We start from the raw sequence: 115,343 nt of genomic DNA, 5'->3' as shown, positions 1-115,343 counted from the left end.
TCTTTGAAGATCCGATTCTCCGTGGAATCATCATGTCCCACGACTGCCCCATGGAATTTTTCTGAATTGCCGCGGGATTGGCGCCATTGAAAATACAAGGTACTATCTGAGCCGTGAGCGATCTGCTGCATGGCACTCAACTGATGAACACCAGGCTTTTTCGCTTTATTAAAGGAATGCCAGTTAACAAAACTCGGCGTGCATTCCATCACTAAAAAGGGCTGTTTCTTCAATGACCAGTATTGATCATGTACATAGGCGGATTTCATCGCTGTCGCTGCCAAGGATTCAAAGTTGTTGTTCCAATCAGGGTAACTATCCCAGCTAACGATGTCCACATGACGAGCGAACTTGCTGTAGTCAATGCCTTCTAAAGGAATAAAATCTTGGGTAGCATGTCCTTCCGCCATAAAATTCGTCGTCACAGGAATGTCCGGTGTCAGCTGACGGATCGGCGCACATTCATGCAAATAAAAATCGATCGTCCTATCTGTGACAAATCGTTTCCAATCAAGATCCATGCCATGCACTTTGTGTTCCCCTAAAGGTGAAGGCGGTAAAACCTGCGACCAATCGGAGTAAGTACCGCCCCAAAAAGAAGTCCACCAGGCATGATTCAACGTGGCTAAATCACCATATTTTTTTTGCAGCCAGCTGCGCCAGTTTTCCTGACAATAGGAGCAAAAGCATTCCCCAGAGTACTCATTGGAGATATGCCACATGGCTAATGCCGGATGCTTGCCGTAACGTTTTGCCAACTGCTGATTGATTTGCGTCACCTTTTCCCGATAGATCGGTGAAGAGTAACAGTGATTGTGGCGAAACCCATGGGTATGTTTTTGCCCTTGGGCGTTGGTCCGATTGACTTCAGGATACTTTTGGCTTAGCCATTGAGGCCGCCCACCGCTAGGAGTGGCCAAAATGACTTTGCCGCCGATGCCATGGATCTGATCAAACACTCGATCCAACCAGTCAAACTGATAAACGCCTTCTTGCGGCTCTAAGGCACTCCAAGCAAACACCCCTAATGTGACGGTGTTGACATGGGCTTGCTGCATGTAGGCAAGATCCTTTTGCAAGATTTCTGGATAAGCCAGCCATTGATCGGGGTTGTAATCCCCGCCATGCATAAACTGCTGATCAAACAATTGATTGCTCATCATTCTACTCCTTTTTTGGCTTGTAACTGGTAGACAAATGATTGAAAATCGCCAGTGACTTGCGCTGTTCCATGGTTGACGGCATTAAACTGATAGGGTTTACGCAACCCTAATTGCCTTAACAGCTGACCAGAGACAGTTTCGCCATTGACCTGATACACCTGTTGGGCATTAAGAAAGGCTGCGGGCAAAAAGTCTTCCGCCGTCGGATTGGCTTGTGCCAGCACGCGAAAGAAAGCAATCAATGCTTCTTCGTTTTGTGGGTCATACGCTGCCCAAGTCGTTTCATTGGCATGGTCCAACTGCTGCAGCTGGTAAAAAGTGCCAAAGGTCAGCAATTGCCGCTGTTTTTTATAAAAGACGATTTGGGATTTGATCGCCTGCTTTTCGGTTTCAGACAAGTGAAAGAGATCGAGTTCATACCCCAAAGGCCCAAACATTGCGACGGTTTGCCGAAAGGCTAAAGACGTTGCCCGGCCGACTTGGTGGTTTGGTGCCGCCGACACGTGATTGCTGAAGGAGGACAAAGGATACCCTAACAACGTTCCGCTTTGGATGGCTAAACGTTCCACTGCATCACTATCATCACTAGGCCAAATCTGCGGACTGTAAAATAAGATCCCTAAATCGTATCTGCCCCCGCCGCCAGCACAGCCTTCGATCAAAAGGGTCGGAAACGCAGCTAAGATTTTTTCATATAAGCGATAAAGACCTAAAATGTAGCGATGATAAAACTCCGTCTGAGAAATTCCCTGTTCCGCTAAATAGGGAGAGTAAGCTTCAGTGATATTGCGGTTCATATCCCATTTGATGTAATCTAGCTTGGTTTCAAGGATCACTTTTTGCATCGCTTCGAAAATCGCCTCGACCACTGCTGGATTGGCAAAATCCAACACGTATTGTCCGCGCCCCACAGAGATCCGCTCATAAGGATGCTTGACTACCCACTCAGGATGCTCTTGGTACAACTGACTATCTGGCGAAACCATTTCTGGTTCAAACCAAATCCCCAGTTGCAGCTGCATGGCATGAATTTTCTCAGCAAAAGACCCGATTCCTTTTGGAAATTTGGCAGGGTCCGCCACCCAATCGCCTAATGAACTGCGGTCGTCGTTGCGTTTTCCAAACCAACCATCGTCAAGCACAAAGCACTCCATCCCTAACGCCTTGCTTTCTTGGGCTAAGGTCAACAGCTTTTCTTCATTAAAATCAAAATAAGTCGCTTCCCAATTATTAAAGACGATCGGCCGCTGCCGCTTTTGCCAATAAGGGGCAATCACATGCTTTTCGATAAATTGGGCGGATTCTTGACTCAAGCCATTCAGACCATCAGCGGTGAAGGTGAAGAGACATTCTGGGGCTTCAAAAATTTCTCCTTGTGAAAGCTGCCAGCTGAAATGCTCAGGATGTATCCCCAACATCAATCGAACGTTGTCCCACTCATCCATTTCCGCTTGCGCTAAAAAGTTGCCCGAATAAATCAGGTTGGCACCATAGACGTGACCAGTGTCATTGGTGGCTTGCTGTTCTTTTAAGGCGACAAAAGGATTGTGCTGATGACCAGACGCTCCTTTTAACGAGCCGACACTGATCGTCCCTTGGGTCAAAGGGACCGTCTTGATGTGCCGTTCTTTCAGCCATGCGCCTGAAAGATGCAGCAGTTCAAAATCGCGATTTTTCAGCTCCAAGACACCACTCAAAAAGCGCTGGATGGTTCTCGGCTTGCTCCCCGTATTGGTCAGTGTTTGCTGCCGCGTGATGGTTCCTGATCCTTTGAAGATCGTATAGGTGATCGCCATTTCCAGCTGCCGCTCTTGATCTACTAATTCAAAGACGATGCTTTGGCTTTCATCAGCAGAAGCAAAGCTGGCTGGTTGCGCCAGCTTTCGTTCTTTGCCCTCAAAACAGTGAAAAGCCACAAGTTTAAAATCAACATAAAGTGGGGTTTCTTCCTCAAAAACCGACACTGCCCCTTCTCGAAAATCAGAAGTCCCATACGTTGGCAATTCTTGAAAACGGTCCGCCAAGGTAAAAAGATTGTCTGCTTCAAAAAATTTGACGGTTCCTGCCGATTTATTCTCTTTTTTCTCAAGGTACGCTTGATCAAACGGCGCCAGTGTGCCTAGAGATGGCCCAAAATAGACATGACCCAGTTGCTGATTTGGTAACACATTTATGATATAACTAATTTTTTCATTGTATAAGTGAAAGAGTTGTTCATTCCTAATTTCTATCATTGCTATCCTCAATTTTCCCCATTTTTTTCATTTGTCCCTGCTCGTTGACAAGCTGCTTCAAGATAACGCAAGCGTTTTTTGACGCCGCGATTGAAAAAGAATTTGTAAAACAGCGCCGCCAGCATAAAACTGTAGGTTGTTTTCTGCTGCGCAAAACGGCTTTGTTCCGAATACGTGACTTGCAGCTTCCCTTTTCGTCCTGGAGCAAAACTGTACCGTTGATCGATCACTCCTTCTTCATGGGTCGTACGAAGCCACAGCTCATCCGCGGCAATTTTTTTGACCGTCATGACGGCAGGTACCAACCGCGGGGCGGTTTTGGTTTGGATCATCGTTTCAATACGGCAGCCTTCCCCGAACGGTTCTTGGACTTGTTTGGCTAGAAAGAATTTCTCTTGTTCCGCCAATAACACACGGGAAAAGTCCGTAGGTGTGGTATTCATTTGATAACTGCAAGACAATGTATCGGTTCTCATCACAAATTCCTTTCTAAAGGGTGCGCTATTGCATTCCTTTCCGTTTCTGGGCTTATCTTTCTTCTACCCTTTGATTGATCGTTTCAGATGTCGCTTGTTCATTTAATGCCGCTTCCGCTTTTTCTTCTTTCAAGTACCCGCGATCCATTACGATCAAGAATGGCACCCAAATCAAGGTCATTACGGCAACCGTCACTAACTGTAAGATTGCGCCGGCAATAGAACCCGTGCCTAACCAACCAGATAAGAAAACAGGGGTCGTCCAAACCACCGTTGCTCCAATTGGTCGTGGCACCAAGCCTGCGGCGATCGCAAAGTAAGAAATCGTCGTACTGGCTAATGGCGCTAAGATCCATGGGACAAAAGCGATCGGGTTCAAGACGATCGGCAAACCAAAGGTCATCGGTTCAGATACGTTGAAAACAGATGGAGCGATCACCGTCTTCATTAATTTTTTCATCCGAATCGAACGAGCGATAAAGAATGCCATCGTAATCGAGATCCCCAGCTGCATTCCTTGATTGACGAACACGCCCATAAACGTAGTGTTAATGATATGGGGCAATTGTTCCGCCCCTGCTTTGTAAGCTTCATAGTTTTCGATCGCTAACGCATTCATGATTGGATCGATCACCGCATTGACCACTAGTGTCCCGTGAATCCCAAACCACCAGAAGAATTGGGTGAACAAGACGGCGATCAGTACTGCTGGCAACGTACCGCCTAAGCCCATCAATGGTTTTTGCAAAATCTCATAAACGAAATCAACGGCATTGCCCCATGAAGTAAAGGTGAACAAGTAGCGGATCAAATTGAAAAGGAACAACGGTGCCGCCCCAGGAATGATGGCGACAAAGGATTCGGCGATCATTGGCGGAACCGAATCTGGCATTTTGATCGTCAGCCCAGCCGCACTGATTTTGCAATAGATCTGCGTAGCGATAATGGCCGTGATGATTCCGACAAACATTCCCTCAGCCCCTAATTTCGACAAGGGGATCACTGTACCTAACTCTTCGGATGAGCCAAAAGGCAGCAGCATCAAAAACGAAGACAGTGAGATGGCACCCGCAAATAATTTGGCTTGTCCATACTTGCCAGCCAACTGATAGCCGATCCCAAAAACAACGAAAATAGCGGTGATACTCATGGTCGCATTTCCGATAGGACCAAAAAAGTCGTTTAGAAACGTGATGAATCCCTCTGGAAGTTTTTCCGAGAGTCCGAAAGTAGCAGGCAGATTTTGAATAATAATCATAATTGACGCAAACATTGTTGCAGGAAAAGCGACCATAAACCCATCACGAAGACTTAACAAGTATTTGTTGTTGGCAATGATCTGAGCAAAAGGCACCATCTTTTCGGCTAATTTATCAATAAACTTCATTTCGTTTTCTCCTTTATTTTTGACTGTAAACGTTTACTATAATCAGTATAGTTGTTTAGTTAATGTTTACACAACCCCTAAAATAAAAAAAGATCAGACGTCACTGATCTTTTTCGGCAATCGATTCTCTAATGATCAATTCACTGCCACAAACGACGCGAACAGGCATCGTCCGCACCCCAAGGATTTTATTTTTCGCTAATTCGACACTCATCTGCCCCATCTCTTCAGCTTTCATCTTAACGGAGGACAGTGCGGGCGTCATAAATTGCGCCATTTCGATATCATCAAAACTAACGACTGACACATCTTTAGGAATCGATAGCCCCGCTTCAGCGAGTGCCTTGTAAACCCCGACAGCCATAGGATCGCTGGCAACGACGATCGCTGTGGGGCGAGGATTCATTTGCGCGATCTGCTGACCAAAATGCAAACCAGTCTCTGGTGACCATTTCCCCTGCAGCACGGTTGTGAACTTTTCCAATTTATTGAGCAGCATCCATTGGCGATAATTTTCTGCTCGAATCTCTTGTTCATCGTAAACGACTTCGCCAGAAATCGTCACTCGGCTGGCAACACCGCCCACAAAGGCAATATTCTCATGGCCCTTCTCTTTTAACAACGTGAGGATCTGGTGAGTCTTTTGGGCAAAATCGGTTTGGATGCAATCGTAGCTGGGTGCTTCACTATAATTATCCACCAGGATAATATTGGCATTTTGCTGACTGATCTCTGCCAAAGCATCGCTGGTCATCTCCCCAATAATAATGACTGCGCCATACTTCGCCAATTGTGCCAAATCTTTTTGAGGCTCCCGCATGGAAAAGGCCCGAATCGTTTTTAAGCGCCACTTCGCCGCTTCCTTTTCGATCCCATTGCGGATCATCATAAAATACGGATCGTTTCTTTCCGACTCTCGATCGTGGCGGGTAATGATGGCAATCGTGTTTTGGTCACCGACTTCACGGGAATGGGGTTGATTTTTTTCTTTTGAATAATTCATTTGGTTGGCGATCTCAATGACTCGTTGACGCGTGTGTTCATTGATACTGAAGGTTTCATCATTGTTAAGGATTCTAGAAACACTTGCTACCGACACCCCGGCTAATTTCGCGATATCTCTCATACTTGCCATAGCTGCACCTCATCTGTTTACTGTTTACTAAATTTACATTCAGCATAGGCATAATTTTTGACCCTGTCAACCTTCTTTTCACAAAAAAACCGAAACTCCTTAGCTTTTCACTAAGGAAGTTTCGGGATACCCGTTTGTTTTCTATTTGAGCGCTTGGTCACAGAGCAAGACATTGACTAAATACAAGGTGCTGATTCCTAAGACCAATAAGTAGACTGGGCCAAACAGAAAAAAGGACAAGACAAGCGTCACTGTTGCTAAAAGATGCGCCAGTACTCGTTTGGGTGAACGAGCAAACTGATAAAAACTATAAAACAATGAGCTGGGCTGCTGCGGATAGGTGTGAAGCAGCCTCGTTTGATAAAGTAAGACCAAGCAAAACAAGCCAAAGGTGAACGCTAACGCGTAACTAGCGATCTGAAACAGCGGGTGCTGCAAACGGCTAAAGATAAAGCTGTCCGCTAAAAGCAGCAGGAAGAATAGACTGAGCAAACGGTCTTGCCCTTTTCTTGTTGCCCACTGTTGATGAAATACCTGCTGAAAACGAGCTTTGCTGCTTGCCTCCAAGCCATCGTTCCGCAGTTCCATCAACGTCTCGATCAATGCTCGACTAGCGGTGGTACTGGTGATCAAAGGCAAGGAATACAACAGCCACATGCCTTGTAAAACCAGTAAATGCGGAAGCCAGTTGATGCCAGTCAACAGCGCGTGGTTCAAGCGTTGCGGGGTAACTTTTGTTCTCATCCTTTGGAACCTCCCGTCAGATCCATTCCCTCAATAAAGTAGCGTTGTGCGAGGAAGAATAGCAAGATCGTCGGCAATAGCACAAGCGTTGCTCCTGCCATCAAGTAGTTCCACTGGGTCGTTGATTGGTTTTGGAAGACTTGCAAGCCAATCTGCAGCGTGTACTTTTCTTGGTTTTGAATATACAGTAATGGTCCTAAGAAATCATTCCATGCCCCATTGAAGGAGTTGATGGCAATCGTGATCAGCGCGGCTTTCGTCAATGGGATCATTAGATGGCTCCAAATATAAAGATGATTAGCGCCATCGATCTTAGCGGCTTCGATCAATTCATTGTTGACGGACAAGTAAAACTGCCGCATCAAGAAAATGTTAAAGGCGTTGCCGAAAAACGCTGGAACGATCAGCGGCAGATAGGTGCCGACCCAGCCGATTTTGGAAAACAAAACATATTGCGGGATCATCGTCACAAAGCCAGGAATCATCATCGTAGACAAGACGAGGGCAAAGATCAGATTTTTTCCTGGAAAGGCCAATTTTGCAAACCCATAAGCAATGAAGGAATTTGATAAGACATTCCCGAAGACCACTAAGACGGTAATGAATAACGTATTTTTTGCATACTGCCAAAATGGAAAGGCGTTGATAGTCTCCAAATAATTGCCAAGATTGATTTCTTCTGGGAAAAAGGTCGGCGGGTAGCGCACGATCTCCTCCATCGGTTTCAATGACGTAAAGACCATCCACAGCAACGGAATCAGCAGCACGATCCCGATGATCGACATCACCACATAGCTGATGATTTTTTTGACTCGCTGTTGGCTTGATTTGCTTCGTGTTTTTGTCGTCATTTCCATTAGCTGCCACCTCCGGTATAGTGAACCCAGCGTGGTGCCAGCTTGAGATTGATAAAGGTCAAGACTAAGACGATCAAGAACAAGATCATCGACATGGCCATCGCATAGCCCATATCAAAGGCGACAAAGGCTTTGTTCCACATATGCAAATTATAGAAGAGCAGCGAATTTGCAGGACCGCCGGTACCATTTTTGGTCATCACGTATGCTTCTTGGAAAATTTGAAAAGAACCGATCGTTGAAGTAATCACATCATAGAAGATGATTGGCGTGATCAAAGGGATCGTAATATTTTTGAATTTCGCCCAAACTCCCGCCCCATCGATCTCAGCCGATTCATACAGCGTCGGTGAAATATTTTGCAAGGTAGCTAGATACAAGAGCATCGCGCCCCCCGAACTCCAAATCTTCATCAAAATCAACGCTGGTTTCGTCCATTCGGGATCAAACAGCCATGCTGGACCTTTGATATTGAACCAGCTCAAGAAGGTATTGATCAATCCTGCGGAAGGAGATAATAATTGCATCCATAAGACGTAGACGGCAACCCCTGAAAGGATCGCTGGCAAGTAAAAGGTGGTTCGGAAAAAACTGATTCCGCGGATTTTTTGATTCAATAAAGTGGCTAGAAAGACACTGAACAACGTGGTCAAGGGAACATTGAAGAGTACAAAATACGCCGTGTTATAGAGAGATTTCCAAAACAGGGTATCTTGCGTAAACATGCGGGTAAAGTTCTTAAAGCCGATAAAATTCATTTTCGACGTCAGATTGTAATCGGTAAAGCTTCCTACGAAGGAAAACAGCATGGGCCCTAACATAAACACCACGAACCCAAGCAAAAATGGTGCTACGAAGAAGTAGCCCCAAAGAGCTTCTTGCCGTTTACTTTTTGAACGCTTCTTTGGCATTCCTTCCACTCCATTCTATTTTTACTCATTGTTTGTTCAAGAAAACATGTCCGCTTCGCAAAGCAGAAAGCAAAGCCCAGTCCGCTAACCGACTGGACTTTCCTTCTTTTTTAAAAACGCTCGTTTTGAAGTTTATTTGTTTTGCTCAACAAGATCTTCCACCGCTTTTTGCGCATCTGCCAACCCTTCAGCCGGTGTTTTGCTGCCGAGCATGATTTGGTCGATCTGTTCATTGACAAGACTGCTGAAGTCAGGCGCTGTCAACGGCACAGGCGTGATCACCGTATTGGCAAAGTTTTCATCCGCCATTTGGTAGATCATTTGGCCGTTTTCATCTAGATTGTCGTTGTTGACCAAGTTTTCGTTGGCTGTCCGATTCGCCATGATATCAAAGCTCTTCTCACCAAATTTCTCTTGAACTTCTGGTGTCGACAAGTATTTGATAAACTCATAGGACGCTTCAGGATCTTTGGCACCGTATGGCACTTCTAGGACGAACCCGCCGCCCCATGACCAGTGACCAGAGCCGCTTTCTTTTTCAGGAATTTGAATGACCCCAAATTCAAAGTCATCTGGTGCATTTTCCGCCAAACTTGAGTAGTAGTTGATGTTTTGCGCACGCATCGCCACTAATCCAGAAATGAATGGATCGGCAACCCCTGAACCAAATTCAGCTTCTAAGCGATTGATGGTATCTTGACCATAATACTCTTGCCAGTCTAAGATCCATTCCAACGCTTCCACTTTGTTGTCTGTATCGATTTTGACGTTCTCATCCTTGTCAAACCAGCTGACGCCATCGTCGGCATTCAACGCCCACACGTCAGCGCCTAAATTCCACAATGGGTAAAAGCCGATTCGCTCAAAATCATCACCGTTTTTGACATCTAATTTACGAGCAACTGTTTCTAACTCCTCCCACGTTTGTGGCAGTTGCTCTTCACTGATACCAGCCTCTTTAAAGAGTGTCTTATTGTAGAAAATCACTTGCGTATCTGTATTGAATGGAACGGCATAGGCATCCCCTTCGTACTCCACCGTATCCCATAATTGCGGATAAAATTCATCAGAAAAGCCCTCTTCGATATACTCGCTTAAATTCGTTGCTTGCTGCGCTTCTGCCCGCTGAGCAACAGAATTGATATCTTGTACAATAACATCAGGCGGATTGCCAGCAGTGATCGACGATAGTGATTTTGTCCAAATATCGCCCCAAGGCTGGTAGCTGTATTTGACCTCGATTTTATCTTGTGACGCATTAAAATCATCAATAATTTCTTCAATTACTTCTTGTCTTGCACCAGACCCCCAGAAGGACCAAAAGTCCAACGTCGTTTTGCCATCTGCTGACTCATTCCCCGAGGAATCAGCGGTTTCACTGTTGCCGCATCCTGACGCCAGTACACCAACTGAAAAAAGCAAAGTCCCCATATAAAATAACTTTCTCATTTAACCTAACCTACTTTCATTTATTTTTAATGTACTATTTAAAAGCTATCACTACTTCTTCTTTTCAGCAAACAAAAAGCATCGTTATTCGAATAAAAAAATAACGTTTTTACCGTTTCTCGACAAGAAGAGCGTTTTCTTTGAAAATATAAAAAAAGTGGGGCATCATAGAAATAGCACCTATTTTTCAACCTCACGTCAGACCATTTGAAAAACGATGTTTATAGAAAGGGAGTAACCACATGCTAGTCATTGTCGATATGCAAAACCAAATTCTCGATGAAGAGAACGAAGCGTATGTACCAGATGGCGCCGCTCTCGTCAAACGAATCGCCAAGCGCCTAGAACAAGCGCGGGCGAATGGGGAGTACATTTTACACACCCGCGACATTCCAATCGAAGTCAAAGGAACGCCTGATGAAGAAGCCGATGCCCTGCAGCTGATCCCAGAACTTAAGCCTCTCGAAAATGAAAAAGTCGTCAAGAAATACTATTACAGTATTCCACCTGAGGTCTTGATCGACATTAAGAAAAATCTATTTGAACCTGGAGAAGAAAAGAAAATCGAAATCACTGGTGTTGAAACCAACATCTGTGTCCTTTCCAATACCATCGAGATCCAAAGCGCCTTTCCTGACGCTGATTTTACTATCAATAAAACATTAGTCGCTGGTAAAAACCACGAGTCACAAGGACTCGACATCTTACGAGACTTCAATGTCGAAATCATTGATGGCACAAAACAAACCAATGACCAATAGGTAACGAAAGCTCCCTGTTCAAGGAACAGAGAGCTTTTTCAATTTGATTATTCATTTAATTCATTGAGCCATCTAATAGCTCGGTCGGAATTTCAATCCGAACCTCATTTTCAGTCTGACAGTTTGGACATATGAAGGTTCCTTCGATGGCTTCCTTCACTTCCCCGTAAGCATAATGAATAGCGATTTCATCTTCTGCCAATTCATTCGTTTCCAACGGTGGTACCATGGTTAATTGCCCCTCGCTGTCTTCTTGTAAATGAACGACCAGCTTCCCATCAAAGTTTTCATTGCAATTGGTGCAGGAAGCCTTTCCTCGAATCGTTAGATCCATGATCATCCCTCCTCATTTCTTGTCACTGGTTGATGCAGGTTCCGTTAGATACTCGTAACGCATGCATGCTTCACTTTAATAGTGTCACGCTTTCACTTTTTTAGCAAATCATCTGTTTTTCTTTTTTTAAACCATTGATGAAGAAAAAACAAATCAACCGTTTTGAGCGTTTTCGTTGTCAAATCGTTAAAATCCTTGCAGAATTAAATTATCTGTTACTAAAAAGTAAAAACGTGTTGTTGAAAAAATTAGTGATTGTCCGAACTTATCTGAACAAACAAGGAGGAAAAATGATGCAAGCAGTAACCTGGCAAGGAAATCAAAAAATGGACGTTCGTCGTGTAGAAGATCCAACGATTTTAGAACCGACGGATGCGATCATCCGAATCACCGCAACCGCAATCTGCGGCTCTGATCTCCACCTTTACCACCATGGCGGCTCGGTCTTGGAAGAAGGCTATGTCGTTGGTCACGAACCAATGGGTATTGTTGAAGAAGTTGGCAGTCAAGTACAGAAACTAAAAAAAGGCGACCGTGTCGTCATCCCTTTCAATATCGGGTGCGGCCATTGCCACTTTTGTCAAAATGAAATGGAAAGTCAATGCGACAATTCTTCAGAAGATACATTGTATGGCGGCTTATTCGGTTTCGGAAAAATGAACGGTAACCACTGGGGCGGTCAAGCCGAATTCTTGCGCGTACCTTTCGCAGATTTCACCTCGTTTATCGTACCTGAATCAACGATCCCTGATGAAAAAGTATTGTTTTTATCTGACATCTTACCTACAGCGTATTGGAGCGTCCAAAACGCTGGCGTCAAAAAGGATGATACCGTGATCGTCTTAGGCTCAGGCCCAGTTGGGTTGTTTGCCCAAAAATTTGCCGTGATGGCAGGCGCTAAGCGGGTGATTGCCGTGGATCCTGTTGCTCATCGCTTAGAAAAAGCCAGCAGCTACAATCAAGTCGAAACATTCCAATTGGATGATTTGGCTACTAGTGCTGATGAACTGTATGAGCTGACCAAAGGTGGCGCTGATGTGATCATCGACTGTGTTGGGATGGATGGTTTAGAACCCGTCAAAGAAAAAGCCAAAAACCTAGTCAGCTTGCAAAGTGGAACGATCTCACCGATCCAGATGGCCGCCAAAGCAGTCAAAAAATTTGGTACCGTCCAAATCACTGGCGTTTACATGACACCAGCTTCTTCTTATCCATTGCAAGAATTCTTTATGCGCAACATCGATGTCAAACACGGGCAAGCACCTGTGATCCATTTGATGCCAAAAATTTATGATATGATTGCGGACGGCTTGTTTGACCCGTCACAGATCATCACCCACACGATGCCTTTAGCTGATGCTGCCAAAGCGTATGAGATTTTTGACAAAAAAGAAGACAAGAACATCAAAGTTGTCTTGAAACCTTAGCACAAATAAAGGAGCAGTGATGGCACCTATGCCAAAAATCAAACGGAGTGAACATCAATTCGATCCGGGAAAAGAAGAAGATGTGATCATCAAGGCAAGTCGCTTTCGCATCTATTTTCAAAATCGCTACATGTTGATCTCACTTACGAATGATATTTTGACGGGCTTGTTTTATATTTTCGGAAGTATCGTTTCATTAACTAGCTTGCCTGCGATTTACGGAACGATCGCCTATTTGATCGGCGGTGTCTTTTTGACCATTCGCCCGCTGATTAAAATCGTTCGCCATGTCTATATCTATAATGAGCGCAATCAAGAAGGCGAGAAAGAAAAAGATGTCACCATCACCGACGATGAACGTTGATGGGGCGACAACTAGAGAGGAGTTTCCTATGTTAAAAACATTTGATGGGATCGCACTGACCTTATTGATCATCGGCGGTATCAATTGGCTGTTGGTCGGCGCCTTCGAGTTTGACCTTGTCGCAGCGATCACCGGCGGCAGCACGTCGATCATTGCCCGCGTCATTTATATTCTAGTTGGGATCAGTGCATTGTATAGCCTGAAATTCTTTCCAGCTATCGCCCGCCAACAAACCCTCGACTAATTGAAAATAAAACCTGCATCTGCGGTGTCCTGACCCCAAAAAAGTTAGATTTTTGGTCTAACGTTTTGAGGTCGCATCTGTGGATGCAGTTTTTTTGTCTACAATCATTGAAAAAAAACACCAGTTGTACTACTCTTGTATTTAACCTACTATTTTCGAAAAAATAAAAAGGACGTGACTCATGACCCCACCTACTAGACCCTCACTGATACGTCGGATACTCGGCTGGATACTTTTGCTATTGATTTTCTTATTTATTTTAAGTATTATTGGCGGAATCATTGTTTTAAATAACCTCACCATCGCGGAAAATTGGTTTGGTCTGAATGAATACCAAGTCGTTGAAACCAGGCATCAGATCATTCGTTTGTTCCCCTATTTTTGGGTAGCAGGGATCCTGCTGGTCTTTTTGGTCGGTCTGATCATCGGCATCAAGAAACGCAAAAAATCGCCATTCTATTGGTTATTCTCATTGCTCTTGCTGCCAGTGATTCTCTTTTGTATTGGCGTAGTTTCCACCTTTTTACCTGTAGACCGCCAACTCTTTCGAGAAGAAGCCAGTGCCAAAGAAATTATGGCTGCGCTGCCGAATCAATCCTCACTCAAGGACAAAGAGCTGCAACTGGTCAGCTATAGTTTTCACATCCGCAATGTCCCGCTAAAAAGCGGCATTTATGCAGTTGCGCGAGTGATCAATCCAAACACAGGCCTGCAAGACGAGTATTGGTATTACCCAGAAAATCTGTTGACCAAATGGAAAAAAGACGACGATACGATCGAGCTTTCTATGGAAGATACCATTGCCTTTGATGCCATCGATTGGGGCGTCATTCCCACGATCATCAAGGATTCTGAGGCACGAGCAGCTCAGCTGGATCACTATGTTCCTGGCGTCAGCATCGTCATTTTAAACGGCTTCCAAGGTGAATGGACTTGGACCGTTGGTTTAAATGGGATTCGTAATCGCACCGAGATCAATTATGTTTATGATCTCAAAGGAAATTATCAATCCGAATGGCAATAAAACAAGCGGCACCTATCCACGTGAATAGGTGCCGCTTTTGCATTTAACGATTTACTGATCCAAGTCTTTGACACACCGAAACCCTAGATTATTGGCTGCCGACATCCCAGAATTACCATTTCTAGCGGCAATTCGGTATCGTTTGCAATAGGATTCGTGGCACAAAAACGAACCGCCGCGAGTCGCATACAGTTGATCATCTTGTGTTTGATTCCTTGCCCAGAAGGTTTGTCCCGTCTGTTGTTGAAACTGCGTCAGCGGGATGCGGGCAGGATTGACGCACCATTCCCAGACGTTGCCGATCATTTGATACAGACCAAAGCCGTTGGGCTCATACCATTTCGCTGGCGCTGTATTGGCAAAACCATCTGCTCGCGTGTTGCTTTTTGGAAACTCTCCTTGCCAAATATTGCAATGATAGGTATTTTCTGCCAAAAATTCCCTTCCCCAAGGATATTTTTCAAAACTTGTCCCGCCTTTTGCAGCGATCTCCCACTCTGCTTCTGTTGGGAGGCGTTTTTTTGCCCATTGGCAATAGGCGATCGCATCGTTGCGAGACACCTGAACCACTGGGTGATCCATCCGCTGGGCAATCGTTGAATCAGGTCCTTCAGGATGACGCCAATCTGCGCCGCTAACCGCGTACCACCAAGCCATATTCGGTACCTTTTGACTGCGGTGTTTCGTTTGCTCACTTAAAAAATAGTGAAAAACGAACGACCAGCCAAAGCGCTCGGCTTCTGTGACATATCCTGTTGCTTCCACAAAAACTTGGAAAGCTTGGTTCGTCACCGTCGTGGCATCAATGGCAAATGCTGGGCTGTCGAGGCTGATTTGCGGTCCCTCAAGATCCTCGGCAAAGCCGTCCATCGTATTCGTACCGATTCGATAAGTTCCTGCTGGAATCGTGGGCATCTGCTTGCCTCCTTTTTACAATAATTGATAGCCATTGTACAGATTAATCAGTAACACCAGCACGATCACAGTTTGAAATACCAGTGTCACTCGCTGCGGTGACAGGACGTTGCTGGCCTTGGCGCCTAATAGTCCTCCCACGATCGCGGCTGGAATAACAAACCACAAAATTTGCAGATCATACGCACCAAAACCTGTCGTAAAAGCAATCGTCAAAATTTTCGCCAGCTGTGAGAAAAAAATCGTACAAATTGAATAAATCGTCGCCTCTTTGATCGGCATGGCAAACAGCAGCATCAATAAAGAAACATTGATGGGTCCGCCGCCTATCCCCAGCAAACTGGCTAGAAAGCCGAGAATCAAGCCACAAGCTGCATACCAGCCGACTTTTTCCAACGCAAACCCGCGCCAGTTATATTTTGTATACAAAAAAGCAAACAATAGTGTCAGCACGGTCACAAGGATTTGGATCAGCTGAACCATCTTGTCGTCTCGAAAGACAAGCAATAGCTGTTCAAAGGCAACATTGCCTAAAACACCGCCTAACACAGCGCCGCCAGAAACCCACAAGGCAATCGACCAATTGATTTTCCGTCCACTGGCTAATTGTCTAGCTGTCGAAACGATGGACATCGTGAAGACCGCTGTCGCCGAGTAAAAAGAGATCGCAGCAACAGAATGGGCGCCGATAAAATCGAAAATCGGTTTGATCAGCACGCCGCCCCCCATGCCCGAAACTGCCCCTACGGCATTTGCTAAGACGATCACGAGAAAATAAATCAGTCCGATCATTGTCTCACCCCTTGCAAAAGCCCCAGTATCTCATTGATTCTAGGTGTAAAGTCTTTTAACAGCTCCTGATAACCGCAAAAACCCTCACTATCCACGTACATTGCATCTTTCATTCGTTTACAGCCTCCTCGGCACATTTTTTGGAAAGGACATTGCGTACACTTCGAAGGCATGTCTTTTTTCTGGCACAAAAACTGCTGTGAACAGTCTTGAGAAAACAATTCCCGTAACGTTTGCTCTTGGATATAGCCCATGCGAAACTCATCTAATACATAAAAGTCACAAGGATAGACACTGCCGTCGGCTTCGATCACATACTGCACTTGGCAATTGCCTAGAATCCCGCAGGCAGTTACTTGCTGCCGCACCAATAGATTCAGTAAATCATCGAACAGCTTGATACTTAGGTAGCGCCCTTGCTTCAATTCCTGCAGCCAAAACGCCAACAGCTGCTGATAAAAGCCAGCAAAGCTTCTTGGTGTCAAGGCATAGTCGTTGGTTGATGTGGCATCCAAATCAGCCAAGCAAGGAATGAATTGCACAAATGTAATCTGCTCTTCCTTGAGAAAGTCAAACACACGCTGGGCTTCCTTTGCTAACGGATTTGTCAACACGCACAAGACATTGTACTCGATCTGATAGGCATCCAATAACCGCTTGGTCTGTAAAACCCGCGCAAAGGTTCCCCGCCCTTTGGCGTCTAATCGATGCCGATCGTGCGCAAGCGGATGCCCATCGATCGACAGCCCGACTAAAAAGCGATGCTCTTTCAAAAAACGACACCACTTGTCATTGATCACCATGCCGTTGGTCTGGATCGCATAGTGTACTGTCACTTGCTTTTTTTGCGCCGCAACATAAGCCGTTAGTTTTCTAAAGTAACTCAGCCCCGCCATCGTCGGCTCTCCGCCTTGAAATGCCAACGTCAAATGATCGCCAGCTTCTAAGTCTGCATAAATGTTTGCAATCATCTTTTCCATTACATCCTCTTTCATTTTGCCAAAGGAACGCACTTCGCGCAAGGAACTGACGTTAGCATAAAAGCAATAGGTGCAGCGCAGATTGCAAAGAGAGGATGCTGGCTTGATCAATACGGAGATGTGTTTCATGTGTTGTTCCTCGCTTTTTTAATTCTTTTGTGCAATTGTCTGCCTCTGACTATTGCTTAAACCTAAGCGCTGATACTCGCTTTCAGGGGCTTCAATCTGATCCATTACTTTAATCAATTTCTGAATCATTTCTTGTTCAATCAGTGGGTCATGAAGCGGTGTTAACTGCTTTGGATCATTCTTTAGATCAAACAGCAAGTGGCCTACTGAATAAGAATCGATATAGGTGGAAACTTCAACTTCTGTGTAAGGAAAATGATTTGTAAATCGATTGCCCTCTTTCAAGACCATGCTGTCTAAGACCTCTTTATTCAAAAAACCACGCAATGAAGCATAACTAAGCGTCTGCATGGTGATTGGTCCATTCGAAGGGTGAACCGATGCACGCATATACACATAACGACCATCGTAGATATTGACATGACCGCCGTTTGTACCAAAAATAATTTCTTGATGGAGCGGTTGGGAATGCTGTTTTTTCAACACAGGCAGCAAAGATTTGCCATCCATATCTAAGGTGTTCTCAATTTCAAAATAATCCAATAAAGTTGCTGGAATGTCGATGGTTTGACTCAATACTTGAGTATGGGTTCCCGATTCAGCCTGTGGGTAACTGATGAAAAAGGGCAGATGGATGATTTCTTCATACATCGGCGCGACATTTTTTCCTAACCAGTCATGTTCCCCTAACAAAAAGCCATGGTCGGTATTCACAATGATCAAGGTATCCTCCCACATATTATTTTTTTCTATAAAGTCCAGCACTCGTCCTAAGTGATGGTCACACATACTGATCAACGCTGCGTATTCTTTTTGCAGCTCAATCAAATCCTGCTCGCCAACATCTTCTGTTACACGACCATATTTTGGCCAAAAGTAAGGTGATTCATTTGGTGTCTCCTGGTACAATTTGCGATAGGTTTCTGGCACATAAAATGGTTCATGGGGGTCAAAACATTCGAGTTGCAAAAACCATTGATCTTCATTTTTGTACTGTTCCAAAAAATCCAAGCCGGCTTGGATCGTTTGAACCGTGGACAGGTCTTCTTCTACTGCTTGCCGTGTTCGATTCGCAAAATGCTGTTCCACAGAAATACCACTTTTATTTAACGGATTCAGCGGTGGATGATTCTCTGCCTGTTTTCTTGGAACCCATCGGTCACCTTCTTGTCCTCTAAATCCTTCCCATGTGGAATAACGGTTATGATAAGTGGCACCGCCATCTTCAAAGTAATGGGAATGGTCGGTTACCAAATGACAATAGACACCATTTTGCTGCAGCGTATCAAAAATTGACGAATCAATCGGTTCTAATTGACCCCACGAACGATGCATAAAATTGTAACGACCTGTATGAAGTTCTCTTCTTGCTGGCATACAAGGCATGCTGCCACCATAAAAGTTGTCAAACGTAACCGTTTTTTCTCTTAGCCGTTCAAAGTTTGGCGTGTTGATCCAATCGTTTCCGTAGTTTGATAAAAAATCTCTAGCCAGAGTATCAAACATCAGCATAATTGCTCGCATAGCATTCTTTCCTTCTTTCTTTTCTTTCCTTTTCTTGGTCATTGCGACTACTTGACGATCGTTATCGCCCCTCGATTATCATCAGCGATCACATCTAAGTATGCGGAAGTATTCGTAACGACGATCGGCGTCACTAACGAGTATCCCGCCTCTTCAATTTCTTCTTTATCAAATGTAAGCAATACCTCTCCTTGCTTGACCTGATCCCCTTGCTTGACTTTTGTTTCGAAAAAACGACCATCTAAGTTCACTGTATCCATGCCGATGTGAATCAACACTTCCACGCCATCGTCCGACTTCAAGCCAATCGCATGCTTCGTTGGAAACAGTGTTTCAACTACTCCGTCAAAAGGTGCTCGAACCAGTCCTTCATCTGGTGAAACTGCTAAGCCTTTTCCTAATAGTCCATTTGCAAATGCTTGATCTTCTACTGCCGACAAAGGCAAAACGATGCCTGTTAATGGTAGCGAAAAAGTGATTTCTTTCGCTGCTCTTTCTGATGGGATCAAAGGTGAGGCTTCATTATCACTAGCTGTTGCTTCTTGCCGATCCTCTTGCGGATCATACAAGAAGGTAATCGTTAAAATGAATGATAAGACGAATGCTACAGTGATCGCTAATACATACCCATAAAAGCCGCTTCCGATGCCTTCTGTCGGATCAATGTAGTTGGGTAAACTAAAGATACCCATCCCACCTATAATAAAAGATTTTGTTCCCATGGCACCCATGATCAATCCGCCGATCGAGGCTGAAATCAAGGTCGCAATAAATGGTTTTTTTCTAGGCAACGTGATACCGTACAAGGATGGCTCCGATACCCCAAACAGACTGGAAATAAATGCGGGAATCCCGATTGCCCGAATAGAATTATTTCTAGACTTAATAATAACTGCCAGCACAGCTCCTGCGGTCGCAAATGGAGTCGCTTGTCCTAAGACCATCACTGGGTCGTAACCAAGAACACCAATATTGTTGATTGCGATCGGAATGATTCCCCAATGAAGACCAAACATGACCAACACTTGCCAAACAGCACCAACTGCAATCCCTGCAATAATTGGGCTGAAGTTATAGATCGCCAACACAGCCGCACCCAACAAATTGCCGATCCACGTCGCGATCGGACCAATGACAATGAAAGTCAGCGGAACCATGATCAAGACGGTTAGAAAAGGAACTAAGAAACTCCGTACAATACTAGGAATGATTTTTGTAATGCCTTTTTCTAATTTGGCACCAAAATAGGTAGCAATGACGATTGGAATAACGCTGGAACTATAACTCATTAGAATGACTGGTATTCCTAAAAAAGTGACATAAACAGGCGATTCAAAAACAGTTCCTGCAAACAAGGTATACAACGGTTCGGCATTTGCCGTCAAGCCAGACAAGGCTGGATAAACAAGGGCAGCACCGATCGCCATACCGACAAATTGCTTTAAACCAAATTTTTTCGCTGCGGTATATCCTAAAAAGATTGGAAAGAAGTAGAAGAAACAATCGCCTGCTGCTTGCAAAATCGCATAGGTTCCTGACGTATTCTCAATCCATCCCAAAGAAACAAATAGCGCATTTAATCCTTTGATCATTCCTGTGGCAGCTAGAAGACCCAATACAGGTGTAAAGATACTGGAGATCACATCGATAAAAGCATCCAGCGGTCCTTTCTTCTCTCCCGAAGGTGCCGCATCATTTCCTGCCAATCCTGCATGTTGAACAAATTCTTGGTACACCTCTGGCACATGATTGCCGATCACGACTTGGTATTGACCGCCGCTTTGAACGACTGTCACGATCCCTTTCGTCTTTTTCAGTGTTTCGGTGTCTGCTTGCTCCTCATGTTTTAAATCAAAACGCAGTCTTGTGATGCAGTGGGTCACCCCATTGATATTTTCTTTTCCGCCGACTCCTTTTAAAATTTCATCGACCAATTCTTGATATGCCATCGTTCTCATCCTTTCAATGTAAAAATAAAAAGCAAGACAAATAACTATTCCTTGATGGAATAATTATCAGTCTTGCCTGCATTATCAGTAACAACCTTTATTCGTTCTCTATTAACTTTTGAATGTGTAATGTTAAGTACAGCTTTTCATCATCGTTCAAGGGAACATCTAAATACTTTTCAATCAAAAGCATCGTCTTATAAGCGTCTGCATACTGTCCACTCACGTGTCCCAATAGTGGGTTTGCTTTTACCACATCTGGTCGAGCCTTCAATCGTTGGAAAAAAAAGCGCAAATGGGTGATAAATCGATCGAATGCCAAAGAGTTTTCATCAATTTGTATCTTGTTTGAAAATCGTATAAGTGAAATAATATCGCGAATCTTTTTTGCAATCGATTGGACATCTTTTGGCTGATCAACCTCATCTGTTACTTGTGCATTGATCAAATGCATTGCTATATTTCCTGCTTCTTCTTCCTCAAAGACGACCCCTGTTTCTTGTCCGATCATTTCCAATGCTTTTTTACCAACTTCAAATTCCTGCGGATAAAACTTTTTTATTTCCCATGATAATCGGTTCGTAACTGTGATTCCTTGTTCATGCAGTTTGAACAGGTTATACAGATGATCGGTAAGTGATACATACAGCGTCTCGCTTAACTCCTGTTTTATTTCCGCTTTTGCAAGTGAGATAATATCATCCGCTAAAGACACATAGTTTGTTGGTATGGATGACAATAAACTTAAAAACCGCTCGGAAACTTTGTTCTTATGAAGCACAAACACTTTTTCAATTTTTGATTCATCGGCGGTTTGTCCTGGTTTCATTTTGAAGCCAAGGCCGGTACCGATCCAGATAAAATCTTTGCCATCTTGTCCGACCAAAACTGCATTGTTGTTTAAGATTTTTTTGATCTTCAAGACGCTTCTCACCTCCTTAAAATGAAAAAAGGCTATACCTTAATACATGTGTAGGATCCATACACACGTAAAAAGGTATAGCCTGCATTATCAGTAACTACCCATTTGATTGCCTTTACTATACTATTTTTCTAGAAACGTTGCAAGCGTTTTATTGATTTTTCTTTTTTTGCTTCGTTTCAAATAGACACGGATCAGCCTTTCTCCAAACTGCTCACTGATCCAACAACCGGCTTTGCCCTTCGATTTTTTGGATCTCCGTAATGTCTTGCGTGACTTCTAGACAACCTAAATAGATGCCTGCTTCATTTTTTAATGCAAAGTAGCGAATATAGATTTTACGGCCCCGCATATCGATCCAAAATTCAGCTGTCTCCCTTGTACCCGCTCGAAAATCATCCAAAATCTGTTGCACGAGATGCATGCTTTTCGGTGGATGGCAGTTGACGACTTCACGACCTAAAACCGAATTCGTTCGTGGAAAGACGCGACTCTTGCCTTCTGAATAAAAGCGCACCCGCTCTTCACTATCTACAAAGGTCAAGTCCACTGGCAGCGTTTGAAAAATGGCCACCAATTGCTCAAATTGCAGATTACCAGTAGGCAATGAAACGGTCGGCTGTTCAGCAATTTGCGGCGAATCTTCCGATTCTGTGACTTGAAAGTCATTGAATCCTAAACCGGCTGCGATGCCAGCGGTTGTTTCTTGGGCTTGTTTGATCGCCGCTTGCCGTGCGGGTTCTGCCGCCTGTTCCTTTTCAAGGGCTTCTTGGCTCGGTTTCCAAGGAAGCGGTTCTGGGATAAAGGCAAAGCCGATGTCAAAGCTGTCAGCCGCAATTTGTTCCCAATCTTTAAGACTGAAGACATCCAGCGTCATGGGCACCATGATTTCTTCTTCTTTGAAAATCATCTCTTCAATCTCGTTTTTGACTGCTTCCCATTGGACAGCGATTGGATTATAGGCAGCTTTTTCGGATGCCAAAAGCTCATTGAGCGCTTTGATCATAACCCGAATATCATCATCAACACCCCACATCACTTTTGGCGGCGCAGTGATGCCGTACTTCTCCATGTAAGAAAAAATCAACGTTTCTTTTCGCGCATAGTGTTTGTCGATCTGCATTAAATCATTGCAGGCAGCTTGTAGACGCTTTTTAGGCGTCCAATCACCGGTTTTGATTTTGGCTAAGAGGCTGTCGATCTCATCGGCCAACAGGGATTGCAGGACTTGGTTCTCCAATTTCAGGGTATGCACAGGATGGCCTGGTTGCCCATATTCTTCATTGGAGTGATGGATCTCGTTGATCGAACCTTTGAAAACAGCAGCATGAATATTGCACAAACGCTGAATCTCAGAAGGGTCCAACCCCGTTTGGATCAAAGCTTTTTCAGCAGCAGTGATCTCCGTCACATCCACACCATCAAATTCTTCGTTAAACAAGCGTTTAGCTTCTTCAAAGGAACCGCCTTGGTGAAGCAAACTCAGTATTTCGACGATCCGTTCTTGTCTTTGACTGTTGGTTTTCATTTCGTCGCTCCTTTCACAAGAAAACCTTGTTTTTCGAAAGCGAGACAAACCATTTCCAAGGGGATCTTCTTCATCTGAGCACCTTTGGGTATCGTCATATAACGTCCAGCAGTTTGCAGCATCCCTGGTTGATTGATCGCCGTAAACCCTAGTTGACTCATGATTTCTTGTATTTCAGGATATTGTGCCACAAGTTCATAGAGCGTTTTTGACAGATCGATTTCTTTCATAGTAAGGTCTTCCTTTCAGTGAGAATGATTCTCAATAAGATATCCTTAGTATAAATCATTTTGTTCAAAAATACACGAACTGCCGCAAAAATTCATCAATTGATCATTTTTTTCTAAGATTGTCGGTAACGGCACACCACTTTTTCCAACCAATCGATACTGGCAAAAAGCAGATAGCCCATCAAAGCAATCAGGAGGATACCCGAAAGCATTTGTGGGTAGTCCATTTTTGACCACGCACTTAAGATCAGATAGCCGACACCATACGTCGTGTTATAATTTTCGGCAAAAAAGAGGGAAGCCAACGCGATCCCGATACTGACCCGCACACTGGCAAAAAGCGCGGGCATGAGCGCGGGCAAAATAACGAAGCGCAAGACATGGCGCCATTGGTTGGTATAATTTTTCATGACCTGAAAATACGCTGGTGGGATCTTCGTGACTGCATCACGAATCGAGACGATCACTTGAATGACGATCACCGCAAAAATCAAGAGAATTTTTGAGAGATTGCCTAAGCCAAAGAAAATCATAAAGACGGGTAAAAACGCAACTTTAGGAATCGGATATAAAAAGTAAAGCAGTGGACCAAGCAGCCGATCCACTCTTTGGGATCGCCCAATCAAGATCCCTAACGGCACCCCGACTAGCAACGCCCCACTCAACGCCGCAAATACCCGCAGCAAACTGGCACCTGCGTGGATCAGTAAGACTTCTCGCAATGCCCAAAAACGTTCAGCCGTTTCTAAAGGATTAGGCAGTGAGCGAGTGTTGGTCACCCAGCTTACACCCCACCAAACCACGACAAACGAACAGAAGCCCCAAGCAAAAGATTTGATGGTTTTCATTGCCTCGCCTCCCTCATTTGTTCTTTCAACTGCAAGACGACTTCATAAAATGCCAATGAGTCTCGTTCCTGCTGGCTGCCGTAAAAAGGATTACTGATCGGCGTAACACCCTGATCTTTTAGCAGCAAAATTGTCTGCCCCAAAAACACTGCCTCTTCTGGATCGTGGGTCACCACAATCAAGCTGTTTTGTCTGCGCTGCTGTTGGGCAGCGATCATGGCTTGGGCGTTTGCTTTGGTTTCTTGGTCCAGTGAAGCAGTCGGCTCATCCAATAATAAAACATCGGGCTGTGTGATCAGTCCCCGCCCCATGGCGGCCCGCTGTTTTTGACCGCCGCTAAGCTGATGCGGATAGCGGTCCTGCACCTGCGTCAATCCCAACTCAGCCAAACAGCTGGCGACCCGTTTTTTACGGCGCTCACTAGGGGTTTGGTTGATGAGCAGCGGCATTTCCAGTGCTTGGTAGACTGTTTGCCAAGGAAACAAATGCAGTTCTTGGAAAACGACCTCGATGTTGTCAGGGGAACAGCCTTGGTAAGTGATCGTGCCCGATTGCGGTCGCTGCAACCCTTTGATCAAGGATAAAAGCGTGCTTTTGCCAATCCCCGATTCTCCAAGCAGCACATAAGTCGCGCCTTGTTCAAAACAAAACGAAAGGTTTTTAAAAATGGCGGTATCTCCATAGGTAAAGGAAACGGAATCGAATAGAATACTCATCAGAGAATAAACTTCTTTCTTCAAATTATTTGTGTTGGTTTTCACATTTTGTGCTATACTATTTTTTGCGTGATTGACAAGAAAGGATGGTTTATGATGTTTCAGACCCTCGTATTTCATGAAATACGTCCCGAAGCAGAACTTTATGATCAGGTTCGCCCGATCAAAGTCGCAGACGGGTATCAAGATGCCTTGCCTCTGCCCTTATTCAATAGCACTTCTCATTTTAAACAACAAATTGACTTTTTGAAAGCAGAAAATTACCATACGTTGACCCTTGCAGAAGTCAAAGATTTTTATTTCCAGCAGCAGCCGCTACCAGAAAAATCCGTGTTGCTGACCTTTGACGACTGCTATCAATCGATGAAAGAATATGCCTATCCACTGTTGAAAGAAGCTGGTTTCAAGGCAACAGCCTTTGTCGTGACTGGCTGGCTTTTTGATGCCCCTCAGCCTTACGAGCCAGAAGTTTCGCGGACATTGAGCAGCGCCGAATTAGCCGAAATGAGCGATGTCTTCGAATATGCCAACCATACCGATCATTTTCACGAACGCAAGGACCAGCAAGGGCGTTCAATGTGGGAAACGCCAGCAGCCTTTGCGCAAGACTTACGAAGCTGCAATCAGCACGTGGCCATCAAGGATGTTTTTGCCTATCCCTTTGGCTTTTATGATCCGCAGACGATCGCTACCTTGGAAAAGGAAGGCTTTGTTCTAGCATTTACCACCAAACCAGGTATCAACACGGCACAAACCAAGCCAATGGAACTCCATCGGGCAGTCATCCCGTTCTCACTACCAATGGCTGCTTTTGAACAACGATTTAGAAACGAGGAAATGAACCAATGAAAAAAACGATTTTAGCAAGTATCCTAGCACTATTCGCTGTTGGCGCTGCCGCATGCGGTAACACTGGCGAAACAGCAAGTACCAGCAATTCCAGCACTAGCAGTACAGAAGCTGCGGTCACAGATCAAACATTGACGATCGGGGTGTTACCAGCAGAATCAGCGATTCCGATCATTCTAGCAAAAGAAGAAGGCTTTTTCGAAAAGCAAGGATTGACTGTGGAACTCAAATCCTTCACTTCCCCGAATGACCGCAATGTGGCGGTGCAGGCAGGCGAGCTGGATGGTACGATCAGCGATGTCATGACAGAAGCGACCTTTAAGCAAAACGGCATTGATATGACGATCACTTCTGATATTTTGGAAAACTTCAAGATTCTCGCTTCACCGAATTCAGGGATCACTGAGATGAAAGGGTTAGCGGATAAAAAAATCACCCTTGTACCGAATTTCATTTTAGAATACATCATGGACCAATTTGCACAGGAAAATGATTTTACCTATGACATCGTGGATATCGCTTCTTTTTCTGCCCGTTCCGAAGCATTGCTCAATGACCAAGTCGATGGCGCTGTTTATACGGAACCGCAAGCCAGCATGTTGGCTGCCCAAGGGGCGATTGTTTTAGGCAGCTCTAAAGATGCTGGCATCAAAGGCGGCACACTACAATTTATGGACGAAGTTATCCAAAATCGCCCGCAAGACCTAAAAGCATTCTACAGTGCTTACAACGAAGCCATCGATTACATGAATGCTCATTCAGCAAAAGACTATGCCGACATCTTGGCAGACTATCAATTTCCCGATGCTATGAGTACTTACTTAGACAGCCAGGAAGACTATCCGTATGCCCAGGCAGTGCCGCAAGAGCAATTCGACGCAATCATTGCTTGGACGAAAGACAAGGATCAAATCGACCAAGCGTATTCTTACAACGAGTTGACCAATTTCGATTTTTTACCCGCTGACGAATAAGAAACAACAAAAAAGACGCATTTGCGTCTTTTTTTGTTGTTTCACTTCTTTTTGATACTCTTTTTTGCTCGTGGCAAGAAATTCAGGTATACTTTTGACAAATCAGCTGCCATGAAAGGATTTGATGCAATGCCAACGATCGCGGTTTATGCCGACCAGAAAGAAGATACTTGGGAAGCACACTTGACTCACCAGTTAAAAATAAATGAAGAAAGGACCCAGGCTCATCAAACATTCCATAACGAACCTTTAACGATCGACGAATACTTCTTTACAGAAGATTCTGCCCCTTTTCATACGAATCAAGCCGTCAAGCAGCAATTAGCAAGCAATGGCCGCAGCTGTCTGCCACTCGTGTATGTCGACGATCAGCTATTTTGCCAAGGTCGCTTGCCAACGATCCGTGAATGGGAACAATTGACGAAATCTGGGATCACTGTGCAATTTGATGAGTAGCAGCCACTGTTCTCTTTGCCAGACAAAACAACGCACCACGTGCCAATCATCAGCGTTTAGTTCTCCCCCTTCGCGGCAACTGCGTCGGTAACGCCTTTTTCTTCTTCTGTTAAACTTCGTTCGCTGATTTTAAAGAATGGATAGTAGATCGCCACACTAATCAGTAAGGAAGCGATACTCCAAAGAACAGCAGGGATATTGCCGCCGGTTGCAAGGTAAGTATTGATAAAGGGCGGTGTGGTCCACGGTGGATTGAACATGATTCGCCCAATGACATTGGTGACCGACAAGAAATACGTTCCGACACATAATACAAGGGGTGTCAGGATGAAAGGAATCATCATAATAGGGTTCATCACGATCGGAAACCCAAAAATGATTGGCTCATTGATACAAAAAATAGCAGAGGGCAAAGCCATCTTCCCTAGGGAACGATAGGCTTTTTTCTTTGAAACTAACATGTTGATGATCAGCCCCAGTGTTGAACCAGTGCCTCCATAGCACAAAAACATGATATAAAACCCGCCTGCAAAAATGTTCGGTAACGGTTCGCCTGCAGTGTAGGCTTCGGTATTGGCTGCTAATAAAGCTAGAAAAATCGGATCGCCGATACTCCCCATCACATTGCTGCCATGAATCCCTAAACACCAAAGCAACAAAATCAAAAAGGTATACAACAGCATCCCAGGCAATGTGTTTAGACCAACTGCCAGCGGTGAAAAGATGGCTTGCACGAATTGATTGACATTAAATTCCAACAAGACCCGAATCACCCAAGCACCAGTGATGATGGCAGCTCCAGGAAGCAAGACCGAAAAACTCTTGGCAACTGCGGGCGGCACTTCTGCTGGCATCCGAATCACTAAGCGGTGCTTGAGAAAAAAGCGATGGATCACTACTGTCGCAATCGCTGTGACGATTCCTGTAAACAGACCAGACGCCCCCAAAGAAGCTGGATCGATCGTCCATTCTTCCCCCGCCTGCAGCAGCAAAAACGCGCAGACTGCCAACACGACAGAACCGATCCGATCGATCTCATACGAGGCCGCCAAATAGTAGGCGATCCCGATACAAGCGGCCAGTCCCAAAATTCCAAATGTAAAATTGCTGGCGGCGCCTAGTTTGACGCCAAACTCCCCGACAAACTCGGTCCAGCCAGGAAAAGGCAGATTGGCTAAAATCAAAAAGAGACTGCCGATTATCGTCAGCGGCATCGTGACGGCGACTCCGTTGCGCACGGCAACTAAAAACCGATTTTCACTGATCCTAACCAATTTTGGTGCAAAATTTTCCTGAAACCCTTCAATCAACCGATTCATCCTGTCTCCTCCTACTAAATATCTCGCTTTTTTAATAAGAGTAGCATAAAAAACGCTTTCTGCATTTTTAGAACACTCGACGCCTTCCCAATTCCAAGAATACTACTGGCTAACTGTTTCTTTGCCAAATGGGTAAAGCCGCTGCCAAATCACGTTCCTTCGACCAAGCGATGGCACCTGACAGCAAAAAGAAACTAATGACCGTCCCTTCCCTCACCGCTAGCGGTAAGCCCAAACTGATCGCTAGCAAGAGTGCCCCCGAAATACAGACTGCATCAACGCCATAACGGTACTGCTTAAATGTCCAACGACTGCGTTGCGCCAGCAAATGACACCAGTGCTCGATTGGAAATTTCAAGACCTGCAACCGTAGGACTTGCCCCGTCGCCGTTCCAGAAATCAAGATCCCACCGATCAAAGCAGCTAGTTGGCTCCAATAATTCGTCAAGTGCAGCGATGCCAAGAAGTAGTAAACAAAGCCATTGATCAAATAGCCGAATGCCAGCAAAGCAAAAAACATAGTCAAGTACTCACTGCCTTTTTGTTTGAGGGACGTCTGCCGCCGATCCAATAGCCAACAGGCAGCTAAAAAGCCCAAGTTGATGGCTGTTGTGATGGTGCCGACTTTGATTCCTGACATCGTTGCCAGCGTAACATTCAAGGCATTAAAACTACTGACCCCAACGCTTGCCTTAATGGTCAAGCTGATCCCGAATGCACTCAACCCATAAAAAATCCCTGATCCTATCCATTGCTTTTTATTCATTTTTTCTCCCACACTTTCTTTTTTGCTTTTCTAAGTATGTGCTATACTGACTAAAAACAAATAGGAGATTTCTCCTAGTTCGGAGGAAAAAAGTGAAAAAAACCGCTTATGCCTTGGCAATAAAGCAGGTACCAATCAAAGAAAGCTGCCCCTTGCCGATTCCTGAGGAGATTTTACAACAAAGTGCCCTCTGGACCTTTGATCATCGAGAAGTGATCCAAAAAGAAACGGTGCCGATGTCGGTCTTTTTCGTCCTATTGACTGGCAAAGCCAAGATCATTCAAACGCAAGAAAACGGCAAACGTGCCTTGCTGCAGTTTCTCCATCCTGGTGATTGCATTGGCGATCTCACGTTGATTGGCGCCGAAACAGTACCGAAAACCGTGGTTGCGATCGGTGAAACAACATGTCTTGGCATTCCGATGCAAGCAGCAGCTCACGGGCTCATGCAAGACCTGGCTTTCGTACAAACACTAGGCAAAACTATCGGTGAAAAATTGCTGCTGCGTATGGATCATTTTTCCGTCAATCAAATCTATCCCTTAGCTTGGCGCCTTGCCCATCTACTGTTGGAAGCTTCGATCGATGATCTTTTTCAAGAAAAATTAACGGAGACCGCAGAATACTTAGGCGTGAGCTATCGCCATTTGACGTATACCTTAAAAGATTTCAAAACGCAAAAACTAGTCACAAAAACTGCAGACGGCTATCGGATCGATGCGCCTGCGCTGCAGACCTTTATCCAAAACCAACAAAAGCAGTAACAAGCAAATAACGACAGCAAAATAGTTGGTATGATGCCCCCCTAAAAGCCAGAGAAAAAGCTGACTCTTGGGGGTGCAACAAGAAAAACCAACTGTTTGCTGTCGTTTTCGGATCGTTGCTTTAATTTTTCGCCAATGCCCAAGCATTGACACAAACCGTGCCGGTTCCGCTGAGAGCGATCGCCTCGGTCCGTTTGGGATACACGCGAGAGGTCAAACAATATTGCCCGCCATTTAGGAAGATCTCAATCGAAGACGTATCGACAAAAATCTGCAGCTGCGTCAGTTCATCGACCTTGACACTGCGCTGTTTACGACCGTAGCCAGAAACGCCATGATGGATCGTGAAGACACCAGCTTCATAAGCCAAAGTCGTATCTTGCAAAAGTCCAAGCTGGAACTGCTGCAATGGGGCTTCCGCCGTAACTTGCAACTCATATGCCAATTCACCGAAAGACAAGTGCTGCGGTTTCTCTGAAAGCACAATTTTTTGGCTGACTTGCTTGTCTCGCAATTTTTTAAATTCTGGCAAAGGTTGTTGATACAACTGGTCATTTTTGACCGAAAGCTGTCTTGGCAGCGTTGCGGCATGCTGCCAGCCGCGAGGGATCGTAGGATTGCTGTATTCAGGACTGGTATCCCCTAGCCCCATCCAGCCCCACAAGATCCGACGTTTCTGCTCATCTTCAAAGGTTTGCGGGGCATAGAAGTCAAACCCATAATCAAGTTCACGAAACGCAGAAGTTTCTTTAAACGTCAGGGTTTCCCAATCCACCTCACCGATCAGATACCCTGATTGATGAATATTTTGGTAGGCATGTTCTTTGGCTGCCAAGCCTTGCGGTGAGAAGACCAACACATCTTTGCCATCTAAATGGAAGTAGTCTGGGCATTCCCACATGTAGCCTAGAGCATAGTCCTCACCGAAAAAGATTCCTCGATAGGTCCATTCATTTAAATCCGTCGATTCATAAATCAAAATTTTGCCTTCGTTTTCCAACGTACGCGCGCCTAGCAGCATATAGTAGGTGTCTTCGTGGGCAAAAACCTTTGGGTCACGAATATGATCGGTAAATCCTTCAGGGTAGTCCTCATGAGGAATCACGACTTCTTGCTTTTCGACGGTATAGCCGTCTTTGCTGATTACATGGACCGTGTTTTGTTCTCGTCCACTAAAGGTATAGTCATGATCACCTGAATGTTTGACATTCCCCGTATAGAAGAAATGGATCGCGTCATTCTCGATAAAGGCAGAGCCCGAGTAGACCCCGTCTTTGTCATAGTCGTGTTCGGGAGAAAGAAACAGCGCTTCTTCTTGAAACGTGACATAATCCGTCGACGTTTTGTGTCCCCAGTGGGGTGGTTCCCCGCCATGGGGCGTTTGCGGTACATATTGATGGTAAAAATGAACCACGCCTTTGAATTGGCAAAGACCATTCGGGTCGTTCATCCATCCTGTTTCTGGCATCAAATGATAGTTCAAGCGCCACGCATCAGCACTGATTTTTTCTGCTAATTCGCTTTGGGTTTGGGCAAGCTGTGCCCAGTATTCCTTCGTTAACAATGTGGTACCTCTTTTCTCTTGCCGATGAACAGCAAGGGATTATTTATTGGTTCAACTCTTTGGCTAGCGGTTTGCGCTGCAATTGGACACCAGCAAAACCGACACCAAAGGCAATCAAAATCACGACAACGTATTTCAGCATGGCACCGAAATCTCCAGTATACAACAACAGTCCTGGAATAAAAGTGATGCCCATCCCAGTGGCAGCTAATTGGAAGACATACGTCGCAAACCCGCCGACTGCGCCTCCCAGCATGCCTGCGCCAAAAATGCGCATCGAGCGTAAGTTGACCCCAAATAGTAAAGGTTCAGTGATCCCAAATAAGGTTGGAACCGCCGCACTGATGGCATTTGAGCGTTTGACTTTGTTTTTATAAATAAATGACGCAGCAATCGCAGCCCCAAATTGTCCCGCCATACTTGCTGTACCTAAGACTTGTAGGACGTTTTCGCCTGTCGTATTCAATAACCCTAACTCAATAATACTTAACGAATGGTGCAATCCAGTGATTACGATCACTTGCTGAACCCCTCCGTAAATGATATAACCGATGCCCAATGGTGCTTGCACCAAGTAGACGATACTGTTGATGACTGCTCTTTCAGCTACTTGCAAGATTGGTCCTAACGCAAACAAAATCAAACCTAAAGTAATGACAATCGTTAAGAATGGTGTCACGATCAAGTCCATCATTTGCGGAACAAATTTACGGAACCATTTTTCTAGCTTAGAAACTAAGATCCCGACAATAATTGCTGGAAAAATCGACCCTTGATACCCAGAGATCGATAATCCGAATAAGTGCAATGGCTCTGCATCCCCGCTGGCAACTGCCCAAGCGTTCGGCAATTGCGGTGCCACCATCATCAATCCTACCACGATCCCAATGATCGGATTACCGCCGAATTTTTTCGTCGCACTATAGGCGATCAAAACAGGTAAAAAGGCAAACGCTGTATCCGTTAACATTTCAAACATAGCTAACCAGTCAGCACTATAAGTGACCCCCAACTCGGTCAATAATCCCCGAATCCCCATCAAAAGCCCCGTCGTTACCAAAGCTGGAATCAAAGGCACCAAGACATCTGACAACGTGCGGACGACTTTTTGGACGGGTGACAGATTCGAATACACATCATCTTTGAAGCCAGCTTTATCAGCGGAGGCGTCATTGCCCATTTCTGCTGCGAAGGCTTGATAAACTTCATTGACTTTTCCTGTTCCAAAAATGAACTGATGCTGTCCCGTGTTGAAAAAATATCCCTTGCTACCCTCAACTGCTTCCGCTTTGTCTTTATCTACTAACTGATCGTCTTTCAAAATCAAGCGCAAACGTGTGGCACAGTGTTCAAAGTTTTTGACATTTTCTTTGCCGCCAACAGCTTCTAACACTTGGTCGATCGTTTTTTGTTCCTTCATTTTTCCCACTCCTTTGATCGTCGGTCCATTTGTGGAACCGGTTCTACATTTGTAGATTAACAGAAACCGTTTGCAATTGCAAGCAAAGAAAATAAAAAAACAGAACGCCGCAACTGGACGTCCTGTTTTCTCTAAAAATGTTTGCTTTATTTCTCCTGCTTGTCAAGCTTGGCAGTCGACTGTTTGACCACTAATCGATTCGGTAATTCGATCACCTCAGGAACCTCTTCCCCTTGCGTCAGTTTTTGGATCGTTAAGACGGCATCGATGCCTAATTGGACATAGGGATATTGGGTCGTTGTGATGGTCGGATAGACATAATCCGTCGAATCATAGCCGCCAAATCCGTTCAAGGAAAAGTCTTGCGGCACTTGATACCCTAGTTCATGGGCGGCTTTCAGTACAGCAACAGCAATATTGTCCGTAGCACAGGCGATGTACGTTGCCGATTGATCTTTCAAGAACATAAGGGCTTTTTGGTACGTTTCTCTTCTTGAAAAGGACGTTTCGATAAAGTCGACTTTGACGTTGGGCGTTTGTGCTAAGACATCAAGAAATCCTTTTTTCCGCAAGACACCTACCGCATAATCATTCTCGCTGACACCAACAAATAAATAACGTCGGTGGCCAGCGCTGACTGCATATTCTGCCATGGTTTTGCCAGCTTGATAATCTTCATGGACGATGGAATGAATGCCAGCTAACTGTTGACCTAACAATAAAACAGGCATAGGAACCTCTGCCAGCACCGCTTGCAGCTGCGGCGTGATTTTGCGCGCAAACAGGATCATCCCTGCTACTTTTTGTTTGACCAGCATTTCGATATTTTCTAATTCCCGTTCATCGCTTTGATCAGAGTTGGTGATTAGCATTTGATAGCCGTTTTCCCGTGCCGTCGTATCGATCCCTTTCAACACATCATTTGTCGATGGTGAATTCAGTCGAGGAATGATCACGCCCAGCAATTTCGTGTCTTGGGCTTTCAGCGAACGAGCAAATGTATTGGGGCGATAGCCAGTTTCAGCAATGATCTGATCAATTTTTTTGCGCTTTTCTTCACTGATATAGCCATTGTTCAGATAGCGGGAAACCGTACTTTTCGCTACTCCCGCCTTTTCAGCAATGTCCTTGATCGTTGTCATGATTTCCCACCTTTGCGTTTTCTTTTATTATAACAATAACAGAAAGAAAAGCGCAGGTTTTGCGTGAAAATTGTTGGGTTGGGCGGTTTTGGAATGAAGTTTCACTTTTTCGTTGCTTTAATACCCTGGTCCTTGGTATGCCATAAATGATCCATCTAAAAAACTTCGTAATTCTGCTTAAAATCTAACATCTATTTTTCTGAGATGTTCATCCATCTTCTCAAACAATATTTCATTGCGGTTTCTTATCTATTATATGTAAAGTGAGTTTTTCAACTTTTGATGTGTTCAAAATACATTAAATTCTTCCGTTAACATCGCGTTACTCAATGTTGTATGATATACTATAAATCAAGAGGTGATATTATGCTTATTACTAAATCAAGACTGCAAGGCAGTTCTGTCGTCATTACGCTTCCTTCTGATAACGGTAAGAAACCTTCTGAAAATCAAGAATACGTTGTCGTCTACGCAGAGGATGGGACGATCATTCTTGTTCCTAAAATTGAAGATCCTTTTCATGGTGGAGAAGAATCAGAGTTTTATGAAAAAGATGAGTGGGAAGACCTTTCACCTGAAGGGAGAGAAATTTTTTAATGATGAATGATCAAACTTACATTCCCAAAAAAGGGGATATCGTGTGGATCGACTTTGACCCTTCGGCTGGAAAGGAAATTCAAAAAAGACGTCCAGGATTAGTCGTCTCTCGCTATGAGTTTAATCGTAGAACGATGTTTGCGGTAATTTGTCCTATTACACATACAATTAGGAAATTTCCTGCCCACTATACATTGCCAGATAGCATAGATACAGATGGACAAGTGATTATCTCTCAATTAAAATCACTAGACTTTAAAGAAAGAAAACTGAAAAAAATTGAAAACCTCCCTTTACAAGATATGGCGAAGATCGATCAGATCATTGAGTATATTTTTTAAGCAATACAACACCATGATTCGTCGGCAGATAAACCACGGATAGTAAACCCTTATTCGATTCTGAACACTTTTAGAGTAAGCGACATATAATAAAAAAACCAGCTAAGCCACGCTTAACTGGTTTTTTATTAGTTGAAATCCTATCCTAAGTTTACATTAAAACGTCTCTATCACACATTCAAAATCCACATAAACCCAAGAAAGACAAAGAACAAGCCGTACATGATTGGTGAGACTTCTTTGCCGCGTTTGGCTGCTAACATGGTGATTGGGTAAAAGATGAAGCCCAAGGCGATCCCATCGGAGATGCTGTAGGTCAACGGCATGCCTAGTAGAATCAAGAAGGCTGGGATTGCGATTTCCATTTCGTGCCATTTGATTTCTCGCAGCGATTGTGCCATCAGCACACCTACGACGATCAGAGCTGGTGCCGTCACTTGGGAAGTAACAACGGATAGCAATGGTGAAAAGAACAAGCCGAACAAGAAGAAAACTCCAGTCGTCACGGCAGTCAAGCCAGAACGACCGCCCACAGCGATCCCAGCGGAGGATTCCACATATGCCCCTACTGGTGAAGTCCCTAATAAAGAACCAGCGAGCATGGCGGTGGAGTCAGAAGCAAGTGCTTTGCCGACCCGCGGCATTTTGTTGTCTTTCATAAAGCCCGCTTGATTGGCAAGTCCCACCAAGGTGCCTGCCGTATCAAAGAAAGTGACGAGTAAGAAAGTCAGTACTACGACCCACATTTGCAGGGAGTTGATGTCTCCTACATGGTTTAGCGCCACTAAGAATGTGGAAGAAATACTCGGTGCAGCAGAAACGATACTGGATGGTGCTTGGATCAAGCCAGTCAAAAGACCTAAAACAGTTGTTGCGGCCATCCCGATAAAAATTCCACCAGGAACTCTGCGAACCATCAAGACGGCAGTGATCACTAAACCAAAAATCGTCAGCCACGTCGTACCGACACTCAATGAGCCTAGTGCCACAAGGGTCGAATCATCGGAAACGATAATCCCGCCTTCGCTCAATCCCAAAAAGGCGATGAACAGACCGATCCCCCCAGAGATGGCATATTTTAAATCAGCAGGAATCGCATCAATGATCAGCTCCCGTAATTTAAAGATCGTGATCACGATGAAAATCAGTGATGCCACAAACACACCCGCTAATGCAGTTTGCCATGGAACCCCCATTCCAATACAGACTGAATAAGAAAAGAAAGCGTTGATCCCTAATGCGGGTGCCGTAGCGATCGGGTATTTTGCTAAAACCCCCATCAAGATACAGCCCAATGCGCTGGCTAACGCCGTTGCCGTAAAGACGGCACCTTCGTCCATCCCAGATGCCCCAAGGACCGTTGGATTGACGAATAAAATATAGGCCATCGAGATAAAGGTGGTAAAACCAGCTAAGATTTCTCGTTTGACCGTTGTTTGTAAGGCATCCAGCCCAAAAAAGGAATTGATTTGATTCTTCATTTTTACTCCTCCAGCAATCAAGCAAAGGTGTCGCCATTGCTTGATTTTTTATAATGAAAACGACGAAATCAATCATAAACCAACTTTATCTGCAAGTAAATATTATTCAGTTAAAAAAACCAATAAAACGCTTTTTCCAACATCTTACCCTTAGCTGTTTTTAATCAACGTGTAACGACTTCTCATACACCAATTGCTCCAGCTGTTCCTTGGTGGTGCGCTTGATGGAAAGCTTCGGCAGCTCCTTCAACGAAAAGTAATCGCTGTTGGAGGTTTCACTGTTTTTGATAAAATCTCCTGCCAAAACATCACAGGCAAAGACCAGCTTATAGTATTGGAACACTTGCGGAATGTCTGGTCTTAGATTCGTGTCAAAAATTGCTCGCAGCTCCTTGACCTCAACGAGCAAGCCAGTTTCTTCCAGCACTTCTTTTTTGATGTTTTCCCGTGGCGTCAAGCCAATTTCTGCATAGCCTCCTGGCAGTGACCATTCTTTCGTCAGGCTGTCTTCCACCAGCAAGATTTTTTCGCCTTTTTGGATCAATGCTCGTACATCGACTTTGGGCGTAGGATAGCCCTCATTTTTTTCTGTTAAAAGGGTCAACGCAGCTGCGTCTTGATCCACGACGGTACTCATCAAATGCAATGCCAACTCTTTGATCTCTTGATAACGTTCCTTATCATACACATCTTTGCCATAGTACAAACCTGCTTCAGCGATCGATAACAGGCGTTTGTATTGCGCAAAATAATCTTTCATCCATTCCCCGCCTTTTCCATTTCTCTGTTATGCTTCTTATTCTAGAGGAATTCGGCGGTTTTGCAAAAGATTGGCAACCCAATCATTGAATTCTCGTTGCTGCCATCGCCTGATAAACGCAGATTTTTGTAAAATCAGCCGATTTAAGGGACAATGAAAAGAGCAGAACGATTTTTCTCAGAAAGGATGATGAAGGTGAACTTAACGCCTGATTTAGTTTCCAAAGAACAATTGATTGGAAAAATTCAAAAAGATATGGACCAAACGATGCTCGTCTATGCACTTTTAGTTTGTGCAACGCTGATTGCTTCGATTGGTTTGAACTACAACTCTACGACAACGATTATCGGGGCGATGTTGATTTCGCCATTTTTAATGGGATCAACGGGATCGGCTTTGGTTTAGGTCTTTCCCACTTGCGCTTAGTCAAAAAAGGGCTGCTGGTCTTTAGCATCCAAGTCATCATCGTACTTATCATCTCATTTGCCTTTTTCTTACTCACGCCAGTCAAAGATACAACTCCTGAAATCATGACCCAGACGTCTGCGACGATTTGGGATATTTGCATCGCATTGATCGGTGGTTCAGCACTGGCTTTTGCCAAAGTCAGAGGCCGCGACAACGATGTCATTATCGGTGTCTCCATCGGGACGTCCCTGATTTTGCCGCTTTGTGTGACGGGTTATGGGCTGTCGATCAAAGACTATTCGATTTCATGGGAGTCTGCTCAACTCTTCTTCACCAATTCCTTTTTGATTTGTTTTTCCTTGTTCATTACCATCTGGCTGTTGCAGTATGGGGATTTCCGTCACCAAAAATGGTGGAAGTTTGCCGTGGTTGCCTTACCGATCACGGTCATTGGCAGTTTCTTCGTTTATACGACGATCCAAACGACCATCGTGGAATACCATGCCAAGCGTTTTGTAGAAGCCAAACTGGGGGAACATTATTTGCTGGAGCAAACACTTAATGAGCAGAAACAATCCCTTGAATTAAAACTCGTCGGTGAACCACTCTCGAAACAAGCGGTCGCGCAGCTTGAAGCAAGTCTTGAAAACTATGCTTTGCCCGACTACCAGCTCAAGGTCAATGTCTATTCTGCCAATAAAGAGGGGCAATTTGATGCCAAAGTATTAGCCGAAATCCTCCAAGTCGAAAACCAAGGAACTTCGAAATTTTTGGGCTTAGACTAAAAAAACAGGCGCTGCACTTTTCAGGTGTAGCGCCTGTTTTTCTTCAATTTAAGTCATTGAGTTGTTCAGCGATTCTCTCGATCAACGGGCGATAATCCACTTGCTCGTAATCTTCCACATTGACTTCGATAAGCGCTCCTAACTGAAAGTCATCGTAACGGCGATCAGTGATGATTTGCCGAAACGCTTCTTTGGTTATATGGTTGGTTGCAGCTTGTCTATCTTCCAGTACATCCCCGTAATGGTACCGTTCCATGATGAAACTTAAATGACGGTCATCCGCTCGATCACGTAAGTGACGTCTTTCCCATAAGGTTTCAAAAGAAGCAGTCAAGCGAATGGTCAAGCACTCATAACCATAGCTTTGGGCGAGAAAAGTTAGCAATGGCTTCTGTTTTTCACTAAAAGGGTATTCCGAGACCACCAAGCGTTTTCCTAAAGACATGTACAAGCCCAATGCCTGATAGTAAAAAGGCCAAACATACTGCTTTTCGATCTGGGCTTTTTCTGCCAATGAATCAAAGCCGAGGGATTCGGCATAGCACTCTTTGATTTCATCTGGCGTAAGAGCGAAAAGATCAGGAAAACGTGTCTTCAACAGATTCAGTAAATAACTTTTTCCAGTTCCAGGGCTGCCTGCTAATAAAACAAGCATCTTTTTGCGTACCATCTATTTGCCGATCGCAGTCGGCGCTTTCGTATTCATGAAAAGGCCGATCTTGTGCTTGACGATTTCTTTGATGGCTTCATTGGATGGGATCACGTTGTGGCGCAAAGATTTGTTGACTTCCGTTGCCCCAAAATTTTCTTTCGCAATCTTCGTCCAGTTCACCAACAATTCAGTACCTACATTAAACTTACGAATGCCGTTATTGATCAATTCGGGATAATCTTCTTCTTTGACGCCAGTTCCTCCATGAATGACTAGCGGCACGTCGACGACTGCATGGATCTCCTTCAATAACTCAACATTCACTTCGGTTTTGGAGCGGAATTGACCGTGATTGGTTCCGATAGCGATGGCTAGCGCATCGACGCCAGTAGCAGCGACAAATTCTACCGCATCTTCTGGGCGTGTGAAGACTTTATCGTCTTCTTCCACATGAATGCCCTCTTCTGTGCCGCCGATCGTTCCTAGTTCTCCTTCGACGGACACCCCATGAGCATGAGCGTATTCGACGACTGCGCGCGTTTTCAAAATGTTTTCTTTGAAGGGCAAATGCGAGCCATCATACATCACCGAGCTATAGCCGCTATCAATCGCCGCTTTAATCTCATCGAAATCTCTGGCATGATCCAAATGCAAGACAGCGTCCACTAGCTCGTGATCGGCAATCGTTTTGACGACATTGACCAAGACATCATAGCCGATGTATTTCGCCGTATCGATACTTGTTTGAATGATGATGGGTGCCCCCATCTCTTTGGCTGCCCACAGCATACTTGGCAGCATTTCTAAATTATGGGTATTAAAAGCCCCCACTGTAAAATTCAATGCTTCTGCTGTTTTCGTTACTTCTTTTAATGTTGTATACATCCTTGATTCCACCTCGTCTAGTTTAATTGCCGCTGATCGTAAGTTGTTTGGCGATTTGCCGCATTTCTTCCATTTTGTCCATGTAATAGTCGATCTTTGCATCGTCGCCGTTTCGTGCGGCGGCGGCACGCTGAGCATTGTAAAGGGACATCAGTTTTTTGTAGCCGTCCCCGATCGATTTTTTCGCCTGCAAGCTTTTTTCCAATGCGTCGATCGCTTCTTCTGTGCGGGATAGTTTTGCCTGCGCCAAGCCTAACGCTTCATACAATTTTGCTTGTTCGTCGATGTCAGTTTCTGCTTGCAACTGACTTTCTAGTGTTGCAATAAGCGCTTCTGCCTCTTGGCTTTCTTCAGCGGTCAAAGGAACCGCTGGTGTTTCTGTGGGCTTTTTTTCTTTTTTGAAAAAAGAGAACATGCGTCTTCCTCCTAGCGATTAAAAGTTTTTCAATAAGGGACTGATGATCCAAGCATATAGCAAGGCTGCCGTAACGGTATCCACATCAGTTGCCGTAGCGTTAACAAAGCCCATTTGATTGAAGATCGTTACAAGTAGGGCTGGCAGTAACGTAATGAAGAATCCGTGAAAGATCCCTCCGATGATCGCCCCTCGACGTCCACCGACCGCATTGCCGAAGATCCCAGCAGTACCGCCTGCAAAGAAGTTCGTCAGCATCCCTGGCAAGATCATCGCCAAGCCAAAGACTGGTAAAACGAACATGGCGATGACTGTCCCAATCGTTGTAGTAATGAAGCCTAAAATAACTGCATTTGGGCTATATGGGAAGAATACTGGGCAATCGAGTGCTGGTTTTGCATCAGGCACCAATTTCATGGCAATCCCACGAAACGCAGGGACGATCTCGCCTAAGAGCAACCGAACGCCTGCTAGCAAAACATAGACCCCAACCACGAATTGAATGGCTTGTAAGAAGGCATACATGATGTAATTTTGATCACCAGAGAGCGTAGAAGCAAAGGTTTCTCCAGCAAACAAGACCGTCACGATATACAGTGGAACCATCACGACCATGACAGAAAGATAGGTATCTTGTAAAAATTCAAAAGAACGTGGCAGTTTGATGTCTTCGATCGATTTTTTCTTCTCGCCTCTTTCTCCAAACAGATAGGCAACGCCTGCTTCAAAGAGGTAGCCGATCGTACAGAAATGTCCGAGAGCAATGTCGTCTGACCCAGTGACTTTGCGGATGATGGGCTGAGCCATCGCTGGCATCGCTACGGCAAAGATCGCCCCAATCAACCCACCGACAAGAATCAAGACAACGCCGCGTAAACCAGCGAAATAGCCAAAGACCGTCGTCATGGTCGCCATCCATAAAATGGCTTGACCCGTTAAGAAGATATATTTCCATTTTGTAAAGCGTGCCAATAAAATATTAAAAACAAAGATGGCTAAAAATGTCAGCGCTATGTCCCGACCCAAGCCCAACTCATTCATCGCTTGCCCGTTGATGGCTTCGATGGAAGGAATTATGCCTTGCATGTCGAATCCTTCTGTGAAAATCTCGCCGAAATAGGTCAAACTACCGACGATGATGCTAGAACCAGCGCTTAAAACCTGGAAGCCCAATAGCGTCTTCAAACTTCCTGAAATGACTTGACCTGCTGACTTTTTTTGAAGCAGCAGCCCTAACATCGCGATCAAAGCGATCGTGATCGATGCCTGCGTTAAAATATTATCAATGATAAAATTGATGATGCCCATTTTTTCAAACTCCCTTCGTCATGCCTCTTCCTTACAGTGCGCCTTTTTCCGTTAATACTGGGGTGATTTTTTCTTCGATTTCTGGTTTTGAAACGATGTTGCGTAAATAAATGATTGCGGTTGTCGGGTCCAAGGCAAACTTTTCAAATTGCGTTCGGAAATTCTCTGCCGTAATGATGATGTCTGGTTTCATTGATACCGCTGATGAGATATCGACATGATCCAATTTCGCCTCCACTCCTAATTTCGTTAAGACATCTTCTGTTGACATCTGAGCCGCAAAGCTGCTGCCAAGACCTGCACCGCATACGAATAAGATCGATAATTTGTTCATGATTTTTTCCCCTTTTCTTTTTTTTTATGAAAATAGCAATGATTGAAAAGCTTCAATCGTAGAGCAAGCCAGCAACTGCGTGACTTTTTCTTCATCATTGATCAGTTCGATCAATTCCTTCATGATGGCAAGATGAGAGTAGGAGTCCACCGCAGCCAAGCAAAAAATGATTTTGACGGGGTCCATTTCTGGGTTCCCAAATGCGACTGGCGGCGCCAAGGTGAGGACACTCACACCCAACTGCTGGGCGCCATCTTCTGGTCGTGCATGCGCCAGCGCCAAATGTTTGCCAATGACGATATAAGGACCGTATTCCTCCACCGCCGCAACCATTGCCTCGATATAGCGTTTTTCGATGATCTGTTCTTTTACTAGCGGCTGCGCAGAGCGTTCAATGGCTTCTTCCCAATTTTGAACAGGAACGTTTAATTGAATATGATTAGCGGATAAAACATCTTTTAACATTGGCTGAATCTCCCTTGCATTAATGGCTAATTGATTTTGTTCAAACAAGTGTGTCAATTTGCGATAGGCGGCAGCATCGACTGTCCCGCCGCTTTCTTCAATCACTGTAAGCAACTGATTGAAGAACAGCGTGGCATTTTTTTGGTCAAAGGCGATCCGCTTGAATTGTTCATTGTTGTTTAAGAAACGGCGGATCACTTGGTGATTTTCTTCATTGATGATCGGTGGGATCAGTAATACCGGCTTTTCTCGATAATCGATCTCATAGGTTGAAAAAACCAGATCCACATCGAATTTCGTAATCAAATTGACTTCTTGTGAATTCAAGACTGCCGCAACTTCTACTTCTGGAAACTTCTCCTTGAGGCTGGCTGCCAGCAGATTGCCGGTTGCCATTCCATGGTTACAGACGACGACCGCCTTATAGCTCGTAATGATTTCGTGGTTCAATGAACTTAGGGCTGTAGAAAAATGGATCACGAGAAATGTCAGTTCATCTTCTGATAGTGGTTGACCGACGATCTCTTCGATCGTGGGGGCGAAGCCCTTGACGCCTTGGTAGATTTGTCCATAATTTTTGCGAACAGTCTCTTTGATCGGATTGGGTACTTGAATGCCGCTCTTGGCTCGAACGATCAGCGCTGCCATATGTTTATACAATCCCTCTAACAGCTCTTCTTCCTTTTTACTAAAAGGGATCTTGGTTTGGCATTCCACAAATTGGATCAGCTGCAGCGACAAAAGTTGCGCATGCGCCCATTCGATGGAATTGGACAAATCTTTAAAGTTCAGTGACTCGATGATGAAAGAAAGATAGTTGACTTCGATTTCTGGTGGCTCGATCGAAAAGGTATCAGCGATCGCCTGGATATAGGCTGACCCTTGGAGCTGATTGCTGGAAGCAGACCAGTTCATGCGAGTGATAAATTCCTTCATTCTGATACGCATCAGCCAAATGGCGGTAAACAATAAAATTTGGCTGCTATACAACTCATTTTGATTTGGCGGCAACACTGCTTGCATCACTAGTTGGATCTGCTTGATTTCTTTTTGCGGCAAATAGCGATAAAGCAATTTCGTAAAGACTAAATCTGGGGTCTGTTTATCAAGTGGCAACCTACCGATCCGCTGATTGATGATGTCAAAAATCATCGTCCGAATCGCTCGTTCCGATCCATTCAACCGCAGTCCTTTTTTTCCTAGGCTGATGATCTCAATGCCATATTTATTGATGTCCGCCCGCAAACGGCGCATGTCTTCATCCATGCTGCTTTTTGATATCTGGTACGCTTCTTCTTTTTTATTCAACACCAGGATCTCATTTGAAAAGGTCAGATGCAGCAGCAGATCAAAACGACGCTCTTCACGGGTCATATATTCCGACTGTTGTGCGTGTAATGCCTGCCAAACGATGGCTTGCTGTTTCGAGGTCAGTTTCAAAAGGATGCCCTTTCCTCGAAGAGTTTGGATCGGTCCGATGTGTAAGTCCGCAAGAAACGTGTTGATCTCATTCAAATCATTGCGGATCGTCCGCCCACTGGCTGCGGTCTCTTCTGCCAGTTGCTCGATGGATAGTGGATAATCAGTCACCAACAGGCGATGCAAAACATCTACGATTCGTTTTTTCACAACTTTCTCTCCTTCTCTGATTTGAGTATATGATTTCGCTTACAACAAAAAAAGTAGATGTTTCTGCCACTTTAGTTTGCAAAAATGTAAACGCTTCTATTTAAAAATAGGAACCTTTGCTCGATTATTTCATATTTCCCTTATTTTTCCTATCCGATGGAGATAACGTTTAGATAGAGGATCAAAGGCAAAAAAAGCAAGAGCTACAGCTCTTGCTTATCGATGATGGTGCATTCTATTGTGTTTGATCCGTCGTGTCTTCTGGTTTGTTTCCCAGTGCTTGCTCCATTTGCTTTACTGCCCAATCCATTAGAAAGATCAACAGCATTGCCAGCACGCTGCCGATCAATGCCCCTGAAAAACGCAATGGGATCAATTTCAGTGGCGTAAAACTAGTACCGATGGTCATTAACAGCAGAACTTGCGGGTTGGTAAAAAAATTAGCAACGGTATAATTGACTGGCATAAAAAACTCCGTCAATATGTTTAGAATGATCAATACCACTGCGATCGCTTCAAGGGGCATATGCAAGGACATCAATAAGAAACCCAGCAGCAGCCCCACGATTCCTCCCAGTACCCTACCAATCGTGCGATTTTTGATTTTTTCCATATGTTCTCCTGCCAAGACGGCAGCAGCAGAAATCAAGATCCAATAGCCGTTGCTGTCTCGCAGCAGGTAGGCAATGTAGGTCGCAACAAACAATATCAAAGAAAAGTGCAGCGCCTTGATGACCATTTCTGGTTGCTGAGATAATGCTAGCGAATATTTCTCGTGCAAGCTCAGTTGTTGAAAGGCCGTTTTTTCTTCTTTCAACGGCAGCTGTTCAGCCAACGAAATCACCAGTCCAGCAAGCAGCGAGCCTGCGATGCCATAAAGCAAATAGGAACTGTGGTGCAAGATCTCTCCAAGGTGCGCTGCGTGAAAATTAAAGCCGGTGGCATAAAGCATCAACACAAAGAAATAATCGGGCTTGGGGATCCGCATCACTTTTGACAACAAAAACGCAGAAAACGATAACGCACCGATGATAAAAGGCGCGCTCCAAGGAATCAGTGCTGTCCCAGCGCCTAAAATAAATGCCAGCAGCAGCGCAGCGCCGTGGGTCAAAATGGCGCGCAGATTATAAAAAAGGGACCGATGTTGAAAAGCCAAGTAGGAAAAAGCCCCCATCGCCCCCACAGAACTTATCAAAGGGTCCTGAACGAGGATCCCTATAAACAAAGGAACCGCCATCGCAAACCCTGATCCTAACGGACGCAAGACTTTTCGTTTGTCTTTCATGCAATTCCTCCTATCAAAAAATATGTACGATGATACAGCCGTTTTATAAGCAACGTCCTAAACTAGTATACGAAGCAAAAGATGAATATGCAAATTTTTTTCAGAAACTTTGTGAAATCCTCGCAATGATGTCCTTGATCAACTCAATCGCTCATAGAAAACCGTTTATTCATGAAAAAGCAGCAAAAAGAGAAGCATTCGCTTGGCAACTGATTGCAAGCGAATGCTTCTAGCGATTCCGTCTCTCCCTTTAGACAACCCTTATTTCACAGAAGCGCTGGTGACCGCATCTGCTGCAGGTGCGTCATGAGTACTGGCACTAGTGACCGCATCGGTCGGTTCTTGGTGCACAGAAGCACTGGAAATGGCGTCTTCATTGCCGACAAGTTTTTGACCGGTTTGTTGCAAATACCATTCGATGATTGGCTTGAAATCAAGGATGTATTCGTTGATCCCCGCATATTCGCCGTTTTCATCGTGCATCGCTTGATAATTGTGGACGATGTATTTTTCTGGCACCTGTTTCGGCACATGGACCCGAACCGCGTCGGTTGCCCCACTGCGCAGCTGTTGGATCACCCACTCAACATTTTTGAAGGATTTTTCAGGATGGCATTTTGCTAATGGATTGCCGACTTGTCCTGGCACACGTGCTGCCAGCATATTTTGGGCTTCTTCCCGCAGATTGTAATACAAGAATTGGTTGTTGCTATCGGCAAATGTCAATTCCATCGGCATCGAATCTAAGAAGTAATTGATCTGATCGACTGTCAGCAAGCCGCGATTTAGTTTGACGTAGGTATTGCCAGAAACGGCACCGACTGCTTCAGCGGCTTTTTCCAGCCATTGATCATCATACATATCCACTCCTTCCACGGTGGTTGCGATTTTCCCTGTGGCGTAGAGGTCTTCGGGCGGCAATTGTTTAGGACCCGCTAAGGCAGAAACGACTTTGATAAATTGCAAGAAGCTGTTGATCGTCGCATCTAAAAAAGCAACCGTTCGGGCATCGATCAAATCACCGGCTTCATCGAAAGCTTCTTTGGCTTTGCCCAACAAAAACTCATTTCCTGGCATCACTAAAGCATTGACTCCCGGTGCGTCCAAAATCTGGCGCAGATGCAGCTGGGCCCTTGAAGTTCCTTGATCATAGTAAGAGGCACCCACGATCATTACTGGTTTGTTTTCCAGAGGATGGATCTTGAATGAAAGCCATTCTAGCAAGCTTTTCAGTCCTGCCGTCACGGTATGGTTGTGCTCTGGTGTAGCAATGATCACACCGTCTGCCATCAATAATTGCCGATTCAAACGCTGGATGGCTGGGCTTTGGGTTTGATCTTCCTCTTGATTAAAGAGAGGAAAGTCTTTGATCTCTACAAGTTCTAACGTGAATTCCTTTTTGTATTGCTTTTTGATAAAGTTCAGCAGCTGACGATTGGTGGAGACTTCAGCGGCTGATCCGACGATTCCGATCAATTTCATTGTCTTTACGCTCCTATCTTTTGCGATTAGATGGTTTCCCATGAAAATTCAGCAGCTTCTTTTTGATTGGCGGCATGGGCGTGCTGCAACTGGCTGGTAATTTTTACAAATAAAAGAAAATCGTTGAACAGTCCTTGCAGTTTTTGGGTCTGCTCTTCATCGATCAAGTTGCCTTGCTCGTCAAACGCTTGCAGCGAATGACCTAATAGAAATTCAGAGCTAGGCATGATCCGTGCTTTTAACTCTGGAGAGTCCAGAATCTGTCTTAGATGGGCTTGGGCACGAGAAGAACCTAACGTCCCATAAGAAGCACCAGTGATCATCACTGGCTTGTCAACAAACGGGAAAATTCCATAGGACAACCAGTTCAGGGCATTGATCAACGCTGCGGGTACGGCATGATCATATTCTGGTGTGCTGATGATCACACCGTCTGCTGCCGTGATTTTTTCGGCAAGCTGGGTTACTTGTACGGGCAACTCCTTTGATTCTGGTTTGTTGAACATTGGAAGATCTTTGATCTCGACTAGTTCGATCTCTGCCTCATTGGCAAACATTTTTTTCATAAATTGCAACAACGTGCGATTGGTGGAACGAGTGGCATTGGTTCCTACGAATCCGATAAATTTCATCCTGTCTCTTCCTTTCTGGTTGGGCTATCTTAAAAGTCTTGCCTGAATGCCTTTAGAGGCAATGACTTCATTTTCTTTGGTTACGATGATTCCTTCGATTTCTGGCTGCTGCTGAATCTCTTGTAAAACAACTGGAATGGGCTTGCCAAACAAGCGCGAAGTCCAGATTTCCCCCAGTAACGATGTCGCTGCAACGATCGTGATGCTCAAATACCCACATTCGATGGGAAAGCCACTCTGAGGATCAATCAAATGATGATACGTTCCTTCAGCGGTGGCCAAGACCCGCTCATAGATCCCCGAAGTGACGACGGTTTGGTCCTTGATTGGCAGAATGCCCAAGGTGTCTGCCCGACCACCTTTGGGATCTCGGATCCCGATCCGCCAATGCCCGTCCGAATGATTTGGTGCAGCGCCGAAACAGACAATATTTCCACCTAAGTTGATCAATCCATACGCTGCTCCACGGGCTTGGCAAAGGGTGCGTAACTTATCAGCGATGTAGCCTTTTGCTAATGCTCCGAGGTCGATCCTCATTCCAGCTTTTTTCAAAAAAACCTTGCCTGCTGCCAATTGGATCTGTTGCGGGTCCGTTAGCGCAAGCAATTCTTTGACCTGCGTCTCTGATACGATGCAGGCATCTTCAAACCCGATGCGCCATGCTTGGACCAGTGGACCGATGGCAATATTCAGCTGACTGTGGGGAGCACAGCTATGCTGTTTGCCGATTTCGATCAGCTGGTACAATTCTGGATCAAGCACAAGCCCTTTTTGTCCTGCCAACTGATTCAGCTGATTCAATTCCGATCGCGGATCATTGGCACTAAAGCGATGGTCGTATCCTTTCAGCTGGGTCTCCAGCTCGTCCAGTACACTTTCTGGTTTTGTATGAGCGACTTTTAACTCAATGGACGTGCCCATCCGCTGAATCGTGCGAGTGGCTTCTCTCACTGCTGCCTTCATAAAATCCCTTCTCCTCAAAACGATGCATCTCAAATTATGTTAGTTTTTTCACAATTAAAGAATACTCCCGATATATTTTTTTGTCAACACGATTATATATTTTTTTATATAAAAGGAATTCAAAAAAGCAGTCCCTTCGTCGAAAGGACTGCTAGTTATCAAGCATTTGAGCAACAAAACTTTTTTGTCGAAAATATATTTTTAATTGATCGTTTCTTCGACCGCTTTTAAATGCGCCAGTAATTTTACATTTTTATTGATTTTGGCATACGCTCGTGCATCGTGTAACATTTCCAAAATTGTTTCTTTCGGCTGTTGTTCACGAATGGCATTTTCGGTCAGTTGGGCTGCCGCGCGAGCCAAGTAGTAGGTCAAATGATTGTCGGAACAAATCGCCAACACATAATTCAACAAGGTATCACTAGTTTCCAAATCATCGACTTTCGCATAAAAGACGCCGCAATGAAAGACGATGTTCAACACCCGCCACGTGTCTTCGATCGTTTTGATCGGATAGGTATAAATTTTCTCAAAGACCTTCGTCACATAAAACTCAGCCTTTGCCCATTCTTCTTCTCTGGCATACACCAAACCGATCCCAGTATACGCTAAGAGATCAAACAATTCCTCCGCCGTTTCATTCATCAATAACTGATCGAATTGAAACAAGACATCGGTAATCGCAGCTTCATTAAAAATCATTTCAAAGCCTTTTAAATAATCATATTGCGCTTTTAATGCTGGTTCATCGATCAGCTTCACTTCGATTTGACTTAACAATGCAGCCAACTGTTCATACTCGCTCGTGATCAAGTAGAATTCGGCTTTTGCCAATTCTTCTTTGATTTTGGTCGTTGCGACATTCATGGAAGAAAACAAGTCGACCAATGGCAAGCCGATCCGATTACACAATTTGATCAAAATTTTGAGGGACGGTGCCTGCCCGTTGTTTTCAAATTTACTCAAAGTGGCTTGCGTACAGATTCCTTCCGAAAGTTCTTGCTGCGAGAAGCCCGCCTGTTTCCTCGCTTCAATAAATCGTTCAACATTCATCACCTTGCTCCCTCCCATTGTCGATAAGACACTTCTTTTTTTTCGTAAGCTGTCCTCAACTGCTGGGTCGGCTTGTCACAGATGCTGCGTTTTTCTTAGAAAAATCACCTTTTGCGATGGCTTTGTCCGTACAATAGTGGCCTTTGCCATGGGTCTGACGGACTTCCGCCAGTTTTTCTTGGATCATCTCGAGGATCACCATGAGGTTGTCTTCATTGGCAACAAAGTCCAATTGATCCCCATCAATTTGCATTTTCGGACAAACGTCAAAGTTTTCATACCATTCATCGTATCGCTGATTTAATTCTTTGTAATAGTCGTACAATGTCGGATCGTTGGCAATTTGTTCATAGGAACGACCACGTTTGTTGATCCGTTCAATCATTGTATCCAAGGAAACCTTGATATGAACCATTAGATCTGGATGCTTCAACGGCGCAGATTCTTCCAATTCCCGCAGCATCGTGTTCAACAGGTTATCGTATTGTTCGACTTCCATCGGTGCGATTCGACCTAGATCCGCATTTAGATGAAACATCAAACTATCCTCATAGATGGAGCGGTCAATGACATTGTCATCATTGGACAAAGCTTCCCGCATCCCTAAAAAGCTTTTGTTTAAGAAAAAAATCTGCAATAAAAAGGCGTATCGTTCTGGATTGGAATAAAACAATGGCAGAACATCGTTGTCCTCCACGTTTTCATAGAAAGGCTTCGACGCCATTTCCTTCGATAAAAAATCAGTCAAACTGCTTTTTCCTGCCCCGATCGTTCCTGCGATTAATAACACATTCATCATCCTTTATTAAATATAGTCACCGACAAATGCTCGGTGCGCCATCGCTTCAAAATCATACGCTGTTCGCGCCGCCAAATCAGTCAAATACGCTTGCACCGACTCCGTCAACATCAGATTGACCGCCGCGGCTTTTTCCTGAAAAGCGATCACTGGTTTATTTCGTACGTGTGCTGCGCTGATTTCAAAGGCTGTTCCCGGATCGGTGATCCCTTCATGGTTATCCAAAACGGCAACGACGACGTCGGCTCGTGTCAATTCCAGCATGTCTTTTTCGAAAATTTCTCTTGCCCATTCTGGTGTGTTGGGTTCAGATGAACCTTCTTGATACAAGCGCAGCGAATAGACCGCCAAGGGCTGCGGGTTTTCAGCTAAACTGCGTTCTACCTGTTTGAGTCGGGCGACTTGTTCGTTTGAAAAAAACGGTCCCGCTAAATAGACATGCTTCATCCTGCCAAGCACTCCTTTCCTGACCCCTTCGCAGCCAATCGTTGGATCAACGACTCAACGTCAGATAGGAAAAAGAGCGTTTCAGATCGTTCAGCCCAAGCAAAGCTGGAAGCTTCAAACATTTTTAGCAGCGGCTTCAGTCCATCATTTAAGCCTTCGGTCATCAACACACCGATCGGCTTGCCTGACAATGGCCCAAGAGTCGTAAAAGAGCATACTGATGACAACTCCTCTAGTGTACCAAATCCACCAGGTAATACAAGGTAGGCATCGCTCATTTCCAGCAATTGTTGCGTTTGTTCCTCCCTCGTATCCGTATAGAACTCAGTATAGGTGCTTGATCCAGTGACGATTGGCGGCAATTCTTCTGCAAAGGAACCTGATGGATAGATCCCTGTCACTGCGCCTTCTTTCTCAAAGACACCTTTCACGATCTCCCTCATCAAGCCAGCCAAAGGGCCGCAATACACCAACTCGATGTGATTTTTTGCCAAGGCATTGCCGATGGCACGAGCGGTCTTTGCCAACTTTTTCTCATTTTCTAAACGGGTCCCGCAACATACAGTTACTCTCAAAAACAACAGCTCCTTCTTCACTACACCTGCTATTTTACACAATCTCTCAAAAAAGTAAATACTATATATTGTGCTTCATTTAGATAAAAACCGTTCTATTCACTATATATTGTATATAGCCGTTAGCATCTTTTCACTTTTCCTTAAACGTTGCAAACCTTGAAAATAGCAGAAAAGAAAAAGTAGAATCAGCTTTCATCGATTGTTTCAGCCCTCTTTCATCCCACATAAAAAAACACGACGCAGCTGGGCTCGTGTTTTTTTATCCATCACTTTTTTCTCTTGTCCAAGCAAAATACTGCATAAAAAATTTATTTTTCGTCAGTGGCTGCTTTCAGTTTTTTCAAATCTTCTTGCTCGACAAAAAAGGTCACTTCTCCTGTTTCTAAATCGACGGATGCTTTGACTTCAACCCCTTTTGGGAAAAACTTGCTGGCATCGGTCTCGATTTTCAAACGCATCGTTCCATCTTTCAATCCAGCACCATAGGTCATCGTACGAAAGTTCTTTTTCATTCCTGCTCGCTCCTTTTTTAATAGCTCATCGACACTGCACCCATAAAGGGTACTCAGTTTCAATAAATTCAAACTGTCTGGTACCGTCTTGCCGGTTTCCCAATTTGAGATCGATGTACGGGTCACTAAAATTTTTGTCGCTACTTCTTCTTGGCTCATTTGCTGTGTGACTCGATGGTTCTTTAATGCTTCCCCAATCGTCATCTTGGCCTCCTTCTTCTACCTTAACGCAGACCTGCTGTGGTTTCTGCTCAAATCCATTGATATTACGGCATTGTCAAACAGTTTTGACAGGATTTTCTTTAACGAACTCTCCGTGATAGCGGTTTTCTTTCTATCATAGATGAAAAAAGAATAAATGACTAGAGAACCGCTTATTGAGTGATTTCGGCATAATACGTATCTGAGCTTTCTACAACATTAAACCAGATTCCATTCAATTAACGTCTTAACGCAAAAAATCCCAGCTACATGAAGTCGGAATTATTCCATTAGTATTTTTTTGTTTTATAATTTGTAGACCTAATAAATCATAAGGCATTCTTCAGTCTCAGATTTGAATTTGCAAAACACATCAGCCCTTATTGACAAAAAGTCGTAAAAAAAGGAAGCTGTAGATTCCTTCTGCAGCTTCCGCATAACTTTTTTCATTATTTTTTCTATCATTAACCGGATAGTTGATCATGCTGTTGTACTTAGCTGTAAAACAATCAATCCATTCCCGGAACAAAACTCAGTTCCCAATGGATCGTGGCTGTGTATGCAGTCGCCTGTGGTACTGCTCCAGAAGGTACTTCTAGCACAACGCTATCCGCCATTGTTTCTTGATCTCCATACCGTTGGATCCACGTACCGCCGCCTTGATTTACTTCGGCGTTCGCCAGCGTTTGTCTACCAGTGTTGAGTGCTCGGCTTTCCCAGTAGTGAGGACGCATCGAATCGTTGGATCCCGTCGTTACCATATCAATGTTGTTCAGCGAGAGTTCGACACCACGAAGTTTGTGGCCATCATTGCTGACAAAGCCATCCTCTCCGAGACGAGCACTTAACGTCCATCCACTATTTTCTGCTCGCCGATCAGTGACTTGGATAAAGTTTGGTCGTTTTCCACCGAATGTATCCCCTTCAGCATTGTTTAATTGTTGTGGTTGTGCTGAATAGGAGGTTCGGCTTGAACGAATCGGTACCGACCCAAAATTAAATTGTGAAATAAAATCGATACTGATGATGCCGCGATTCACACCCAAATCTGGCGGATTATCCGGATCGATCGTATTGTCAGGTTGCAGTGGATCTTTTGGATCCATATCTTGTATTGCCTCAACGATCACCGTTTTACTTGCCCACTCACCATATAACATAGCATGGGCTGTAACAAACTCTCCCACTTGAAAGCGTTCAAAAGGCTCATACTGTGATAAATCAAATTCATAGTAACCATTTGCATCTGACATGACATGAAAGGATTCAGTATCCTGATTTATTGTTGTGATTGCTGATATCTCTGGCTCAGGGAGTGCTCCCTCTCTTTGAAATCGAATATAGCTGCTTGGTGTCGCCCTGCCAGATATAACACGAGAATTACGAAGAGACGGATCTTCTGTCAAGGAATCGATGGTCACTTCCACGTTAGGAACATGTTCAAAGAGTAAGCGATTTGATCTCGAATTAAAAGTGGTCCTCAAACTTTCCTCTGTAACTGGTAGAAAAGACGTCACACTCGTAACGTTTGTTACGGCATTTGCTGAATTGGAGATATTTGCAGTCATCGAATAAATCGGTGTCCAATGAAAGTTGGACCCGCCACTGATATTCCCATAGTCCCATTGCTTAATCGACTGCCTTCGTGCAGTAACTCCCCCACCGTGGATTAGATTGCCAGTACTCATGCTGTTTAATTTTTGAAGATTGACACGTTTGGCTTCATCTATCACAAATCTAGTAGCATTGTTTGCTCCAGAAAAACCAATAAGATTTTGACCAGTAGCAGTTGTATCCGAACGAATATCCAACGTCGCATCTTTGCCAACTTGAAGTATTCCAGTAGTCCCACTAAAATTCACGATATTCGACCCTGAGCTTGTCTGATTGATCGCTTCTATATCTAATGTACTCCTCTCACCGAGAGTAAGATTATTTCCTGCCGCTACCCAGATGAGGTTGTGCAAATTGCCATTAGTACTCGTGGTGCGCCCCGATGAACGAATATTCACAGTGCTATCTTCCATTAGCTGGATAGTGCCATTGGTTCCATTCATGACAATGGATGCCCCATTGGCTCGTGGGATTAGATTGACCGTGGCACCTTTTCCTACTGTCATATTCCCTTGCAAATTTCGAAAGGAGATATTCGCACCACCAGCCGCAAAGTCGCTAGTTGTAGTCCCCGCTGACTGCAGTGTCAATGTGGCGTTCTCTCCGATTCTTAAAGCAGCTCTTGGATCAGTTGGCCAAACCCCGCTTCTCAAATCGAGATTTCCCGAATTAAAGGTGGACAAAGATACTTCCGCATTTTCTGCAATGTCGATTTGATTGACGAGAAGATTTGCTAAGTTTCGGGTAGCAGAAATGTTCCATGACGGATTAAATATTGAAGTATAGGTAGTTGTTTGGTGTGAACTAACATGACCGGATAGAATGACACTTCCTTCTGGTTCAAGAACCATACGATTTCCAGTGCTTATCACATTGTGGAAACGAAGTCGTGAATTTCGCACATTTTCAGCTCCAGCACCATAAAAATTAAACGTACCGTAGAAACTTCCATGATAGATTTTCATGTTTTGATAAGTGACATCCCAAGGGCTAGTGGGATCATGTGTCACGAACGACATCCCTAATACCACTGCCTGCATATCGAGGGTCAATCCTTTTCCGTCAACAATCAATGTTCTAGATATACGAGGTTCCATAAACCAAATGCCATTATCTCCCCCATTGACGTTATGGAAACCATGATTGTTGTGCATATTAGTTAAACCCGCAGTAGCTGGTTCGGTAGAGTGAAAGCTTCGCTCAAAATAAATGTAATTGACACTAGGATCACTATAGGCGATTAAAAATTCTCGCCAGTTGCTGACCCCCCGCTCAACGATTTCCTGCCCCTCTAACAAATAAAGATTTCCTGAATCATTGGGGTCAAAAGGCAAATCTGGATCAGGTGTTGTAAAGATATCATCACGAGCATGCTTTGTTCCATCTTCTGAATCCTCTACTTCCTCATCCAATTGCTGCTCCTCTACTTCTCTCGGAGTTTCTGGCTCAGCTGTTTTATTGTCTTGCTCTATTTTCACAGCGAGCATCTCATTTTCTACTTGGATTTCATACTCGCCGGTTTCTTCAAAGATCAATGGGAGCAAAAAAGCGCTTAACGGTTCTTTGGACAGAAGATACCATTGCTCGGCTTCTACCTGCTGGATGACGACACCTTCTAGCAGAGAAGATGTTTCGATTTTTGCTTCTGCTGGCAAGATCAGATTGATTTCGTCTAGAGGCTGATTAGAGGTGAATTCGATTAAGACAGTCTCTCCAGGACTACCTTGCTTCGTTGCTGTTGAAAAACCAATTTCAACGTCTTGCTGTTCAGTCCCCGCAGTCTCCAAGGTAGAATACACTGCATCATCTTCTTTATCTTGTAGTGCATAAATCGTATCAATGAAAAAATTTTGAACTATGGGAAAACCCTGCTGAACAATAAACAGCCCGATAAAGATTAATGCCATTACTTTTAGTGTTTTCATTTTCATACTATTGATCCCACCTTACTTTGTTTTTTTCTTGATGATCGAGACAACAACGTGCAAAACGACTAAGACAAGTCCGATGATTCCAACAAGCAGTCACCAATTGGTCTCCGGCTAATGGAGACATCTTCATTGTTCAAACGGCGTACGTAAGTAGCATCGATCCGAAGCTCCTGTTTGCATTCACACTGTTCCTTTAGAACGAGCAGTCATCGCGGAATAGAATCGATTTAGATTCAAAGCGCCTTGAAATGGCATATGAGTACTTAATGCCATTTGCATACCAGAATGATGGCCTTCATCCAAAACCTCATAACTAACACAGCAATTAAAGAATGTCTCGCTTCACAAAAGCAATTTATTGACTGCCTAAGTTAAAAGTATCCAGTGGGTTGAGGATCGTTATTGAGACAGAAATTCGTTGTTTTTTATCACAAAAGAAATTTACTACAGAAGCAACGTTAGGCGTTACTTTAAAAACCTTTTAATACGTCTTCATTGCTGTTATTCATACACGAAGTTTCTCAAACTTACTCTCTTCCAGTATAGTGGACATCTTCCATGAGAAAAAATCAGAATATTCATCGATCAACGAAAATCGTGTTTCAAAGATGGCATTCTCTTCAAAGGGTATAAAAAAACATCAACTTTTTAAAACAAATAACGATACACCTTTTATTCGAAACATAGCAATAACATCCGAGACACTTGTTTTAAAAAAATCCACTCCTATATGTGTGAAAATATTCGTTTAAACACAAAAAACTCATGAAATGATTGAATTCTTCATCTCACGAGTCTGTTTCATCTATTAAAATATGTTTTATTTTTGCATCGAAAAATTAAGTTTCAATTATTGTCATCAGCGGTGGATCGTCACTTCTTTCTTGACTTCCACGGTGATACGGCCATTTTTGATGACCACTAAACGTTCAGGAATATCGATCAGCACATCGGCTTTTCTCTGGGTATCTAAAAGAATCAGATCTGCGCGGTTGCCAACAGCGATCCCATAGTCTTTGATATTTAATGCTTTGGCGGTATTGGTCGTAATCATTGGCAAGACCGTCGGCAAGTCATCGGCGCCGCCTAAATGCGCCACTGGCACAGCTAACATAGCGATTTGAATCAAATCCCCGTTGCCATATGGCGTAAAGGCGTTACGAATATTGTTGCTGCCTAAGCAAATATTCACACCGGCATCACGTAATTTGCGAATCGGCGTCACGGCACGACGAACGTTGTAGGCATCGTTTCTAGCACCTAAGTGTAAATCGGTCGCAGGCAACGGCATCACATTGATTTGGGCTTTGACCATCAAATCGATAACTTCTGCCAGCTGATCCGGTTCCATGGCGTGCAGCGCAGTCAAATGTCCTACTGATACCCGGCCTTGGTAGCCTTCTGCGATGGTTTTTTCACACAAGTAGACGATCGATGTATCGTCTGCTTCATCGGCAAAATCTTGATGCAAGTCAATGTCTTTGTCAAATCGTTTGGCGATCTCAAAGATCAAGTCGATGTGTTCATTGGCTGGCGCATCATTGTAAGGAATGCCGCCAACGACATCGGCGCCTCTTTCCATCGCTTCGATCATCATTTTATCCGTTCCGGGTGCTTTAAAAATCCCTTCTTGCGGAAAGGCAACGACCTGAATATCGATCAAGTCGCGGTATTCTTCTTTTAAGCGCATGATGGTATCAAACCCAGTGAAGCCTTGCGCCGGATCAAATTCGGCATGGGTGCGCACAGCAGTCGTGCCATGTACGATCAGCATTTCTAATGCGCGTTTCGCTCGATCATAAATGTCTTCTTCGGTAAAGGTCGGTTTCAGCTTTGCCGTAACTTGGATCGCTTCTTGTAATGTACCTGAATTATTAGGTTCACGATCGGCAATCAAGGCTTTGTCTAAGTGGATATGGCTTTCGATCAATCCGGGGATCACCACTTTGCCTTTCGCCTCAATCGTTTTTGCTGCTGATTCTTCAATGTTGGGTGCAACTGCGGTGATTTTTCCTTCTGAAATTGCAATGTCTACTAATTCTGCATCGTCTTCAAGACGTGCTTGCTTGATCAATAAATCCATGTTTTCCTCCTATCCATCAGCCAAACACTAAGCCGATGACTAATAATAATACGGCTGCTAAACTCAACCACTTCACGTTTCCTTTGACTACATCCAGAATCGGAATTTGGAAACCAGAAGATAAAGCTTGCATCGTAATGTTGACGAAACTCATTTGACTGCCGAGGCCAACCCCCATCGTTACAAAGCCAAGAGCTAAGACTGGGAAGCCTAATGAAACGGCAACTGGTAGCACGAGTGTTAAAACGGAGCCGACATAGGCACCTGCGGGAATCCCAATCAAGACACCCGTCAAGATCGCCACGGGAACGACGATCGCTGCGGGGGCATTTTGTGCCGCACCGGCAATTACAGCAAACGTCCCAGTTTCAGCGATCACGTTGATGAAGGCTAAAAAGATCCCCACTTGGAACAAGCGGGTCAAAATATACGTGGATCCGTCCACCATCGCTTCCACCGATTGATTCATCGAAAAGTCAGTACAAACAAAAATTAACGCCAACGTGACCACCATATAAACTAGCGGCGTAAAGAGGACAAAGCCGATCAGGTCATTGATCAACGGACCAAAGATGACCGCAAAAAGCAAGAAGATCGCAGGCAGTGTCGTTTTGAACAACTCGCCATTGCTTTTGTTCTCATACTCTTGATTGGCTGATTCTTTGAAGCCTAGATGACGACGCTTAGTCCCGAAGAATGCCAATAAAATCGCCAAACCAACGAATAACAACCAAAATGGGCGCATTTGATCGACATAAGAAGCGACACTAAAACCGCCTAGTTCAGACACGATACTAGATTCCAAAGAGGCAGGAGAAGTCGTAAAGGAGACCGCTGCCGCTAACGACATCGCTGCGATCAATTCGGGTACCACCCCAACTGCCGCAAATGCTAACGGTGCGATCACCATTGCACTCCCGCCGCCGATCCCAGACATATAAGTCGCTGCTGCCAATAAGATGACAATAAAACCAGCCACATATTCCACTTTTCCTTTGGTCCCTCTTTTGGCTAAGGTTAAGGCCGCCGTATAACTGCCCGCTTTGAAGACCGCCATCGCTACAGCGGAATTGATGATTGGCACCGTAATACTTAACATCGTCGGAATAGCTTCCAACAGTTGCGAATTGGCTTCAGCTAAACTGATCCCGCCAATAATCATCGCCAAGATCCCAGCAATCAAGCCAGCAATGATCATATCTACTTTTTTAAAGAGCAAAACCAGTACTAACACTAACGGAATCAGTACTAAAAATGCTTTGACTCCTGTTGGTGCGACGATCTCATTGATCGCTTCTGCCGCAAACACTGTTCTTTCTGAAAAGATAAAAAGAATGAGAGCCATAAACAGTGAGACGAACGTTCCCTTTTTTTTCATCACATTTCTCCTAACTTATATGAACCTTCATATAATAAATGTTGTGTTGCTATGGGGTGTTGCCGATTGATTTTTCCGCTGATGTTTCTCTGGTGTTTCTCACCTTCTTTCCTCGAAGAAAGGAATCAAGCAAAAGACACCTGCTTTTTCGACCTTTTTCGCCACTTTTTCTTTCTCTATTATAATTCTTGTTGTTAACGCTTTCTTTGGACATTATTCTAAAATAAATCTGCGTTTTTTATCCAATTGGCTAAAAGCGCAGAAAAAAGCGCGGCTTGTGGAGAAAAGAGCCTTCATTTGATCCTTTTCCTCTTTTCTCGGAGCCCCGCTTTTTTTAGTGATCTTCTGTTTATGATCGTTTTTTTCCTCGGTTTGTCCAGCGTTTCAGCCGATAAAAAAGCATCAGTTGTTTGCGCGCTCGCTTGATCCGCTGGTAGCGCTTTGGCTGTTTCTTGTAAAATGCTTGATGGTAGTTTTCCGCTGGCCAAAACTGCGTGGCCTTGCGGATCTCAGTCACGATGGGTTGCTGATAATAACCAGATTGGGCTAGCTCCTTTTTGGCTCCTTGCGCAAACACTTCCTGTTCAGCAGTCGTATAGAAAATGATTGGGCGATAAAAATTGCCGCGATCTTGAAATTGTCCGAAAGCATCTGTCGGGTCTGTCACTTGCCAGTACAACTGCAACAAGTCCTGATAGGTGATGATTTTGGGATCAAAAACGATCTCTACCGCTTCGACATGCCCTGTTGTTCCGCTTAGTACTTGATCATACGTCGGATTCGGGACTGTTCCCCCGGTATACCCCGACAAGACGGAAAAAATGCCCGGCTGATCTTCAAAAGGCTCTACCATACACCAAAAGCAGCCGCCAGCAAAAATAGCCACTTCTTGTGCTTTTCCACCTGTTTCGTTCGGCTCCACCGAAACTTCTGCTGGTTGGACTTTGCTTATTTCTTCATTCATTGCCTTTTTCGGTGCTGACTGGCTGATTGTTTGATAAAACTCTGCGACATTCGGGGTCAGATTGTTTCTCAGTGCCAAAGGACGCAACGACGCTTCTAGTTTTTCCAAAACCCGCTTGGTCTGTTGGTCTTCAAGGCTATTTGACGATTCTTTTTCGTGTTTGCCTGCTTTTTGTTTGGTCGCCAGCTGAGTTTCCAGTGTATTTTTTGCTTGCACCAGTTGTTCTCGTTCCCACTGTCTCGTGCCAGGATGCAAGATCAAATTATAGATTTCTGACAGCCACGCCATCGTTGTTTGCTTCATCACCATTGCCCCTTTGCCTCATAAAGGAGCGACTCTCTCTCCTTGTTTGGTTGCACTGTACCATAGTTTCGCCGATTCGCCCAATTTGATGCCCAAAAAACGTTCGAGAGAAATCCTCGAACGTTTTTGGCTTTTGTATGGATTAGTTCTTATTCATCCTCTGAGGGATCAGCTCAGTATCATTGGTGGGTACGCAATTGGGCATTCATTTTTTTTAGAAACATTGAACGGAATGAGATAGGATTGCCAATTTCAAAGAGTGATCAAGAACCACTCAATGCAAATGAACCTTTGCCTTTGTTGGTAAATACGCAATTTTTCTCCAATCCGTTTAAATAGTCATCGGTTTTCATCACCGTAGAGAAGGTTTCCAACGCCGATAAAAACGCTCGTTGAACAGCTTCCGCAGGAATTTCGTGCGCTTCAAATGTTAATGCTTTCGTTGCCGTAGCATCAGAAATCAGTATGGGCTGATAACCGAGTTCTTTACTAGCTCTTGTGGTTGAATCGATGCACATATGCGTCATCATCCCAGTGATGATAACTTGTTGAACACCTAAAGAGTCTAACGTCTCTTTTAAATTTGTTTCAACGAACGAGTTAGGAAAGTGCTTTTCGATAATAATAGAAGAATGCGTTGTTTTTAACTGTTCATGCAGCAGTACGCCTTTGGTCCCTTGTTCAAAAAAATCAGCTGCTTCTTGATCGTTGATGTGTTGGATATAGATGATCGGGAATTGCTTTTCGATAAAAGACGCTTCTAGTTTATTTATGTTTGCAAGCGCCTGTTCAGGGGAATGAAGGGCCATTCTTCCTTCTTTAAAATAGTCATTTTGGACATCAATAATTACTAAAGCTTTTTTCATAGAATCACCATTTCTTTTCTTATTTGTTATAATCCAGTATAAATACATATGACCTTACAACAAAGCGTCTCTTGAAAAAGATAAAGTCAATTTACTTTCATTATGAAAGGAGGAACCCTTATGGACATCATCGATGAACAAATCCTAGCTATCCTGAAACACAACAGCAAATTATCGAACAAAGAAATCGGCGAAATGGTCCACCTGACGGGACAAGCCGTGGGGAATCGGATCTTGAAATTGCAAGATGAGGGAATCATTCAGCGATTTAGTATTGTAGTAAACTACCCAAGTACGCAATACATCCGGTTTTTTATGGATTTAAATCGCTATACAGCTTTTGAAGCTTTCGTGAATCAATACAAAGAAATTGAGGTTTTTCATAAAGTTTCGGGTCAAGCTTGTTATCTCTTGGTCAGTCATTTTACAGATGTAACCTTCCCTTTATTTATAGAGAGTCTCTCAAACTGGGGCAGGTATAGTGTAGAAACCTTCGTGGCTGATAAACTCAATCATGGGGATGATTGATGTTAGCCACTGTGGATTAGCCCTACATTCATTAGATTCCTTGATATATTCATCGAAGACTCAATCGCCGAAATTTTGGCAATGATGCCCAGCAGCAGCGTGCCGAATTCAAAAATCGCCAAGCATAAAGTATTAAGATTGCTAGTGTAAACACAAAAGCGCCCCCCGTTGCCTTGTTTATAAAAGTATCGTTCAGGATCACGGGAATAGAGCTAGTATCTCAAAGATTGTACGGCGTATAATGTTACGAGACAAAGCGTTTATAGAATAAAAGAAAACAGCATGGTCAACATCGATAAGATGAGCATGCTGTTTTTATTTACTTACTTTTTGAAATACTGTTCTAACTTTCATCAATAACTCATCAACCAAGTGCTCATGCGCTTTTTCCAAAAAAACACATGCTCTGGCTTCATAATCAATTGTCGTTAATTGATCCAACAATACTTTTCCTGTTGTCTTCATTCCATAATCTGGATCAATACTTACATATAACGGATAGTTTCTACTTGTACTAGAAATCGGAGCAACGGTGGCAACATTACTATAATCTGCAATCATGTCATGACTTAAAACAATATAGGGTCTTTTTCCCGTTTGTTCATGCCCAGCACGAGGAGCTGTATCCAATAACAAAATATCCCCTTGTCTAGGTTTTCTTACCATTTTTCATTCCCTACTGCTTCACCTAAATGTTGAATTTCCACATGATTTCTCTCAGCAGTGTAGTTTTCAAATAACTCTTCAATCGTTAACTCGTTTTCTACATTTGCTGCTTCGATGATTAGCCGTTTATGCCCGTTTACTTCTTCTTGTATTATCTTCACTTTGTCATCTGTATGAATGCCAAGATACTCCATAATGTACTTTGGCAATCTAAGACCGTTACTATTGCCCCATTTTTTTATAGGTAGCATTTCCATGTTCGACACCTCTTTCTGTATATACATAGTATAACATATACCGCGACAGAGTATATACATAATTATCCTTTTTGGTCGATTCACCTAAATTCCATTAAAAAGAATCGTTCTTAAAAGTTTACTCTGCTGTGCTAATAAAAATTTGTAGTATGCTGAAATGTCGCATTGTAAAACAATGACTGACATAAACGATTTGATTATAGCAACGTGATACGCTCATTAGGTATTAACAATATTTGGATGCAAATAAGTAGTAAACAACAGGGATTGCTGTCCCTCCCCTACTTATTCCCTCATGTGTTCTATATTGGATAGCATAGCTAGTTCGAAAAAATAGTTAACTTTCCCACTAATCAGGGAGCCAACAATTTCTTCAATAGGAATACCTGCAAAACCGTCACCCATGGCTTTATCAGAAAATACGGGGTCGTTTTCTTTATCTATTCAAGTGGATATCACGGGTAGTTTTTTATTTTTTTCTGTGGTATAATAACCTTGCGAAACGATAGAAAATTTATAGCACTACAGCACAAAGGCGCTCCCTAACCGCGACGAAAGGGAGCGCCTTTTTTTATGCTAGTTGCGACTGCTAGCATGTGAGTTGGATAGCAACTTGCTTAGTTGTCGTCTTTGTCTTTCTCATCCAACCAGTGAGAAAATAGTTCGATGACTATACCAACAATAATTGGTGCGACAACCAACGATAGAAAACTCATATACACTACAAACACCCCCCCAGGGGGCAAGTTGCCTTTTTTATTATATCAAATCTTCAGCATCATTTAGACAGTTTTCAAAAATAAAAGTGTAATCTATTAATTGAATAAATTACCTATTTTTTATCTAGTAGCTGGTCTTAAATTTCTAACGTCAACTCTGTACTCACACTATAAAATAGTCTTCTATAGAAAGAATGAAGGGAAAAAATCTCAAACACTTTTAAGCTTCTAGTCCATTGTATGAATGATTTGAAATTCATTGGTTTAATTAGTTTCGCTCTTTATTTTATCGGGCTGATAAATCAGAATTGACTCTTCAATCCTATTTTCATTTTAGGTAGAAAAAAGATCGTTCTTTAGTTTGATTAAATCACTCCAAAACAACTGAGCATACGATATGCTATATGAATGACTCCATCAAAAATACCGATATGAATAAACAAGCACTTGTTGATTTCTGAGTTCTTTTGTGAGTCTTTATGAAAAAAGCACAGTTCGAAAGGGCGTACCATCAGTTAGGTACGCCCTTTTAAGAGATGTAGAAAGTATACATGTTACGGAAATTACACACAGTTATTTTTCAAAGACATTAAGTGATGTTCACGCTTCTTCCTTTTGCAATGTCATGATGACAGGACCTTCTTTGGTGATGGCGATCGAATGTTCATATTGTGCACAGTAGCTGCCGTCAATGGTGCGTGCTGTCCAGCCGTTCGGGTCCATCTTCATGCGCCAAGTGCCGGTCGTGATCATCGGTTCGATAGTGATCGTCATGCCTTCTTTCAACCGAATTCCTTTGCCAGGTAACCCGAAATGAGGAAAGAATGGTTCTTCATGAATGGTTGGGCCAATGCCGTGAGCAATAAAGTCCCGCACGACACCATACCCTTTTTCTTCAGCGAAGCTTTGGATCGCATAACCAATATCGCCAACTCGGTTGCCAACCTGTGCTTGCTCGATGCCTCTCATCAAGGCTTCTTTCGTGACTTCCATCAGTGCTTGATGTTCTGGTGAAATCTCTCCTACCGCATACGTCCAACAGCTGTCAGAGATTGCCCCTTTGTAATCGACACAAAAATCGACTTTGACGACATCGCCTGATTTTAAAACATATTCTGAAGGGAAACCATGACAAATCTCTTCATTGACACTGATACACGTCGCAAATTCATACCCTTCAAACCCGATTTGCGCGGCTGTTGCCCCTGCAGCTTCTATCTGTTGATGGACAAAGGCGTTGATTTGGTTCGTAGTGATACCGGGAACGATTTTTTCCCGTAGCTGCTCGTGAATACTTGCCAAGATACGACCAGAAGTTTTCATTTGTTCGATCTCTCGTGGGGATTTTAATGTGATCAATAGATGATCTCCTTTCCTTAAATAGCCATTACCCTGTTTCTTTTAATAATACACCTCATCTAGAAATAAGCCATGAGAAGGCACTGTTTCACCAGCTGCTTGTCGTACTTTATCGGCTAACACTTGATCGATCACTTCTGGTGGCAGTGTGCCATCGCCAATGGCAATCAGTGTGCCTGTCAAGATTCGGACCATTTTATGCAAAAAGCCGTTGCCTTTGAAGGCAAACCGCAATAGGTCGCCTTCTGGTGTGATGGTGATTTCATCGATCGTACGCACCGTTGATTTTTTTGATTTTTTCAATGCAGAAAAGCCGATAAAATCATGGGTGCCGATCAACTTCTCAGCCGCTTGCTGCATTTTTTTCAAATCAAGGGGCTGCGGGCAATGAAAACTAGTATTGCGAGCAAAGACCGATGGGATCGAGTTGTTCCAAACATAATAGCTGTATTGCTTGCCTTTGGCGTGATAGCGTGCATGGAAGCGCTCAGGTACCTCTTCAATCTTGTTGACGACGATGTCTTGCGGCAAATAACGGTTGAAGAACTGCTGCATCTCTGGCAAACTCATTTGATGGGTCGTCTTGAAATTCGCCACTTGTCCTCGAGCATGCGTGCCCGCATCGGTTCTACCAGAACCCACAATCTCAATTTCTTCTCCCGTCAATAATTTGATGACCCCTTCAACTTTTTCTTGGATCGTTTTTTCAGAATCTCCTAGTCGTTGCCACCCTAAGTAGCGTTTGCCGTCATATTCAATTGTTAATTTGATATTTCGCATGGTTGTTGCTCCTTTTTACCGATACTATCGGTGGATAGTTTTTTCTATTATATTGCTTGAGGTATTTACTTATGATACGGCGCCCCCGTATTGATTCGATACGCTCGATAGATTTGCTCCAATAAGATCAACTTCATGAGTTGATGCGGATAGGTCATTTTGCCAAAAGAGATTTTGGCATCACTGCGGGTCATGACTTCTTGACTCAAGCCTAGGGAGCCGCCGATGACGAAGGTCAGTTGGCTTTTTCCTTGGATGCCGAGTTGATCGATTTGTTTGGCGAAGGCTTCGCTGGTGGGGTTGGTGCCTTCGATCGCTAATGCAAAGACATATTCGGTGTCTTTGATTTTGGCTAAAATGCGCTGCGCTTCTTTTTCTTTGATTTGCAGCATTTGGGCTTCACTCAAGGTTTCTGGTGCTTTTTCATCTGGTACTTCGACAAACTCAAGCTTTGTGTATGCCCCCAATCGTTTGGCGTACTCGTTGATTCCTTGAACGAGGTACTTTTCTTTTAGTTTTCCTACTGTGACGATTTTGATTTTCATAGATTCCTCCTCGTTATCCCCTTATTTTATGAAAATGTGGACAGTGCTATCCACAACCTTTTACACACTTTGACTTTCTTTAAAATCCTTCTATCTTATCTATAAAACAGCGACACTTCAAGGGTTTCTTCATCCACCCAACCAAAGCTTTCAAGTTTGTCCACACACTGTGGATAAACAGACCTTCGCTTCTCCCCAGTTTTGCCTGCTATTTTTATTCAAAAATGAACGGGTTTTGCGAAGAAAATTTCATCGTTTGAAACAGATTCTTACGCAACTTCTTCATATTTTTTTCAAAATCTCTTAGTAGACTAATCTCAGATAGAAGGAATATACTGATTATAACGAATTATTCATTAAGGGGGAAATAGTAATGGCAAGAAAATATGTCACACCAGGCAAGAAAACTTCTCCTGGTTTATTAAAACGATTAGGTATTGGGATTTTAGGCGGTATGGTCGGCGGTTTATTGACCTTCGGCGGTCTGTATCTGGCAATGGGTTCCTCTTTGACTTCAACACCAGAAACCACGACCAACAGCGGGGTCCAAGATTCTAACGGACAAACCCAAGTATCCAATGTAAAACTTGATGTGACTAGCGATGTCACTGAGGCAGTTGAAAAAGTACAAGATTCTGTCGTTTCCATCATTAATCTACAACAAAGTCAAAGCAACGACTGGAACAGCCTCTTTGGTCAGCAAGGCGGACAGAGTGAAGGCGATAGCCAAAGCGACGACGACAGTGCTTTAGAAGCTTCTTCTGAAGGGAGTGGGGTCATCTACAAAATCGATGGCGACGATGCCTATGTCGTAACCAACAACCACGTCGTTGAAGGTCAAGACGGTTTGGAAGTTGTTTTAGCAGACGGTACGAAAGTCAAAGCTGAATTGGTCGGTACTGACGCTTATACAGACTTAGCTGTATTGAAAATCTCTTCAGAGCATGTAACGACTGCCGCAACATTTGGTGATTCAAGTGCCTTGAAAGTCGGCGAACCAGCCATCGCGATCGGTTCTCCTCTAGGCTCTGACTACGCAAACTCTGTGACACAAGGGATCGTTTCTTCCTTGAATCGTCAAGTAACAAGCCAAAACGAATCTGGTGGTACGATCAGTATCAATGCGATCCAAACGGATGCTGCGATCAACCCGGGGAACTCAGGTGGTCCACTGATCAACGTTGATGGTCAAGTGATTGGGATCAACTCAAGTAAAATCGCCAGCACCTCTGGCTCTGCTTCAGGTGTTAGTGTCGAAGGGATGGGCTTTGCGATCCCAAGTAACGATGTCGTTGAAATCATCAATCAACTAGAAGCAGACGGCAAAGTGGTCCGCCCTGCACTAGGTATCCAAACGATCGATTTAGGTTCCATCACATCACAACAACAAGAACAAATCTTGAAAGTTCCTTCATCCGTAACTTCAGGCGTTGTGATCTACTCAGTCAACAATGCAACACCAGCAGAACAAGCAGGATTGCAACAATATGACGTTATCACGAAGATCGATGACACAGAAGTCAGCACAACAACGGATCTGCAATCTGCGTTGTACAAACACAAAGTCGGTGACACGATCACTGTAACCTTCTATCGTGGCGATGAAGAAAAAACAGCAGAAGTAAAACTTTCCGTTGATACGTCGATCAACGAACAATCAACAGACAGCAGCAACTAATCACCAAAATCAATCGAAACAATCAAAAAATGAACTGCCGCAAAAACAGGAAGCGGCAGTTCATTTTTTTAGGCTTTACCGACTGGAAAAGCTTCACCTACAACGGCATCTTGAGGCAGCTCAAGGATGCCTTTTTTCATTGGGGCACCTTCTAAATGCAGTTCTTTAGCAGAGCAGATCATTCCAAAGCTTTCTACGCCACGAAGCGTCCCCGGCCAAATCATCAAGCCATCTGGCATCATTGCGCCAGGTTTTGCGACAACGACTTTCAAGCCTTTACGGATATTGGCAGCGCCACAGACGATTTGCAAGACTTCTCCATCTCCAACTTCTGTTTCCGTGATAGACAGATGGTCGCTGTCTGGATGTTCCACACAAGATTTCACATAGCCAACGACGATTTTTGGTTCCGTATCTGCAGGCAGTTCTTCGCTGAATCCTGCTTCTTTGATCATGGTGTTCAATTGTTGGATTTGTTCTTTCGTCAATGTCACTTGGCCACGGCCTTCGATCGTCATCACTTCTGAGATCGCAAAAAAGTTCCAGCCGACGATCGTGCCTTCTTCATTTTTGATTTGGGCAACATTGCCTTTGCGTTCGACGGTTTGTTCTAATCCTTTATCATCTGCTGTGATGGCAAGCAGTGTATCACTGACATATTCTTTGTTATAAGCAAAAATCACGTTTTTTCCTCCTTAGGTACTTACACATTCCGCCCATAATCTTAACAAATTTTTCGGCATCCGTCATGGAATTTCTTTGTTTTCCTTGAAATTCTAGTTATTTTCAAAGACAAAAAAGCCTGAAAACCAGCTACTGCTCATTTGCTAAAGACAATGCTTCACTAGCGAGCAAAACCGCTGGTTCTCAGGAACTTCCTTTTGTCACTTGTTACTACCATGCAAACTAAGGAAAAGAACACGGCAACGACAAGCTTATTTTTTCAAAAATGACCTTACGCTTTGGTTTCTTCAGGTGATACGATCAGCACGTCGCACCGGGCTTCACGGATAACGAAGCTGGCGACACTCCCCATCATGAAGCGTTCCACGGCATTCAGCCCAGATTGCCCCACCATGATCAAATCGATGTCGTATTGATCTGGTAATTGAGTGGCAAGGGCGTCTTTGATGGAGCCGTAAGCGACGATGCCTTCAACTAGATCAAAATCCACTGATTTTGCATAAGCTTTGCAGTCGTCGATCAGATTTTTCGCCGTATCTTTTTCTTGTTCCAAGATCGAACTATCCAAAGGTGCATAGCCCATCATGGTCGGCACTTGCTGGTCGATGATCGTTGCGGCATAGACCTTCCCTTGGTTTCGACGAGCGACTTCCACTGCTTTTTTGAAGGCAGACATCGCTTGATCTGAACCGTCGATCCCTACTAAAATGTTTTGATATCTTTGTGCTTCCATCTTTTTCCCCTCCTATGCTGATTGTACGCTGGTTAAAAAGGCTTCGATCTCTTCTTTGGTTTTGCGATCCTTGTTGACTAACCGTCCCAGCTCCTTGCCGTCTTCGATAACGACGAGGCTAGGAATACCAAAAATGTTCCATTCAACCGCTACATCCATGTATTCATCACGGTCGACTTCGACAAATTGAAGATCTGGAAAGTCCGCTTCGATCTCAGGCAATTGCGGTTTGATGTAGCGGCAATCGCCACACCAATCGGCGGTGAAAAAGAAGACATTTTTGCCTTTCTCCACATATGTTGCTAACTCTGCTAAATCTTTTGGAATAATCAAATACTCACCACTTTCTTTTCTTTCAGTATACACCTTTCTTTCAGGGACTACCAACTGACATGCTGATCTTGCAAAGCCCTGCAGAAAAAAAGAGACAACGGGTTGCTGTCTCTTTTCGTTCGTTCTCGCTTATTGTCCTGCCAAGATCGTATCAACGGTTGAACGATCCAAACCTTTCAAGACTTGAATCACCATTTCCCGTGCCGCTTCATAATCAGCGATACTGAATAGGGTTTGGTGGGTGTGGATGTAACGTCCAGGAACACCGATGACTGAACTTGGGATCCCTTCATTTGCCATGTGTGCCGCACCAGCGTCGGTACCACCTTTTGAAACAAAGTATTGGTAAGGAATGTTGTTGCTTTCTGCTGTATCCAACAAGAATTCTTTCATCCGTGGCAACATGATCATGCCTGGATCATAGATTCGCATCAAAGTCCCGGCTCCTAGATGACCAAAGGTACCATTTTTGGTGACTGTGTCATCTGCTGGCGAGCAATCGACCGCAAAGAACAAGTCTGGCTTGAATTTCGTCACAGACGGACGAGAACCTCGTAAGCCGACTTCTTCTTGAACGTTGGCACCAGCAATCAGCGTATGGCCTAACGTTTCCTCTTTCAAGGCTTCAAGCGCTTCTAATACGACCGCACAGCCGTAACGGTTGTCCCAAGCTTTCGAGATGATGTTTTTTCCATTGGCAGTTTTGATGGTTTCCACTTGTGGGACGATCGTATCGCCAGGACGTACACCAAAGCTTTCTGCTTCTTCTTTTGATTCAAACCCAGCATCAAACAAAATATCTGTGACTTCAACATTTTTTTGACCGCTGCTTCCTCGCAACAAATGTGGCGGTACTGAAGAAGAAACACATGGATAATCGCCTTTTGCTGTTTTCAATGTAAAGCGTTGAGCAGAAACCACATAAGGGTTCCATCCGCCCAAAGGAGTGACTTTGAATAAGCCGCGATCGGTGATCGTCGTCAATAAGAAACCAACTTCATCCATGTGAGCAGCTACCATCACTCGTGGTGCATCTGCTTCTTGGTGGTGACGCAAACCGAAGATGCCGCCTAAGCCGTCTTGTTGGATCTCGTCCACCAAGGGGGTCATCGCTTCACGCATATACGCCCGCACGTCGTGTTCAAACCCACTGGTTCCTTGTAATTCCGTTAGTTCTTTGATGCGTTGAAATGTTTTTTCTTCCATGATTATTCGAGAAACACGTATCGGTTGTTTGCTGCCCCAAAGAAACAAAGCTGCTTTTTTTGAAAAAGCAACGCTTGCTGTTGCTGTGTTTTCCAGCAATTTTTGGGTGAAACAACGGATGTGCTCTCTTCCTCCTTATTCCTACTGATATTCTTTATTATAGCGCAAATTTCTATTGTTGGTTATTTTTCTTATAGAATATTTCTAAACTATGGTAAACTATTGTTAAGAGAACCTGTGCTTTCACCGAGATCAAAACATTCGGGAAAACTTACTTTAGGAGGGACATTAGATGGAGAATGATCATCCATTGCATTATTTTAAAAATGGACTGACCATCGGTTTAGGTCTTGGCTTTGCAGGAGGGATTTTTTCAACGATCTGGTTGAAGAAAAGGCAAGCCATGAATGCCGATGATGTCTTAGACAATATAAAAGCGGCGTTTATCAAAGAAGGACCGATCGAAGGTTCTTGGATCAATTTCGAAAAACAACCTTTGCGCAAATTTGCGATCACTTCCCAAGGTTATACTGGCGGCATCACCCGCACCGAAGACGGGCAGCTTGTCACCTATGAATTTTTGGCAGATGCTCATACAGGTACCGTCTTAGATATCCAACGAGCAATCGTGGACTAATCACTGCACTTACGACCAGCTTCTTAAGAGGCTGGTCTTTTTTCTTTTTAAGCAGTGCTTTTACTGGAGCAAGGTCGCAAGGTCCAATACCACGACTTCATCAATGCTGCCGCCTTTTTGCCGATACGCCCATGCCCCACTTTCAAACAAGCAGTACAGCTGCCCTTTTTCTACCACGATCTGTTCAAGGTAATGGGGAAACTTGATGCGCCGCAACGCATGTTTGCGAGTCAGCACCGTTGCATCCTTTGAAAAGACCCATAACTCCGCCGCCCCTGGTCCAAAAGAACGTGCCAGCAACATGTATTCAGTGGTAAAGGCGATACTTTGGACTTTCGTGGTGGTGATCCTTCTCTTATGCGGCTTGATGCGAGGAGACGCTTTGCGACCGCTGTCTGAAAGAACAGGCAGCGGATAATTCGCCACCACGCCCCCTTGTTTCAAGGCAAAGGTCCCTGAGACAAGTTCACCGCTATCGGCTGCCAAATAGGAGCTGTGAGTGATGCCTGCCAATTCGATGACTTGCTGATAAGCGATAGGCTGATTGGTTGCCAAGGAATCATCTTCCAGCAGTGCTTGTAGAGAAACACACGCCACGCGCCCCATTCCTTTCCCTGTGATGGTTAGCCACAGCACTTGCGTTGCTCGATCAAAGACTAATCCGCCGACATGGGGGCGTTTTGGCAGAACCACCGTTTTCAGATGCCGTCCGCTCGTTCTTTCTATTATATAAAGCTGTGAGTGGTGTTCCTGCTGCGAACAGTACGCAGAGAGGAACAAATAGTCCTCCGAAACGGCCAACCCTTGTGGGGTCATTGCCTGACACTGATCCGCATGCTTGTACAGCCTCGTTTCTGCTTTCGCCGTTGCCGTCGTTGCCACTGCGGCAGTAGCTTTTTTTAAACCAGGAACCAAAAGGACTGCTTCCCTTTTTGCCCCGGCTGCCAACCACGCTTTCCGCACGCTGGGATAACGCTTCAGTTGAGCTGCCAGTGCTTGGTTGTGGCGCGCCTGTCGATGCTTTTTCAGCCAGTACACCACAAAAAGGCCAACCGCAAACACGCCCAAAAGCAGCAAGCTCTCTGTTTGTCTCATTGATTGGCCTCCTTGATGAATTCCCTCTTGTCGGCTGATTTACCAACCGCTTATTGTTTGTCTATTCGTAATACTGCTTAGACTACTTGAACTTCGACATCAATGTTGCCGCGAGTGGCCCGAGAATACGGACAAAAATCATGAGCTTCTTCTGCGATTTTCTCTGCCTCGGCTTTTTCAACGCCTGGTAACGATACTTCTAAAATCACGCCGATTTGGTAACTACCGTCCTCATGCTGATACAAAGACACTCTTGCTTTAACTTCGGATTCGGATTCGATGTTATGCTCTTTCAGCATATGCTGTACGGCACCGTTGAAGCATGAAGCATAGCCTGCGGCAAATAATTGCTCTGGATTGGTCCCTTCACTATGAAGACCTGGCTTGTCGATTTTCAGGTGAAAACTACCGTTTGGTGCTTCGACCTCTCCGACACGTCCGCCTCGATTGATCATCGCTGTTTCATATTGCTTTTTCATTGAACCTCTTCCTTTCTTTTTTGACCTACTTCAAGTGTAACGACAATTTTCTAATCTGACAAAAGGATTGCTTATGCATCCTTTTAAAAAACAAAAAAGGCAAACCCAGAAACTCTGGATTTGCCTGTCTATTCGAGGTAATTGCTACCCGAAATAAATGAATGTAAACAATTGCTGAATGGACTAGCCGTTTGAACGTCCTAAGAAGAATGAAACAACAGCAACTACAATAACCGCACCAATAATTGATGGGACGATTGCCATTCCAGCAAGTGATGGACCCCAAGAACCTAAGATCGCTTGTCCAATAGCTGAACCTACTAAACCTGCAACGATGTTGGCGATCCAACCCATTGATCCACCTTTATTTGTGATAGCTCCGGCGATCAAACCGATAATAGCTCCTACGATTAATACCCATAACCAATGCATATTTTTCTCCTTCTTTCTTTTAAGTAGTTATTACACATATTATGTTACGCTTAATCCCCGTTTTAGACAAAAGATTTGCACTCAATTTGCAAAAAAAATTTTCAAACCTTGTTATATTAACGTTTATCAGTACTTCCTAATTATCGTTGTAAGAGCTTTAATTCGTTTTTTTTAGTATTGGTGCATTTTTTGAAATCGTTTTATTTTGTATTTTGCATCTTATCCGCTAAACTGAGGGAGAACCACTCTTATTTTGTCAGATAATTGGCACTTTTCACTCCTCGATCAGTCCTAGGACTGCTATCTTTTCAGTACATCAGCTATTTTTCATTGGGGGACGTTTCGATCGTTTTCGATTGGAAACGTTTTTTTGAACAAAAATCATTCAATAAAGGAGAGGAACAAAATGAACAAAAAAATAGGGTATTCAATTTTGTCTTTGGCGGCAGTGATGTTAGGGGTCGCTGGCTGCGGCAGTGGTGACAGTGCCAGCGAGAACAAGCAGATTCGTATGTTCGTTTCTGGAGATACCAGTGAAGGCGGCGCTTATTCGAAAATGGCGGAAAAATACAAGGAAGAAACTGGTGTGACTGTCGAAGTCACCGATGTGCCTTATGCGGACTTGCTGACAAAGATCACCAAAGCTGTTCAAGCGGATGATGCGCCAGAAGTCGTGCGGGTTTCAACCGTTCAACCTGACTGGAATGACTATCTGATGGATCTATCAGACATCGCCAGTGAGGCAAACACATTGGAATCGATGACGATCAAAGATGAAGCAGATGTCGTCAAAGCACTTCCTTCTGATGTCACTGCCACTGGGTTGTTTATCAATACGGATTTGTTTGACGAAGCTGGTGTGACCTACCCCACTTCGGAAGAGGACATTTGGACTTGGGATGAATTTTTAACCGCGATCAATGAAGTCGTTGAAAAAACCGATGCCAAATACGGTATGGTCATGGACGCGTCGGATCACCGTTTACGGGCTTTCACCTATCAATACGGGGGACAAGATTTCTTTTTAGATGACAGCGGTGATTCTTACACGACCGATGATGCTACGAAAGCGGCTTTGCAAAAATTTGTTGATTTGAACAATGACGAAGTGATGCCAAAATCGGTTTGGACCTCTGGAGAAGATGCTTCTGCTATGTTCAAGAGCGGCCGTGTTCCAGCTTACTTTTCTGGCAGCTGGCAGATCGTTGATTTTTCTACCAACATCAGCAACTTTAACTGGCAATCCACCTATTCTCCTTATGAAGAGACCCGCGCGGTCAATATGGGCGGCAACTTCATCACTGGCTTCAACAATAGTAAAAACAGTGAAGAAGGCGAAAAATTCATCAAATGGTTGTACGAAGAAGAAAATTACAAACAGCTTTGTACCTATGCTGGTTACTTACCTGCGGTGGAAGATTTGACGGTCGACTATGAACAAGGCCAGGATGCTTATGAAATCTACAACCAAGAGATCGCAGCCGCTGCTCAACCAATCAGCAGCAAGCAAACTACCGATCAAGTGACGATGAGTATGAAAGGCTACACTGGATTGACAGGGGCTTACCGTGATGCCATCGTGCAAGTATTAAATGATGAAATTACATTAGATGAGGCAATCGACAAGACGATCAAGGATTACAATGATGGGTTTTTGAAGAAATAAACAGACGTTCAACCACAAAGAACCCATAGTCTGACTTTTTGCAGACTGCGGGTTCTTTGTTGCTGATACGATCGTCGGAGGAGGAATTTTCTGTGAGTACTTTACAAAAAAACAAATGGCCGTTGCTATTCACTGGCGCAAGCATCATTTTGTTCATTATCTTCTTTTTGATTCCAGCACTCTTAGGACTTTATTACTCGTTAACCGACTATAAAGGCTTTGCGACAGCCAATTTTATCGGCTTGGCGAATTATCAAGAACTGTTTCAAGACGCCAGCTTCTATAAAGCACTATTTCGTACATTTCGTTATGTGATCATTCTGGTCCCAAGTATCTATGTCGTTTCTCTCGCCGTCGCTTTGATGTTGAACAGTCAGCTGGCGAAAGGCAAATTTTTCGCAAAGATCATTTTTTTCTTACCATGGACCATCTCTGGGATCATCGCTGGGGTTATCTGGAAATGGCTGTTTGGTGAAAACTTTGGCTTTATCAACTTTATTCTAGAGCAAGCGGGACAACCAACTGTCCCGTGGTTTACCGACTCGAATGCTGCCTTTTCTGTCATTATTTTGGCTGCCATCTGGGGCGGGACTGCCTTTAACATGCTGCAATTTACTGCAGCTTTGAAAAATATCCCTCGCTCATTGTATGAAGCTGCTGAGATCGACGGCGCCAGCTTTGGGCATAAATTACGCTACATCACCTTGCCTATGCTGCGGCCGACTTCCTTTATGGTCATCTTATTGGCTTCGATCGGCGCTATGAAAGAGTTCGCCCTCGTGCAATCGCTGACCAATGGTGGTCCAGGAACCGACAACATGTTGATCGTGCAATATATCTATACGACTGGGTTTGACAAAATGCGGGTCGGCTATGCCAGTGCTGCCTCCATGGTACTTTTCGTGATTCTTTTACTGTTAGGCTTAGCACAAATGAAGATTGGAGGCGGCAAGAATGACATCTAAGACCATCAAAACCAAACGACCTGTCACAAGAAAGTCAGCGATGTTTTTTTTAACGCTGGCACTGATCATCACTTCCCTGCTGTACCTTTTTCCACTACTTTGGTTCTTATTGAGTGCCTTTAAACCAGGGACTGAATTATTTGCTTATCCCTTGAAAATCATTCCTGAAAATCCAACCATTCAAAACTTTATTGATGCTTGGACAACATTGGATTTCTTTCGTTACTTCAATAATACGTTGATTTCAGCGGTGGTCACCACTTTATTGACGATCCTAGTCAGCGCCGCCTGTGGCTATGCCTTTGCAAAATATGATGCGAAATGGCTGCGTTTTTTCTTCATCTGTATCATCGCCACCACCATGCTGCCGACGGAAGTTATCATGAACCCAACATTTTCTGTCATTCGTTCACTAGGCTTATATGATAACTTATTGGGGATCATCATCCCTTCCATCAATACAGCAACAGGTATCTTTATGTTCCGAACCTTTTTCGTCTCCGTTCCTGACGATCTGATTGAATCAGCCCGCATCGATGGCGCTTCGGATGGGATGATCTTTTTGAAAATCATGCTGCCGATTGCCCGACCAATCATTATGACACTGGGGATCTTTTCCTTCCAGTGGCGGTGGAATGATTATATCTGGCCCTTGATCGTCTTGAATGATCCGAAAAAATACACCTTGCAAGTGGCGATCCGCAGCTTGGTGGGCGCGGAAAATATCAATTGGACGATTTTGATCGCTGCCTCGGTAATTTCCATTTTGCCTTTGCTGCTGGTCTTCCTCGCCTTTCAGCGCTGGATTCTCGACAGCAATTTAGACAGCGGACTAAAATAAAAAAAGTGCCGACTGCTTCGTCACACCTTTCTCCTTTTATGGATGAACGGTGCAACAGAGCAGCGGCACTTTTTATTTTGAAAAGTCTTTTCGTGACAAGTAGACGGCAGTTAAAATGCCGACTAAAATAGCCAAGCCAAAGACGACAATCGTACCGATCGCATTGTCTTTTCCTGGCAACCCTCCGGTGTTGATCCCCCATAGCCCCGCGATCAAGGACGGCACAGCCACCACTAATGCCGCAGAATCCAAGTATTTCATCAGATGGTTTAGATTGTTGTCCATCATATCGGAGAACAAGCCACCGATGGTTTCTAACAAGTCGCGATAAATAGTGACCATTTTCATGGCAAATTTTTGCCGCAGCTTGATGTCATAAACAAGGGCTTCATTATCCAAACGATCCAAAAATTCTTTGCGATCCATCAATCGATCGACAGTATGGTTTTGGTCCCGCAAGGTGTGATCAAGATAGACCATGTCTCGCTCGGTATCGGCTAAGTTAAACAATTCCTTGTTTTCCGTCGTTTTACGGGCTGCTTGATCCAAATCATCGATTTGCTTCTTCATCTCCTGCAAACCTTTGATGTAATGGGTGTAGATCATCAACGTCGAATAGGCAACGATATCTTCATACCGCTGGATATCTTGCTCATGCTTTTCGATCAATCGTTTGATCAAATTGGATTGATGGGAGACATACGTAATCAACAGATCCTTGGTGTAGATAAAAGTCACAGGCTCAAGACGGTCTTCGATCCGATCTTGTGTCACTTCCGACAAATCGATCAAAGTATAGAGAATCGGATGATTTAACTTGGTGTTGCGCAAGTATTCCAAACGTGACACTTCTTCCGGTTCATTGGCGCCAATAAAAATATCTTCAGGCAGTTGATACTTATCTAACAAGTGTCGTTGTTCCTCTGGTTCTGTGCCAGAAACCACTAGCCAATTGTAATCCTCCTCCGAAGATTTCCTTATTTTTCGGTCTTCCATTTTGTAATACTGAAACATGGTGACTCGCTCCTTTTCTAATTCTCTCTTAATTTAACTATCTAACGCTTACGGCTTTTTGTCAAAATAAATGGCTTTTCTTTTCGATGCTTTTTTCATTTTGGCAAAGTGCGTTTTATTAGACGAACGTTTCGATTCATGAGAAACTTTTTATGGGCCCAATAAAAAATTTTAGGAGGAATCGTATGTTTCGTCATCAGAAAGAATTGCAGTTTGAAGCTAAACCAGAAAAACCAAATCCGTTAGTTGCGAAATACCTTCAAGAATTAATCGGTGGACAATATGGAGAGATGAGTGTTGCCATGCAATACTTATTCCAAGGATGGAGCTGCCGTGGGGAAGAAAAATACAAAGACATGTTAATGGATATCGCTACTGAAGAGCTTGGACACGTTGAAATGTTAGCAACGATGGTTGCACGTCTACTGGAAGGTGCACCTGTGGAAGATCAAGAAGCGGCTATGAAAAAAGACCCAACGATCGGTGCGATCATTTCTGGAATGAATCCGCAACATGCCATCGTTGCCGGCTTAGGACCACGTCCTGCTGATAGCGTCGGCAATCCATGGTCAGGTGCGTATATCATTGCTAGTGGCAACTTACTTGCTGATTTCCGTGCCAACTTAAATGCGGAATCACAAGGTCGTCTGCAAGTAGCACGCATCTATGAAATGATCGATGACCGTGGGGTCAAAGACTTACTTTCGGTCTTATTAGCGCGTGATAGCTACCACCAAAATCTCTGGGCAGCTGCCGTGAAAGAATTGGAAGAAAACGAAGGCTCGATTTTAGTGCCGACTACCTTTGACCGCAAAAACGAACGCTTAGATATCGCTTATGATTTCTATAACTTCTCAGAAGGCGACCAAAGTAAAGAAGGCTCTTGGGCGAAAGGCAAAGCCCTTGATGGTGAAGGCGAATACCAATGGCTAGACGAACCAAAAGTCGAAGGAAAAGCGCCAAAACTCGATCAAGTCACACCAAAAATGTATGGCACACCGCCTGAAAAATAATTTGATCAAAAAGAGCAATTGTTTCTGAAACAGAAACCGTTGCTCTTTTTTCTTTGTCTGTTTGAGCAAGTTGGTTACGTTCCTGTCAAAAAAGCGTTAGAGTAGAATGTAGAGAAGAAAAGGAGGAATCATTTTATGAAAGCACCTTTACTGACATTAAACGACGGCAATTTACGCCCCGCAGTGGGCATCGGTACCTATCAGATCCGTGGTGGCGAAGGATTGAGCCAGCTGCAAGCAGCGATCGCCGACGGGTATCGCTTGATCGATTCTTCAACCAATTATGACAATGAAGGCATTGTCGGCAAAGCGATCCGTCGCTCTGGTATCCCACGTTCAGAATTTTATATCACCTCAAAATTACCAGGAAAATACCATGGCTATGATGATGCCTTAACCAGCATTCAAGAATCCCTTGCTCGCATGGGGCTCGACTACTTCGATGCCTTTTTGATCCACTGGCCATTACCAAAACGCGGCAAATATGTCGAAGCTTGGCAAGCCTTAGTGACCGCCCAAAAATTAGGCTTGATCCGTTCCATCGGCGTTTCCAATTTTGAACCAGAACATTTGGATGCCATCATTGAAGCAACTGGTGTGACCCCTGCACTAAATCAAATTGAGATCCATCCTTACTGGGTCCAAGAACGAATGGTCGCAGAAAACAAAAAGCGCGGCATCGTAACGGAAGCCTGGAGCCCATTAGGTCGTGGCAGCGATGCCCTGAAAGAACCACTGATCACTGAATTAGCTGAGAAATACCAAAAATCAGCTGGTCAAATCATCTTGCGCTGGCATGTGGATCGTGGCATTTTGCCCCTTCCAAAATCAAGAAACCTCGCCCATCAACGAGAAAATCTTGCGATCTTCGACTTTGAACTGACTGAAGATGAAATCAATCAAATCAATCAGTTAAACAAAGCAGACGGCCGCATCGATGGTCAAGACCCAAATGAGTATGAAGAATTTGAATAAACAATTTCAACTGAAAAAAACACCATAGCTATCTCTTGGCAGACAAAACCTCTCAAAAATCAGCGACCAGCTGCTTTTGAGAGGTTTTTTATGTAACCAAGGCTCCAGTGGTTAGCTTTGCGTGGATCAAAGTCGTACGATCAAAATATTCTTTTTGGCAGAAATTCCCTTGCTAGCAGTTCGATTTTCTTAAAGGTGACAAGCGTCAGCTAGGCGTTCATCACAGCTTTTAATCGAATGTCGGTTTCTCGAAAGAAGGTTGTCCTTCACTGTTTCGACACTTAAAGACAACAACGTTTCCCCGTTTTCCTTCAGCTTGAAAGGAATTTCCACATGCCCATCAGTGAACGTTACCCCCAAAACTCGTGTTTCTTGCGAGGAGGTCTTTTTCGGTAAATGAAGATGGCGAAATTCAGAATGCCACAAAATAGACTGGCGCCTCCTAGTAGTTTCACGATAGTCGGCAGCCCTCTTAAGCCCATATCTGCCATTGAAGAAACTGTGCCATTTTCATTAATCCTTCCCCAAAATTGGTATATTTGTTGTTCTAAGTGATTTAATCGCCTATCAAGAGGTTTTCTTTCGTATTCAGGAATTGTGGCATAACGTGGTGCTTTTATGTCTGCCAATATAGCTAAACGTGCTTCTGCAAAAATGTTGGGGTGCTCTGCCAATAGTTTTTGGGCTTTTTTTATCAATTCTCTAGGTGTCCCATCAGCAACCTTTACGCGGAAAAGAGAATAACTAGAAGGATTTCTTTCCAATCGAATCCCATCTATTGCTGTAATTGTTTCATCAATCTTATTTTCTATCAGTTTTTTACTAAGGTAAGTCTCTGGAAACGTTTCAGCATTCAAAAAAGATGTTTCTTCATGCAATTGAAAGCTCAACACATTGTTTTGATACCTTCTCAAAAACAATCCAGGAACAAAACCAACTCGCACCATTTCAGGTTTTAACTCAAAGGAGCGGTTGACAGGTTCTTCCTCACTAGGCAATAAATCTGATGTGGCTAAAGCTATCTCTTGGATCTTTCCATCAGCGATAAATCCATAGGATTCTGAGATTGACTTCTGTATAATCCTTTCAAGCTCTTCATAAGAAGTTCCCTTCAAACGAATTGTTGCAAAATCATTTTTATCTGGACCGGATAGAAGTTCACCACCAAAATATGAAAGTTCATAAAGTAATTTGTCTAAAACCGTTTCATGGTTTGACCCGAATTCTCGATTAAAGCGCTCCCTATCCAGTTGAAAATGGAGCCGATTGTTAATGAAGGTCACTTCTTCACCGGAATACTCTTCCGTCGTTACATCAGCGATAGTCGGCAACGGCGGCTCGGGATTTTCGGATAACCAAAATGACTGCTCTATGGGATAATAAGTCCTTTTGTTACTACTATCGACGGCGACCAATTCAAATTTACTTTCCTGTTGGTCACTAGAAAGAAAAAGCCTCGCCTCACCAAATGTTCGCTCCGTGAACTTTGGCTCTCCTATCGCTCTTTGATACAAATGCCGATCATATTCACCGTTCACATTGACATAGACTTCTTTCAGCATTTCCCCCTCACTTGGTGTCACTGCATAAATCAATTCAAAAAAGGGAACCATTAGTTCTGAATTGGGAAGTTCCGTGACGATTTCCAACAATGGTTCAGTGAGCGGCTCTGTGGGTTCTGGGGTAATCCTTTCGCTGTTGAGGATGTCGGCTATGACGCCTTGGGACTGGTCGGTTGGTCCTTCGGCTGCTAATACTTGCCAACTGGTCATATGATAGATGGCAAGAGCAAAGAAACACAGACTAAAGATTTTATAGATGGGAAAGATATTTTCAAAAAATTTCTCTTCGGTTGAATTTATTTGCGCAGCGACTTGCATTCACTTTGCTCCTTTCTTCTTTGGAGGTAACAGAATTCTATTAGAATTTAAGAATGGCCAACGAGAATCAGTTTTTACCTGATTGTCTATTCCTTTTCCGTCTTTCTGCCCTTTGACAAGCAAAAAGTTCAAATATAAACACAATAAAGCCGATAGAACCAAATCCTATCACTAACGCCATGCTGACAGTCACGCCGTGCCAACCCATACTCGTTAACGACGAAACTGTGCCATTCGGGTTGATGATTGCCCAGATAGGATAGTTCCGTTCTTCAAAGGTGCTCATAACACGCCATCGTCGTTTGTATTCGGCTGTGGTAGTATAGCCATAAATAATTTGCCTTCCTCTGATTATTACATACCCTTTTGAAAAGACTTCGGGATAATTCGTCAGTAGTTGCTGCCCTTTCTTCACTAAATTCCTTGGTGTATTTCCTCCTACAGCTATTTGCACATAAGGATAAGAAAGTCGATTTTCTTCTAAACGAATGCCATCAATCGCTGCAACAGCTTCGTCGATTTTTTCATTTATCAGTTTCTTACTGAGATAAGTTTCAGGAAACGACTCGGGATTTAAAAAAATGGTTTCTTCATGTAACTTAAAACCTACCACGTTGTCCTGATACCTTCGGAAAAACAAGCCCGGTACCCAGCCGATTTTTAACATATGCCGTTTAAACTCAACCGAGCGATCGACGGGTGCTGCTGTTTTGGGTAACTGGTCCACCTCAGCTAAAGTCATCTCTTCAATTTCTCCATCGGTAACAATACCAGAAGTAAATGTTTCTAAATCACGAAAGAATCTATTAAGCTCTCTATAAGGAGTTTGCTTTAACTGAATCGTTACTCTCTCATTCTTGTCTGGTCCAGCAATCAACGCCATGTCATAGTAAGAAAGTTCATCCAACAGCTGATCTAAACTCGTTTCGCCGTTTTGCTCGTTTATTCCTGTAAGTATCTCGTCATTATATTGGAGATGGAGACGATTATGTACAAAAGCTATCTTTCCTTCATAACGATCAAGTATTGATATGTCGGCAATAGTCGGCAACGGCGGTTCGGGATTTTCCGATAACCAAAATGACTGCTCTATGGGATAATAAGTCCTTTTGTTACTGCTATCGACAGCGACTAATTCAAATCGGCTCTCCTGTTCATCGGCAGAAAGAAAGAGACGAGCTTCACCGAATGTTCGCTCCATGACCTTCGGCTCCCCTATCGCTCTCTGATACAAATGCCGATCATATTCACCGTTCACATTGACATAGACTTCTTTCAGCATTTCCCCTTCACTTGGTGTCACTGCATAAATCAATTCAAAAAAGGGAATCATTAATTCTGAATCGGGTAGCTCTGTGACGATTTCCAGCAATGGTTCAGTGAGCGGCTCTGTGGGCTCTGGGCTATTCCTTTCGCTGTTGAGGATATCGGCTAAGATGCCTTGGGACTGGTCGGTTGATACTTCGTCTGCTGGTGCTTGTATGCTTGTAAAGTGATAAGTGGCAAGAGTAAAGAAGAGCAGGTAGCAGATTTTCAAGTGGCGAAAGAGTTCCCTAAAGACTCTCTCGACGATTGATTCCGCATAATCAATGAATTGCATCTATTTAACTCCCTTCTTTTATTGATTTGAGATACGCACCACATCGTATGCTGTATCAGATTCTAATTTGTTACACATTTGGAACCAAAAGGTTTACACAAAAACATTCTCTACCTTATAGAAATAAATCATTGCCTTTGAAGCACACCTTCGTAATGAAAGGAGATTCATTTGTCCTTCAATGAATTTCAACCCCAAAATTCATGTTTCTTGCGAGGAGGTCTTTTTCGGTAAATGAAGATGGCGAAACTCAGAATGCCACAAAATAGACCGGCGCCTCCTAGTAGTTTCACGATAGTCGGCAGCCCTCTTAAGCCCATTTTGTATATGGATGATACTGTGCCATTCCTATTGATGGTCGCCCAGATAGGATAGTTCCGTTCTTCAAAGGTGCTCATAACACGCCACCGTCGTTTGTATTCGGCTGTGGTAGTGTAGCCATAATTATTTTGCCTTCCTCTGATTATTACATACCCTTTTGAAAAGACTTCGGGATAATTCGTCAGTAGTTGTTGCCCTTTCTTCACTAAATTCCTTGGTGTATTTCCTCCTACAGCTATTTGCACATAAGGATAGGAAGGTCGATTTTCTTCTAAACGAACGCCGCCAATCGTTGCAACAGCTTCATCGATTTTTTCTTTTATCAGTGCCTTGCTAAGATAAGTTTCAGGAAACGACTCTGGATTTAAAAAAGCGGATTCCTCATGAAATTTGAACATTATCACATTGTCCTGATACCTTCGGAAAAACAAACCAGGTACCCAGCCGATTTTTAGCATCTCTGGTTTGAATTCTACAGAACGATTGACAGGTTCCTCTTTTTTTTGGAGACGATCAGCCGCTGCTAAAGTCATTTCTTCAATTTCTCCATCGGTAACAATGTCCTCAGTAAATGTTTTTAAATCACGAATAAATCTATTAAGCTCTCTATAAGGAGTTTGTTTTAACTGAATCGTTACTCGGGCATTCTTGTCTGGACCAGCAATCAATACCATGTCGTAATATGCAAGTTCATCAAGCAAATCATCTAAAAATTTTTTGATGAAGCCGATTGTTAATGAAGGTTACTTCTTCCCCATAATAATCTTCCGTCGTTACATCAGCGATAGTCGGCAACGGCGGCTCGGGATTTTCCGATAACCAAAATGACTGCTCTATGGGATAATAAGTCCTTCTGTTACTGCTATCGACGGCGACTAATTCAAATCGGCTCTCCTGTTCATCGGTAGAAAGAAAGAGACGAGCTTCACCGAATGTTCGCTCTGTGAATTCAGGTTCTCCCGCTTTTTTTTTGATACAAGTGCTGATCGTATTCGCCGTTCACATTGACATAGACTTCTTCTAATGTTTGCCCTTCGCTTGGTGTGACCGCATAAATCAATTCTAAAAAAGGAACCATCAATTCTGAATTCGGAAGTTCCGTGACAATTTCCAGCAATGGTTCAGTGAGCGGCTCTGTGGGTTCTGGGGTATTCCTTTCGCTGTTGAAGATGTCGGCTAAGACGCCTTGAGACTGGCCGGTTGGTACTTCGACTGCTGATACTTGCCAACTGGTCATATGATAGATGGCAAGAGCAAAGAAAAACAGGCTGAATATTTTATGATTTCCAAAGAAGTTTTCATAAATTTTCTCGTCGATAGATGCCGTGCAATCAGCGGATTTCATTCGCTTCACTCCTTTCACTTATGAAGGTCTAAACATTTTAAATGATCTGTTTAATAGCATTCATTGCCATCTGAGAATGACCTATGAGGATCAGTTTCTACCTGATTGCCTATTCCTCTTCCGTTTTTCTGCCCTTTGGCAAGCAAAAAGGTCAAATATAAACACAATAAAGCCGATAGAACCAAATCCTATCACTAACGCCATGCTAACAGTCACACCATCCCAGCCCATACTCGTTAACGACGTAATTTTGCCATTCGGATTGATGATTCCCCAGATAGGGTAGTTCCGTTCTTCAAAATTACTCCTAACACGCCATCGTCGTTTGTATTCGTCTGTGGTACCATAACCATAAATATTTTGCCTTTCTCTGATTATTACATACCCTTTTGAAAAGACTTCGGGATAATCAGTTAGTAGTTGTTGCCCTTTTTTTACTAAATTCCTTGGTGTATTTCCTGCTACCCCTACTTTTACACTAGGGTAGATGGGTTGATTTTCTTCTAAACGAACGCCGCCAATCGCTGCAACAGCTTCATCGATTTTTTCTTTTAGCAGCGCCTTACTGAGATAAGTTTCAGGAAATGACTCTGGATTTAAAAAAGTGGTTTCTTCATGCAGCTTGAAACCTACCACGTTGTCCTGATATCTTCGGAAAAACAAACCTGGTACCCAGCCGATTTTTAGGATCTCTGGTGTGAATTCTACAGAACGATTGACAGGTTCCTCTGTTTTTGGGAGACGTTCAGCCGCTGCTAAACCGATTTCCTCTCTACTCCCATTGGCAATCACATCATACGTAAATAACTTGAGATCAGAAATTAGTCTACCCAGTTCCTTGTAAGAGGTTTGGTTCAACTGGACCACTACTCGATCATTTCTGTCAGGCCCAGCAATCAGCTCCATATCGTAGTAGGAAAATTCATCAAGAACAAGGTCAAGCATCGTTTCGAACCCTCCCTCATTTTCTCGCGTAAAACTCTCACCGTTCAATTGGAGATGGAGCCGATTATTAATAAAGGTCACTTCTTCCCCATAATAATCTTCCGTCGTTACATCAGCGATAGTCGGTAACGGCGGTTTAGGATTTTCGGACAACCAAAATGACTGCTCAATAAAATAGCTACTGACAGCACCACCACTATCGACGGCGACCAATTCAAAGTAACTTTCCTTTTGGTCGCTAGAGAGAAAGAGTCGTGCCTCACCGAATGTTCGCTCCGTCACCTTGGGTTCCCCTATCGCTCTTTGATACAGATGCCGATCGTATTCGCCGTTCACATTGACATAGACTTCTTTCAGCATTTCCCCCGCACTTGGTGTTACCGCATAAATCAATTCTAAAAAAGGAACCATCAATTCTGAATTCGGAAGTTCCGTGACGATTTCCAGCAATGGTTCAGTGAGCGGACCTGTGGGTTCTGTAGTATTCCTTTCGCTGTTAAGGATGGCGGCTAAGGTGCCTTCTATCTGAATTGAATCAGCATCTGAAACCTCGGCTGCTTTTACAGGTAAAACTAAAAAGTGACAGATGGTGAAACAGATAAATAAAATACAAAGAATGGTACATAATGGATCTGCTCTATCAGCCTCTTTCTTACTCATTGCGGTTATGCGTTTATCTGATTGCATTCAATTCACTCCTTACATCTAAGGTTTTGGAAGTTTATGAAAAATGTTCATCAAATGATTATTTTTTCATTAGTTAAACATCAACTAATTGACAACCATTTGATGAACAACAAATTCAGATTCCTTATAAAGATTCTTATGCTGCTAAACGTTCAGACTCCACATTGGTCGTCTGAAGATTGTGAGCACTAGTTTCTGAGAGTTCGATTTGCAGCTTTTGAATATCTTCGTCAAATAGTTCATAACGAATTTTTTCAAAAATTTCTGCTAATTGTTGAAAGTTAGAGATATGGAAGAATTCACCACCTGTTTCCCTTGCAACATTATCGAGAAAGCGCTGATTAAGACCATTCCCCACCCCTATAGAATAAATTGTTACATCGTTTTCTTTAGCCTGTTGGATCAATTCTGCCTCTGGTGGACCTGAAATATTATTGTGGCCATCTGTAAGAACAACCATTACTTTTTTGGCGCTTTTTCGTCCATACTGTTCAAATTCTTGATTACCTTGTGCGATTGCTTGGTTTAAGGCAGTATTACCGCCAACTCGCCTAGGAAGCTGATCTGCAGCAAGTAACGGATTTAAAAATGAGAAATGCTTTGTCACCCTTGAATTAAAAGTGAATAAACCAATGCGATCATCATTAGTGAAAGCATTCTCATCCAAAAATAGTGATCGAGTTTCGTTGATCATACGCGAAAAATCATTTGAACTAATACTACTGGAATCATCGAGTAAAAATACAGTGTCGATTCCAGTATAAAATGATTCCTGTAAAATTATTGTGCCTACATCCGTAGTTACACTACCAGCAGTAGTTGAAATATTATTGACTCTACCTGCTGCATACCAAGGATGGTGGACTGTTATTCGATAATTGTGACCAGGAGCTTGACCAAAAAAATAAAACTTTCCTGATGAATTTGTCCATGTTTGTTCTAAAATCTCATTATCCTGATACAATCGAACACGTGCCCCCGCTACTGTATTACTGCTATAGTTCAAACTAACATTCCCATGAATCACAATACTTCCAATCTGTTTATCCACACCACGAGCTTTATTTAAAGCAGCCTCAGCATCCACTTGGTGATAAATCGATTTAGGTGTTTTTTCCCTAGTATCTTCGACTTTTGTGCCTGACTCTTTTGCAGATTCTGTAATGACTTCCTTAACCTGTGCACTCCTAAGCCCTGGATTTTCCGACCAGACAAGAGCGGCAAGACCAGCAACATGAGGTGCTGCCATGGAAGTACCGTTTTTATTAACATATAAGTCTTTGCTAACCGATGAAGCACTTTTTATCTTATGCCCTGGAGCAACAACATCTATAATCGTTCCATAATTTGAACTGCTCCACATTTCAATTTGATTGTTCAAATTCATTGTTGCTCCGACTGTTATAATACGTTCTCTTAATGGATGGTTTTCTCCTATATGTGAAAAAGATTGATTGTTTCTAGCATCCGCTGCACTATTGCCTGCAGAATGTACAATAACAAACTCATAGTTTTCATCAACTAATCGTTGAGTTTTTCTAATGAAAGGATTAAAATGTCCCAATTGTGGAAAGCGAAGTCCTCTCGCACCAATACTCACATTTACAACTTGGACCCCATTTTCGACATTCCATTTTAAACCACTTAATTGAGCAGAATTACTAGTTAAGAGTTTATACACCTTTACCTTATTACCATATTCGTCTTCCCTTATTTCTGAACCTATCGTATCAAAGGAATTATAACTAAGAAGATTCTGTCGTGAAATATTAATCACTCCACTGACTCCTAGTTGATTATCTTGAATGGCTCCGATCGTTCCCATAACATGCGTACCATGATCGGCTGTAAATAGATCCGTCTTTATTTTAGCGTTTGGATCATTTTGTATATTTTCAGCTGGTATTTGTAGGTCCTCATGCTTCCCCCATACACCATCATCGATAATCCCTACTTTGACATTCTCCCTTTCATGTGTGCCAAATGACGCCCATGCTTCGGGTAAATTAATCGCACGTAGCCCCCATTCACCGTTATTCCACCAAGGATCGTCAGGAAAATATTCCTTATTGCTCAGTGTTTCCACAGGGGTGACTTCGTTGATTGATGCATCATCTAATGTATCAAGATTTCCATCTTCAAAGACTTCTGGGAAATTTTCTATCATATCTTCAATCATTTCAATCAGCTCTTCTGCTGTACTTTCTTTCACTTGAACAGTAAGCTGACCGAGCCAATCAGGTTCGATCAATAAAGTGGCATCAATGGAAGCAAGTGCTTCTTCAATCATCTCTGGCGTTACATTTTTTCTTTTCTCAACGGTAGCTCCTGTAAGCCATAACTGGAAGCGATTATTCACAAAGGTGCGTTCATCTTCCCAAAAGAACTCCGTACTAATTTCTTCTGGTTTTGGTGAATCTGGAACAGGATGTTCCACCACTTTCACAGGTTGATCAACTTTATAACTTCCTGTCACACCACTACTATCAAAAGCCACGACCTCAATATGATTTTCTCCTTGTATCGGTCGGAAAAAGACTCTCCCTGTACCCAACTCACCCTTGGGCGTAATACCATTCCCGCCTTTCAGATACAAATAACTATCAAAATTACCGTTGATCTTCACATAGACTTCTATAATCTCATTGCCTATTGTTGGAGTTGCTGTATACTCAATGTCAATGAATGGGACAGTGACTTCTCCTTCTGGAAACGCTGTATGAACAATGATCATGGGTTCTTCGATCTCCTTTGGAATGTCAGGTTCTTTATAAGAAAATTGAAATACTGGATAGCCCTTATCAATGATCCAAGTATCTTCAAAGTCCCACCCATCGAATGTCCCTGACTGTGAAAATTCTTGCGTATCTTTTCCTTGAGGTCTAGCACCACTCGTTTGCTCGCCGCCGGCATTACTTAAATTTTGTGTGATACCAGCTATTTGCTGATCAAAATAATTCGTCCCTGCATATTGTTGCCGTGTGCCAAGATGTTGACCGGCAAAAGCACCTGCACGCTCTTGATTTCTTTCATCCGTATGGATCGTATTCGCTGCATAGCTGTTTTCAATGATCGCTGAATCATAGAATGTACCAACAAAGCCACCTAGTTCGGTTGTTCCAGTCACTGCTCCTCGTGCGTAAGAATTACTTACAGAGGCCGAGTTATACAACGCTCCGACAAAGCCCCCTGTATAGCGCACAGCCTCGACAGAACCATAAGCCGCAGATTGGTCAACCGTTGAACGATCGTAAATGACTCCAGCAAAGCCGCCATTGTAGGACCCTTTGCCGATTACTTTCGCATGTGTCAGTGTTTGCCGCACTTCACTTCCTTCATAAATTGCCCCAAATGCCCCTCCGGCATAGGAGCCTCTTCCCTGTACACTGCTTTCAGTATCGACAATGTTTTTCGTTACTAATGTGCCATTGCTGTGCGCCTGAGCAGAGTATCCATAAGTAACCCCAGCTATCCCTCCAGCATAGGAATACGCCTCTACCTTGGCACGATTGATTGCATTATCGAATAATGAAGAGTTACGAGCAGCACCGACAAGTCCTCCGGCGTAATTGCTAACGCCATTTGTCAGGACATTGATATGTTCTACCTGATTATTTTCCAGTCGTGTATTATCTCCAGAATAACCAATCAGCCCGCCGGCATACCCAAGCAGCGCCGTGGCTCTAACTGTATGCCCGTTGCCAATCACCTGATTGTTTTCTAAAACGGCACCATTGTTTGTTACATGCGTCGTTCGCCCTGCAATGACACCAACAGCGGAAGATCCTAGGATATCTCCACCAAGTGCAACGGTCACATTTTTGATTGTCGCTCCATTGACTGAACCAAATAAACCTAAAAAACTACTACCTGTTCGATTTATCCGCAACCCACTGATCGTATGGCCATTACCATTGAACACACCCGTAAAGTTTGGGATCGGTAGCCATCCTTGATTCGCAGTATTTGTATTAGAACGATAGTCGGATAGATCAATGTCCTTAACTAGCTTAAAATTCCCGTTTAGTTCCTTACGTATTAAGGTATCTAATTCTTCTGCTGAATGAATCTCTGTATATTCGATACCATCTTCACTATTTTGCTTTTGTTCTGTAGAAGTAACGGCTTCTACCACATTGTCAGCATAACGACCAAATGGAAATAGATTAAGTACAAGGACAACGATCAGTCCGACAAGCAGATACTTATGTAGTTTCCGACTCCTTCGCTTGTCTGTTTCTTCACAATAACTTTTATCACCTAACATTCTCTTTTCTTTTTTCATATTCTTCCTCTCCTTCTTATCGAAAAATTGATACCCACTACCTACTCCATAAGCTGCTCCTTTCTAATCAACGGTTTGTAGATTTTTTATTCATTATTTGTTGTCTTGCTGTAGCTCCCAAGCTAATTATACCGAGCGGGAAGTTAAACAACAATCGTTTTTGTAGTATTTTATTCATATTTTAGCTAATATTTTATATAATTTTATTTTTAAAGACCATTATTAAGTAAAAATACATAATTCCAGTTTAAGCCTTCTTTGCTTGAATCGCTTTTTCATCCCTATGCTCCGGCCCTTTTCTAACAAGTAAGCAAAAAAAGACATTCTCTCGCAAGGAGAAAATGTCTTGAATGGTTTCTTTGACCGTCTTATTTCGCTAAGGAACGACTAACTCTTGACTTACAGCTGATAATGGATCGCTTCTTGGTACTTTTCAAACAGGGACTGGTTCAATTCATCCCCGCCATCTAGGTTCGCTGAATAAAAAATCGGCGGATAGTCGACACCGGCTTCTTTTAGTTTTTGGCAAACTTCAACGATGATCGCATTTAAGATCGTTGCACCGACTACGGTGGATGTGGGGCCGACTTTTTGTTCGACGTCAGGAATCGTACACGCAGCATCGCCAATCTCCCCATGATTGTCGATGACGATATCCGCCGTTTCAAATAAACGCAAGCCTGATGTATGGCGGCTTCTGACTGTTTTCGAATAGGTAAGGTTCGTTAATGCGATGATCTTGACCCCTTTTTCTTTAGCATGAAGCGCCATATCGATGATAACTGGGTTTCGCCCAGACACCGAATGCAAGATCAGCACATCACCTGCTGTAAAGGGTTGGGTCGCCGCCAAGGCACTACCGTAGCCTTCTAAACGCTCCATTTTACTAGTGAAGGTGATTGGGCTGCGATCAAGCATCAGTTCTCTTCCAAAGATCGCATTGATGGTCATCATGCCACCTGCTCGATAATACATCTCTTCAGCTAAGATCCCAGCGTGACTTGCGCCAAAAATGTAGATGGCTTTTTTGGTCAAGTTGGCTTGCGTCAGTAATTCAATGGCTTGCTCAATCGCTGGTGCTTCTTTTTCTTCTACAATAGACAATAATTCTTTTGCTTTTTCAAAGTATTGAAACATTTAAAACCCTCCAAACAGCTTGCCGATCAATTCACCAAGGATGCCCCATAGAGATAAATCGTTCCCACCGAAAATCAAGATCCAGTTTTGAATCGTCGTTGAGAACAACGCTGCAGAGATCCCAACGAGTGCTACCATAACGACAGAAGCTGTGATCGTACCAATAATGGCACCTCGCAAGCCCCCTTGTCCTTCGCCAATCACCGCAGCACCGCCACATTCAAAGAAGCTGGTGATGACTAAAGGAACGATCAAAATACCAAAGACGTTGGTCGTATTGGCAATGACCACTAAAATCGTTGAGGTGATCATCGCCACGATAAAGCCGATGATTACAGCATTTGGACGATAGTTGAACAAGATGGGCACATCAAAAGCTGGTTTCGCTCCAGGAACGACTTTTTCTGCGATCCCTTGAAAGGCGGGAATGATTTGGTTGATCAATAGACGTACCCCATACAACATGATCAATAGTCCTGCACCGAAGTTCAAGCCAGCATCAACCGCAAACATCACCAAGTTGCCCCCTTCAGGAACTAATACGGGCGCAATCAAACCGATAACGATATTCATCAAAAACATCACTAACGCGCCAGTAATCGATATTTCACGGAAAAACGAGAGATTTTCTGGCACTTTCAAATCTTCCGTCGATTTTTCTTTGTTTCCGACCCGTTTTGCAACAAAGCCTGAAACCAATGACAAGATCCCCGTTGGATGACCGATCAAGAATGAATCATCGCCTGTGGCATCCCATACATATTTACGCATGATCCATGGCATGAAGGACCAGTAACAAGCAGATAGAACCGCCCCTAAAATCAACAATGGGATTCCGGTAAGTCCGCCTTCAACGCCCCCAGCGACGATGACGAACGGGAACCACCACAACATGTGACCGGTGAGGAAAATCGTCTTCACAGGTGTAAAGCGAGCAATCAATAAATGAATGACAAGTCCGAAAAACATCGCTAAACCAACTGTTCCGCCGTATTCTGCCGTAAAGGTGATGTCAGAGAGTCCATCTGACACAGCAACGCCTAATTGGGTTTGAACCGCTGCATTGATCGGTGCGATCGTTCCCACCAACATATTTACCCCAGCCGTCAATGCCACCATCCCGAAGGAAGCTGTTAAGGTTCCTTTAACGACTTCTGCAAAAGGTTTTCTTTGTACCAATAACCCAATCATGGCAATGATCCCCAGTAGGACTGGCGGATTTTTTAAAATATAATCCGTGACAAAATTCATGATTATCCCTCTCTTTCAGCTAAAAATTTTTCCATTTGCTGTTTGACTTCTTCTTTATCCATATACTTTTTGATTGGATAAACGGGTGCTTTCACGGATGCTTTTAACTCATTCAATAATTCATTACTCGTAAAATAAACATCTGCTGGTGTCGCTTTTGCCGTCGATAAATCAGTATTCTCGGCAGTTGCCGTCAACCCTAACTCTTTGATCACCTTGTCGATCGTCATTTTCAATACCATTGAGCTTCCTACACCAAATCCACATACTGCTAAAATTTTCATATCTTTTTCCTCCTATTGGAATAATTGACAAATTTGTTCCCGATCGCCATTTAATATCACGTTGTATTTTTCTTCATCCATAAAGATCGCCATGATCTCTTTCAAGCTTTCTAGATGGCTTTGACTATCTGCGGCGGCTAAGACAAGAAATATCCGCACCGGTTTGCCCTCAAGATCGATGGGCTGTTTCGTTACTAAAAGGCTCATACTTTGTTCCAAAACCCCTTCTCCAGGACGGGCATGCATCAGCGCAAAGTAATCCGCCAACACCATATAAGGACCATTTTCTTCCACGCTTTGAATCATCGCTTCGATGTAAGCTGACGTAATCAGCGCTTCATCCAGCAAGGGCTGGCTGGCTATTTTTACGGCTGAGCGCCAATCTGCCACTGTCTCATCCGTTTGTATATGCTTTTCAGGCAAAGAATCCTTCACTTTCATTCTGATTTAACCTCCAACATTTTTGATAGGAACCATTCTTTGTTTTCGATTCCTTGCATGATCAATTTCATCATTGGTTCCACCTTTTGCGTCTCATCCTCTCGGATCATCAATAAAATAATGATGTCGGCTTTTTGGTTGCCCCATTCTACTGGCTGATCCAAAAGCAGGATCGAGATCGCTGTTTTTTCGACATAATTCGGATTGCCATGAGGGATGGCAAAGCCATTATCTAAATAGGTTGATTGTAGCTGCTCTCTTTCAATGACGGATTGCTGAAACTTCGCTTTTCGTTTTTCATCACTAAAAGGGGTTTGTTCGATCAGAAAATTGATGGCTTCTGTTTTGCTGGCAAATCGCTCGAAAAAGACCGTTGGCTGGATCATCGATTGGGCTTGAAGAAGTAAACCATTTTGATCGACCGCCGCCTCATTATCGATGACTAAATCGATGTAGTGATTCATGATCCGCTTCATGTCACGATTGGTCACCATAGGCGAGATCCTCACCACAGGTTTTTGAATCCCGACAAGATCGATGGTTGAAATAATAAAATCGATCGCCGAGATGTCCATCTGCTTTAATTTTTCTACTGAAACGGTTTCGATACTGTCGATCTCTGGCAGAATGCGACGAATTTTCGCAGAGACAAACGAGCTAGTGCCGACGCCATTGGGACAGACAAAAATGATTTTGTTCATGCGGCGCATTCGCTCGATCGCTGCTTGAAAATGTATCGTGACAAATCCGATCTCATCATCAGAGATCCCCACTTGATACGCTTTCAAAAAATCATGGAGCGAGAACCAGACCACGCCATACAAGGCAGGATAGTTTTGTTTGATTTCCTCTAACAAAGGGTTGATGACTGTGGTTTGCGCTTCGATCCGCAACAGCAGTTGATACAGATGGATCGTCACATCTTCTTCCAATCGATTGTCTTGGGTCAAGTCGGTGCCTAAGCCTTCGCTGATTTTTTGAATCAAGTTGCGCACTTTTCCCCGAAAGACGAAAGGAACTTTTTCACTTTTCATAAAAAATTTCAAGCCGCTACCGACAATCAGGTAGGTTAGATATTGCACTTCTTTTGGTGAAAATTGATAAATGTGCTGTTCTTCGATTTCTTTCAGTAGCTCATAAACTAACGGATATTTGTCGAACTCCAAAAACAGTTTCCCCACTTGACGATTTTCTTCAATCACTAAGTTTTCCGCATGACTCGCCCGTTCGATCAGCAGCACGATGGAAAGGACGATACTTTGGATATAGCTGTCGGGCATTTCCACTTGTTTTTCCACTAACGCTCGACGAAACGCCTGATTTACTTCCTGGTATTTCTCAGGTTCCACCAACAAGGAAAACGCCGCTGGTTGATCCAGCATCATTAAGCAAAAGCGTTTCAGCACCCGATGGATCTGGGATTCACTTCCTTCAAAAAATGTACCTGAATTATCAAATCTCAGACGTAAGCTTTCTTTTTGAAACAGTTCTTTTAAATAAGAAATATCTTTTGCAATACTGCTACGGGAAACGAAATAATCCTCTGCTAACTGCTGATAGCTGAGGTGCTCGCCAGCAATCAACCGTTTAAAAATCAAAATCCTTCGTTCCGATGTCCCCGAATAATTCATTTTCATACGCTCACCCTCTACCTCTATTTTATTGCTACTGTACCAAATTAGAAGGCTAATTGTTAGATTAAAGAATGATTAAAAGGAGTGTACACTTTGATTTTCAAGGCTCCTGCAGGCATTTTATAACAATTTCAAGGCGCTTTTTTTCACAATCTGCCGCCTTTCTCTTATAATTAAGCTAGGATTTATATAGGAGGAGATAACATGAAATGGCGTGGGGGTAGACAAAGCAGAAATGTCGATGATCGAACGGGGCGATCATCTGGCTCAGGCGGGATGCTGGCTGCTGGTGGCGGGATCGGTACGGTGATCATCGCTGTTTTATTTTTCCTGTTTAGCGGTGGTGATTTAAATTCGCTGCCGGATGTCTTGGGTGGCAGCGGTCAAGCAGCCAATTACCAGACAGAAAATGTGGGCACCAGTGAGTACACGGAGGAAAAAGAGTTTTCCGCAGTCGTATTCGGCTATTTAGAAGATTATTGGCAAGACGTTTTTCAAGAGCGGCAAGAAACCTATCAAGACCCGACACTCGTATTATTTACGGGAAGCGTGCAGTCGGCATGCGGCTATGCCACGTCACAGGTTGGTCCGTTTTATTGCCCAGCAGATGAGAATGTGTACCTTGATCTTAGCTTTGCCAATGAGCTTTCCGATAAATATGGCGCAAGCGGCGACTTCGCAATGGCCTATGTCATCGCCCATGAAGTCGGTCATCATGTGCAAAATGAGCTGGGGATCACCCAACAATTGGACAAAATCCGCCAGCAAGTTTCAGAAAAGGAATACAATCAGTACAGCGTTCGTTTGGAACTGCAAGCTGACTACTTAGCTGGTACTTTTGCGAAATACTTGCAAGGCGAAACCTATCAAGGACAACCGATCTTAGAAGCTGGCGACATTCAAGAAGCAATCACAGCTGCCAATGCCATCGGGGATGATACGCTGCAAAAAGAATACCAAGGCTATGTTGTTCCAGATAGTTTTACGCACGGCACATCGCAGCAACGCGTGGACTGGTTTAACCGTGGCTATCGTTATGGTGACTTAGCACATGGCGACACCTTTAATGTCGATAGCCTTGACTTGAGCAAGTAGCTTCAACTAAAAAATCACTCCGAAACAGCATGAACCGCCTGCTGCTTCGGAGTGATTTTAGGTTCTTGTTGCCCCTTCAAGCCTTTTGGTGAAGGGACGCTTTACGCTTTCTTAACTTTCGCAATGATTTTTTCGCAAAAACGTGCCTGCTTCGTCATACTTTTTTCACATTTCGAGACTATTATATAAGCATACCAACAAACAACCCTAACACTTTTTCATTTTTACTCCTTTGCCTGTCAGTCCCCGCTGACAGGCTCTTTTTTTGTCTTTTGATTGATATACTCAGACCTGCAAGTCTTTGCGCTCGTAACGGTAAAAGGTGCCAAAGAAACACAATACACCGATCAGCAGTACCCATAGGACTGATGTGGCGCCGTTATCCATGAGTTGGACGGGTAATGCGTAAGCTTATCGCAATCGTTCCCCATTGTTCTTGATCATAGTCAAACTCCTGTCTTCCATTCGATAATAGCGATCAAATTTCACGGTTGAAAGTTCTTGGTGTGTAATTACAATCAAAATCTTTTTCTCACCAAAAATGTCAAATATTGCTTTGTAAATTTCGTTACTTGTTTTCATGTCTAAAGAAGAGGTAGGTTCATCTAGAATAATAACGTCAGGATTTCTAAGTATTATCCTGCTTAAAGCAATTCTTTGTTTTTGCCCTGTAGATAGATTCATATCTTTTTTATAAATACTTTCGTAGCCATCAGGTAACTTAATGATAAACTCGTGTGCTTGTGCTTTCTTCGCTGCTTCAATCACCTGCGCCTCCGTTACGTTAGGATCGGAAGAACCAAATTTGATGTTTTCCAAAAGTGAGGTTTCAAACAGAAAAATGTCTTGTGACATAAATCCTATGCACTCTCTGATGCTATACAGGTTTAGCCTCTCAAAATCGACACCATTCATCTCAATTATTCCTTCTGTTTGCTTGAGAAATCCTAGCATTAAATGAACGAATGTGGTCTTGCCAACTCCACTTTTGCCTGTTATACATATTTTTTCACCCAACGTAATAGAAAAGCTACTATCTTTTATTAAATAATCTTGACTATTATGAACTTTATAGCTAATATTTTTAAGATCAATTTTATATATACTATCTAACGTTACACCATCTTCATTTTTAATCACCTGTTCATGCTTTTCAGGTACATATTTTGAGTAACGCGCACAGGAAACAATCGCAGATTGAAATTCACTCATTACTTGAGTAAGTCGAGTAATCGGCCATTCTATTCTGTCAACATAGTTTAAAAGTATCAATAAAGAACCTATAGTCATTCTCCCATTAACGACTTGTGAGCCACCAATCCATAGTACGAATAACATGTTTACCCAATAAATAACCATTGTCGCACTTGCATATCGGATATACTTTACTTGTTGCACTTTTAGAGGGATAAGAGAATCAAATAGTTCACTTAATGTTTTAATAATCTGGCTTTGTTTATTAAAAATCCTTATTTGATTGAAGCCCCCTGCCTCTTCTTCGATCTTTGCATTGATTTCTACCTGTTTTTTCTGAACGAGCGAAGAAGCTTGTTTGATTTTACTTTTGAAAATTATAGGTAAGAATAAATAGAATGGGATGGACAGGAGTGAGAGAATTGCTATCTTAGGCTCTAAATAAACTAAGATACTAATCGTTGAAATTAGTGTTATGGTGTACTCCACGGTATCTTTGAATGTTTTCGAAATCAATGATGCTATTTCAGGTATGTTTTTATTATAAACATTTAGTAAGTCACCTTGTGTGGAAAAACTCAGGGAATTATTCTCATCATAAAAAAAATGGCTACTGAGCTGCTTTCTAAGATTTGCTACAATTTCTTCGTTGATTTTGCTACTTAAAATAGGCAAGATTAACGCTAATAGGATACTGACTAAAGCAGCTATCACATACAATGGAACTATATATTTTAATAAATCAAATTGCTGATTCGTTAAAATTTCATCTAGTAATATCTTATTTAACCAAGGGATCGAAAATGAAATGAGTAAGCTTATCAGCACAAGAACAATTACTATCACTATCTTCATCAATCTACTTATTAATAGTTCATACAGAAGGTTCATTTACCGAATAAATCACTCCTAACCTAGTTAATCATTCTTTTGATGCGACCTTTGCTTCATGAGTATTCAACCAAATGAGCAACTCTTTCTTCTTCTCAAAACGTTCATTTTCCTTTATCAAATAAAAATCCCTGTACGTACACCTCCCCTCGCTTCTATCCTTTTCGTTTTAAAGCATGAAGTTATTCCAATGGTTCAAAACGGAGATAGAGGGTCTCTTTGAGAAAAAAGGAGGAAAACACAGAAGAGAAAGCGCTTTCTATTAAAATTAACATATACACACTACTTTTTCCATAACATTCTTTGCTTTTAGTCAAATTTCATAAACGATTATTTCTTAAATGAATTATTTAGGTTTTTTCAGTAAGTATTTTACCATTTCGACATTTCGAGCCTGTCAGTCCCCGCTGACAGGCTCTTTTTTTGGGTTTTGATTGGATGTGCTCAGACCTGCAAGTCTTTGCGCTCGTAACGGTAAAAGGTGCCAAAGAAACACAATACACCGATCAGCAGTACCCATAGGACTGATGTGGCGCCGTTATCCATGAGTTGGACGGGTAATGCCATGCGGACGGGTGAAAGTCCTGCCAGCCATTCCAATTTATCGTAGAGTTCCCCCACGATACCGAGCAAATACAGACCGAACACGCAGCCTAAGCCGACACTGGCGGTTTGTTTGCTGGAACGCAAGATCGTGGATAAAAAGAAACCTAGACAGAGGAAAAAGACTAAGACACCATACTCGGCAACGAAGATTTTGCTGATTTCTTCTATAAAAGCGGACAGGTCGTCTTCTGGCAGTTTGAACAAAGCAAATGAGGCCAGACTACTGCCATAAGCAATCAGCCAAAAGCCAGTCAGCAACAACAATCGAGCGAGGAACTTCCACCCAACGATTTCTCTACGGCTAATAGGCTGAGCATACAAGTACTCGATCGTTCCTTCTGATTCTTCAGTGATCAGGCTGTTCAAGCCTAAAAGCATCCCATAAACACACGCAGCGATAAATAAGTATTGAAAGTAGTACCCGAAAAAACCTGTTGGAGAAACCAAACTTGAGGGTCCTGTCAGTTGAATGTTAAAGATGCCTAGTAATTCTGGGCTGAAAGAGCCCAACATCTGGTCTAACGACGTTTTCATTTCTGGCGTGATCATTTGAGGATAGATAGCCGTAAATGCAAAAATGATTGCTGCAAAAAGGATCGCCCAGACTAGCCAGCCTTTGAAGGTATTTTTAAGATCGATTTTCATTAAAGTCATTTTTGAGAACCTCCTTCATACAGGAGCATAAATTGCTGTTCAAGGGTTGGGTGTTCGATCGTGAACTCTTTAATGGCAGGATTGGTTAAAAAATGTGCCAGCTGATTCATGTCCCCTTGATAGAAAAAACGCAAGCTGTGTGATTCCTGAGCAAGAACCTGTACGTTTTCCAAGCCGGCTAATGAGAGGCTACCCTCATTCGTGAGCGTTACAACTTTGCCGAAATTTTCTTCCTCACTCAGTTCTTTCACGGTGATGATCTGTCCTTCACGAATAAAGGCGGTCCGATGGGCATAGATCTGAATTTCATGCAGATCATGACTGGATAGAAAAATCGTCATCCCCTGTTTGTTTCTTCTGAGAAGCTCTTCAAACAGCCGTTTTTGGATCAAGGGATCTAATCCATTGGTCGGCTCATCTAAAATCAACATTCTCGGTTGTGCAATCAAGGCGCTCGCAAGCCCGACTTTTTTCTTGTTCCCTAAAGAAAGTTCTGCGATCGATTTGTTTGGATCAATTTGAAAAAGCTCCATCAACTCCTGAATCTCTTTTTTTGGCTGCTTGACTTGATGAAAATCCGCCGTAAATGCCAGTAGTTCTGCTGTCGTCATTTTTGAATAAAACCGTACATCACTGGAAACATACCCAGTAAACGTTTTGATCTCTTTGGCTGCTTGTTGGCAATCTCGTCCAAAAATCGCCGCCTGTCCTGCATCTGGTTTGATAAAATTCAACAATACTTTGATGGTCGTTGATTTTCCCGCACCATTTGGTCCGATAAAGCCAAAAATCTCTCCTTCTGCCACTTGCAATGATACATTCTCGATGGCGTACTTCTTATTGTATTGTTTGCTTAGTCCGTTGATCGTAATGGCATCCATCCTGTTCCCTCCTTTTACTGCTTTGATGCCATCAGTGTAGCCTTATTTCGTATTTCCGTCAATCAAAGATCTAAAAGGCTTCCGTTGGGATTTTTTACGAAAATCATCAACAGATTGACACACTTCTATTGCTTTCTCTTCCTATTTTTTTCACATTTTCCCGCTATTATCAATACATACCAACAAACAACCCTAACACTTTTTCATTTTTACTCCTATCCCGCCAGTCCCCGCTGGCGGGCTCCTTTTTGTCTTCTGACTGTTTTATCTAGTTTCACTTTTTCTTGGCGATTTCTTCTCAGAATTCTGTTTGATTCGTCAATTTTTTTTCACATTTTCCCGCTATTATAAATGCATACCAACAAACAACCCTAACACTTTTTCATTTTTACTCCTATCCCGCCAGTCCCCGCTGGTGGGCTCCTTTTTGTCTTCTGACTGTTTTAGATGGTTTCACTTTTTCTTGGCGATTTCTTCTCAGAATTCTGTTTGATTCGTCAATTTTTTTTCACATTTTCCCGCTATTATAAATGCATACCAACAAACAACCCTAACACTTTTTCATTTTTACGCCTTCCCGCCAGTCCCCGCTGGCGGGCTCCTTTTTGTGAGATTGGACTTGATTTTCTTCCTAGAAAGGATTATCTTTATCTTATGCGGAAGTGGCGGAATGGCAGACGCGCACGCTTCAGGCGCGTGTGAGTTTATCTCGTGTGGGTTCAACTCCCATCTTCCGCATTTAGCAGTTCAGCTTTCTGAACTGCTTTTTTTGTTGCAAAACGCGCATGTTCATCGAATAAACATGCGCGTTTCATTCAACTATTTTTCCCCTTATTCACTAACATAGGCGGTGCGGAAAAAGAAATGCGCGCCATAAGCTGGGAATTGGATGTCTTTAACATTTGATTTGATCAGATAATTTGAAGCACTTTGATAAAGAGGGACTTGCGCAGCATCTTGTTCCAACAAAATTTCTTCTGCCGCTTTGTAATCTTCAAAATATTGATCGGGGTCATTGGCATGAACGGTGCGCGCATCTTCCGTCAACGCCGTATATTCTTCATTGATATAGCCGCCGTAGTTAAAGGAAGCGCCGTTTTTGTATAAGATAAAGAACATATCCATGTCACTGCTTCCAGCGATCCAGCCAGAAACGGAAAGCTCATAATCACTATTTGCTCTTGATTGATTCAAGCTGGCACGTGGCTGTTTGTTGATGGAGATCGACAAGCCTGGCAAGTTCTCTTGGAGTTGGCTTTGCAAGTACTCCCCGATTTTTTGGCCATTGTCATCATCTGTCACTAACAAACGCAGCGTCGTACTTTCGCCAATTTCCGCTTGGGCTTTTTCCCACTCTTCCTTGGCAGCCTCTAAATCATACAGGTTGTAATCACCGCTATATGCTCGAAAATCTTCGCCAGTATTTGGATTCGCAGCTAAGCCGGTAGGGATCAATCCATTTAAAACTTTCGCTCCATCGTTCAACACATTATCCACGAGACTTTCTTTGTCGATCGCCAACGCGATCGCTTTACGCACATGAACATTTGCTAAGGCATCGTTGGCGGTTTTATTGAAGTCTAAGAAAAAGTTCGCCACATCGTTTTGCGTAACTAGCTCTTCATTGTCCCCGTATTGTTGGACGTAGATCCCGCTGATTTTTTGCAAATCAAGGTCGCCGCTTTCAAACAATTGGATCCCCGTATTTTCTTCTTTGATGGTGGAGCCTTTGATCTCCTCCAATTGAACGACATCAGCATCGTAGTATTGGTCGTTTTTCACTAGCGTCCACTCGTCTCCTGTCTGTTGCCAATCGGTTAAAGTAAAGGGACCAGAATACAACAAATCTTCACTTGTCCGGGCATAGGTCTCGCCTTTTTCTTCAACAAAGGCTTGGTTTTGCGGTGCCAACCAGCCGATGGAAATCAAGGATAAAAAGGATGGCTGTGGCTGCTCCAACTGCACGATAAAGGTCGCGTCATCTGGGGTCTCCAGACCAATCGTTTCTATATCAGCATTGCCTTCACGAATGTCTTTACTATTAACTACATTATCTAACAAATAGGCGTTAGGTCCCATCGTTGCTGGATCGACTAACTTTTTCCACGCATAAGCAAAGTCAGCTGAAGTGATCGCTTCGCCATTGCTCCACTTCGCATCCTCTCGCAAGGTAAAGGTATAGGTTTTGCCATCTTCACTGATTTCGACTCCTTCTGCCAAGCCCGGAACTGGTTCACTGTTTTCATCGAAACGGTAAAGCCCTTCGAATAAATGTTGAACGATGGTAAATGTTGCTTTATCCGTCGTTTGAGTCGTATCGAGAGTCGTCAGCTCAGCCGGTAGACTCACCGCAATCGCTTGATTCGGCGCTCCGTTAGTTTCAGCCTCTGATCCCTCGGTATTTCCTGTTGTCGTGCAGCCGGAAAGGGTCAACCCAATCACTCCTGCTGCAACCAATAAACGCTTCTTCCAGATCATTTCCATTCTTCCTCCTATGTGATTGCGCAACCAACGCAAGTGTTTTTCATGACGGCAAAAAACGCATTCATCGATAAAAAGAAAAAACCTCATCCCTTTGCTTATCAATTTTGACAAACAAAGGGACGAGATTTTCGTGTTACCACCCTTTTTCGCACCATCCTCACAAATGGCACCTCAACAGTACGCTAAGATACTTGGCACGATAACGGCTGCTTTCCGTCTGATTTGCGTGAACAAATCAGATCACTCAGAGCTCATCTTCACTTTTTTTCTGCTGCCCTTTCTCACCATCCGGGTTCTCTTCTAACAGATTCCAAAGCTACTCTTCTCTTCATCGTCTTTCTTTTTATCTAAAAAACAGGTAAATGACGTTTTTTTGTCTATTTCATGATTGTTATAAAGTATACTATTGGTGTTTTTGGAAGTCAACAAGAATTGCGAATATTCAGTTTTTTATGATTTTTCTGGCAGACCTTTTTTTGCATCTTGCTTGCCTTTCATCACGTTCTTCTCTAGGATAAGAACTAGATAAGCTGTTCTCATTTGTAAAAAGGAGTGTGCCAAAATGAAATTAGCAGAAGCGTTACTTTTAAGACGGGATTTGAACAATCGTCTGTTTCAATTACGTAACGAGATCTCTAGCAGTGTGTTAGTCCAAGAAGGCGATACCTTGGATCGTAGTATCACAGAATTGTTCAAGGAATACGATGAGATCAATCAACAATATTCAGAATTAGTCGTTGCCATCAATCGGAAAAATGCGACTGCCTCTTTAGCAGATAGTGCGTTATTGCTGATGGAAGCACTAGAACAGCGAGAACAGCTGCGCCGCAAGCATGCACTGCTAACGCAAGCACTGGATGAAACCAAAGCAGCTCCCCGAATAGGTCGCAACGAAATTCGACTGGTGCGTACGATCGATACAAAAACGCTAACGGAGCAATTGAATGCGACCGCCAAGCAGCTGCGAGAATTAGATGGAAAGATCCAACAAACCAACTGGCTGGTCGATCTTTAATCAATATGGGTGGGTGTCAAAGGCGAGCACAAAGCAGGTACAGGCTGATATGTACACTATGGAACGTCTGGCAGAGACGTAAACGTAACAACCACTGCTTACGAATCACAATCGTAGCAATCACATTGTATTTTTTAGCGACCACGTGCTGATTTGACTGGATGGGAAAACCCTCTTCTTTTTTGAGAAGAGGGTTGTTTTTATCGTATCCAGTCGTACATGGAGGCGGCTCTTTTACTGCGAAGCCTGCTGCTTGTTACTCACAGCGGAAGGACGCGCCAGAAACGCTTGCCCTTTCTCACTGCTCCAAAACTCCTTCATCAATGCCGTCAATCCCTCTTTGTTTTGATTGGCTCCGAAGAAAGGGCTGCCGGGTTCTAACATGATGCCATTAGCTAAAGCACCGATAGGAAAGGGATCAAAACCGAAAGCGGCAACGATTTCGTCTGTCTGATCGAGGGCGGTTTGGTCATCACCAGCAATGGCGATGGCTTTTTTGGTAGTTCCTTGAGCAGCCGTTCTCGTCAGCAAGGATTCCTCTTGGATGTCGTGGTACCCCATATGATTGAATCCTTTGACTACTTTACTTTGGGAAAAATAGCGTTGCACACGTTCCGAAGAAGTCTGCTCGATGGATGAGTATTCTGTTTCTTTGCCATCGACTTCCCACCAATAATTCATGGCATCGATCACTAGCTTGCCAGCCAATGCTTCTGCCGGCAGCTGTTGGTACTTACTCAATGGGATTGCCAAAATGATCGTTTGAGCTTCCGCCATCACTTCAGCGGCATTTTTTGCGATCGCTCCCGGAGCCAACACAGAAACGGACAAGGCGATTTTTTCTGCTGGCTTCGTACTGGCGATCAAGACCCGATAGCCCGCCTGGGCACCAAGATTTGCGAGCGCTAAGCCTAACTTGCCTGCGCCTAAAATACCGATGGTTTTAGGCATTGCCATCACCTGCTGCCAACAATTCTTTCACCCGTGGAATCACTTTGGTTCCATACAATTCAATCGTTTTGAAACGGTCTTTTTGCAGCTGGCCGCCAGTACCGTATACCAGATCAAAGCGTTGTACTCCGACTTGCGGCATCATACGAGCGATTTTTTGCGCCACGGTTTCTGGACTGCCTACATAATAAGACCCATGTTCGACTTCAAAGTCAAAGCGCTCTTTGCTCATGGCTGGCCAGCCGCGATCAAGACCGATTTTGTCCATGCTCTTTTTGATGTAGTTCCAGCCGATTTCATAGGCTTCTTCATCGGTGTCGGCGATCACACCATGGGAGTGCATGCCGATTGGTAAAATCGGTTGCCCTAGTTGCTGCGCTGCCTTTTTATATAGGTCAACATAGGGCGCAAAACGAGCAGGTTCGCCACCGATGATCGCTAACATAACGGGAAACCCATAACGGACGGCACGAATGATCGATTCAGGGGTTCCACCGACACCCACATAGGTATCTAATTGGTGTCCCTCGATTTTTGGAAAAACGTCGGCATTTTTTAAGGATTGCGTGAACTTGCCTTCCCAAGTTAATGGTTTGCCTTTTCTCAATTCACTGAACATCGCTGTTTTTTCTTCAAATAGTTCTTCATAATCTTGCAAGTCATAGCCGAATAGAGGGAATGATTCAGTAAAAGATCCTCGTCCCAGCATGATTTGTGCACGACCGTTCGACAACGCGTCAACGGTCGCAAACCGTTCGTAGACCCGCACGGGATCATCCGAACTCAAGACAGTTACACCGGTACCTAATTTGATGGTTTTGGTAACCATCGCTAAAGCCGCTAGTACCGTATCAGGACTTGAGATCGAATATTCTTCCCGATGGTGCTCCCCTAAGGCAATGACATCGATGCCGACTTCATCGGCTAATTTTCCTTCTGCCACGATATTGCGCAACGATTCGCTATAACTGATCCGTTCTTTCGTTGTATCATCAAAGGCTAGATCGCCAAACGTATCTAACCCAAATTCAAGATTTCTGTGATTGATGGTCATTTTCTTTTCCTCATTTCTCATTACTGATTCTCTGTTCTCACTATAACAAGGAACAAAAAAAGTTGCGAACAATATGCTTACTTTTTGTAAGTTATCGATTTTAAAGCAAAAAAACACTTTCCCGAACAAAAATTCAGGAAAGTGTTTGGTCTTTAAAGATAGATCCCTTTACTATGGAGATTCACTAAGCATTCTTCCAAGTATGCTTCATCATGTTCTGGATAGATCGGCGTAGTCAAAGGAACAGCTTGAACGGAGGGTTCCAGCGGCAGATTTTTGCCACGATACGCTGGATCGTACCATTCAGGTGCTGGCCGATAGCCTCGATAGGTCATTTCATCCAGCACTAACTGATGGTATTGAAACAATTTATAGGGCGGATGGGTAAAAACGTAATCGACGGTTGCGTGCTTCTTGCCCCAGCCTAGCCCCCGCAAGGCTGCTGCTTCACGATGCTGGCCTAACAGCTGCTGCCGAGGCAAAGCAGGTATCAGCGCTTCATGCCATAAGCGCATCGGTTCAGCCTCCTTTATTCTGCGTCTTGGCTGATGAAATTGTCTTGGTTTTCAATAACGATCTTGCCGACTGCATGGTGTGTCTCACTCAATGCGTGGGCATCGTAAATTCCTTGTGCTGTCAATGGGAAGGTTGCACCGATGATACTGTTGACTTTTTCTGCTTCGATCAGCTCTGTCAATTCTGCCAATTGTTTGCCGTTGGTTCGTAACCAAATTGCTTTGGCAAAGATGTCTTTTTCTTTTGCCAAGTCTTCGTCTTCAATACTCAAAATCGAGATCAGACGGCCCTTAGGTTTTAAGACAGTGAAACTTTTCTTCTGGGTGTCGCCCCCCATCGTATCAAAGACCAAATCGATGTCTTGCAAGACTTCTTCAAAATCTGTCGTATGGTAATCGATGATCTCATCGGCACCAAGTTTTTGCAATAACTCATGGTTACGAGGACTAGCCGTCGTGATGACGTAAGCGCCAGCTGCTTTTGCTAGTTGGATCGCATAGGTACCAACTCCGCCAGCTCCGGCATGGATCAAGACTTTTTCCCCTTCTTTTAAACAACCGTGTTCAAACAACGCTTGGTAAGCAGTCAAACCAGCTAATGGCACTGCAGCTGCTTCTGCGTAGTTTTGGTTTTCTGGTTTGATCGCTGCTAACTCAGCATCCACGATGGCGTAATCAGCATACGTCCCAAAACGAGTCGTTTCAGGGCGGGCATAGATTGCATCACCAACTTTGAACTCTGTCACGTCATCACCTATTTCTACGATATCCCCTGCGACATCCCAACCTAAAATAATTGGGAAGTCCCACGGAAACATTTGTTTTAAATAGCCTTCTCTTAATTTCCAATCGATCGGGTTGATGGACGTTGCGGCAACTTTGACTAATAATTGATTTGCTTTTAATTCTGGTAATTGGACCGTTGCTTCTTTTAATTGGTCTTTTCCACCATAGGCTTCAATAACGACAGCACGTGTTTCCATTGATGCTTCACTCCTTACATTCATTCTTCATCAAAGAGAGGTTCCTGTTTTTCCATCCCTTGATTTCTCACTTCCCTAGCTTAGGCAAAAGGCGGGAATTTGACAAATGATATGTTTGGAAACTGCCCCAGCCACCTGGCCGTTCCTCCTTCAAAGCCTTGAAAGAAACGGGTTTATTTTTTCTTCATTTTTTTATTGCCTTTTCTTTAAAAATCAATTACGCTACTCAAGAAATACGAAATTGTAGAGAAAGAAGGAATTGATGAATTGAAAAGGTTGTGGGTATTTTTTGGCGGTGTGATCGGCATCACCGCGTTGCTGTTTTTAGGTGCTTCGGTGTTAACGAAAGAATCGGGGGCAGCAACGTCGTCCGACAAAAATACAGTGATTATTTACAATTGGGGCGAATATATTGACCCCGAACTGATCAAAACATTCGAAACTGAGACTGGTTACTCAGTGATTTATAATACATTTGACTCCAACGAAGCGATGGAAACGAAAATCAAACAAGGCGGCTCGCGCTATGATTTGGTTTTCCCTAGCGAATCGATCATTCCGAAAATGATCGAAGAAGGATTGTTAGTGCCTTTAGACCATCAGAAATTGACGGGAACGGAAGATCTGTCGCCTTTTTTGATGGATCAAGCCTTTGATCCTGACAATACCTACTCGATCCCCTATTTTTGGGGCACGATCGGAATCATGGCAAATACTGAAGAAGTTGATGTTTCTTCGATCCATGGCTGGAGTGACTTATGGGACCCTGCATTTAAAAATGATGTATTGATGGTGGATGGTGCTCGCGAAACCTTAGGAATCGCGTTACAGACGCTCGGTCTTTCCCAAAATGAAAAAGACCCGACCAAGGTCGCCAAAGCCTTGAAGAAGCTGGAAAGTATCCGTCCCAATGTCAAAGCAGTTTTGACCGACGAGATCAAAACCTTGATGATCAACAACGATGCCCCTTTAGGAATCGGATATTCGGGCGATGCCGCTTATGTGATGGCGGAAAATCCTGCCGTCACCTATATCGTTCCCAATGACGGCGGTGCGATTTGGACAGACAATTTTGCGATCCCGAAAACCGTTGGCAATCTTGAGGGAGCCTACGCCTTCATCAATTTTATGCTGCGACCAGAAAATGCCGCACAAAATGCCGAATACGTGGGCTACGCCACGCCGAGTGAATCGGCCAAAGCTATGCTGCCAGTAGAACTGACTGTTGACAAGGCTTTCTACCCTGAGCCAAGTGCGATGGAACAAATGGAACATTATGAATACTTAGGAAAAGAAGCGGTTGAGCTTTACAACGATCTTTTCCTTGAATGGAAGTTGGGATTATAATTGTCACTATTACTAAAATCTGAACACATCTTTGATACCAAAACAAAAACGACTTTTGCGGGCTTTCTCCTGATAGAAGACCAGAAAATCACGGCTGTAGGTCCTCTTTCAGCGCTGCCAACACTTGCTGAAGACACCCAGGTCATTGATCTCAAAGAACAAATGATCATCCCAGGCTTTATTGATGCTCATGTTCATTTTTATCTTTCCGCATTACTCCATCAAGGGGCACTGACCCATCTTACGGGAGTGACAGAAGAAGCCGTTGCCCAGCAAGTACCCGCCTTGCCCATCACCCATGGATGGAAAATCGGCATCGGCTGGTTCAGCAGTGATTTCGGTCAGCAAGTCTACCCGACGAAAGATTCGATCGACAACTATTGTGCCGACACGCCTGTCATGCTGATTTCAGGTGATGCCCACAGTATTTGGTTGAATAGCCAAGGGATCGCTGCTTTAGGGATCACACCTGAGAACTTACCAGCAGGGATCAGCGGGGAGGCACTGCTTGACGAAAACAGCGGACAATTAAGCGGCTGCTTTTTAGAAGCGATCGCCATTCATTATTTAGCAAAGGTCTTACAGTCATTCCAAGCACAAAGCCCTGCTGCCTTTCTGACCTATATGAAGCAGCTCAATCAATACGGCATTACGACGATCGGTGATGTTGCCTTGACAGGAGAAAGCTGGGACGATTTGGTTTACCCCACTCTTTATCGGCAAACAGAAGCAGAAGCGACCTTGCGCGCTGTCTTTTATCCAGCCATGCGAGAAGACATCACGCAACTGAAAGAAACTTACCATACTTATCGCTCCGAAAAAGTACAAATGGGCGGCGTCAAACAATTTTTTGATGGCGTGACGAGTACGCACACGGCTTTTTTAAAAAAGGAATATGAAACACCGTATTTTGCTGGTGATGTCGGGATGCCGTTGATCGATGTTCAACGGATGCGCCGCTTTATTTTACAAGCCAACCAGCAAGACTGGCCGATGCGCATCCATACCATCGGTGATGAAGCGATTCGACAAGCACTCCTCTTTTATCAAGAAAGTGCTGCTGCTCACCCGCTTTCTAAAGGCAAAGCCAATACTTTGGAACACTTGGAAGTGATGGATGCCGCTGATCTGCCACTAGTTCGCCAAGAACAACTGGTACTCTCCGTACAGCCTAGCCATTTATTAGTCGGTTATGAGACCCTCGATGAAGAAGTAGGCCCTCAGCGTGCCAGTCAAATGTTTCCTTTTCAGTCCTTTCTAGAGCAAGGCGCAACCTTGGCTTTTGGGACTGATACGCCAGTCGTGATCGACGTGACTCCTTTAGACTCGCTGTATTATGCGGTTGCTCGGCAGGAAAAAAACGGCCAGCCAGCAGGCGGATTGATGCCACAAGAAAAAATCTCCATCGCCGATGCCCTCTATGCCCACACCGCAGGCGCCGCCAAAGCCTTGAGTCGGCAAGATATCGGGCGATTAGAAGTTGGCTGTTTAGCCGATCTTTGTATTTTGTCCCAAAACATCTTGCCTTTGACTGCCGAAGAATTGCTTCAAACGACCGTTGAAGCGACCGTATTTGATGGGCGATTTGTTTATTGGGGCAATTGACATGAACCACCAGATCTTGTGAAAGTACAAGGTCTGGTGTTTTTCTTTGATCAAAAAATACAGAAACAGGTGCTTAGTTTGGACCACTCTCCCTTTTCGTACTTGCCCCTATCCCTTACGATGGATTCCCTGCTTGGCAGCTATGCTTTATCATAGGTTTTCTTTCGGCCATTTTGATTCGCGTGGATTGGTCTATTCGATTGGCGCAGCAAAAGAATAATTCAAGCAGTTGTCAGTTTCTTTATTTGATGGAAATTCAGAAACATGCCTCTTTTTCCTTGGAGTTTTTTCCTTTTAACAGCAATCATTGGTCTATTCCATCACCCCTTACTTTCTCCTTCAATCGTTTTTTAAACCTTTGAATAAATTCTTAATAAAATAACTAACAAAAAATAAACTTTTACTATATCCCTTGAATGTAAGCGGTAAATTTGTTATTATTACCAAGGATAAGGAGGTGTTTATCTATTGTATGCGATTAAAATCTTTCATGGTTATCTAACCGCCGAAGGAAAAAGAACACGGGACAAAACAATTGCATTGACCTATACTTGCAGAGAAGATGCTGAACGTTTCGCAAATAAAATCGGCGGGAGAGTTAAAAAAATTGGCTAACCAACTAGAATAAAAAAGGCTGTCAACCTCAGTAGGTGACTGCCTTTTTTTGTTATCTGATTTCCAGCAAATCAAGCGATACTCCTGACTTTTTACATATGTTTAAGCTCCTTTTCTTGTTGAATCGAGAAGTGAAGCAAGTTAGTTGGTTTTGACGCCTTGAGTCTTTATACTGAAACAAAGGCACCAGCCAATCCAAAAAAAGGAGTGACCCGTCCATGTGCGGCCGATACTTATTTGACCCAACAACTGGCGAATTGTCAGAATATTATCAAGAAGCCGCGGCGAAAGCCCGCAAGCGCCAACAGACTGTCGCTGTCAATGATGTTTTCCCTTCCAATCATGTCGTAACCATCGGTGCAAATCAACAACAACAAGTTGTAGCTGGTGTGACAAGATGGGGCTTTACCGGCTTTAAAAAAGGGCATTTGATGATCAATGCGCGTTCTGAGACCGTTGAAGAAAAACCGACTTTTCGCAAACCTTTCCAAGAGCATCGCTGTGTCTTTCCGATGTCTGGTTTCTATGAATGGAATCATGAAAAGGAAAAGTTCCTCTTTTCGCAAGATCACGTGATTTATGCCGCTGGTTTTTATCGCATCCTTCAAAAAGAGGATCAAATCGAAACCGAATCAATCATTCTAACGACTGCCGCGAACGATTCTGTTGAACCAGTCCATGATCGAATGCCTCTGTTCTTAGAAAAAGAAGCGATTGCTTCTTGGATCAATGACTTGGCTTTTGCTCGCCAACAACTCAAAGCAGAAATGCCCAAGCTGAAAACCCAATTGCTCTCTTCTTAACTGCTTGCTACTTCTTTTTCAGCAGAACAAAAACCGCCAAGTCAGCTTTGATTTGGCGGTTTTTCCTACTTCTGCTTTTTCTTAATAAACGGTGAAGGTTTTGCCAGTCATGATCCCAAAGACTGCTTTTTGATACGCTGCAAAAACGGGTGCGTCACCAACGGGAATAAAGCCTTTGAAAGAATCGGCGAAGGTTTCCCAAGAGCCCACAAGCGCATTGGGACTGACTGCATTGATTCGTATCCCATGACCGATCTCAAAAGCTGCCGATGCCACGAAGGCTTCCAAACCGCCGTTGACCAGTGCTGAAGGCGTGCCCATTGGGATAAATTCGTCTTTGATAATTCCAGAAGTCAGTGTGATACTGCCGCCTTCAGTGAGAAAATGCTGGCCAATCAACGCAAGGTTGACTTGTCCTTGCAGCTTCGAAGCCACTGATTGTTGAATATCTGCTGGCGTCAATTCCTCAAAGGGTTTAAACACTGTACTTCCCGCAGCGGAAACAATGGCATCCACTTTCCCAGTAGCTTCAAATAGCTGGCTGACACTGGCTGCATCCGCAATTTCGACCTGATGATCGCCGCTGCTACGGCTAGCCGTGATCAGCTCCACCTCTGGCAGTTGCTGAAAGCCTTCAACTAAAAGCTGCCCAAGTGTGCCGGTGTGTCCAATCAAAAGTAATTTCATTTCCTCGCCTCTTTTTTTGTTTTGTGTTTCGATTCTAACCCAACCAAGCGATTTCGACCATTCATCTGCTTTTCCTGCCTTATTGGTCTATTCTTACCCTTACCCATTTGTTCCCCTACTATCTGCGTAGTGATTGGAATCACCTATCACGAAAGCAATTGACAACTTTCTCATCTTGTTCTAAGATACTACTAATTTCATACACATGCAGTGAGAAGAAGAGTACGATCCCCCCTTTCTTTTAAGAGAGCTCGGAACTGGTGGAAACGAGTAAGGAAGACGATCCGAAGATGACCTTTGAGCATTCGTGGACGAACAATCCCCGACGGAGAAAGCCCGATAGCGCAATGCAGTTTATTTGATGAACTGACTGAGGTTTTTTGTTTCAACAAAAAACAAATGAAGGTGGTACCGCGAAATGATCGTCCTTCCCAAAGAATTGTCTTTGGGAAGGTTTTTTTTATAAAAAAGGAGGAAGAGGTATGAAACGAAGGATTCGATTAGGTATGGGCATTTGTCTGTTGTCCTTGGTCTTATTTTCTGGCTGCGGCAACCAAGAAGAAGTGACCGGAAATGCCGAAGAGCAGCAGACAGAAATCAGAGTTGGTACGACACCAGGACCTTACAGCGAACTGTTTCTTCAGGGAATCAAACCAATTTTAGAAGAAGCAGGCTATACCGTGACTGATATTGGCTTTACTGGGGTATTGGAAGCAGACATTGCACTGAACGATGGCGAAATCGACTTAAACGTTGATCAGCATACCGCCTATTTAGAGAACTTTAATGAAAACACGGGTGCGGATTTGGTGGGTATCACACCGATCCCTACCGTTCCAGCTGGCTTGTATCCTGGCAGAAAGGACAATTTAGCAGCGATTGAAGCAAACGATACCATCGGGATTCCCAATGATCCGTCAAATAGCGCCCGTGCCCTGTTGCTGCTACAAAAAGCCGGCTGGATCGAGCTTGACTCCGAAGTGGCGCCCATTGACGCGACTTTGAGAAACATTACTAACAATCCTTATGACCTGGACATCGTCGAGATGGATTCTGCCCAAATCCCCCGCAGCTTAGCAGATTTAGACTATGCGGTGATTCCCGGCAGCATCGTTTATAGTGCTGGAATCGCTGCAGAGGAAAGCCTATTAAGTGAAGACATTTTGCAAGAATATGAACTGGTGGCAACGGTAAAAGAAGCCAATAAAGATAGTGATTGGGCACAGGCAGTGGTGGCAGCTTATCATTCTGAAGCCTTTAAAGAACTGCTGGCAGAAGAGAATCAAACGGGTTATTGGTTTATTCCTGAAGAATTGCAATGACCGCTTCACAAGTAGCAATAGGCAGCAACTGTCGTCGTATTTTTTAAAGAAGCTTCTATTACTATAGAAGGAAAAGACATGACTACTATTGATTAGTGGACCATTCCCCGTCTGAATCTTTGTAAAGGAGGTCAAAAATTGAATATTCAACAAATGCGCATCGTGCAAGCGATCGCTGACCATGGAAGTTTTCGTGAAGCAGCCAAACGGCTGTATCTTTCGCAGCCAAGTCTTTCCCAAGCCGTGAAAGAGTTGGAAACAGAATTGGAGGTCCAGCTTTTCGAGCGTACGAATCAAGGCGCCCGCTTGACTGCCGAAGGCTCGGAATTTCTAGACCATGCCCAGCCAATCTTGAGTCAAGTGGCGCAGCTGCAAACGCGTTTTTCCAGCAAGCAAGCAGCGAGTCAAACCTTCGCTATCGCAAGCCAGCACTATGATTTCACGGCTGGAATTTTCAGTGAGCTGCTGCAGGAATTTCCCGACTGCCGCCAGTTTCGCTTATTAGAAACCACGACCTTAAAGGTGATCACGGACGTGCAACAATATCGAAGTGAATTTGGGATCCTTTATTTGAATGAGCAAAACCAAGCAGGATTGGAACGACTGCTGCAAGGCGCCCAATTGTCCTTCGAGGCGTTGGGACGGTTTCGCCCCCATGTCTTTTTACGAGCGACTCATCCCTTGACAGAAAAAAGGCAGCTTTCCTTAAGAGATCTCGCCCCTTATCCACAAGTACGCTTTTTGCAAGAAGATGAACGCTATTCGTTCTTCTCAGAAG

The 115,343-nt window shown here is 43.6% G+C and carries 109 protein-coding genes, 1 tRNA gene, 1 pseudogene and 1 other annotated feature (2 of these 112 cut by a window edge); of the genes and pseudogenes, 30 read left to right on the top strand and 81 right to left on the bottom strand.

Translation table 11 applies throughout. The features are described from left to right. The 9 genes from IGI82_RS05565 to IGI82_RS05525 form a co-directional block, all read right to left on the bottom strand. Positions 1-1,163: the 5' portion of a beta-galactosidase gene (locus IGI82_RS05565; RefSeq protein ID WP_438841846.1), read on the bottom strand. The gene continues 892 nt to the left of window position 1, outside the view; 1,163 of the gene's 2,055 nt are visible here — the first part of the coding sequence; the start codon lies at positions 1,161-1,163; its stop codon lies off the left edge, out of view. Further along, on the bottom strand, positions 1,160-3,397 hold the full coding sequence (locus tag IGI82_RS05560) for an alpha-galactosidase (protein WP_438841845.1): 2,238 nt from the start codon (positions 3,395-3,397) through the stop codon (positions 1,160-1,162). Before IGI82_RS05560 ends, IGI82_RS05565 begins: the two co-directional genes overlap by 4 nt. An 8-nt stretch (positions 3,398-3,405) precedes the next feature. Further along, positions 3,406-3,873 carry a hypothetical protein gene (locus IGI82_RS05555; protein ID WP_438841844.1) on the bottom strand — a complete coding sequence of 156 codons (468 nt, stop codon included), beginning with the start codon at positions 3,871-3,873 and terminating at the stop codon, positions 3,406-3,408. A gap of 52 nt (positions 3,874-3,925) precedes the next feature. Next, positions 3,926-5,260, bottom strand: coding sequence for a PTS sugar transporter subunit IIC (locus tag IGI82_RS05550; RefSeq protein ID WP_438841843.1), 1,335 nt, complete (start codon positions 5,258-5,260; stop codon positions 3,926-3,928). A gap of 100 nt (positions 5,261-5,360) precedes the next feature. Next, positions 5,361-6,395, bottom strand: a complete 1,035-nt coding sequence (locus IGI82_RS05545) for a LacI family DNA-binding transcriptional regulator (RefSeq protein ID WP_016621049.1) — start codon at positions 6,393-6,395, stop codon at positions 5,361-5,363. Positions 6,396-6,536: 141 nt separating this feature from the next. Then, entirely contained in the window at positions 6,537-7,139 is a 603-nt protein-coding gene (locus IGI82_RS05540; RefSeq protein WP_438841842.1) for a hypothetical protein, read from the bottom strand. Then, positions 7,136-7,996 carry a carbohydrate ABC transporter permease gene (locus IGI82_RS05535; protein ID WP_438841841.1) on the bottom strand — a complete coding sequence of 287 codons (861 nt, stop codon included), beginning with the start codon at positions 7,994-7,996 and terminating at the stop codon, positions 7,136-7,138. The genes IGI82_RS05540 and IGI82_RS05535 overlap by 4 nt, the downstream gene beginning before the upstream one ends. Next, positions 7,996-8,907 (bottom strand): carbohydrate ABC transporter permease, encoded by a 912-nt coding sequence (locus IGI82_RS05530; protein WP_005234717.1) that lies wholly within the window; start codon positions 8,905-8,907, stop codon positions 7,996-7,998. Before IGI82_RS05530 ends, IGI82_RS05535 begins: the two co-directional genes overlap by 1 nt. Before the next feature lie 132 nt (positions 8,908-9,039). After that, a complete protein-coding gene (locus IGI82_RS05525) occupies positions 9,040-10,356 on the bottom strand; it encodes an ABC transporter substrate-binding protein (RefSeq protein WP_087627141.1) in 1,317 nt (438 codons plus the stop codon). Between the two features lie 242 nt (positions 10,357-10,598). Between IGI82_RS05525 and IGI82_RS05520 the strand changes: the two genes are divergently transcribed. Then, complete coding sequence (locus IGI82_RS05520; protein ID WP_005225481.1) at positions 10,599-11,117, top strand: isochorismatase family cysteine hydrolase; 519 nt, start codon at positions 10,599-10,601, stop codon at positions 11,115-11,117. A 55-nt stretch (positions 11,118-11,172) separates the two neighbouring features. Here the strand turns inward: IGI82_RS05520 and IGI82_RS05515 are convergent, their stop codons facing one another. Next, the gene (locus IGI82_RS05515) at positions 11,173-11,457 is read right to left on the bottom strand and encodes a hypothetical protein (protein ID WP_005225480.1); all 285 of its coding nucleotides are present in this window, start codon (positions 11,455-11,457) and stop codon (positions 11,173-11,175) included. 287 nt (positions 11,458-11,744) lie between these two features. On the opposite strand from IGI82_RS05515, the gene IGI82_RS05510 reads away from it, so the two are divergent. The 4 genes from IGI82_RS05510 to IGI82_RS05495 all read left to right on the top strand — a co-directional run bounded on the left by IGI82_RS05510 (position 11,745) and on the right by IGI82_RS05495 (position 14,510). Further along, on the top strand, positions 11,745-12,878 hold the full coding sequence (locus IGI82_RS05510) for an alcohol dehydrogenase catalytic domain-containing protein (RefSeq protein WP_074534994.1): 1,134 nt from the start codon (positions 11,745-11,747) through the stop codon (positions 12,876-12,878). A gap of 19 nt (positions 12,879-12,897) precedes the next feature. After that, a complete protein-coding gene (locus IGI82_RS05505; RefSeq protein ID WP_015509287.1) occupies positions 12,898-13,242 on the top strand; it encodes a YrhK family protein in 345 nt (114 codons plus the stop codon). 28 nt (positions 13,243-13,270) lie between these two features. After that, a complete protein-coding gene (locus tag IGI82_RS05500; RefSeq protein WP_008379021.1) occupies positions 13,271-13,486 on the top strand; it encodes a DUF378 domain-containing protein in 216 nt (71 codons plus the stop codon). A gap of 181 nt (positions 13,487-13,667) precedes the next feature. Next, positions 13,668-14,510 carry a hypothetical protein gene (locus tag IGI82_RS05495; RefSeq protein WP_438841840.1) on the top strand — a complete coding sequence of 281 codons (843 nt, stop codon included), beginning with the start codon at positions 13,668-13,670 and terminating at the stop codon, positions 14,508-14,510. A gap of 51 nt (positions 14,511-14,561) precedes the next feature. Here IGI82_RS05495 and IGI82_RS05490 read toward each other — a convergent pair whose 3' ends face one another. From IGI82_RS05490 to IGI82_RS05445, 10 genes are all read right to left on the bottom strand, one after another. Further along, complete coding sequence (locus IGI82_RS05490) at positions 14,562-15,425, bottom strand: formylglycine-generating enzyme family protein (RefSeq protein ID WP_010747753.1); 864 nt, start codon at positions 15,423-15,425, stop codon at positions 14,562-14,564. Between the two features lie 15 nt (positions 15,426-15,440). Then, a complete protein-coding gene (locus tag IGI82_RS05485) occupies positions 15,441-16,217 on the bottom strand; it encodes a sulfite exporter TauE/SafE family protein (protein ID WP_074534991.1) in 777 nt (258 codons plus the stop codon). Then, positions 16,214-17,326: a radical SAM/SPASM domain-containing protein gene (locus IGI82_RS05480; protein ID WP_087627137.1), complete on the bottom strand. Its 1,113-nt coding sequence runs from the start codon at positions 17,324-17,326 to the stop codon at positions 16,214-16,216. The genes IGI82_RS05485 and IGI82_RS05480 overlap by 4 nt, the downstream gene beginning before the upstream one ends. Before the next feature lie 18 nt (positions 17,327-17,344). Further along, positions 17,345-18,850, bottom strand: a complete 1,506-nt coding sequence (locus tag IGI82_RS05475) for a sulfatase-like hydrolase/transferase (RefSeq protein ID WP_438841839.1) — start codon at positions 18,848-18,850, stop codon at positions 17,345-17,347. A gap of 47 nt (positions 18,851-18,897) precedes the next feature. Then, entirely contained in the window at positions 18,898-20,799 is a 1,902-nt protein-coding gene (locus IGI82_RS05470; RefSeq protein ID WP_015509281.1) for a beta-glucoside-specific PTS transporter subunit IIABC, read from the bottom strand. Positions 20,800-20,896: 97 nt separating this feature from the next. Beyond that, positions 20,897-21,721 (bottom strand): PRD domain-containing protein, encoded by an 825-nt coding sequence (locus tag IGI82_RS05465; protein ID WP_205820711.1) that lies wholly within the window; start codon positions 21,719-21,721, stop codon positions 20,897-20,899. Positions 21,722-21,935: 214 nt separating this feature from the next. Further along, positions 21,936-23,249, bottom strand: a complete 1,314-nt coding sequence (locus IGI82_RS05460; protein ID WP_087627134.1) for a DUF438 domain-containing protein — start codon at positions 23,247-23,249, stop codon at positions 21,936-21,938. Beyond that, on the bottom strand, positions 23,246-23,479 hold the full coding sequence (locus tag IGI82_RS05455) for a DUF1858 domain-containing protein (RefSeq protein ID WP_010747746.1): 234 nt from the start codon (positions 23,477-23,479) through the stop codon (positions 23,246-23,248). Before IGI82_RS05455 ends, IGI82_RS05460 begins: the two co-directional genes overlap by 4 nt. Before the next feature lie 113 nt (positions 23,480-23,592). Next, entirely contained in the window at positions 23,593-24,327 is a 735-nt protein-coding gene (locus IGI82_RS05450; protein WP_438841838.1) for an ABC transporter permease, read from the bottom strand. Continuing rightward, positions 24,324-25,043, bottom strand: a complete 720-nt coding sequence (locus IGI82_RS05445; protein ID WP_375826215.1) for an ABC transporter ATP-binding protein — start codon at positions 25,041-25,043, stop codon at positions 24,324-24,326. The genes IGI82_RS05450 and IGI82_RS05445 overlap by 4 nt, the downstream gene beginning before the upstream one ends. Positions 25,044-25,139: 96 nt before the next feature. On the opposite strand from IGI82_RS05445, the gene IGI82_RS05440 reads away from it, so the two are divergent. Genes IGI82_RS05440 through IGI82_RS05430 form a run of 3 tightly spaced genes read left to right on the top strand, consistent with a single transcriptional unit; the run spans position 25,140 to position 27,322 of the window. Continuing rightward, a complete protein-coding gene (locus tag IGI82_RS05440; RefSeq protein ID WP_179190629.1) occupies positions 25,140-25,892 on the top strand; it encodes a polysaccharide deacetylase family protein in 753 nt (250 codons plus the stop codon). Beyond that, on the top strand, positions 25,889-26,866 hold the full coding sequence (locus IGI82_RS05435) for an ABC transporter substrate-binding protein (RefSeq protein ID WP_086294838.1): 978 nt from the start codon (positions 25,889-25,891) through the stop codon (positions 26,864-26,866). Before IGI82_RS05440 ends, IGI82_RS05435 begins: the two co-directional genes overlap by 4 nt. A 51-nt stretch (positions 26,867-26,917) precedes the next feature. Further along, the gene (locus IGI82_RS05430; RefSeq protein WP_087628161.1) at positions 26,918-27,322 is read left to right on the top strand and encodes an arsenic metallochaperone ArsD family protein; all 405 of its coding nucleotides are present in this window, start codon (positions 26,918-26,920) and stop codon (positions 27,320-27,322) included. A gap of 56 nt (positions 27,323-27,378) precedes the next feature. On the opposite strand, the gene IGI82_RS05425 is transcribed toward IGI82_RS05430, so the two are convergent. Beyond that, a complete protein-coding gene (locus IGI82_RS05425; RefSeq protein ID WP_010747740.1) occupies positions 27,379-28,641 on the bottom strand; it encodes a PTS sugar transporter subunit IIC in 1,263 nt (420 codons plus the stop codon). Positions 28,642-28,750: 109 nt separating this feature from the next. Beyond that, positions 28,751-29,407, bottom strand: coding sequence for a YczE/YyaS/YitT family protein (locus IGI82_RS05420; protein WP_087627132.1), 657 nt, complete (start codon positions 29,405-29,407; stop codon positions 28,751-28,753). 92 nt (positions 29,408-29,499) lie between these two features. Between IGI82_RS05420 and IGI82_RS05415 the strand changes: the two genes are divergently transcribed. Beyond that, positions 29,500-30,171, top strand: a complete 672-nt coding sequence (locus IGI82_RS05415; protein WP_438841837.1) for a cyclic nucleotide-binding domain-containing protein — start codon at positions 29,500-29,502, stop codon at positions 30,169-30,171. 121 nt (positions 30,172-30,292) lie between these two features. Here IGI82_RS05415 and IGI82_RS05410 read toward each other — a convergent pair whose 3' ends face one another. The 3 genes from IGI82_RS05410 to IGI82_RS05400 form a co-directional block, all read right to left on the bottom strand. Beyond that, positions 30,293-31,735, bottom strand: coding sequence for a glycoside hydrolase family 32 protein (locus tag IGI82_RS05410; RefSeq protein WP_087627131.1), 1,443 nt, complete (start codon positions 31,733-31,735; stop codon positions 30,293-30,295). 43 nt (positions 31,736-31,778) lie between these two features. Continuing rightward, the gene (locus IGI82_RS05405) at positions 31,779-33,155 is read right to left on the bottom strand and encodes a PTS transporter subunit EIIC (protein WP_087627130.1); all 1,377 of its coding nucleotides are present in this window, start codon (positions 33,153-33,155) and stop codon (positions 31,779-31,781) included. A 146-nt stretch (positions 33,156-33,301) separates the two neighbouring features. Then, entirely contained in the window at positions 33,302-34,297 is a 996-nt protein-coding gene (locus IGI82_RS05400; protein ID WP_270266351.1) for a LacI family DNA-binding transcriptional regulator, read from the bottom strand. Between the two features lie 366 nt (positions 34,298-34,663). On the opposite strand from IGI82_RS05400, the gene mazE reads away from it, so the two are divergent. After that, positions 34,664-34,894 (top strand): type II toxin-antitoxin system PemI/MazE family antitoxin, encoded by a 231-nt coding sequence (gene mazE / locus IGI82_RS05395; protein WP_087627128.1) that lies wholly within the window; start codon positions 34,664-34,666, stop codon positions 34,892-34,894. Beyond that, positions 34,894-35,235 carry a type II toxin-antitoxin system PemK/MazF family toxin gene (locus tag IGI82_RS05390; RefSeq protein WP_438841836.1) on the top strand — a complete coding sequence of 114 codons (342 nt, stop codon included), beginning with the start codon at positions 34,894-34,896 and terminating at the stop codon, positions 35,233-35,235. The genes mazE and IGI82_RS05390 overlap by 1 nt, the downstream gene beginning before the upstream one ends. Before the next feature lie 170 nt (positions 35,236-35,405). Here IGI82_RS05390 and IGI82_RS05385 read toward each other — a convergent pair whose 3' ends face one another. Further along, positions 35,406-36,716 (bottom strand): NCS2 family permease, encoded by a 1,311-nt coding sequence (locus tag IGI82_RS05385; protein WP_016610053.1) that lies wholly within the window; start codon positions 36,714-36,716, stop codon positions 35,406-35,408. Between the two features lie 160 nt (positions 36,717-36,876). Further along, on the bottom strand, positions 36,877-37,476 hold the full coding sequence (locus tag IGI82_RS05380; protein WP_438841835.1) for an NUDIX hydrolase N-terminal domain-containing protein: 600 nt from the start codon (positions 37,474-37,476) through the stop codon (positions 36,877-36,879). A 195-nt stretch (positions 37,477-37,671) separates the two neighbouring features. Between IGI82_RS05380 and IGI82_RS05375 the strand changes: the two genes are divergently transcribed. Together IGI82_RS05375 and IGI82_RS05370 are read left to right on the top strand one after the other, a co-directional pair. Continuing rightward, on the top strand, positions 37,672-37,881 hold the full coding sequence (locus IGI82_RS05375; RefSeq protein WP_438841834.1) for a hypothetical protein: 210 nt from the start codon (positions 37,672-37,674) through the stop codon (positions 37,879-37,881). An 11-nt stretch (positions 37,882-37,892) separates the two neighbouring features. Then, positions 37,893-38,669 carry a DUF389 domain-containing protein gene (locus IGI82_RS05370; protein WP_438841833.1) on the top strand — a complete coding sequence of 259 codons (777 nt, stop codon included), beginning with the start codon at positions 37,893-37,895 and terminating at the stop codon, positions 38,667-38,669. A 43-nt stretch (positions 38,670-38,712) separates the two neighbouring features. On the opposite strand, the gene IGI82_RS05365 is transcribed toward IGI82_RS05370, so the two are convergent. From IGI82_RS05365 to IGI82_RS05270, 20 genes are all read right to left on the bottom strand, one after another. Then, positions 38,713-39,339 (bottom strand): zeta toxin family protein, encoded by a 627-nt coding sequence (locus tag IGI82_RS05365; RefSeq protein WP_074932238.1) that lies wholly within the window; start codon positions 39,337-39,339, stop codon positions 38,713-38,715. Further along, complete coding sequence (locus tag IGI82_RS05360) at positions 39,340-40,206, bottom strand: class II fructose-bisphosphate aldolase (protein ID WP_087627125.1); 867 nt, start codon at positions 40,204-40,206, stop codon at positions 39,340-39,342. A gap of 22 nt (positions 40,207-40,228) precedes the next feature. Then, positions 40,229-40,621: a hypothetical protein gene (locus IGI82_RS05355; RefSeq protein ID WP_016610048.1), complete on the bottom strand. Its 393-nt coding sequence runs from the start codon at positions 40,619-40,621 to the stop codon at positions 40,229-40,231. A gap of 18 nt (positions 40,622-40,639) precedes the next feature. Next, positions 40,640-41,929 (bottom strand): PTS sugar transporter subunit IIC, encoded by a 1,290-nt coding sequence (locus IGI82_RS05350; protein WP_008379073.1) that lies wholly within the window; start codon positions 41,927-41,929, stop codon positions 40,640-40,642. Positions 41,930-41,960: 31 nt separating this feature from the next. Continuing rightward, positions 41,961-42,263, bottom strand: coding sequence for a PTS sugar transporter subunit IIB (locus tag IGI82_RS05345; protein WP_005225455.1), 303 nt, complete (start codon positions 42,261-42,263; stop codon positions 41,961-41,963). Between the two features lie 24 nt (positions 42,264-42,287). Beyond that, on the bottom strand, positions 42,288-44,357 hold the full coding sequence (locus IGI82_RS05340) for a BglG family transcription antiterminator (protein ID WP_413153584.1): 2,070 nt from the start codon (positions 44,355-44,357) through the stop codon (positions 42,288-42,290). Between the two features lie 235 nt (positions 44,358-44,592). After that, positions 44,593-45,642: an FUSC family protein gene (locus IGI82_RS05335; protein WP_438841832.1), complete on the bottom strand. Its 1,050-nt coding sequence runs from the start codon at positions 45,640-45,642 to the stop codon at positions 44,593-44,595. 261 nt (positions 45,643-45,903) lie between these two features. Further along, entirely contained in the window at positions 45,904-47,124 is a 1,221-nt protein-coding gene (locus tag IGI82_RS05330; protein WP_042890446.1) for an NAD(P)H-dependent oxidoreductase, read from the bottom strand. Between the two features lie 26 nt (positions 47,125-47,150). Continuing rightward, the gene (locus tag IGI82_RS05325; protein ID WP_005234653.1) at positions 47,151-47,756 is read right to left on the bottom strand and encodes an NADPH-dependent FMN reductase; all 606 of its coding nucleotides are present in this window, start codon (positions 47,754-47,756) and stop codon (positions 47,151-47,153) included. A gap of 24 nt (positions 47,757-47,780) precedes the next feature. Then, positions 47,781-48,719: an FAD:protein FMN transferase gene (locus IGI82_RS05320; RefSeq protein ID WP_413153586.1), complete on the bottom strand. Its 939-nt coding sequence runs from the start codon at positions 48,717-48,719 to the stop codon at positions 47,781-47,783. A 201-nt stretch (positions 48,720-48,920) separates the two neighbouring features. After that, a complete protein-coding gene (locus IGI82_RS05315; protein WP_413153587.1) occupies positions 48,921-49,772 on the bottom strand; it encodes a helix-turn-helix domain-containing protein in 852 nt (283 codons plus the stop codon). A 55-nt stretch (positions 49,773-49,827) separates the two neighbouring features. Further along, positions 49,828-50,562, bottom strand: coding sequence for a deoxynucleoside kinase (locus IGI82_RS05310; RefSeq protein WP_087627120.1), 735 nt, complete (start codon positions 50,560-50,562; stop codon positions 49,828-49,830). Positions 50,563-50,577: 15 nt separating this feature from the next. Next, positions 50,578-51,018: a nucleoside 2-deoxyribosyltransferase gene (locus IGI82_RS05305; RefSeq protein WP_438841831.1), complete on the bottom strand. Its 441-nt coding sequence runs from the start codon at positions 51,016-51,018 to the stop codon at positions 50,578-50,580. Next, the gene (locus IGI82_RS05300; protein WP_438841830.1) at positions 51,015-51,593 is read right to left on the bottom strand and encodes an LOG family protein; all 579 of its coding nucleotides are present in this window, start codon (positions 51,591-51,593) and stop codon (positions 51,015-51,017) included. The genes IGI82_RS05305 and IGI82_RS05300 overlap by 4 nt, the downstream gene beginning before the upstream one ends. Positions 51,594-51,904: 311 nt before the next feature. Next, positions 51,905-52,312 carry a helix-turn-helix domain-containing protein gene (locus IGI82_RS05295; RefSeq protein WP_016613633.1) on the bottom strand — a complete coding sequence of 136 codons (408 nt, stop codon included), beginning with the start codon at positions 52,310-52,312 and terminating at the stop codon, positions 51,905-51,907. Positions 52,313-52,818: 506 nt separating this feature from the next. Further along, positions 52,819-55,854 carry a WxL domain-containing protein gene (locus tag IGI82_RS05290; RefSeq protein ID WP_438841829.1) on the bottom strand — a complete coding sequence of 1,012 codons (3,036 nt, stop codon included), beginning with the start codon at positions 55,852-55,854 and terminating at the stop codon, positions 52,819-52,821. An 859-nt stretch (positions 55,855-56,713) separates the two neighbouring features. Further along, positions 56,714-57,937, bottom strand: a complete 1,224-nt coding sequence (locus IGI82_RS05285; RefSeq protein ID WP_413153591.1) for an amidohydrolase family protein — start codon at positions 57,935-57,937, stop codon at positions 56,714-56,716. Between the two features lie 16 nt (positions 57,938-57,953). Continuing rightward, positions 57,954-59,315: a hypothetical protein gene (locus tag IGI82_RS05280; RefSeq protein WP_005225442.1), complete on the bottom strand. Its 1,362-nt coding sequence runs from the start codon at positions 59,313-59,315 to the stop codon at positions 57,954-57,956. A gap of 349 nt (positions 59,316-59,664) precedes the next feature. Continuing rightward, positions 59,665-60,588, bottom strand: a complete 924-nt coding sequence (gene msrA / locus IGI82_RS05275; protein ID WP_438841828.1) for a peptide-methionine (S)-S-oxide reductase MsrA — start codon at positions 60,586-60,588, stop codon at positions 59,665-59,667. A gap of 257 nt (positions 60,589-60,845) precedes the next feature. Then, a complete protein-coding gene (locus tag IGI82_RS05270; RefSeq protein ID WP_438841827.1) occupies positions 60,846-61,448 on the bottom strand; it encodes a cysteine hydrolase family protein in 603 nt (200 codons plus the stop codon). 120 nt (positions 61,449-61,568) lie between these two features. Here IGI82_RS05270 and IGI82_RS05265 point away from each other — a divergent pair, with 120 nt between their 5' ends. Further along, positions 61,569-61,976, top strand: coding sequence for an Lrp/AsnC family transcriptional regulator (locus IGI82_RS05265; RefSeq protein WP_438841826.1), 408 nt, complete (start codon positions 61,569-61,571; stop codon positions 61,974-61,976). 315 nt (positions 61,977-62,291) lie between these two features. Here the strand turns inward: IGI82_RS05265 and IGI82_RS05260 are convergent, their stop codons facing one another. The 7 genes from IGI82_RS05260 to rlmH all read right to left on the bottom strand — a co-directional run bounded on the left by IGI82_RS05260 (position 62,292) and on the right by rlmH (position 66,302). After that, a complete protein-coding gene (locus IGI82_RS05260; RefSeq protein ID WP_016610020.1) occupies positions 62,292-62,642 on the bottom strand; it encodes a type II toxin-antitoxin system PemK/MazF family toxin in 351 nt (116 codons plus the stop codon). Continuing rightward, the gene (locus IGI82_RS05255; RefSeq protein ID WP_080583835.1) at positions 62,636-62,926 is read right to left on the bottom strand and encodes an AbrB/MazE/SpoVT family DNA-binding domain-containing protein; all 291 of its coding nucleotides are present in this window, start codon (positions 62,924-62,926) and stop codon (positions 62,636-62,638) included. The genes IGI82_RS05260 and IGI82_RS05255 overlap by 7 nt, the downstream gene beginning before the upstream one ends. 258 nt (positions 62,927-63,184) lie before the next feature. Continuing rightward, positions 63,185-63,343, bottom strand: coding sequence for a PTS glucose transporter subunit IIA (locus IGI82_RS05250; RefSeq protein WP_332283190.1), 159 nt, complete (start codon positions 63,341-63,343; stop codon positions 63,185-63,187). A gap of 173 nt (positions 63,344-63,516) precedes the next feature. Next, the gene (locus IGI82_RS05245; protein ID WP_115233064.1) at positions 63,517-63,615 is read right to left on the bottom strand and encodes a type I toxin-antitoxin system Fst family toxin; all 99 of its coding nucleotides are present in this window, start codon (positions 63,613-63,615) and stop codon (positions 63,517-63,519) included. Positions 63,616-64,218: 603 nt separating this feature from the next. Beyond that, on the bottom strand, positions 64,219-64,977 hold the full coding sequence (gene map / locus IGI82_RS05240) for a type I methionyl aminopeptidase (protein ID WP_061054428.1): 759 nt from the start codon (positions 64,975-64,977) through the stop codon (positions 64,219-64,221). Between the two features lie 42 nt (positions 64,978-65,019). Then, the gene (gene truA / locus IGI82_RS05235) at positions 65,020-65,757 is read right to left on the bottom strand and encodes a tRNA pseudouridine(38-40) synthase TruA (RefSeq protein WP_438841825.1); all 738 of its coding nucleotides are present in this window, start codon (positions 65,755-65,757) and stop codon (positions 65,020-65,022) included. Between the two features lie 65 nt (positions 65,758-65,822). Next, positions 65,823-66,302: a 23S rRNA (pseudouridine(1915)-N(3))-methyltransferase RlmH gene (gene rlmH, locus IGI82_RS05230; protein ID WP_438841824.1), complete on the bottom strand. Its 480-nt coding sequence runs from the start codon at positions 66,300-66,302 to the stop codon at positions 65,823-65,825. Positions 66,303-66,675: 373 nt separating this feature from the next. On the opposite strand from rlmH, the gene IGI82_RS05225 reads away from it, so the two are divergent. Further along, positions 66,676-67,980, top strand: a complete 1,305-nt coding sequence (locus IGI82_RS05225) for a S1C family serine protease (protein WP_010747716.1) — start codon at positions 66,676-66,678, stop codon at positions 67,978-67,980. Positions 67,981-68,048: 68 nt separating this feature from the next. On the opposite strand, the gene ytpR is transcribed toward IGI82_RS05225, so the two are convergent. The 4 genes from ytpR to pepA form a co-directional block, all read right to left on the bottom strand. Next, entirely contained in the window at positions 68,049-68,663 is a 615-nt protein-coding gene (gene ytpR / locus IGI82_RS05220; protein WP_005225431.1) for a YtpR family tRNA-binding protein, read from the bottom strand. Between the two features lie 272 nt (positions 68,664-68,935). Beyond that, complete coding sequence (locus IGI82_RS05215) at positions 68,936-69,397, bottom strand: universal stress protein (protein ID WP_005225429.1); 462 nt, start codon at positions 69,395-69,397, stop codon at positions 68,936-68,938. Positions 69,398-69,409: 12 nt separating this feature from the next. Then, positions 69,410-69,730, bottom strand: a complete 321-nt coding sequence (locus tag IGI82_RS05210; protein WP_016613643.1) for a thioredoxin family protein — start codon at positions 69,728-69,730, stop codon at positions 69,410-69,412. Positions 69,731-69,859: 129 nt separating this feature from the next. Next, positions 69,860-70,936, bottom strand: a complete 1,077-nt coding sequence (pepA, locus tag IGI82_RS05205; protein WP_005225427.1) for a glutamyl aminopeptidase — start codon at positions 70,934-70,936, stop codon at positions 69,860-69,862. A 292-nt stretch (positions 70,937-71,228) separates the two neighbouring features. Here pepA and IGI82_RS05200 point away from each other — a divergent pair, with 292 nt between their 5' ends. Further along, positions 71,229-71,573: a hypothetical protein gene (locus IGI82_RS05200; RefSeq protein ID WP_438841823.1), complete on the top strand. Its 345-nt coding sequence runs from the start codon at positions 71,229-71,231 to the stop codon at positions 71,571-71,573. Positions 71,574-71,633: 60 nt separating this feature from the next. Here IGI82_RS05200 and IGI82_RS05195 read toward each other — a convergent pair whose 3' ends face one another. The 3 genes from IGI82_RS05195 to IGI82_RS05185 form a co-directional block, all read right to left on the bottom strand. After that, the gene (locus tag IGI82_RS05195; RefSeq protein WP_438841822.1) at positions 71,634-72,668 is read right to left on the bottom strand and encodes a hypothetical protein; all 1,035 of its coding nucleotides are present in this window, start codon (positions 72,666-72,668) and stop codon (positions 71,634-71,636) included. A gap of 77 nt (positions 72,669-72,745) precedes the next feature. After that, complete coding sequence (locus IGI82_RS05190) at positions 72,746-73,147, bottom strand: Ohr family peroxiredoxin (protein WP_005225423.1); 402 nt, start codon at positions 73,145-73,147, stop codon at positions 72,746-72,748. A 183-nt stretch (positions 73,148-73,330) separates the two neighbouring features. Then, entirely contained in the window at positions 73,331-73,579 is a 249-nt protein-coding gene (locus tag IGI82_RS05185; protein ID WP_005225422.1) for a GlsB/YeaQ/YmgE family stress response membrane protein, read from the bottom strand. A gap of 406 nt (positions 73,580-73,985) precedes the next feature. Between IGI82_RS05185 and IGI82_RS05180 the strand changes: the two genes are divergently transcribed. The 3 genes from IGI82_RS05180 (at position 73,986) to IGI82_RS05170 (ending at position 77,051) form a co-directional block, all read left to right on the top strand. Beyond that, positions 73,986-75,245 (top strand): ABC transporter substrate-binding protein, encoded by a 1,260-nt coding sequence (locus IGI82_RS05180; RefSeq protein ID WP_010747713.1) that lies wholly within the window; start codon positions 73,986-73,988, stop codon positions 75,243-75,245. 92 nt (positions 75,246-75,337) lie between these two features. After that, positions 75,338-76,210, top strand: a complete 873-nt coding sequence (locus IGI82_RS05175) for a carbohydrate ABC transporter permease (protein WP_016610005.1) — start codon at positions 75,338-75,340, stop codon at positions 76,208-76,210. Then, positions 76,200-77,051: a carbohydrate ABC transporter permease gene (locus IGI82_RS05170; protein WP_010747711.1), complete on the top strand. Its 852-nt coding sequence runs from the start codon at positions 76,200-76,202 to the stop codon at positions 77,049-77,051. Before IGI82_RS05175 ends, IGI82_RS05170 begins: the two co-directional genes overlap by 11 nt. A gap of 72 nt (positions 77,052-77,123) precedes the next feature. On the opposite strand, the gene IGI82_RS05165 is transcribed toward IGI82_RS05170, so the two are convergent. Further along, positions 77,124-78,065, bottom strand: coding sequence for a magnesium transporter CorA family protein (locus tag IGI82_RS05165; RefSeq protein WP_375818529.1), 942 nt, complete (start codon positions 78,063-78,065; stop codon positions 77,124-77,126). Between the two features lie 185 nt (positions 78,066-78,250). Here IGI82_RS05165 and IGI82_RS05160 point away from each other — a divergent pair, with 185 nt between their 5' ends. Then, positions 78,251-79,078: a manganese catalase family protein gene (locus IGI82_RS05160; RefSeq protein ID WP_005225417.1), complete on the top strand. Its 828-nt coding sequence runs from the start codon at positions 78,251-78,253 to the stop codon at positions 79,076-79,078. Between the two features lie 135 nt (positions 79,079-79,213). Continuing rightward, complete coding sequence (locus IGI82_RS05155) at positions 79,214-80,053, top strand: aldo/keto reductase (protein ID WP_016610001.1); 840 nt, start codon at positions 79,214-79,216, stop codon at positions 80,051-80,053. A 350-nt stretch (positions 80,054-80,403) separates the two neighbouring features. Here IGI82_RS05155 and IGI82_RS05150 read toward each other — a convergent pair whose 3' ends face one another. The 10 genes and pseudogenes from IGI82_RS05150 to IGI82_RS05105 all read right to left on the bottom strand — a co-directional run bounded on the left by IGI82_RS05150 (position 80,404) and on the right by IGI82_RS05105 (position 95,866). Beyond that, positions 80,404-81,933: a hypothetical protein gene (locus tag IGI82_RS05150; protein ID WP_438841821.1), complete on the bottom strand. Its 1,530-nt coding sequence runs from the start codon at positions 81,931-81,933 to the stop codon at positions 80,404-80,406. Positions 81,934-82,000: 67 nt separating this feature from the next. After that, entirely contained in the window at positions 82,001-83,533 is a 1,533-nt protein-coding gene (locus IGI82_RS05145; RefSeq protein ID WP_438841820.1) for a hypothetical protein, read from the bottom strand. 188 nt (positions 83,534-83,721) lie between these two features. Further along, positions 83,722-85,199, bottom strand: a pseudogene (locus tag IGI82_RS05140) (hypothetical protein). Between the two features lie 90 nt (positions 85,200-85,289). Continuing rightward, positions 85,290-86,831, bottom strand: coding sequence for a hypothetical protein (locus IGI82_RS05135; RefSeq protein WP_438841819.1), 1,542 nt, complete (start codon positions 86,829-86,831; stop codon positions 85,290-85,292). A 136-nt stretch (positions 86,832-86,967) separates the two neighbouring features. After that, positions 86,968-91,116: a S8 family serine peptidase gene (locus IGI82_RS05130; RefSeq protein WP_438841818.1), complete on the bottom strand. Its 4,149-nt coding sequence runs from the start codon at positions 91,114-91,116 to the stop codon at positions 86,968-86,970. Between the two features lie 399 nt (positions 91,117-91,515). Further along, on the bottom strand, positions 91,516-92,253 hold the full coding sequence (locus IGI82_RS05125; RefSeq protein ID WP_438841817.1) for an SIS domain-containing protein: 738 nt from the start codon (positions 92,251-92,253) through the stop codon (positions 91,516-91,518). Continuing rightward, positions 92,254-93,504 (bottom strand): PTS ascorbate transporter subunit IIC, encoded by a 1,251-nt coding sequence (locus tag IGI82_RS05120; RefSeq protein WP_015509221.1) that lies wholly within the window; start codon positions 93,502-93,504, stop codon positions 92,254-92,256. 2 nt (positions 93,505-93,506) lie between these two features. Next, the gene (locus IGI82_RS05115) at positions 93,507-93,788 is read right to left on the bottom strand and encodes a PTS sugar transporter subunit IIB (protein WP_005225413.1); all 282 of its coding nucleotides are present in this window, start codon (positions 93,786-93,788) and stop codon (positions 93,507-93,509) included. 12 nt (positions 93,789-93,800) lie between these two features. Next, the gene (locus tag IGI82_RS05110; RefSeq protein WP_375818518.1) at positions 93,801-94,229 is read right to left on the bottom strand and encodes a PTS sugar transporter subunit IIA; all 429 of its coding nucleotides are present in this window, start codon (positions 94,227-94,229) and stop codon (positions 93,801-93,803) included. Beyond that, a complete protein-coding gene (locus tag IGI82_RS05105; protein ID WP_438841816.1) occupies positions 94,226-95,866 on the bottom strand; it encodes a BglG family transcription antiterminator in 1,641 nt (546 codons plus the stop codon). Before IGI82_RS05105 ends, IGI82_RS05110 begins: the two co-directional genes overlap by 4 nt. Positions 95,867-96,067: 201 nt before the next feature. Here IGI82_RS05105 and ypfJ point away from each other — a divergent pair, with 201 nt between their 5' ends. Continuing rightward, positions 96,068-96,958, top strand: coding sequence for a KPN_02809 family neutral zinc metallopeptidase (gene ypfJ / locus IGI82_RS05100; RefSeq protein WP_010747705.1), 891 nt, complete (start codon positions 96,068-96,070; stop codon positions 96,956-96,958). Positions 96,959-97,369: 411 nt separating this feature from the next. On the opposite strand, the gene IGI82_RS05095 is transcribed toward ypfJ, so the two are convergent. The 3 genes from IGI82_RS05095 to IGI82_RS05085 all read right to left on the bottom strand — a co-directional run bounded on the left by IGI82_RS05095 (position 97,370) and on the right by IGI82_RS05085 (position 101,184). Further along, on the bottom strand, positions 97,370-99,007 hold the full coding sequence (locus IGI82_RS05095) for an ABC transporter ATP-binding protein (RefSeq protein ID WP_438841815.1): 1,638 nt from the start codon (positions 99,005-99,007) through the stop codon (positions 97,370-97,372). 480 nt (positions 99,008-99,487) lie between these two features. Continuing rightward, on the bottom strand, positions 99,488-100,303 hold the full coding sequence (locus IGI82_RS05090) for an ABC transporter permease subunit (protein WP_438841814.1): 816 nt from the start codon (positions 100,301-100,303) through the stop codon (positions 99,488-99,490). Continuing rightward, the gene (locus tag IGI82_RS05085) at positions 100,300-101,184 is read right to left on the bottom strand and encodes an ABC transporter ATP-binding protein (protein ID WP_438841813.1); all 885 of its coding nucleotides are present in this window, start codon (positions 101,182-101,184) and stop codon (positions 100,300-100,302) included. Before IGI82_RS05085 ends, IGI82_RS05090 begins: the two co-directional genes overlap by 4 nt. A gap of 656 nt (positions 101,185-101,840) precedes the next feature. On the opposite strand from IGI82_RS05085, the gene IGI82_RS05080 reads away from it, so the two are divergent. After that, positions 101,841-101,922 (top strand) — tRNA-Leu (locus IGI82_RS05080). Positions 101,923-102,015: 93 nt separating this feature from the next. Here the strand turns inward: IGI82_RS05080 and IGI82_RS05075 are convergent. Beyond that, positions 102,016-103,668 carry a peptide ABC transporter substrate-binding protein gene (locus IGI82_RS05075; protein WP_438841812.1) on the bottom strand — a complete coding sequence of 551 codons (1,653 nt, stop codon included), beginning with the start codon at positions 103,666-103,668 and terminating at the stop codon, positions 102,016-102,018. Positions 103,669-104,230: 562 nt separating this feature from the next. On the opposite strand from IGI82_RS05075, the gene IGI82_RS05070 reads away from it, so the two are divergent. Continuing rightward, positions 104,231-104,683 (top strand): DIP1984 family protein, encoded by a 453-nt coding sequence (locus tag IGI82_RS05070; RefSeq protein ID WP_005234539.1) that lies wholly within the window; start codon positions 104,231-104,233, stop codon positions 104,681-104,683. 234 nt (positions 104,684-104,917) lie between these two features. On the opposite strand, the gene IGI82_RS05065 is transcribed toward IGI82_RS05070, so the two are convergent. The 4 genes from IGI82_RS05065 to IGI82_RS05050 all read right to left on the bottom strand — a co-directional run bounded on the left by IGI82_RS05065 (position 104,918) and on the right by IGI82_RS05050 (position 108,186). Beyond that, positions 104,918-105,634: an NADPH-dependent F420 reductase gene (locus tag IGI82_RS05065; protein WP_086373197.1), complete on the bottom strand. Its 717-nt coding sequence runs from the start codon at positions 105,632-105,634 to the stop codon at positions 104,918-104,920. Next, complete coding sequence (locus IGI82_RS05060) at positions 105,627-106,688, bottom strand: LLM class flavin-dependent oxidoreductase (protein WP_034878423.1); 1,062 nt, start codon at positions 106,686-106,688, stop codon at positions 105,627-105,629. The genes IGI82_RS05065 and IGI82_RS05060 overlap by 8 nt, the downstream gene beginning before the upstream one ends. A 152-nt stretch (positions 106,689-106,840) precedes the next feature. Beyond that, on the bottom strand, positions 106,841-107,203 hold the full coding sequence (locus IGI82_RS05055) for a TIGR02328 family protein (protein WP_010747697.1): 363 nt from the start codon (positions 107,201-107,203) through the stop codon (positions 106,841-106,843). 14 nt (positions 107,204-107,217) lie between these two features. Then, positions 107,218-108,186: an NADP-dependent oxidoreductase gene (locus IGI82_RS05050; RefSeq protein WP_438841811.1), complete on the bottom strand. Its 969-nt coding sequence runs from the start codon at positions 108,184-108,186 to the stop codon at positions 107,218-107,220. Positions 108,187-108,453: 267 nt separating this feature from the next. On the opposite strand from IGI82_RS05050, the gene IGI82_RS05045 reads away from it, so the two are divergent. From IGI82_RS05045 to IGI82_RS05030, 4 genes are all read left to right on the top strand, one after another. Continuing rightward, on the top strand, positions 108,454-109,533 hold the full coding sequence (locus IGI82_RS05045; protein ID WP_413153608.1) for an ABC transporter substrate-binding protein: 1,080 nt from the start codon (positions 108,454-108,456) through the stop codon (positions 109,531-109,533). Further along, positions 109,534-111,138 carry an amidohydrolase gene (locus tag IGI82_RS05040; protein WP_413153609.1) on the top strand — a complete coding sequence of 535 codons (1,605 nt, stop codon included), beginning with the start codon at positions 109,534-109,536 and terminating at the stop codon, positions 111,136-111,138. A gap of 468 nt (positions 111,139-111,606) precedes the next feature. Beyond that, positions 111,607-111,753, top strand: a complete 147-nt coding sequence (locus tag IGI82_RS05035; RefSeq protein ID WP_005234527.1) for a hypothetical protein — start codon at positions 111,607-111,609, stop codon at positions 111,751-111,753. Positions 111,754-111,971: 218 nt separating this feature from the next. Further along, positions 111,972-112,556 (top strand): SOS response-associated peptidase, encoded by a 585-nt coding sequence (locus IGI82_RS05030; RefSeq protein WP_005225388.1) that lies wholly within the window; start codon positions 111,972-111,974, stop codon positions 112,554-112,556. Positions 112,557-112,637: 81 nt separating this feature from the next. Here the strand turns inward: IGI82_RS05030 and IGI82_RS05025 are convergent, their stop codons facing one another. Next, entirely contained in the window at positions 112,638-113,243 is a 606-nt protein-coding gene (locus IGI82_RS05025) for a short chain dehydrogenase (RefSeq protein ID WP_375856918.1), read from the bottom strand. Between the two features lie 201 nt (positions 113,244-113,444). Further along, positions 113,445-113,676: a binding site (T-box leader), on the top strand. A 49-nt stretch (positions 113,677-113,725) separates the two neighbouring features. Between IGI82_RS05025 and IGI82_RS05020 the strand changes: the two genes are divergently transcribed. Both IGI82_RS05020 and IGI82_RS05015 read left to right on the top strand, forming a co-directional pair. Further along, positions 113,726-114,565, top strand: coding sequence for a MetQ/NlpA family ABC transporter substrate-binding protein (locus IGI82_RS05020; RefSeq protein ID WP_438841810.1), 840 nt, complete (start codon positions 113,726-113,728; stop codon positions 114,563-114,565). Between the two features lie 138 nt (positions 114,566-114,703). Continuing rightward, a protein-coding gene (locus IGI82_RS05015; protein ID WP_438841809.1) for a LysR family transcriptional regulator crosses the window boundary here: on the top strand, positions 114,704-115,343 show its 5' portion. Its footprint extends 272 nt past the window's final position; the window shows 640 of its 912 coding nt (coding positions 1-640); it begins with the start codon at positions 114,704-114,706; the stop codon falls past the right edge of the window.

Source organism: Enterococcus sp. AZ067 (genome assembly GCF_051715005.1).
Taxonomy (GTDB): Bacteria; Bacillota; Bacilli; order Lactobacillales; family Enterococcaceae; genus Enterococcus_D; species Enterococcus_D casseliflavus.
Note: the sequence above shows the minus strand (reverse complement) of the source record. Positions and strands in the feature narration are given on the sequence as shown.

Bases quoted from the DNA above. Each gene is read 5' to 3' on its own strand.
- IGI82_RS05345 (WP_005225455.1), bottom strand. From the start codon at position 42,263: ATGAACAAATTATCGATCTTATTCGTATGCGGTGCAGGTCTTGGCAGC.
- IGI82_RS05315 (WP_413153587.1), bottom strand. From the start codon at position 49,772: ATGAATGTTGAACGATTTATTGAAGCGAGGAAACAGGCGGGCTTCTCG.
- IGI82_RS05060 (WP_034878423.1), bottom strand. From the start codon at position 106,688: ATGACCATCAATCACAGAAATCTTGAATTTGGGTTAGATACGTTTGGC.
- IGI82_RS05540 (WP_438841842.1), bottom strand. From the start codon at position 7,139: ATGAGAACAAAAGTTACCCCGCAACGCTTGAACCACGCGCTGTTGACT.
- rlmH (WP_438841824.1), bottom strand. From the start codon at position 66,302: ATGAAAATCAAAATCGTCACAGTAGGAAAACTAAAAGAAAAGTACCTC.
- IGI82_RS05200 (WP_438841823.1), top strand. From the start codon at position 71,229: ATGGAGAATGATCATCCATTGCATTATTTTAAAAATGGACTGACCATC.
- IGI82_RS05335 (WP_438841832.1), bottom strand. From the start codon at position 45,642: ATGAAAGACAAACGAAAAGTCTTGCGTCCGTTAGGATCAGGGTTTGCG.
- IGI82_RS05560 (WP_438841845.1), bottom strand. From the start codon at position 3,397: ATGATAGAAATTAGGAATGAACAACTCTTTCACTTATACAATGAAAAA.
- IGI82_RS05280 (WP_005225442.1), bottom strand. From the start codon at position 59,315: ATGAAAAAAAAGGGAACGTTCGTCTCACTGTTTATGGCTCTCATTCTT.
- IGI82_RS05185 (WP_005225422.1), bottom strand. From the start codon at position 73,579: ATGCATTGGTTATGGGTATTAATCGTAGGAGCTATTATCGGTTTGATC.
- IGI82_RS05150 (WP_438841821.1), bottom strand. From the start codon at position 81,933: ATGCAAGTCGCTGCGCAAATAAATTCAACCGAAGAGAAATTTTTTGAA.
- truA (WP_438841825.1), bottom strand. From the start codon at position 65,757: ATGCGAAATATCAAATTAACAATTGAATATGACGGCAAACGCTACTTA.
- IGI82_RS05180 (WP_010747713.1), top strand. From the start codon at position 73,986: ATGAACAAAAAAATAGGGTATTCAATTTTGTCTTTGGCGGCAGTGATG.
- IGI82_RS05515 (WP_005225480.1), bottom strand. From the start codon at position 11,457: ATGATCATGGATCTAACGATTCGAGGAAAGGCTTCCTGCACCAATTGC.
- IGI82_RS05030 (WP_005225388.1), top strand. From the start codon at position 111,972: ATGTGCGGCCGATACTTATTTGACCCAACAACTGGCGAATTGTCAGAA.
- IGI82_RS05215 (WP_005225429.1), bottom strand. From the start codon at position 69,397: ATGGAAGCACAAAGATATCAAAACATTTTAGTAGGGATCGACGGTTCA.
- IGI82_RS05460 (WP_087627134.1), bottom strand. From the start codon at position 23,249: ATGAAAACCAACAGTCAAAGACAAGAACGGATCGTCGAAATACTGAGT.
- IGI82_RS05325 (WP_005234653.1), bottom strand. From the start codon at position 47,756: ATGAAATTTATCGGATTCGTAGGAACCAATGCCACTCGTTCCACCAAT.
- IGI82_RS05115 (WP_005225413.1), bottom strand. From the start codon at position 93,788: ATGAAAATTTTAGCAGTATGTGGATTTGGTGTAGGAAGCTCAATGGTA.
- IGI82_RS05405 (WP_087627130.1), bottom strand. From the start codon at position 33,155: ATGAAGGAACAAAAAACGATCGACCAAGTGTTAGAAGCTGTTGGCGGC.
- IGI82_RS05490 (WP_010747753.1), bottom strand. From the start codon at position 15,425: ATGCCCACGATTCCAGCAGGAACTTATCGAATCGGTACGAATACGATG.
- IGI82_RS05400 (WP_270266351.1), bottom strand. From the start codon at position 34,297: ATGACAACGATCAAGGACATTGCTGAAAAGGCGGGAGTAGCGAAAAGT.
- IGI82_RS05455 (WP_010747746.1), bottom strand. From the start codon at position 23,479: ATGAAAGAAATCGATCTGTCAAAAACGCTCTATGAACTTGTGGCACAA.
- IGI82_RS05360 (WP_087627125.1), bottom strand. From the start codon at position 40,206: ATGTATACAACATTAAAAGAAGTAACGAAAACAGCAGAAGCATTGAAT.
- IGI82_RS05510 (WP_074534994.1), top strand. From the start codon at position 11,745: ATGCAAGCAGTAACCTGGCAAGGAAATCAAAAAATGGACGTTCGTCGT.
- IGI82_RS05470 (WP_015509281.1), bottom strand. From the start codon at position 20,799: ATGGCATATCAAGAATTGGTCGATGAAATTTTAAAAGGAGTCGGCGGA.
- mazE (WP_087627128.1), top strand. From the start codon at position 34,664: ATGCTTATTACTAAATCAAGACTGCAAGGCAGTTCTGTCGTCATTACG.
- IGI82_RS05125 (WP_438841817.1), bottom strand. From the start codon at position 92,253: ATGTTTCAATACTTTGAAAAAGCAAAAGAATTATTGTCTATTGTAGAA.
- IGI82_RS05190 (WP_005225423.1), bottom strand. From the start codon at position 73,147: ATGAAAAAGCAATATGAAACAGCGATGATCAATCGAGGCGGACGTGTC.
- IGI82_RS05425 (WP_010747740.1), bottom strand. From the start codon at position 28,641: ATGAATCGGTTGATTGAAGGGTTTCAGGAAAATTTTGCACCAAAATTG.
- IGI82_RS05090 (WP_438841814.1), bottom strand. From the start codon at position 100,303: ATGACTTTAATGAAAATCGATCTTAAAAATACCTTCAAAGGCTGGCTA.
- IGI82_RS05495 (WP_438841840.1), top strand. From the start codon at position 13,668: ATGACCCCACCTACTAGACCCTCACTGATACGTCGGATACTCGGCTGG.
- IGI82_RS05385 (WP_016610053.1), bottom strand. From the start codon at position 36,716: ATGAAGAATCAAATCAATTCCTTTTTTGGGCTGGATGCCTTACAAACA.
- IGI82_RS05365 (WP_074932238.1), bottom strand. From the start codon at position 39,339: ATGGTACGCAAAAAGATGCTTGTTTTATTAGCAGGCAGCCCTGGAACT.
- IGI82_RS05285 (WP_413153591.1), bottom strand. From the start codon at position 57,937: ATGGATTTATTGATCAAGCAAGCACGTCTTGAAGACGATGCAGAATTA.
- IGI82_RS05270 (WP_438841827.1), bottom strand. From the start codon at position 61,448: ATGAAAAAAGCTTTAGTAATTATTGATGTCCAAAATGACTATTTTAAA.
- IGI82_RS05245 (WP_115233064.1), bottom strand. From the start codon at position 63,615: ATGAGTTTTCTATCGTTGGTTGTCGCACCAATTATTGTTGGTATAGTC.
- IGI82_RS05350 (WP_008379073.1), bottom strand. From the start codon at position 41,929: ATGGGCATCATCAATTTTATCATTGATAATATTTTAACGCAGGCATCG.
- IGI82_RS05155 (WP_016610001.1), top strand. From the start codon at position 79,214: ATGAAAGCACCTTTACTGACATTAAACGACGGCAATTTACGCCCCGCA.
- IGI82_RS05265 (WP_438841826.1), top strand. From the start codon at position 61,569: ATGGACATCATCGATGAACAAATCCTAGCTATCCTGAAACACAACAGC.
- IGI82_RS05255 (WP_080583835.1), bottom strand. From the start codon at position 62,926: ATGTATATACAGAAAGAGGTGTCGAACATGGAAATGCTACCTATAAAA.
- IGI82_RS05520 (WP_005225481.1), top strand. From the start codon at position 10,599: ATGCTAGTCATTGTCGATATGCAAAACCAAATTCTCGATGAAGAGAAC.
- IGI82_RS05475 (WP_438841839.1), bottom strand. From the start codon at position 18,850: ATGCGAGCAATTATGCTGATGTTTGATACTCTGGCTAGAGATTTTTTA.
- IGI82_RS05085 (WP_438841813.1), bottom strand. From the start codon at position 101,184: ATGGATGCCATTACGATCAACGGACTAAGCAAACAATACAATAAGAAG.
- IGI82_RS05195 (WP_438841822.1), bottom strand. From the start codon at position 72,668: ATGAGACAAACAGAGAGCTTGCTGCTTTTGGGCGTGTTTGCGGTTGGC.
- IGI82_RS05305 (WP_438841831.1), bottom strand. From the start codon at position 51,018: ATGAAGCATGTCTATTTAGCGGGACCGTTTTTTTCAAACGAACAAGTC.
- IGI82_RS05160 (WP_005225417.1), top strand. From the start codon at position 78,251: ATGTTTCGTCATCAGAAAGAATTGCAGTTTGAAGCTAAACCAGAAAAA.
- IGI82_RS05260 (WP_016610020.1), bottom strand. From the start codon at position 62,642: ATGGTAAGAAAACCTAGACAAGGGGATATTTTGTTATTGGATACAGCT.
- IGI82_RS05105 (WP_438841816.1), bottom strand. From the start codon at position 95,866: ATGAAAATGAATTATTCGGGGACATCGGAACGAAGGATTTTGATTTTT.
- IGI82_RS05330 (WP_042890446.1), bottom strand. From the start codon at position 47,124: ATGAAATTGATCGGAATCGTCGGATCAGCCGCTGAAGTCTCCACCAAT.
- IGI82_RS05225 (WP_010747716.1), top strand. From the start codon at position 66,676: ATGGCAAGAAAATATGTCACACCAGGCAAGAAAACTTCTCCTGGTTTA.
- IGI82_RS05450 (WP_438841838.1), bottom strand. From the start codon at position 24,327: ATGAAAACCATCAAATCTTTTGCTTGGGGCTTCTGTTCGTTTGTCGTG.
- IGI82_RS05050 (WP_438841811.1), bottom strand. From the start codon at position 108,186: ATGGAAACACGTGCTGTCGTTATTGAAGCCTATGGTGGAAAAGACCAA.
- msrA (WP_438841828.1), bottom strand. From the start codon at position 60,588: ATGGTGATGAAGCAAACAACGATGGCGTGGCTGTCAGAAATCTATAAT.
- IGI82_RS05435 (WP_086294838.1), top strand. From the start codon at position 25,889: ATGAAAAAAACGATTTTAGCAAGTATCCTAGCACTATTCGCTGTTGGC.
- ypfJ (WP_010747705.1), top strand. From the start codon at position 96,068: ATGAAATGGCGTGGGGGTAGACAAAGCAGAAATGTCGATGATCGAACG.
- IGI82_RS05065 (WP_086373197.1), bottom strand. From the start codon at position 105,634: ATGCCTAAAACCATCGGTATTTTAGGCGCAGGCAAGTTAGGCTTAGCG.
- IGI82_RS05535 (WP_438841841.1), bottom strand. From the start codon at position 7,996: ATGGAAATGACGACAAAAACACGAAGCAAATCAAGCCAACAGCGAGTC.
- IGI82_RS05070 (WP_005234539.1), top strand. From the start codon at position 104,231: ATGAAATTAGCAGAAGCGTTACTTTTAAGACGGGATTTGAACAATCGT.
- IGI82_RS05390 (WP_438841836.1), top strand. From the start codon at position 34,894: ATGATGAATGATCAAACTTACATTCCCAAAAAAGGGGATATCGTGTGG.
- IGI82_RS05130 (WP_438841818.1), bottom strand. From the start codon at position 91,116: ATGAAAAAAGAAAAGAGAATGTTAGGTGATAAAAGTTATTGTGAAGAA.
- IGI82_RS05500 (WP_008379021.1), top strand. From the start codon at position 13,271: ATGTTAAAAACATTTGATGGGATCGCACTGACCTTATTGATCATCGGC.
- IGI82_RS05550 (WP_438841843.1), bottom strand. From the start codon at position 5,260: ATGAAGTTTATTGATAAATTAGCCGAAAAGATGGTGCCTTTTGCTCAG.
- IGI82_RS05290 (WP_438841829.1), bottom strand. From the start codon at position 55,854: ATGAAAATGAAAACACTAAAAGTAATGGCATTAATCTTTATCGGGCTG.
- pepA (WP_005225427.1), bottom strand. From the start codon at position 70,936: ATGGAAGAAAAAACATTTCAACGCATCAAAGAACTAACGGAATTACAA.
- IGI82_RS05525 (WP_087627141.1), bottom strand. From the start codon at position 10,356: ATGAGAAAGTTATTTTATATGGGGACTTTGCTTTTTTCAGTTGGTGTA.
- IGI82_RS05165 (WP_375818529.1), bottom strand. From the start codon at position 78,065: ATGTTTCAGTATTACAAAATGGAAGACCGAAAAATAAGGAAATCTTCG.
- IGI82_RS05320 (WP_413153586.1), bottom strand. From the start codon at position 48,719: ATGAAGGCAGCAGTGAGAGAAGCCACTCGCACGATTCAGCGGATGGGC.
- IGI82_RS05485 (WP_074534991.1), bottom strand. From the start codon at position 16,217: ATGATCGGACTGATTTATTTTCTCGTGATCGTCTTAGCAAATGCCGTA.
- IGI82_RS05135 (WP_438841819.1), bottom strand. From the start codon at position 86,831: ATGCAATCAGATAAACGCATAACCGCAATGAGTAAGAAAGAGGCTGAT.
- IGI82_RS05480 (WP_087627137.1), bottom strand. From the start codon at position 17,326: ATGAAACACATCTCCGTATTGATCAAGCCAGCATCCTCTCTTTGCAAT.
- IGI82_RS05095 (WP_438841815.1), bottom strand. From the start codon at position 99,007: ATGAAGATAGTGATAGTAATTGTTCTTGTGCTGATAAGCTTACTCATT.
- IGI82_RS05420 (WP_087627132.1), bottom strand. From the start codon at position 29,407: ATGAATAAAAAGCAATGGATAGGATCAGGGATTTTTTATGGGTTGAGT.
- IGI82_RS05380 (WP_438841835.1), bottom strand. From the start codon at position 37,476: ATGAAAGATTATTTTGCGCAATACAAACGCCTGTTATCGATCGCTGAA.
- IGI82_RS05025 (WP_375856918.1), bottom strand. From the start codon at position 113,243: ATGAAATTACTTTTGATTGGACACACCGGCACACTTGGGCAGCTTTTA.
- IGI82_RS05440 (WP_179190629.1), top strand. From the start codon at position 25,140: ATGTTTCAGACCCTCGTATTTCATGAAATACGTCCCGAAGCAGAACTT.
- IGI82_RS05075 (WP_438841812.1), bottom strand. From the start codon at position 103,668: ATGGAAATGATCTGGAAGAAGCGTTTATTGGTTGCAGCAGGAGTGATT.
- IGI82_RS05355 (WP_016610048.1), bottom strand. From the start codon at position 40,621: ATGTTCTCTTTTTTCAAAAAAGAAAAAAAGCCCACAGAAACACCAGCG.
- IGI82_RS05020 (WP_438841810.1), top strand. From the start codon at position 113,726: ATGAAACGAAGGATTCGATTAGGTATGGGCATTTGTCTGTTGTCCTTG.
- IGI82_RS05295 (WP_016613633.1), bottom strand. From the start codon at position 52,312: ATGACGATTGGGGAAGCATTAAAGAACCATCGAGTCACACAGCAAATG.
- IGI82_RS05555 (WP_438841844.1), bottom strand. From the start codon at position 3,873: ATGAGAACCGATACATTGTCTTGCAGTTATCAAATGAATACCACACCT.
- IGI82_RS05545 (WP_016621049.1), bottom strand. From the start codon at position 6,395: ATGGCAAGTATGAGAGATATCGCGAAATTAGCCGGGGTGTCGGTAGCA.
- IGI82_RS05445 (WP_375826215.1), bottom strand. From the start codon at position 25,043: ATGAGTATTCTATTCGATTCCGTTTCCTTTACCTATGGAGATACCGCC.
- IGI82_RS05055 (WP_010747697.1), bottom strand. From the start codon at position 107,203: ATGCGCTTATGGCATGAAGCGCTGATACCTGCTTTGCCTCGGCAGCAG.
- IGI82_RS05110 (WP_375818518.1), bottom strand. From the start codon at position 94,229: ATGAAAGTGAAGGATTCTTTGCCTGAAAAGCATATACAAACGGATGAG.
- IGI82_RS05530 (WP_005234717.1), bottom strand. From the start codon at position 8,907: ATGCCAAAGAAGCGTTCAAAAAGTAAACGGCAAGAAGCTCTTTGGGGC.
- IGI82_RS05120 (WP_015509221.1), bottom strand. From the start codon at position 93,504: ATGAATTTTGTCACGGATTATATTTTAAAAAATCCGCCAGTCCTACTG.
- IGI82_RS05505 (WP_015509287.1), top strand. From the start codon at position 12,898: ATGGCACCTATGCCAAAAATCAAACGGAGTGAACATCAATTCGATCCG.
- IGI82_RS05170 (WP_010747711.1), top strand. From the start codon at position 76,200: ATGACATCTAAGACCATCAAAACCAAACGACCTGTCACAAGAAAGTCA.
- IGI82_RS05145 (WP_438841820.1), bottom strand. From the start codon at position 83,533: ATGCAATTCATTGATTATGCGGAATCAATCGTCGAGAGAGTCTTTAGG.